Raw genomic sequence first — 114710 nt, 5'->3', positions numbered from 1 at the left:
CGCACCGTGATCGAATAGGCCGCCGCCATTGCCTCCGCCCATGGCGGCGTGGTGTCGGTACACCCTCTACGCGCGGCTTCGGCAGGATTGATCATCACGGGAAACGAAGTCGCTCATGGTCTCATCGAGGATCGGTTCGCCCCCATTTTGCAGGAGAAACTCGCAGAGTTGGGCTCGACGGTTCGGTTTTTACGGTATGTTCCGGACGACGTGACACAAATTCACAGTGCCATCCAGCAGGCTTTGGCTCAAGACTGCGATCTCTTGCTCGTCACCGGGGGCATGAGTGTCGATCCCGATGATGTCACGCGGACGGCCATCTCGGCCGCGGGCGCAGTCCCCATTCATTACGGATCCGCCGTGCGACAGGGCGCCATGATTCTTACAGCGAAGATCGGCACCGTGCCTGTTCTGGGGGTTCCTGCCTGTGCGTTGCACCACAGAGTCACCGTCTTTGATCTCATTTTGCCGAGAATCCTGGCGGGCGAAGACGTGGGGAAAACCCAACTGGTCCTCATGGGGCACGGCGGCTTATACAGCGATTGTCCCCAGTGCCACTATCCCCATTGCCCCTTCGGTAAAGGATGTTAAGGGACTTCTTAAAGGTGGGGGGCAGAATCACGGTGCCGTCCCACCGTTCCTCCCTAAGCCTACCGACATCGCCCTTTCCATTTTCAATCTTCAGCCTCTCTTTGCAGGTCTCGGCCCTCCGGGGATCCGGCGCCTTTCGCCGGGTGGACGCGGCCGCGGCTCAGGCTCCAATGGCTTCGATCTTTTTTCAATGAAATGTCACAAGAAAGCCATGCAAGCCACACCCCCGGCGCCCATCATGTGCAAAAAGTTTCGATCTAGGAAGGGGGGTGGGGCGCGCCATACTGACCAAACCGTATCAGCCTTGAAAGTCAGTCGTGAGTTGATGGCCGAAACGCAGCGAGGGAAAAGAAATCCAAGGCAAGGAAGGACACCGGGATGCTTCGAGGAATAATGAAACCCTGCGAAAAATTGCTGACGTGCATCGCCTTCTTGGCCGCGTTGGTCGTCATGCCTGAGTGGACTTATGCGGCAAAGAATCTCATTATTTTGGTTCCCGATGGAACCGGCGCCACCCACACCACCTTGGCACGCTGGGTGAAGGATTCTCATAAGCTGGCTGTTGATGAAATGCACGTGGGTCTCGTTCGAACCTACGGCGCCGATTCCATGGTTACCGATTCGGCCCCGGCGGCCACCGCCTTTGCCACGGCGCATAAAAGCAGCGATAAGTTTATCGCGGTCCTTCCGGGCCCGGTAACCATACCGGGTGTGCCGCCGGTTCCGAAAGAGCTCCAATACAAGCCGGTGGCCACGATCCTCGAGGGCGCCAAACTCATAGGAAAAGCCACGGGCCTTGTGGCCACCTCGAACATTCAACACGCCACCCCGGCGGCCTTTTCGGCTCACTGGCCCGATCGTAACAATTACAACCAAATCGCCGAACAACAAGTCTATCAAGACATCGACGTGGTCCTTGGGGGCGGCAAGCAGTACCTTCTGCCGACATCGCAAGGGGGAACCCGCACCGACGGTGAAAATCTTCTTCAGGTGCTCCAGTCCCGTGGATACAGCATCGTGGAAACCCGCAGCGAGATGCTTGCCTTCCATGGAGACCGACTCTGGGGCCTTTTTGCCCCGGACGCCATGCAGCGGGACCTGGACCGGGCCGAGTTTGCCCCAGAGGAGCCTTCTTTGGCCGAAATGACTCGGAAGGCCATCGAAATCCTTTCCAAAGATCCCGAAGGCTTTTTCCTTTTTGTGGAAGGCAGCCAAGTGGACTGGTCATCCCACGGCAACGATCCCGTGGGCGTGGTTACAGAGGTCCTGGCCTTTGATGAAGCTGTTCAGGTGGCCTTGGATTTTGCCAAACAGCACGGGGACACCGTGGTCGCCGTGTTTTCCGATCATGGAAACGGCGGGATGAGTATCGGGAACGCCGAGACCACCAACACCTACTCACGGATGAGTTATGAGTCTGTGGTCAATCCCATCAAGAAAGCCAAACTGACGGCCGAAGGCGTGGCCATGAAGATCGGTGACAACCGCAGCGAAGGCCACATCCGCAGCGTTTTGAAGGAATACTGGGGCATTGACGACCTCACGGCCGAAGAAATCAGCGCCATCCAAAATTACCAAGGAAAATACCTCAGTAATGTGATCGCCCCGATCATGAGCGTGCGGTCAAATATCGGCTGGACCACCGGCGGTCATACAGGGGAGGATCTCGTTTTCTATCACTACGGTTTGAACGTGCCGACGGGTACGGTGGAAAATACCGACTTAGCCCATGGAGCGGCTTCCGTTTTAGGATTTGCGCTCGCTGACGTGGATGCCCGCCTTTATCGTCCGGCGGAAGCCGTTGCGGCCGAGTACGGAGCCACCATGTCCATCGATCAGTCGGACCCCGAAAACCCGGTGCTGGTTCTCAAAAAAGGCTGGACGGCGCGCTTCCCCTTCTCCAAGGACATTCTCATTCTGGACGGGGACACCTTTCGGCTGAAGGCCCCCACCGTTTTCGCTCCCAAGACGGGCAAGGTCTATATCAATCTGGAACTTGAATGAGCTTCGGCCGAAAGCATCAACTGGGAGATCTTCCCCGTGTTTATTTGGCAGCCGTCTAGATTCTCCCGAAGCCTGGCTGGATCGGGTCGCTCAACCCCGGTGCCCCCGTGGACATCTTCGGAGGATACACTGGCGGCGGCCCATTGGGGATGCCCTCACGGGTTCAGGACAGGGTGCGCAGGGCGCCCGAGCACCGTCTGCACGGCGGCCTGTGCGGTGTGGTCCCGGCCCTGGGCACCCCCCACCAGGCGCCGGGCACATTCTGACCGCCGCATCCCTGTGGAGAGAAGATCAGAGCGCATCACGTGGTCTTTCCATGAAATCCTGAGTGCGCCGGACTCCGGCTGCCGTTTTTTAAGCGCCCCCTCAGCTCCGGCCACCCTTTCGCGCTCTACCGTAACACCTCAGGAGTTGTGAACGACGCCGGGAGTTTCACACCGGATTCACTGTTCCGTCACGTGCGCCTTCTCTGAGCCACCCGGGCTTCAACACCGCGCGTCACAGTGCTCAGGTGGTCAAAGACCGGCACGGAAATAAAAGCTTTACCCCGGACATTCGCCGTGCGTTCGGGAGCCTTTCAAAAATTGAGGATCGAAATGCCGCATTCGAAGGAGGGTCTCTTCCGGAAGGGGACCGAAGACCCATGCGGGATTGTTGCTCCGAGGCAGCCTTTGACCTATGGCCGCGGAACTCTGATCCCCTTGGATGCGGATCGGGCTTATTGTCATTCCCACGAGTCCGCTTTTCCCTATAGAGGTGTGAGCGGTTATTTAAAGATCCCACCATGGGCGTCTTTTTCCCGACCGGGCGTTTCTGAACGGGTTGAAATCCTTCGGCGTTTCGGAACACACGCGCCTTCAATGTAAATCCCCGGTACCCGATGGCCGCAGGATTCCTTGAATTCCCAAAACCTGGATCGCCTCGTGAACGCCTACCTCGTCGGCATCCGGATTCTCGGACGCATGGATCGTGCCTTCTTGCCACACCTTTTCATTATGGCCCCGTAAACTTCCTTTGATCACCCGTGAAAACCCCACTCGGTTTCAAAAGGGGTCCACCGGCAAACCCTTGTGGAAGCCGTCGCGCGCCGCTCAACCACCGTCCTTTCCGCTCCGGACAAACGCCCCAGATCACCCGCATCCGAGACCATCCCCTCTGCAGGAGCGACGACCCGTTGGATCACTGCACGTCGTTGTCGCGTTTCGTTTTCCGAGAGGGGGAAGGGGGCGGCCATGCCATACGGCTTCCAAGCCGTCGAGAATCGGGCCTTCCATGACCACTACCGACAGGCCCTCTTCTTCCAAAATCCGGCGTGGATTTTCGCCCGCGGCATTGACCAAGACGGCCCGGCAATCCTGGAGCATGGACGCCAGCAGTCGCCACCTCTCAACGCCCATCCCGGGAGCCGGCGTGCAGCGCTCTTCCACGACAGCATAGCCCTCGTCGGTGCGCGCCCAAATCTGAAGCCGCTCGGCCTCCCCCAGGTGAAGGTTCACGAGCATCCCTTCCCGGGTGGCCACCGCCACATGGGGCGCCGACGGCCTCTGTGTCTTTCCGGAGCCGCACGACGCTCGGACGAGATCCGATTGGAACACCCCGCTCAGGTCCCGCCCCAAAAGTCCCACGGCGTCCGCACGGCATCGGGTGCAATGGCTCATCTGGGGAAGATAGGCGGCCGCTTCGTCGCGGATCTGCCGCACCTGCTCCTCCGGAGGTTCTTTGACCTCGGCAAATGCGGTCCCCTCATTGGGCACCAAGGGCATGCAGTTGAAAAGATCCACTCCCAAAGCGCCCATGCGGCGCGCCACATCTTTCACATGCTCTTCGTTGACCCCCGGCACCAAAATACAGTTCACCTTGACGGTGATGTTGTGCGCCTTGAGCGCCCGAATCGCCGCCAACTGCGACTCCAGAAGGACTTCCGCAGCCTGGCGTCCCCGATAGATTTTTCGACGATGGCGCACCCAGGCATAGAGCTTCTGCCCCACCTCCGGGTCCACGGCGTTCACCGTGACACTGACGTGGGTGCATCCGAGCTCTGCCAGGGCCGGGACATGTGGACCTACAGCCAAACCATTGGTGGCCACGCACAAGAGTATGTCCGGATAGCGCTGGCGAACCCGCCGCATGGTCTCCAGCGTCTCATCGGCATTGGCGAAGGGATCTCCCGGTCCTGCCACACCGACGACCGCCAGGGCCGGAACCTTTTCATGCACACGCTCCAAATACTCCAGAGCCTGAGTGGGGCTGAGCACCGCGCTGGTCACGCCGGGGCGGCTCTCGTTGGGACAATCGTACCTCCGATTGCAGTACAGGCACTGCACGTTACATTTGGGAGCGACAGGAAGATGAATCCGACCGAAACATCTCGATGCCTCAGCATGGAAACACGGGTGCCGCTTGGGGTTTGGGGCATCTGATTTCATGGGAACCTCCGGGAGTGGTGAAGGTCAAAAACCCGATGCGCAGAAGGACCGTGTCGAAGACGGTCTCAGAGGTAGCCGTAGCCGATAGGCGAGCTTTCTTGGCGTTGTTCAAAAACTGTATTGACGATCTGATCCAAAAGCCGCAAAGCACCGCGATAGCCGACATGGAGCACCCGCTGGGCTCCGAACCGGTCGTGAATGGGAAATCCAACGCGAATCAGGGGAGCTTTTAAGCGACGGGCCATGGGGTAGCCCTTGCTGTGGCCGATGAAGAGATCCGGTCTGATCCGCTCCGCATGCTCCTCGATGGTTCGAAAATCCACCTTCTCCAGCACCAGCGGAAGTTCCGGGAGCAAATCGCCCGCCACGGCTTCCACCGCCCTGTGGAATCGACCGCTCCCACCCCCGGACGCACACAGGACGGGCCGAATGCCCACTTCACACAAGAATCCGGTGATCCCCACCACAAGGTCCTCATCTCCATACACCACCGCGGTCAGGCCGAAGACGACTTTGTGGGCGTCCACGTAGGCATCCACTAATCTTCCTCGCTCTTCAAGATACCGATCCGGAACGGGGCGGTTGGAGATTTCGCTCAAGGTCTCGAAGAACCGGTCCGTTTCTCGAAGTCCCACCGGGATGCCCACACGATGGAGCGGAACTCCCCATTTCTTTTTCAGAAGGGCCCCCGCCGTGTGCTCTTCGGAAAGGGTTCTCCCACATTCTATGGTGGCCCTCGATCGGTGCATGGACTGGATGGCTGCAATGGGAGTGCCTCCACCGGGCACCAGAGGGTAGTCTTCCAAAGCCGGGCCGTCCAAAGTCTGCGAGATGTCAGGCAGCACGATGACCGGCACATGAAAAGACTCGAAGATGCCTTTGAGCTCCCGAAGATCTTCTGGCGACACCATACCCGGGAGCAGGTTTACGGCCCGGGGGAATGGCGTGGACGAAGTTTTTCCCGTCAAACCTTCCACCAAGGCTCGGACAGCGCCGTGGAATCCGTCCGCGTGGGTTCCAGAATAACTGGGTGTCGAGGCGGTCACCACTTCCGGTAAGGCCACGCCGGGATTGAGTTCCTGGAGCTCATGGAGAAATTCCCCCACGATCCCCGGAACATCATCTCCGATGGTCTCCGTGAGGCATGTGGTCGCAACGGCCACCAAGGACGGTTGGAACTTTTCGATGACGTTTTTGATGCCGAGCTTCAGGTTGGGTCCACCCCCGTACACCGCATCCTTCTCCCCCAAAGATGAGGAGGCGACATCCATGGGTTCTCGAAAGTGGCTGATGACATAACGACGCATGTACGTCGCGCATCCCTGGGAGCCATGGAGGAAGGGCACGGCGTTTTCCACACCTCGAAAAGCGAGAACCGCACCCAAAGGAGAGCAGAGTTTGCACGGATTGGTTGTGGACAGATAACTCATCGGGGTTCCCTCCGGAGGACAATCCATTGAAGCATCTGGGCCTGACATGGTCTGATCTCCTCTTGAGCAAGCTACGGACGGGGTCTGGACACGAATCGGCTCGTTCGTCCGCTCGCAGGGTCACGTCCCCCACGCCGACGCGGTTTGATGAAAGGGGAGCCTTCCAAGGCTGCAGGTTAGGTCTTTCGGTTCACCGAAAAGCGTATCAAAAGGTCACGGGTGCCACACCGAGAAGCGGTTTCACCTATGGGGCGTCCTCCAAAGGCAGCGGCAGGGCTGCCGTTCGGTTTCGCCAGGTTTTTCAAGATCAAACCAGAGCTTTAGATTTCTCCCCAAAAACTGTGCGGCTCCTACGGGGGACAAAGCGCCACACCGGGCTCATCACGGATCGATAGACCTCTTCAGCAAAGTGGAGCATGCCTTCGAAACCCTCGAGAGGAATCTTTCGCTCGTGGTTATGGTCGCAAAAACCCACCCCCAGCTTGTAGGCGATGGGGCGTTCCTTAACCCCACCCACGAAGATATCCACGTCTTTTTCCTTGATAAACGCGGAGAGCTCTAAAGGGTTCGAGTCATCGACAATGATGGTCCCGGGGTCGGTGATCTCGTGCAGCTCACGGTAGTCTTCTTCCGTTCCTGTCTGGGAACCCACCAGGACCACTTGCATACCCAAATGGCGAAAGGCCTTGACCAACGAAAAAGCCTTAAAGGCGCCTCCCACGTAAATGGCTGCTCGTTTGCCCTCAAGAGCCCCACGAAACCTCCTGAGCGCCGGAAGCAACCGTTCCAACTCGGAGCGCACCAAGGAGCGGGCGCGTTCCATGATCGCCGGGTCTTTATCTCGGAAAAATTCAGCCACCTGGTAAATCGCCTCGGCCATGTCTTCCACCCCGAAATAGGACACCCGAAGGTAAGGCGTGCCATACTCGTGTTCCATCATGCGAGCCAAATCCATGGTGGCCCCGGAACACTGGACCACGTTGAGACGTGCGCCATGGGCCCGGCGAATGTCCCCGACTCGTCCGTCTCCGGTGATGTTGGCTACCACCTGAATGCCCAAGGCTTCGAAATAGCGGCGAATAATCCAGATTTCACCGGCAAGGTTGAAATCCCCGAGCAGATTGATGCTGACGGGGCTGATCCCTGTGACGTCTCCCGTGCCGACAAGCTGGAAGAGGGCCTCACAGGCAGCTCGATACCCGGCCCGCTTGTTGCCTTTGAAACCTTCGGATTGAACGGGAATGACCGGTATCCCCGTAACGGCGCTGACCTGCTTGCACACCCGAGGCACATCATCACCAATGAGACCTACGATGCAGGTGGCGTAGACAAAAGCCGCTTCGGGTCGGTGCCTCTCGATGAGCTCGAGTAAGGCCTTTTTGAGTTTTTCCTCGGCGCCGAAAATGACGTCAGGCTCCTGAAGGTCCGTGGTGAAGCTCAACCGATGCAGTTCCGGACCCGATGACAAAGCGCCTCGGATGTCCCACGTGTAGGCCGCGCATCCCACAGGGCCGTGCACCAGATGCAGGGCATCCGCAATGGGGTAGAGGACCACCCGCGAACCGCAGAAGACGCAGGCACGCTGGCTGACGGCACCGGCCAAGCTCTCTTTGTTGCAGACCATCTGAAAGGGAGCTTCTCCCTTCCGATGGATCTGATGGATTCTTTCTTTGTAAAGAGCGGTTGTCATGGGAATCCCTTCAGCGTGTATGGAAAGGGCGTCGGACGGTGGCTACAAGACCAGCTCCAATTCTTCGTCGGAGGCGTCTCGATCGGCCCTGTCCAGCAGCGTATTGACAATTCGGCTCAAAAGGTGCAACCCGCCACGGTATCCCACTGTAGGGAAATCGGCATGGCCGACCCTGTCCAGGATGGGCCAACCAAAGCGGACCAAAGGCACATCTTCGGCCCGAGCGATGTACTTCCCGTAGGTGTTCCCGATGAGAAGGTCCACCGGTTCGTTTTTGATGATCTGATGCAAAAGGAAAAGGTCCGCACCGGCCCGCACCTCGGCTCCCGGGGCCGTCCTTTTCAGGAGTTTTCGAACACGCCCCTCAAAGCGTTTTCCAGGTGTCCCTGTGACCACCACCACGGGGATCATGCCGAGGTCCACGAGAAACTCTGTCAGCGCCACCAAGTGATCCGGATCGCCCCATAGGGCTACCCGCTTGCCATAGAGGTGGCTGTGCATGTCCGCCATCATGTCCACCAGCCGTCCTCGTTCCTCCAAAAGCCGGCTATCTGCAACGCCTTCGGCGTCCTCTAGGAGTGTCTGCACGAATCGGTCGGTAGCTCGAAGACCTATGGGAAGGTCGAGCACTCGACACGGGACGTCACAGTTTGTCTCTAGAAGCCTCCCGGCCGGCTCCGAGGCCCAACTCCCCAAAGCCACGGTCAAGCGAGCTTCACCCAAGCGGCTGAGTTCATCGACCGGCAGGCCGCCCGGGGGGTACATGCGGAAGGTGCCTGTGTGAGGGGCGTCCAAAACCCCGGATGTGTCCGGAAACAACCGCACCGAGATCCCCATGAGTTCAGCCACATGTTTCACCTCCCGCATGTCCGCCGGCTCCACGTACCCGGCGATCAGGTTGACCCGCTCTGATTTTGTCCCCGAAGGCACCGGGAAGGTCTCCACCATGGCTCGGACCATATTGGCGAATCCCGTCACGTGACTCCCGACATAGCTGGGCGTGTTGGCGTAGAAAACGTGCTTGCCTTCAGGAATGACGCCGTCGGCGGCGGCTTTCTTGAGAATGCTCGGGATGTCGTCGCCGATGGTTTCCGAAAGGCATGTGGTGTGGATCGCCACGACCTGGGGATCATAGACCTGAAAAATGGTATCCAAGGCCTGCCTTAGATTGGGCGCCCCGCCGAACACGGAAGCCCCCTCCGTAAAAGAACTGGTGGAGGCCATGACAGGCTCTCGGTAGTGACGGGTCAGATGACTTCGATGATAGGCACAACAGCCCTGGCTGCCGTGGCTGTGCGGAAGACAGCGGTGAATGCCCAATGCGGCGTACATGGCCCCTATGGGTTGACAGGTCTTGGCCGGGTTGATGCGTAAGGCCTTGCGATCGACAACGGCGGATGGAGTGTGACGGAGCATGACTAAAATCCTTTCTTCCGGTAAGGACGTGGGAAGGCGATCACGCCGAAAGGGAGGCCCTCAGCCGCGGTTCCAGCTCCCAGGGAGGGCGTGCCAGCTTCCAAACCGGGTTGTGAATCATGGCGTCCACGTCCCGAGCAAAGTTCACGGCGCCGCGAAAACCCGCATACGGTCCCCGATAGTCGTAGTTATGAAGCTGCTTGCAAGGAATCCCGAACTTTTCGATCACATACTTGTCTTTGATGCCCGAGCAGACCATGTCCGGCTGAACGCGTTTGATGAGCAGTTCCAGCTCCAAGTGACTCACATCGTCAATGACCAAGCTGCCTGATTCCATGTCAGGCAACATGCCCTCGTAATGCTCGATGAAACCCTTGCGGCGGAGCTCTTCGGCACGATCCGCCGAGAGGCGGGGGCGATATTTTTCCGGATGAGGGCCAATTTTGAGTTCTTCGATATTTCGGCTGTCTGCGTCCACCTTAAGCGTCGGCAATACATGACGGCCTTCATAATCGTCTCGATGCGCAAACTCGTAGCCCGCCGCAATGGTGCGCATCCCCAAATCCCGGAAGAGATCCTGGTAATGATGGGCACGAGACCCGCCGACGAACAGCACCACCGTCTTGCCTGCCAGGCGTTCCCGGTATGGGGCTAAGGCCCGTTCTGCCTGCTCGGTCTCTTCGGCGATCACCTCTTCCACCCTTTCGATCAAGAGAGGATCGTCGAAAGTCGCTGCAATCTTCCTTAGGCTCTTGGTCATGGCGCGAATCCCGATGAAATTGACCTTGACCCAGGGGATGCCATAGGCTTTTTCCATCATTTCCGCCATGTAGTTGATGGAGCGATGACACATGACCAGGTTCAGCTGCGCCGTGTGGGCCCGGCGTATGTCTTCAATGGAAGCATTCCCGCTGAAGACCGCCCAGACATGGATCCCGCACTTCTGGAAGACTCGATCGATCTCCCAAGCGTCTCCCCCGATGTTGTATTCGCCCAAGATGTTCACCGCGTAAGGATCTGACGGTTCCACATCGTCCTGTCCGACGGCTGCTTGGAAGAGCTTATTATTGGCGATATGATGGCCCGCCGACTGGCTCACCCCCTTGTACCCTTCGCAGTTGAACGCCATCACGGGCACGCCCAGTTCCTCTTCCATGTCGCGGGCCACCGCCTGAACATCATCGCCGATCAGCCCCACGGGACATGTCGCATGGACACTCACCGCCTTGGGGTGGAACAACTCCACCGCCTCTCGAATGGCCTCCCGCAGTTTTCTTTCACCGCCAAAGATGATGTCCTCCTCCTGCATGTCCGTGGAAAAGCAATAATGCGTGAAGTTGCTTCCATCGGCGCGGGGACGGAAAAGGTTTCGGCGGGTCAGCCACGAATAGTAGCCGCATCCAATGGGACCGTGCGTGATGTGCACCACGTCGCCAATGGGGCCGATCACCACCCCTTTGCACCCGGCGTAACAGCACCCTCTTTGGGTGATGATGCCCGGCACCGTCCGAACATTGGCTTCGATGGACGGTTTTTCATCCGGATCCCACACCAGAATGTGTCGTCGCCTTTTCTTGGCTACCTTAGCCGGATAACGCCGGACCAACTCGTCCACAAAAGTCTCAGGGTCCAAGGCCGGGGCCGTGGGAATTCGGCTCTTAGGCATGGTCCACTCCTTCTTCCCCCACCATCTCGTCGATGGCGTCTTCGTTGGTTTCTCCCGTTCGAATCCTGGTGATTTCCAGCACAGGCCCGATAAAGATCTTCCCGTCACCCGGGGTTCCCGTCTGATTGGTCTTGATGAGGACCCGGACGACGTCGGCAACCCTCTCGTCAGGTACCATCAGAGTGATCATCCGTTTGCCCATCAAACGCGGTCCATGCGACAAGGTGGCCAGGACGTCCGGCTGGACGTTGGGATCCCGGTTGATGGCTTGGAGCACCTCGTAGCTCACGGTTCTTTTACCCCTTCCGCTCACCCGCATGCCTGTGAATGCCGGGAACCCCGCCTGCACCAAAGCTGCCTTGGTGGCGTTGATCTTGTTCATCCGAATGATGGCGCACACTTCCTTCATGGGCTATCTCCTAAGACTCTCTGTGCCCCGTGCTGATGGTGTAGGCCTCTTCCACCGGGGTCACGAAGATTTTTCCGTCGCCGAAAGCTCCTTTTTCCCCCGTGCGTCCGTTCTCGAGAATGGTGCGCACGACGAACTCCTTGTCCGCATCGGGAACCACAATGAGCAGGAGGTCCTTGGGAAGCTCGTCGTAAACCACGCTTCCCAGTTTGAGGCCCCGTTGTTTCCCACGGCCCGCCACCTCCATGCGTGTCACCGCGGGGTATCCCGCCTCTAAGAGCGCTTGCATGACTTCCGCCGTTCTCTCTGGTCGGATAATGGCTCGAATCATGACCAACATGGGAATCCTCCTCGTGTCTTGAGCCCACGAAACCTAGTTCATAATGCCGTATTCCATAAGCAGGCTTTCCAACTGGTCTGTCGTGAGCGGTTTGGGGATGACGAACATGTCGTTGGCGTCTATGTTTCTCGCCAGGTTTCGATAATGCTCTGCTTGGTCGCAGTCCGGTGCAAAATCGATCACCGTCTTGCGGTTGATCTCCGCACGCTGCACCATGTTGTCCCGAGGAAGAAAGTAGATCATCTGCGTCCCGAGGCGCTTTGCGAACTCCCGGATCATGGCTTCTTCGTTGTCCACCTTGCGGCTATTGCAGATGAGCCCGCCAACCCGAACGCCGCCGCTTTCCGCAAACTTGCGCACCCCCTTACAGATATTGTTGGCCGCATACATGGCCATCATTTCCCCGGAACACACGATATAGATTTCCTGGGCTTTCCCTTCGCGGATGGGCATGGCAAACCCGCCGCACACCACATCGCCCAACACATCGTAGAAGACGTAGTCGAGCTCCTGGTCATCGGCGTAGGCGCCGAGTTGTTCCAACATGTTGATCGAGGTGATGATGCCACGGCCGGCGCATCCGACGCCCGGTTCCGGCCCCCCGGATTCCACGCACAACGTCCCGCCGAACCCCGCTTTGCGGATGTCGTCGAGGTCCACGTCTTCACCCTCTTCACGCAGCGTGTCCAACACGCTGCGCTGTGCCAGGCCGCCCAAAAGCAGTCTCGTGGAATCCGCCTTGGGATCACACCCTACGACCATGACCCTCTTGCCCATTTCGGCCAGGCCGGCCACCGTGTTCTGCGTTGTGGTGGACTTGCCGATACCTCCCTTGCCGTAGATGGCGATTTTTCTCATGAGATCTCCTCCTTCAATGCCGTGGTTGTCCTTCCTTGGGTTGCGGCTAGGGCAATGAGCATGCCAGGCAAGGCCACAAAGCAGACAAAGTCCAAAGAACTCTCTGATTTTAATATCTTATCTCCCCAAGTCCGTGACAACCTTCCGTGACCTCCAAGACCCCTGAGACGGAGGGACAGACAAATGTGTGAGAAGCTGTCGACAAAAGTGTGCATCGGGCACAAGGGACACGTGGATCCCCAAGAAGGGATGGAGGCTTGGCAAGCCGAGTCTAACGGAACGAACCTCACCGGGCATTGCGGCTGCCGGAAAGGAAGTCCTTGGGAGAAGTCGATTGCCTCTCATGCAAAGGAGCCAGTCCCATCCCGGACCCGCCTCACACCGTTTCGTTGGACAACACGCAGGCAGTGCGCCGTGGTCGATCCGAGGAGTGAATCTCGACGGCCTGGCCCTGGGACTTCCCAAAAGGCTCCATCGAAGTGGTCGCTCCATTGCCTGGCGAGAGGTGGAGCCTGGACTTTCGCTCACGGAGGAGAAGAGACTTGATGGGATGGGCATGAAATTGGGGTGAGGAATCCCCACAAGGATGAACGCCACAGGATCCTATCCGTTGCCATGAAAGGCGGCGGACGGCTTGAGATCCGCAGGCTGAGGGATCCCATGGCTTCAGAAAACACGGGTAGGGAACTACAGATTCTAGGCTTTCCGAGGCAGTCTCACTGGACCCTTAAGAAGTCAAGGCGCGACAAGCGGTCTTTTTCCCTTTGACCAGCGGCTCCAGCCCGTATTTGCGGACGCGGTAGCTCAACTGCCGAAGGGTCAAACCCAAGTCACCGGCGGCACGCGACAAAACCCAACCGCACCTTTCCAATGCGGCGAGAATTTCCTCTCGTTCCAAAGCCTGCAGACGACTCAAATTCCCCTGGGAGAATTCGCGGCCTGGAATCTCTTCTGCAATGAACGACGGGATCTGTTCGGCGGAAACCAAAGGCCCGTCGGACAATATGACCAGCCTTTCGATCACATTTTCCAGCTCGCGCACGTTCCCCGGCCACGAATACCGACTGAGGACGCCCAGGGCTTCCGGAGTGAAATGCAGGTTCTTTCCATATTCCGCACACGCCCGCCGTAAAAAGTAATCCGCCAAGAGCGGGATGTCTTCCGTGCGTTCGCGAAGAGACGGCACCCGAAGCGGAAAAACGTTCAGCCGGTAGAAGAGGTCCCCCCGAAAGGCGCCCGCCTCCACGGCAGCTTCCAGGTCCTTGTTGGTCGCCGCAACGATGCGCACATCGACCTTTTTTGTCTGCGTTCCACCCAGTCGTTCAAACTCCTTTTCATGCAAAAAGCGCAAGAGCTTTGCCTGTAGACCTTGGGAGAGCTCCCCGATTTCGTCCAGGAAGAGAGTCCCTCCGTCGGCAGTTTCGACCCGTCCGGGTTTCGAGGCGGTCGCGCCCGTGAACGCCCCTTTTTCGTGACCGAAAAGCTCGGACTCCAGCAGGTTGTCAGGCAGGGCGGCACAGTTGACCTTGACGAACGGATGACGAGCGCGAGGGCTTAGCTCGTGAAGAATGCGGGCCACCAAGGTCTTCCCCGTGCCCGATTCCCCCAAGAGCAGAACCGACGCTTTGCTGGCGGCCACCTTATGGATCAACCCCTGCAACTCGACCATGGGAGGACTTCGGCCGATCATAAAAAAGTCCTTGTACTTCTCGGACACCTCCACACGCAACGCGAGGTTCTCCCGCCGCAGGTCGCGTTCCCTTTCGGCCACTTGGATATTGAGGTCGAAAAACTGAGCGATGATGGCCGCCACGATGCTCAAAAACCGAATATCTTCCTGAAACGTCACCTCCTGGCCGAAAAGACGATCCACGCTCAGAACCCCTACAGTCTGGCCGTGCAAAATAATGGGCACCCCGATGAAGGCGATCTGGGTCTTGTCGATGGAACGAGAACCCGTCTTGTTGAGGAAAAGAGGCTCGCGACTGATATCGGGCACCACGAAGGGCTTCGCGCTGCGAAAGATGAGCCCTGTGACCCCTTCATCAGGATGGTAGATCCCTCGGCTGATCTCCTCATCTCGCAGTCCGTGCGCTGCACGGATTTTGAGGAGTCCTGTGCCCGGGTCCCGGAGCACCACCGTGGCCCGATCCATGGCAAGAGATCGTGATAAGACCTCCAGGATCGTCTGGAGCGCCTGTTCCAAATGGAGCGCCTGACCCACCACCTGGCTGATCTCATAAAGGACTTTCAGTTCCAGTTCTTCAATGACACAGTCCTTCACCCGCCTGTCATCCCTGCTTTCCGGTAAAAAACAATGCACCGCCCTTCGAGATCTGTGGCGCGGATCCACGGGTTTTCACCTCACAGGCTTCCCGCAAATTTCCTGGGAAGCATCGCCCCGTCGTAAGAGCAAAGGGCATGCCCGGCCATGTCTCTTTACACATATCTCTTTGAAACTCCTTGTTTTATCGTCGGATTCCAAAGGCCATTATCCGAGATTCGGAGGAACTCTGGAGCACAATGGAGGGACGGGAGTGTGCCGTTTCTCGAATCGCCAAGTGGAGTCGGCATGCTAACCTATTGACATATCAAATCATATGGGAGGGTGCGTTTTCGTATCGGTCACATTCTCAAGGTGGAATCCGTGACGGTCCCGCCACCATTCGGCTCTCGGGCCCGGCGGTCCCCATTTCCCGAACTGCCGAATCACGCGAAAAACGAAAGCCGTCATTCCTTGCGGATGACGGCTTCCCGGGCTCTCCTGGTGCCGAAGGCCTGATTCTGATCGCGCTTTGAATTTGCTGCAGTTACCAAAGCTCTTGCCAAGCCGTTTCTCCTACAATATCAAGCCCGTGTTCCTGAGATGAACATGGCAACACGAAAAACTTTGTTGGTCGTCGTGATCTGGCTTTGGCACGGTCTTCTTCGCTTTGCACAAAGCGGCGTTTGATCTCCCAGAACGCTCGCACGAATTTTCCTAACGTAGAGGCAGAAAATATCACATCAGTACCCAATACGGCTTCCGCCTCCAGGGATCGTTAACGAATCGATCACCGAACTAGACCCCACCAACCGCCAGTTCGATGGCCTGATGATGCATACGCCCTACAGGCCCCTTCCGTCACCCACATGCCTACCCCTGTTTGCCGATTCTGAACCGATGTCATCCGCTCCTTTCTCAGAACTGTCCTACATTTCATAAGAGGTAAGTGTCTCAACTAGATTGGCACAGAGGGTCACGCTGAGCCAAGACATTTCCGGGATGCTCCGTCGCAAAGGGAAGGAACCCTCGCATCCAGCGAACCAAGTGCGGCTGGTACTTGCGCGGTGCCAGTTGCCGTTTTCGAAGAAACTCGGCATAACCGCCAAGTTTTCGCTTAAGGCCTTTCTCGGCACGATTCATAAGTGCCTCATGACTATACACAATCTTTATAATACCCTACCAACCGCCTTATGGGAGCTGACAACCTGTGCTGGTCAGGTGATCTTTCCTTGTAATGTCCTTGACTTGACTAGATCTGCGGTAGCATGCTAACGGTAACCAAATGGTTGACTTAACCAGGACCCGTCCCGGATAAACGGAGAGTGTGTAAAATAAAGAGTTGAGTATAAGGAGAACAACAAAATGATTCAAATACTTGTTGTCCTTGTTTGTGTGATTGCCCTCATTGTTGAGTTCTTCTCTGTACTATGGGGTTGGATAATCTTGGCGTTACCTGCAGCCTTCATTATAATTACCCTTTTTGGCGTAAAACAAAAGAGATGGCAATATATTCCTGAACTGTCTGAAACGGCAAATCAAATGCTGCAGAAGTTCGGCCATTACTATGCAAACCCATTTGCAGGCAGGGATTTTAGTGCTTCCGCTAGCACTATAATGTTCGCTGGGGTTGCCATTGCAATAATTGGTGTATTTAAGGGAAGTTGGTGGGGAATAGGTATCGGCATAATAAATTGGTTTTTGATGGGTTTTGTTTCTAGGGCGTTCAATCAAACAAATTTTCTGGTAGATCCCCTTGAACAAACGGCCCATGAAGAGATCATTGAATGGATAACAGAGAAACAGAAATCGAAGATACGCAATACCTAACAATCGCATCAACTTGGACTGGCAATTCCGTTGCGCTCCGTTGCCAGCCGGTTATGCGGCACGTTAGACGGATGAAGCAGACGGTATCTGGATCAACACACCCATCAACGAGGTGACAAAGTGATCGGCGCAAGCTTCGATAGCACAAAGACTCCTCTCCAAGACCTGCTCGCCCAGATCAACGAGGGCAAACTCCAGCTCCCTGACTTTCAGCGCGGTTGGGTGTGGGACGACGAGCGGATCCGGAGCCTCATCGCTAGCGTCTCGGTCTCATTCCCGATCGGGGCCGTGATGCTCCTCCAGACGGGTGGCGCGCACGTCCGCTTCAAGCCGCGTCCGCTTACGGGTACGCACTCGCGCCTGCGCGAGGTCGCCCCCGAAATGCTGATCCTCGACGGCCAGCAGCGCCTCACCTCCCTCTACCAGGCGCTGCTCGGCAAAGACGCCGTTGAGACCAAAGACCAGAAGGGCAAGCCCGTCCGGCGTTGGTACTACTTTGACATGAAGAAGGCCGTCGCGGAGGACGACGACCGCGAGGACGCCGTGCTGAGCGTCCCTGAGGATCGGCTGGTCAAAACCTTCGGTGGGGAAATCGCGCTCGACCTCAGTTCGCCCGAGCGCGAATACGCCCAGGACCTCTTCCCTGCGAACCAGGTCTTCAACAGCGCCGACTGGCGCCGAATGTACAACAAGCATTGGAAGTACGCGCCGGAGAAGATCCAGCTCTACGACGCCTTCGAGCGGGAGGTTATCAAGCGCTTTGAACAGTACCAGGTGCCGGTGATCGAGCTGAAGAAGGAGACGCCCAAGGAAGCAGTTTGCCTTGTCTTCGAGCGCGTCAATACGGGCGGCGTGGCGCTCAACGTTTTTGAGCTGCTTACGGCATCCTTCGCGGCCGACAACTTCCAGCTCCGCGACGACTGGAACGCCCGCGAGCACGACTTGAAGAGCAACCACCCAGTCCTGCGCAACCTCCAGAACGACGACTTCCTTCAAGCGATCTCGCTGCTGGTCACCCAGGCAAGGCGGCGCGCTGCACTGGCCGCCAGCACCAAGGCCGACAGCGTGCCCGGCATCTCCTGCAAACGCAAGGACATCCTGAAGCTTGAGGTCGCCGACTGGCAGCGCTGGGCGGAGCGCGTCGAAGAAGGGTTCATCCTTGCCGCGCGCTTCCTGCACGGCCAGAAGATATTCAAGGCGCAGGACCTGCCCTACCGCACCCAGCTCGTGCCGCTCGCCGCGATTCTCGTTGACCTCGGCAAGGACGCTGAGAGCGAGGCAGCCCGCCGGAAGATCGCTCGCTGGTACTGGTGCGGCGTCCTCGGCGAGCTTTACGGCGGCACTCTCGAGACCCGCTTCGCCCGTGACCTGCCGGAGGTCGTGGCGTGGGTGAAGGACGATGGACCGGAGCCGACCACGGTTCAGGAGTCCAGCTTCCAGGCGGGGCGCCTGCTCACGCTGCGCACCCGCAACAGCGCCGCCTACAAGGGTCTCTACGCGCTCCTTATGCGCGACGGCGCACGCGACTTCCGCACGGGCGAGCCAATCGAGGCGCAAACCTTTTTCGACGACAAGGTGGACATCCACCATATCTTCCCGGAGAAGTGGTGCAAGGCGGCCGGGATCAAGGCAGCCATCTACAACAGCATCGTTAACAAGACCTGGCTCGCAGCCCGCACCAACCGCCAGATCGGTGGCCGTGCGCCGTCGGAGTACCTGCCCGCGGTCGAAAAGGCCGCTGGCATTGACGCCGCGCGCCTAGACGAGATCTTGCGCTCCCACGCGATCGAGTCTGCGCACCTGCGGGCCGACGACTTCTGGGCCTTTTTTGCCGCCCGTGCCGAGGCGCTGCTCCAGCGCATCGAGACGGCCACCGCGAAGACGATTCCACGCGACCCGGCGCTCTTTCGGCCCGGCGCCGAGGTTGAGTCTTACGACGAAGGTCCCGAGGACTGGGAGGACCGCGAAGCCATCGAGGAGTCGGCGATATGATCATCGCACGGAAACGACCGTCAAACAACCGGGTTGCAGCGGACGGCGCTGCGCGCTGCCGCTGGACCAGATCGTTACCCCGAAAGGAGAAAACACTTGGCTAAGATCCGCGAAAAGATCGCTAACAAGGCCGTAGAGGTCCTCGACGGCGACATGACGTGCAATCGCCTTGCTGATTCCCCAGGCCCAAAAAGCTCTTTTCTATTAATGTGACCTCTCGACTCAACCGGGCTTGTCCAATAAACGGTTCAGATCGTGGAAAACCATGCTACGCCTCGCTCTCACGATCTAACCTTATTCGTTAGGCAGGATTACGCCTCTTGATCACGAGAAAAAGCGCTCATACTCATCGTGGTGACCAATCCAAAACCACGTCACCGTATCTCCTTCAAGAACACCTACCGCACGATACCCTCTTGTTATCCGCACAGACCAAATATTTTCCTCACAATTGATGCACTTGAAATGCAGAGAAGGATGAAAGGGGTTCTGGGCCCACAGCCGAAAAGCCTTCCTGGCACTGTGCTTGATGCCTTCATCAATGGAAGCATAGGCTTCCCAGAACGAAGGCAAAGTGGCCGACTTCATAGCCGTTCAAAGTCCATCGGTTCTGCCTTGCCGGCGGCGATTTCTTCCTTGGCATGGCGGGCGGCCGCAACGAGCTTATACTGTGTACGCTTGCACAACGCATCCCATTGAAGTTCATCCTGCAAGTCCAGGATATACTCCCGCAGGTGTTCCACCACTCGTTCTTGTATTTCTTCGGGCAAAGTTTCCAGCATTTTCTCCACCGTCGCAATTGTCGTGGAAGGCATTTTCGTCCTCCTCCTAAATATGTTCTACTCTCCTACTCGCACTTTTATTGTGACTGCAAAAGCGTGTATAGGCAAATGCCTAACAACAGGCCTAACCGGCGCGAAAACACTCGGCCAGCAAGGTTGCGGTCAACACCGATTAATATTCCCCGCATGGTTTAGCGTCCGGCTCAGGCCATCGTTAGGCAAGTGATTTCGCCTGTCTATCTATCACCTTAATCCGTGAAATAGCGCCTATGCATAAAACTATTTTACTTTAGATATCTCATTGGATTTACATCTCATTTATGCTATAGGGTCTCCTGTCACATTTTCACCCGGCAGGTGCACTCATGAAGAAAATTGAGATCGAACAATCTTCGAAGGCCTTCTACAGCGGGCAGGCAGGCTTGGCCCTTGTGGGGAATCTGATCAACGGCTACACGAGCCTGTGCGAGCAGTTGGAAAAGGAAGTTCCAGGGCGACCAATGATCTCGCACGCGGATGTGGTCAAGACCTACTTGGGGCTTCTGTGTCTGGGCAAGAGTGACTTTGAAGCCGCTGCGGGCGTTGCCGGCGATGACTGGTTCCAACAGGCTCTGGACATTCAGAAGGTTCCTTCGCAAGAAACTTTGCGGCAACGTTTGGACAAGCACGCGAGAGTTTTCGAACGTGTTGCCGGCGCAAGTAGCGTAGAACTGCTTGAGAGGACTCAGGTTCCCGTGACGGCGCTTTCCACGGGGCACGTGCCTTTGGACCTGGATGTTTTCTGCCTGGACAATTCCGACACAAAGAAAGAAGGGGTGTCGCGCACGTACCGGGACTATGACGGATACGCGCCGATCGGGGCCTACCTTGGGCAGGAGGGATGGTGTCTGGGCCTGGAGCTTCGCCCTGGTTCTCAGCATTCTCAGAGCGGATTTGTTGACTTTTTGCGCAAGATGTTGGTGCATGCGCGCAAGGTGACCTGCAAGCCCCTTTTGGTGCGAACGGACTCGGCTCACGACGCCCTGGAAACGCTTGTGGAGCTTCGCCGACACCCCAAGCTGAGCTTTATCATCCAATGGAATCCGCGCCGGGCCGACGTCCTTTCCTGGCGTGATCGGGCCTTCAGTGAAGGCCGTGTGAGTGAGCCCCGCCCCGGCCAGAAAGTGGCGGTCTTCAGCACGTGGGTGACGCGACACCATGAAGAGAGAACCTATCGGTTTCGGCTGGTGATCCGGGTCACCGAGAGGATATCGGATAGCGAGGGGCAAATCTTGATCCGGCCGGATATCAAGCTGGAGGGCTGGTGGACGTCGCTTTCCGTCCCTGAAGAGGAAGTCATCGGGTTGTACGAGAAGCGGGGTCTGAGCGAGCAGTTTCACAGTGAGATCAAGTCCGACCTGGACTTGGAGCGGTTGCCGTCTGGAAAATTTGCCACCAATGCGCTGGTGTTGACCCTGGGCGGACTGGCTTACAACATTTTGCGCATCCTGGGGCAAAACGGGCTCCTGGGCCATTTTTCGCCCGTACGGCATCGGGCCAAGCGACGTCGCGTAAAGACCGTGATCCAGGAGCTGATCTATATGGCAGCGCGCGTGATCCGAAGCGCTCGTCGGCTGAAGCTCCAGTTTGGTCGGCATTGTCCCGCTTTTCACGCTTTTCGGAGTGTTTATCTGAAATTTTGCCCAGCGTAGGGATCGCCGCCGCAAAAGCCTGAAAGCTCCTCTGGCCATAAGGGGGTGAAGAGTGTCCGAAAATGTCTGAGATGGCATCGTCATGAGAGCTTTTCAGTCCTTGAAAAGGCGATGACCCGAAAAAGTGGCTGAATCAGGGCATCAATGAGCCCCAAAATGGGTTCCGAATCCATGCTCGTCAGTCCACCCAATCACACTTCACTGATTCAGGTATCATTTCTCCTAATATCCTTAAGCTTTCGTTTTGCTTTAGTTTTTCCATGGCCATAGATATATAATCTTCTACAGAGTATAGACTATAGACTGAACCAAATAACGCACATTGGTTCTCCACGCGATCATCTATAAATGCCAAGGCCACAAGTAAGCCGAAGTTGGACAGTTGTGGTAAGGTAGATATTTTCATCAACTCTTTGGACAAATCGTGAAGGATACGTACATAACCGTCGGGAACGCTGCCAGTCTCCAATGCATGTTCCCACCATGAACGGGGGACCGTCATTGAAAGATGGGCGAGTATACACTTGGCCCTCTCTTCCGAGTCTTCCCCACAGTCATACAGGCATAATGCAAGGCTCTCGAACCATAGACTCATGACAATACCTTCCAAAATCAGATTGCTGCGTTCATTCAGTCGTGTCAATTGTCGCCCGTAAAGGGCCCACCGATTGTCGGCCAAACCGGTCCACTTTATAAAGCGGCGCCAGGGCGATACCTCGTTGTTTATAAAGTGACGATCGAGTCCATCGACGGAATGTGTCAATGAAAATGAGATGCCTCCGGCAAAAAGTTAGACTCTTAAAGCGTCGCTCGATCGCCTGTTGATCCAGACGCCCTACGCGCTTCTTCCGTTACCCCCATTCCTACCCCTGTTGGGCGATTCTGAACATATGTCATCCGATCCTTTCTCCTACCTGCCTTACATAAATTAGACGAGGGCTAGGTGCCTCACCTGCATTGGCCCAGAGGGTAGGAGCTATCAGATCGCCACCCCCGCGGAGAGAAATTCCCCCGTCTCAAGGAACCTGTCTCGTCTCGCCGGTCAGCAGATTTGCCTCCAGCAGCTCGGTCACTCCATGGATTGGAATAACACTTGATGCCTTGACCATCCACGTCACGTCAGCCCGAGGGGAAAGGAGCTGATACATAAGCCCCTGCGGGGTGTAGCGAAAGTTAACGACTTGGACCTCTTCACTACCGTTTTCTTCCAGATGGATGGCCTGCTGGCCCGGAGCAATAACCGTGACCCAGTCACCTGTGGTCTCGGCTGGCTGATCAACGATACTCACTGCTGAGGGAGTGGTTGAATTGACACACTCATTCAGCAATACAAGGTTCGCTTCAAGCGTCACGTCGCGACGTTCCAGCGTTTCAGTGAGCCGAATAGCTGCGTTGAGCACCTCAGCAAGGCGCTCCACAAGTTGCTTGGTGAGACGCAGGCTTCCATGGACGGCGTCATAGATGCAAACGCCCTGGCACTGTGAATCCCATACAGATGATGGCTTCGCGTGAAAGGTGCCAATGCCAAGATCGCGCTCCTGAATCCCACACACGGCACAAAAGGCTGTGAGCACCCACTGGGCTACACCCTCGGATAACACGGCACGGTGAGGGAAATACCAGCAGACACCCGTTGTTTCAAAGAATCTGCTCACGGGACGTTGCGCATATGGAGAACCTTGTCCATAGGGATTTGGTAGACTGTTCGGCCCACGCTGCTCGGTAAATCCTACTACGCGTTCACTGACTTGCACCTCCGCCTCAGCGACAAAACCAATGTCCGAACGTCGGATGTTGAGCACCCCTCCCGGAAACTTGGGAAATACCATATTCTGCAACATCGGCTGTGTGGTCCATCGGCGTTCCCGCCTGACGAAAATCTCCCCTGTGCGGTAGTTGAATTGATACACTCGGTATGGACGCGCCATGTAGTAGTAGATTGCTCCGGGGTAGGCTTCACGGAGCGCCTGAGAGTAGGCGAGGGTCCCAAGACGACTGTTGATCGGTCCCCGTGGTTCGCGCACATTGAAGTTCTTCTCAATACCGCTACGCAATGGAAACTCGTAGTGTGGACCCGCTTGGGCACGTTGCTTGAGTGGATACAATTCATCGGGCACGCTCTCTGTAGGATTGATCTCGTTCTCAAGGAATCGTGTGAAGTCGCTGGGAAGCGACTGAAAGGGTATCTTCGTGTACTGCCCATTACTCGCTTCGCTTGACTCCACGGCTGCGCAAAGGGCGTGCGAATACTGAATATATTGATTTTCCAGGTACAACCACCCCGGTTCTGGAGCTTTCTGCAGATAGCCACGGAGCCCCGTTGAGGAGCTGGTGATAATGCCGCCGTCGTCTACGAGGAGGCACAAGCCGTCATTCTTTCTACCCGCTCGACCGAGCCGCTGCCAAAATGCTTTCACCGAAGGGGGCGTGCTGAGGAGCAAGACAATGTGAATCTCACCGATGTCTAATCCAAGTTCTAAGGCGCTTGTTGACACTACTCCAGCAAGATCCCCTCGCATGAGCGATTTCTGAATTTCTTTTCTGTCTTCTTCTTCATAGCCCGCCCGGTATGGGAGTATGCGGAGTTGCCCAGATCTGGTACGGTGCTCCGGTAACCAGGTGTCCTCCATTGCAGTCTCTTCCTCAGCGCTCTCTGATTCTATGGATGCTGATCGTTCCGCAATGGCAACGAGCTGTTCTACCATCTTTCGTGAGTCGGCAAAGGCCAAAAAACGACTCACCCTTGCACGCGCAACGTTTAGCACCAGATTAACAAGACTATCAAATCGATTCCCGCTGCTATGCCGAGCGAGCAGGATCGTCTTGCGCGGACTCATTGCCCCGTCGTCCTCTTGGCCCAAGACAGCAGGGCGGCGGCCAGTAAGCCTCTCGATGAAATCGCCTGGCTCCCCGATAGTTGCGGTGCTTGATATGATGCGCTCTATGCCCGACACGGCCAGGAGTCTCCTGATAAAATAGGCCATGTTAGTACCAAAGACTCCATCGTAGACATGAGCTTCATCAAGAATCAACAGACGCAGATGTGAGAGAAAACCTCGAACCTCTCTTTGCTGTAAGTGGCTCATGAGCCATGCATGTGCCACATCCGGCGTCATGAGGACAACGCGACGATTCTGAAGAATCAATGGGCGTTGGTCTGTAGGAATGGCGCCATCGATGTACCCAGGAGCCAGGCCCAGTGGTTCCAACGCACTCTTCCATTTGGCCAGTTGATCCTGAATGAGGGCTTTAGCCGGGTACAGCGCAAGAGTTCTGGCCTCTGCATCGCGTTTTAAACGATCAGCGGTCGCAGTCATGAAGACGAGGCTTTTTCCAGAAGCGGTTGCGGTTGCTAGGCAGAGGTCGTGTCCATCCAGCACCAGCCTGAGCCCTTGAGCTTGATGTGAGTACAGACCCTGTGGATAAGAGTGCGTGAGGACATCCCGGACTTCTGGATGAATATCGCTGGGTATCGGGGCATATTTAGGCATCCGTCCAGGCAAGCTGATCTCGTCCAGGACTTCAAAGCCACTTTGCTCGGCTAGTAGCTTGACTTGTGCGCCTGATGTCATCATGGACTCCTTTGCCCCCGAGCCTAGGGATTCTTAACGCGAGTAACTACAAGAATGCATAAAATGGAGAAGAGCCTTGGGCCGAACGCGCAGCAGAACCGGCTGGCTTTGGAGCGCCAGCGGAAAAGCCGGTCCGGGTTGAAGCTGTTGTTAGCGCTCATCGTCCAGTTTGTAGCCCACCATATTGGATATCTTTTTATGGCCAAGAGCGATGCCGGCAGCGAAAAGGGCGACGTTGTGACTTTCCCCTTCGCTGCCGCCTGGCATTCGGTACTTTAGGTTCTCCCCGAAGTTGCGGAGTTCGGAGAACGCACCCGTTTTGGGCGTATATGACCCGTCGCCCTTTGGCTGTTGCGGTTGATACGCTCGTTGCCGCAGCTGCCCCAGCGGGTGTGGATCACGAGGCGGGGACCTGAGATCCCCCCCGGCGGTACCTTCTGGAACGCCTTGTCGGTGACGAACCGCCCGGCCGCTTTAGGTCGCTTGGAGATTCGGTGGCCGCCATCGTGGTAAGGTGCCTCCGACGAGCCATGGTTGAGCCCATTGTCGGTGGCCCGCTGCGACTTGGTTTTGCGACAACGACATGTCCCTTGGTCCAGATTGAAAATTCGAGTATTCAACCGGAGGCCCGGGCAAAGGAAACAGGGAGCGCGATTGTGAACAACTGAGACAACGCCTTACATGCCTAAAAAGCGGTCTTGACGATTGCCCCCTTGATCCTTGCTCCAGCCCCTCCCGCTGGCATCACCTCACGTCAGCCTCAGGCAGTTGCGGTTGAGAATGTGAGTGCATTTCTCGCCGCCGGGCTGGGCTTTCACCGCTTCTATGAGCTCCTTTGCCGCGTTGAAAGCTTCGCCCACATAGGGCTGAAGATGGCTGGCATAGCGACCGGTACCGGGTGCGAGCAGTTCGAATGCACCTTCGATTCGGCCCCCTCTGCCGGATGATTGCCCCCGCATCACCTTGATCCTTAACCCTGCGTTAAATGGCTGCGCGCCCTCGAGCACGGCGCCTGCAGGCGCTCCGGTCTCCTTCACGGTTCCTGGGGGTGTCCGGCCCATATCTCCCTCCTCCGTTTCCCTGGTGGACGAGAACATGCAAGGGACAAGTGATTCGAGCGATGAAGCAATATACCACAATTATTTTCGATCCAGGCGCAATCCGCCGCGTGACACGATTGAAGGCCAAACGGCCGATTTCGTCGAGGTGACATCGAGGCGCGAGCCGCGTTTTGTTACGGCGTCTTATACCCCTTCTGCATCTCCTGCATGAGCCTTTGCATTTCCCGGAAGCTTTTGCGCTCCCGGACGAGATCGAGGACGCGCCGCAGGTCTTCCTCCTCCAAGTCCAGCAATTCGTCCATGATTTCATCCAGGAGCGGGTGGGCCGCCACAGCGGCATCCATCTTTGCCCTGGTGCTCGACCGACAGCCGGTTTCACCCTCGGCGGTGCCGATGCCGGCAAACAACCAGCCCGGATTGATACGCTCCTTTTCACAGAATGCGAGCATGGGCTTGAGAGGCACGTTCCCGCGATGTCTCCAATTTGAGACAACCGTTCGCTTCACCCCGAGCACCTCCGCAAGCTGCGTATCCGTCTTCAAATCCTTCAATGACTTCAGACGGTCCAGAATCGCATCCGCTGTCGTTGTCCACATAATGCAATTTTTCCCCACCCGCCCCTACGGCCTGGCAGATGGAAAATCCCGCGTGGTGTTGAAGGCATGGCATCCCGAAAAGAAAAGGGCCTCCATCCGTTGCGGATGAAGACCCTGATATGTCCTCCTGGTGCCGAAGGCCGGATTCTTATCGCATCCTAGTCTTACTGCAGTTACCAACGCTCCTGCCAAGCGTTTTTTCACGCAATATCACCGCCTGTTGCTGAGATGGACATGGCAGCATGAAAGACCTAGTTAGCCTCCATCTAGCTTTAGCTCGGTCTTCTCAGCTTTGGGACAGGCGGTGTTGTTTTTTCACAACGCGCGCACAGAATTGCCTCGTGTAGAGGCAGCAAGCATTAGCTCAATACCCAATAACGCTTCCCCTAACAGGCAGTATTCACCCCATCGATCACCGATCCAAACCCAAGCGACAAGCTCCTCATAGCCAGGACGTTTCGACCAAGAGGCAAAATGGCAGACGTCAACCGCGTCGAGTGGCTAAAATCCGTGAAAACGCAGGACAGCGTGTGCAAAAATCGCTGTTCAAATACCAAGTCAACCCATTGCAGTTCCAGCAACTCGAAAAGAAGCTTTTGGCCGTAATCGATGAAGCGGGAGACAGGTTGCGTTACTTCCGTGTTGCCGAACCCACAAAAGTCCGGGTCAAGCAATATGGCAAATTCCGTCTAGTGGACTTCGAAGGAGCGTTGGTCGCATGAACTGCGAACCTCGAGGGGGGCGAAATCTGGGGAGCGACCGACGGCATCTCCACCTCGCTGACCGACAAGACTGTTGGGAGTTTCAGGCCCCGCTTCGCACATACTGCCTTCTGCCTTCCCCATTTCTTCCAGGTCCCCCCGTAAGACTTCCCTGAACAGAAGCAGCAATGCGCTGAACGCCTGATTCTGGGTAGAGGCGCTTACTTTCTCGACCATAGCCAGACGGGTTAGAAATGACTTGACATCGGTAACTGTAGGCTCGCCCGTAAGGCCGGCTTGCTCCCGACACGCCAGAAAGCGTCATGTCCAATGCAGATAAGTCTTCTCCGTGCTTTTTGTGTAGTGCGCAGGCGGATGATCTCTTGCATCCGTCTCAGCATGTCCTCCTCATTGCCGGACCATGCTTTCCTTGGTCTCTTCTCCCCGGATTTACCCGAATCCGCTCGATATTGATACCGATAGATACGAACCGCGTCCGTTGTCTGCCGGGTCTGCCATGGCTGGATGCCGGTCTGTTCTCCCAACACAGCCAGGAACATGTCCAGCGTTTGCTCGAAGGTGTATCCGCGATGCTCCGTCGCAAAGACCAGGAACTCCCGCACCCAACGAACCAAGCGAGGCTGGTGCTTGGGCGGTGCCAGTTGCCGTTTGCGAAGAAACTCGGCAAAACCATCAAGTTTCGGCTCAAGTTCTTTCTCGGCTCATTTCATAATTGTCTCCTGATTACACAATCTCCATAACGTCATTGTAGGCGTATTATGGTATTTGACAACCTGATGCCGATCAAGTGGACCTTTCTTGCAATTCCCTTGACTTGGGGCGTTGGTATGTAAAAAAAATAATTTAATAGGATTGACCAGGAGCCGTCCCGGATAAACGGAGATTGTGTAGAATAAAGAGTTAGCCGGACAAACAGGGTCAATCATCCATCGACAAGGAACAACACAGTTGTAAACCTTCACGGAACCTAAAGCATTGGTGGAAAACGCGGATTACCAGGGTCAGAGGCAGAATAGTCCGGCGGGACTCAGTGATGATATCATCGATGAACCCATAATCGAGCTGATTCTTTTGCGCCGAATGGTTTTCGGTGAGACAGATCAATTCCTATGCGTTACAGGTTGAACCCGACAGATTCAAGTCGAAAGACAGGGCTATACTCGATTACAGGGAAGTTTTGAGGATGGAAGAGACACGAAACGAGTTCTTTACTCAGCTAGAGGAGTTGCTTGACAAGCAGCAATGGGGAGATGAGTCTGGCTAACCAGCTCATGCAGCCGACCGCCCTATCGAGGATTTGATTGAACCTTAATCCGTGAGGGTGCGTCTATACATAAAATTATGTTACTGAAGACATCCTGTTGAATTTAATCCCTTTTTGTGCTATAGGGTCTCCTGTCACATTTTCACCCGGCAGGTGCACTCATGAAGAAAATTGAGATCGAACAATCTTCGAAGGCCTTCTACAGCGGGCAGGCAGGCTTGGCCCTTGTGGGGAATCTGATCAACGGCTACACGAGCCTGTGCGAGCAGTTGGAAAAGGAAGTTCCAGGGCGACCAATGATCTCGCACGCGGATGTGGTCAAGACCTACTTGGGGCTTCTGTGTCTGGGCAAGAGTGACTTTGAAGCCGCTGCAGAGGTCGCCGGCGATGACTGGTTCAAAGAGGCTCTGGACATTCAGAAGGTTCCTTCGCAAGAAACTTTGCGGCAACGTTTGGACAAGCACGCGAGAGTTTTCGAACGTGTTGCCGGCGCAAGTAGCGTAGAACTGCTTGAGAGGACTCAGGTTCCCGTGACGGCGCTTTCCACGGGGCACGTGCCTTTGGACCTGGATGTTTTCTGCCTGGACAATTCCGACACAAAGAAAGAAGGGGTGTCGCGCACGTACCGGGACTATGACGGATACGCGCCGATCGGGGCCTACCTTGGGCAGGAGGGATGGTGTCTGGGCCTGGAGCTTCGCCCTGGTTCTCAGCATTCTCAGAGCGGATTTGTTGACTTTTTGCGCAAGATGTTGGTGCATGCGCGCAAGGTGACCTGCAAGCCCCTTTTGGTGCGAACGGACTCGGCTCACGACGCCCTGGAAACGCTTGTGGAGCTTCGCCGACACCCCAAGGTGAGCTTTATCATCCAATGGAATCCGCGCCGGGCCGACGTCCTTTCCTGGCGTGATCGGGCCTTCAGTGAAGGCCGTGTGAGTGAGCCCCGCCCCGGCCAGAAAGTGGCGGTCTTCAGCACGTGGGTGACGCGACACCATGAAGAGAGAACCTATCGGTTTCGGCTGGTGATCCGGGTCACCGAGAGGATATCGGATAGCGAGGGGCAAATCTTGATCCGGCCGGATATCAAGCTGGAGGGCTGGTGGACGTCGCTTTCCGTCCCTGAAGAGGAAGTCATCGGGTTGTACGAGAAGCGGGGTCTGAGCGAGCAGTTTCACAGTGAGATCAAGTCCGACCTGGACTTGGAGCGGTTGCCGTCTGGAAAATTTGCCACCAATGCGCTGGTGTTGACCCTGGGCGGACTGGCTTACAACATTTTGCGCATCCTGGGGCAAAACGGCCTCCTGGCCCATTTTTCGCCCGTACGGCATCGGGCGAAGCGGCGTCGTATAAAGACCGTGATCCAGGAGCTGATCTATCTGGCAGCGCGCGTGATCCGAAGCGCTCGTCGGCTGAAGCTCCAGTTTGGTCGGCATTGTCCCGCTTTTCACGCTTTTCGGAGTGTTTATCTCAAATTTTGCCCAGCATAGGGATCGCCGCCGCAAAAGCCTGAAAGCTCCTTTGGCCATAAGGGGGTGAGGTGTGTCCGAAAATGTCTGAAATGGCATCGCCATGAGGGCTTTTCAGGCCTTGAAAAGGCGATGACCCGAAAAAGTGGCTGAATCAGGGCATCGGTGAGCCCCAAAATGGGTTCCGAATCCATGCTCGTCAGTCCACCCAATCACACTTCACTGATTCAGGTTGAAGGCAGTTTCGCCTTTGAGCAGGTCTTTTTAGGAGAACATAAATATAGCATCACGATTCAGACCTACGATCTGGCGGTGGTGAACTGTTTGCGTGCCTTGAGCCAGTATTCCCAGTAAACAGACAATAACCGGATTACTTGGGGAAATACAAAAGATTCGGATCGGGTAAGGGACAACAAATGTGTCATCTTCCGGTTCACATCCCCTGAATACCGAAAAGGCTTTTTATCTGAAGTGGAGCGTCTATTGCCAAATGGCCTATGGAATGAATATGCACGAAGCGATAATGATCCCGGAAGACTTGTTAAATGAAACTGGTCAAATCTTAATGGGAGGGCTCTATGAAGGAAAGGATTAACCAGTACATCAAAGAACTCCAAAATGCTATTACGGTAGCGGGTCTCAATTATGAGATATGGTGGGTATATAAAGAAAAGGAAAGCCGGGCTCGATTCGTTGATACTTTGAATGATTACCCTCTCTTTTTTCAAACCTCCCTGCATGCTCATTTCGTTGCTATGGTTATTGCCCTCTATAGGCTTTTTGAAACTCGCCGGGACTCTGTTAATATCCCTCGGCTCGTCAAAATGATAAAGGATCAATCATCCGTCTCCGAAAAAGATATTCAAAAAATTGAAAAAGACATTTCCCGGATCAAACCCTTATGGGTGAAGGTATCCATTCTTAGGAATAAACTGTTCGGCCATAAATCAAATGCTCTTGACGATGAAGAAATATGGAATGAAGTGGAAGTTACGCCCAATGAATTTAGAGATTTGATTGATGAATCCAAAAAAATCCTCAACCATTTGACATTACTTTGGGACAGAAGATCGCACGCTTTTAACCTTTCATCAAAAGAGGACACGATAAGATTGTTAGAAGATCTTATAAACCTGAAAGAAACAAGGCTAAAACATTGGGCTTGACAAGGATGCGCGGAAAAAACGCCCGCACACCTGTCAGCCCAAACGTTAACCAACTTTCTTTCCTTCTTTCTTACCAGGCTCGACCGCTTCCTGTCGGGCCCTTTACGCCAGTTCCTCACCGGCCGCCTTTTTCAACGCCTTGACAAGCTGCTGCTTGTTCTTCAGCGGGCCGCTGAGGTGTTTTTTCTTCGCATCGATCAGGGTCGCGCCTCGGAGCGCCTTGTGATCGACGCCGGGTTTCAACTCGTCGAGCAGGTCGATCACGTCCTGTTTGGTCATGTTGAGGGAGACGCCCTTGGTTTGGCCATCCCTTGGAGCTCGACTACGGTTAGCTCATGCAGTCCGCCGCTCGGCGGAATCTTCTTAACTCAAGTTTGTCATGTTTACGCATAAGTTATTGTTATTGCTGGAATGTCCATTTTGATTCTTCACTACAAATTTTCAATCGATGCTCAAAACCCTTTTCAAGGGGCGGTAGGCTAGTCCAAGGGCGTTGTAAACTTCCACATGAGTCGGCTCCGGCTCTGAAGTGTGACAGATGTCGATCACTTGTCCCTTGTCGTTGGTCATACGGGTGGTGACCCGTACTTGTCCATTCAGATCCGTTCGCAAGGTGGACCAGTGGTGGCGGATTCCAGCTGCATGAAGGGTCCTCTGGATAACGCACAGCACGTGGTAAGCAAGCACGGTGACAAGAAGGTGCCCGTGAAGGCGACGCGATAGGCGGTGATGGACCGGCCGTATCGCTTTTACAAAACAAGAGGACTTCGCAAGAGTCTGCGCTTCGAACCGCCCTGACCGTTCCCGAAGGACCTTCGTGGACAACGTGGGGATCGCCCTCCGGAAAACCTTCAACCCGTCGCCGGTCCACACAAACGTAATCTAGCCCCTTGGCCCGAAGCATCTTGAGATTTTCCTCCGTGGCCATGCCTGCATCTAGGACCACCGTGGGCCTGGGGCTCTGCATTTGCGATCTATTCCAGTGCTTTTCAGGCTCGGCCTTAGCGGCTTCGAGGCTCTTTTTCCGCAAAAGCGTTGCAAAATGAACCGCCAGTTCTTGAACACGTTGGGGTTGGGTCAGCTTGCACTGGCCGCTCATCGGGGCTTCTATAAGCTTTGCCAGGCGCTTGGAGTCTTTGCGTTCCAAATCCAGTTTCCCCAGGTTCAGGAGGCTCCTCTGCCTAGGCCATTTAGGAGTCCTGAAGGACTCGACCAGCTGGTGGTAAAAGTAGGTCTTGCCAGTTTCAGGATCTTTTTTTGCACGCGTCGGATGAACATAGCGGCAGTGCATTACCACGCATGAACTGAGAAGTCAATAGGAGTGGTGTAGTATCTACCACTACATTCGACTTTGGCCATCCTCCTGAACGTATTTTCAGCAGCTTAGCAAACCTTACCCGAGAAATTTCTCAAAAATGATCCCCGATAATGGCAAATTTGGGTTAAGTCGCCCGTTCCCCGGCAGCTGAGCGTGCGCCCGGGGAAAGAACTGCACGTCCGCAGGCACGCCGTAAGGCAGTGCCTTCGCTGCCCTGCGGATGATGCTGTTTCTTTTTCACCGGTGCAGACGCGGGCGCAAGCGGGCGGGAGGGAAACGGGCGCGGCAGCACAAGGAGTCTTCTTTTGGGGGGACTCATGGTGGGGAGCGCGCCGTCAGGCCTGGCTGACCTCAAAGGAATGACCCGAAAGATCAGCCAGGCCTGAGCGGCGCGCTGGGGCTCCCCTCCCGTTGAGAGGAGAAACCAAAGGTGTACTCCCGCCGGCCGTGTTTGACATCGGAGGGTTGACCCCAAAGCACGGCCTGGCCGGTGTGCGCCGCCGGACCGGGATTGATCGCGCTGCGTCACCGCGGCGTGATGGGCGCGGCCGGTTGCTGACCCCAGGCCTGGAGACATCGTTTCGCGCGGAAGCTTCCTCTGGGGGGAACGGCGCGCGTTTCGGCCGGCCGGGGCCATGACGCCGCGGCCCTCCGGGGAAAGGTCGCGGCTGCGCTGTAGAGGGAGGACCACTTCACCGATCGCGTTGCCTGGTACCCAAGCCCGCCCCCCACCGGGAAACCACCGACAGCGAAGCATTACCCCAAAGAGGTGGTGGCCAGGCGGGCAGCGGCGCCGCAAAAAGGAAAGATCCAGAGCTGACCCTAACTGCGCAGACCCCAGAAGCAATATCTTCGGCTGGCACTCTTAATGCCGACGTGCACGGAACCCAAACTAGATGTAAGGCATGCACAGTTAGATGAAAGCAGCGCGTGACAAGGACCGCCCCCCGGACCTGACTCTGGGGTGGGGCCTGGTGACGCGCGGCACCCTTTTTTCTTAAAAGATCCACCGTATCTCCCTTCCCACATCTCTACCGCAGTACTTGTGTACTGAAAATCGTCTGAGATCGAGTTCAGAAATAGCACCTGGCTCGATAAGCGTCTCATCATGAGCCCTGATTAGCTGAATAACTTTTTCAACTCCGAAAACACGGTGCAAACCAACCAGTTCAGCGAGGCGATGAGGTACTTGAGTAAATTCCCAGCGGAGTAGATGAAGTTCAATTTTTTCGGAACTGTTTAGGCCGCGCCATTTAGAAAAGTTACCTCTATAAGAGCATGCTAACATGAGCGGGCAACAGTAACACTTTGGTTCTTTTACCGTGCATACAAGGGCTCCGAAATCGAGCAGTCCCCAGTTAAATTCTTTGGCTTTTTTGGCGAGGCCCATTGGCGTTAGAGCGGCAGCAAGCAACCAGTAGATTTTGCTTCTCACCGGGTTTGAAATATTTCCCGCAACGCCAAAGAACCTCCCTAATAACCTGGCAACATTAATATCTACCACCGGTGCTGGCTGGTTAAAATAAAAACACCGTGTTGCGTTCGCAACGTACGGTCCAACGTGAGGGATCTCTAAAAGTTTATCTAGCCTGGCCGGTAATACGCCACCATATCTACTATTTAAAAAAACAGCGACGCTTTCTATAGCTTCTAGACGCTGCTGGTGTAATCCCAGTGGCTTCAAAGCGGAGGCTAACTCTTCGCGGCAATTTCCGGCAGATAAGTATACTTTCAGATAAGTCACTAAGGTGGCATAATCCCTGCAAACCTGCTGGGCTGTTGTCCTCCTGAGTAACAACTCCGTAATGAGCCCTATAGCTGGCTCTATGCCATCACACCGCCACGGGAAAACCCTGCCGTTATTCCCAAACCAACCCAGCACATTTTGTTGAAAATCACGTGTTTCCATTACCTTTTTTAAAAGGTCGAACTAAAGCTTCCCTGATGCGCGTAAAAACCGTTTCAAGTGCTGTGAGGCTATCAGCATAGAACACTTCATCAACAGAGCGTTCCGGTCTGAGCCTTACATCCACGAGTGTATTAGTGGTTGCCGTTTTTAAGCTTGTCATATCAGCACTCGTTGGCTTCTTAGAACCATCTACAACAGCATAAAAAGGTGGTATTTGATAATTAAAATCCCAAAACCGCGTCCGGAGGTGGAGCAAAATGGCTTTAAAAATATTTCCCTCATAAACAAGCTGTAACCTCAGGTCCGGACGAAAACTATCCTTAACTCCTATAGCACAAACAATATTTGGATAGCTGCACTGACCTTTAACCTCGCTGTATAACTTAGAAAAGTCATCAAAAGTGTCTACGGAAAAACTCCACGGGGCGCGATAAGTCTGAGTATCTTCGCGCTCAATAGCAACAACCACATAATCAGGGTTCGAAGTAACTAAACTTACACCACAATCCTGCAACTGCTTTTTGAGGTCACTAAGCATTTCAGTCTCTTTAGCCGCGAATAACTTCTCAAAGGCAAATGTCTTTGCATCCGGTAAGCGCAAAATATAGTAGGGACGCTGTTGATACAACTCGCATTCGGTGTTCCAGCGAGACCAAAAGAAAAAGCCAACAATACCTTCAAACCAGTCCCCGCGGACCTTATTAAATGCTTCTTTTGATGGCGCAGGTTTTCCCCCTTTAGCGCAAGCAGACTTAATACCATCCTGAAAACTATTTATTAACTCAGCTATTATAATGTCACCAGATGTACCTGCTAAATAATGGAGCAGGCATTTTGAACTTTTTTGAGAAAGGAGTTTTCCCTTCGGCTGACCATCCTTACCAGTCACAACCTCTACACAGTCTATATGAGAGCAACTGCCACAATTCAAACCTTAATCCTCCTGTTCTAAGATCTCTCTCTAGTAAACCTTCCTTTCTCAAGATGCTTTCGATTTATCCAAATTAATTCATTAGACCTCCATGCCGCTTTTTTAACGGCACTAACAATGGGGGAAAATTTATTTTCTGGGTAGGTATTTTGTAGGCAAGAAATAGATATTAGCTCCTTGTGCTCTAATTATATTTTTCCGCGGAAATTAATGCATTATCTTTATTTTCAGCCCGTTCCTGGCACAGCTACCATTAGTTGCAAACCCCCACCGCAAACTGCATATAGGGTCCTACTATCAATCCGGACCGATGTACTTCCCTCCGGGATAAAGGTGCCCTTTACAACAGGGTAAGTGCCGGGTGTTACTGCTGGTGCTACCGAACTTTTAGCCATCAGCAGGATCGTGTTACCATCATGGCTATACTTGTAAACACCCGGTTCTACAGGTTCAACGGGAACACCAGTAACATTTTCAAGATTTTTCGATGCTACGCTAATATCGCTCGCAATCACTATCACCATTGAAAGCTCATGTGCAACCTCACTTTGAGTATCTTGCAGCAACCATGATTTAATTTCTTCAACCTGAACAGGATCCATTCTTTTTAATGTTCCGAGAGCATGGGTTGGCCTACCTACAAGGGCAATGTGTTTTAATCTATTATACCAAAAATACTCGATGTAAGGGAGGTTTGCCAGGATAGTTTCTGGCTGGTTCCGGCTCGAGCCAGAACCAGCTAGAGTTGAATCAACATGGACAGCTGGTTTTTTACATAATTCATCCCATATCCGTTTAATTTCTTGAAAAGAGCGTGATCTATCCTCTCCCGATTTAGTCTTGAGCTTTATTCTTTCTTTCTCTTTATCAACTTCTGAAATAGTTATTTCAGCACCTGGTCTTATACTATTAAGTTTAAGACCTACCAACTTTTCAATATCATTGATCACGTCACTAAATTTCATTTCCGGCCTCCTGGTAATTCCGGCGGAAATTTTAGAACACTGGCATCTTCACCCGCGCTCTCGATTGCGGCAACATCTTCTAACCACTGGCGCAAGAAAGATTCAGCTTCTGGATCTTCACGCCCTACCCGCCTGAAGGTTACTTTGTGCGGCAAGCTGATCCGCACGGGGCTCCCAGGCGCAGGACCTTCTTCGCCCCCAAGACTATCCTTCAGTTCAATGCCTGCAGCAAACCTCCTTACATCTGAAACGAAATCCAGAACTATCACTTTTTCTTTTCCAGGGGCAATCCGGAGCCCCCTGCCGAGCTGCTGTATAAAGATCCGCCTGCTGTGAGTAACCCGCTGGAAAACAATAATATTAACCTCGGGAACGTCAACCCCTTCATTGAATATGTCCACTGCGCACACAACGTCTACTGTCCCGTCGTGAAAATCAGAAAGGATCCTGTTACGCTCGTAAGGCCCCATCGACCTGCCTGTGGACGTCTGGGAGTAAATTGCTGCGGCGTTACAAAATCCGAAAGCGTTAATCCGGTCCCTCATTGTAATAGCGTGGTCAATCGTACCACAAAAAACAATTGCTCTCGGGTTTGGCTGCTCCTTCCAAGCAGATTGTAATTCGCAAACAACCGCATCATCCCATTCATTAATAAAGAGCGTACGGTTAATTTGGCGCGGCGTAAACTTGGTACCGTGAAGGTTTTTGAGGGCTTCCCAGTTTATATTATCTGTGTACATACGATAATCCACGTTTGCTAGAAAACCTTTTTTTAACCCGGTCACTATATCGATCGAAATTAGTGGTTCACCAAAGTAATCTTTTAGATCAACTTCATCCGGGCGCCACGGGGTTGCGGTTAGCCCGATCAGAAAAGGCCCGTAGGGCTGCCCTGCACGGGTATCACTTAATATCACGTTATACATCCGGGCACCAACGTGGTGGCACTCATCAATCAGTATGATATCAAATGGTGGTAACTCCCCCCCGCGGCGGATATGCTCTGCTAAAGTTTTCAAGCAAGCAAAAACAAACGCCCCCCTCTCCAGGTCACCTGTGTGCGGGCGCTCGTATTCATTCCATACTATAGTTTCCTGCTGGCTGTTTAAGAATGGCCAAAACGCTCTTTCAAGCTGGTAAACCAGTTCATTGGTATGTGCAATGACCAGTACCTTTACTGGTGACAAAGCATTTAGCCGCCGAATGACTTCACAAGCAACAAATGTTTTTCCTAGACCTGTGGCCATAACAACCATTGCTTTTCGTGTGAACCCTTCAGTGTATGCCTGGATTATGGAGCGGATGGCTTCTTCCTGGTATTCCCTGGGCTTGCCGCCCTGGCCCTTCCAAGAAAGCTTGCGCGCCCGGGAGACTAATACCCCTGAATCCCAAAGTTGTAGCGGTACACCCCTGCTCAGGAGAACCCGCTGGTGTTCGCGGGCGGTATCATCGAAACCATTTAAGGCGACAATTACTGGCACCTGGGCCCGATACACCCTCATGGCCTCGAGAGTTTTGTCGATCACTTCCACCCCCACCCGTTTCCTCCAGTGCTTGACCTGGAATAACCAGCGCTTACCTGCCCGGTGTGCCAGTAAGTCAGCGCCACCATCGCCGGTCTGGCCAACTAGGCGGATATCTCCGAAGCCCTCGTACATTAGAAGGCGGCCAACAGCACGCTCAAAGGCCTGCCATGTCCCCCTCTTTAGGTTTATCTCGTTAATGAACACCGGATCTTAAACCACCTTTTGCTGGAGGAATTCTAACGACATACGCGCCCTCTGAGTAATGCTGGCTTCTGGCGACCTGTACCTCGTGAAGCTTGCTATATCCTCCAGGCAGTTCAGGTATGTGGCGAGAATGCGTTTTTGCGCCTGTTCCAAAATAGTGGCAGTCAGGTCGTAGATTTCAGCATAAGGTGTTTGCCAGAACTTACCGTCAAAAAAAAGTGCGGGGGACTTCCGGAAAATCTCTACTACCGTATGGTCGTCTATATATGAAAGGTACTTTCCAGATAATTTCATTTCACCAAGCCTGCTTATGTCCTCACCCTGGCCTAACATGTTATCAACTAAATATTTCTTCTGCTCTTCGCTCAAGTCGCCGAACAGGTCCCTAGCTCCTTCCCCGAGAAGGCCAGGAAGCCGCCCCCTCAAACTATTAAAGAAAGCCTGGATATCATCCCGGAGCCGTTCTGCACTATCTTCCAGTGTGTCAGCCCACCTGGCGTTTATAATTGCCCATTCAAGGCTGGAAAGCGTATGTAAGCCTTGATACTGTTGTGTGCAGAGACGCCGGTTGGAATCATACAGGTACAGGGCTACTTCCGAAGCGATCATTTGCTCCGGCCGGACCCGGAAAGTTTTAAACAGCCTGTGGTTCAGGTCAATGAATATTTCAATTTTTTCGCCCTTAAAAGATATCAGGGGGATCTGCTTGTCACGCTGTAAATTAGGTGCTATAGGAATTTGGGTGATATAGGTTTCTACATCAATAGGGGAACTATAACTCCCGTCTGCTAGCAAAATTGAACAGCCCGGAATAGAAAGGTCATCTGATTTGTTTGATTGTTTCAAAAGGTGCTCCCGGGACAAGGTGTTTTCCGTACCCCGGGATTCACCGCAGCTGGTGCATACTTCACAGGCGGGACTATTTCGCGTACCACAAACCAAACACCTCCAGGGCTCCTGGATTACAGGAACCTGGGATAAGCCACAGTGGGGGCAGCTTATAGCAGATTGGGGAATTGCCTTGCCACACTCCGGGTTGATGCAACTTTTTGCAATCAAGACGTGACCGCATGCGGAACACACATCGCTTTCCTTAAGGTTTTGGGCCGAGCACTCCGGGCATTCTACAAGTTCCTCCAGCGGGCGCCTTTCAGCCTGCTCAACAAGCTTCCACCACTCTGCGTCATCGTAGTAACCGGGTTCCTTTTTCTTAAATTTTTCGTAATATTCTCTTTCAACATCACGGCTAATACGCGCTGGTTTATCTTTATCGCTGTCCCAGTACCCCATATACATATCCGTTTTACCTGGGGTCCGGACCCTCCTGTAGCCCTGGTAAAGTTTAAATATGGGGCTCTGGTTTTGATCCGCGTTAGGCTGGTTTGGCTGGAGTGAACTGTCACCCCGGAGGTATGACATAGCCCGCTGCCATTCCGGGCTGCTCCGCTGGAAGTCTTGCTTCAAAAAGTCGACAGGTACGTGGTCAAGGTGGACTTCACCTACAATCCGGCCATATGGCTGGTCTATCGGGTAGTCCTTGATTGTCTTCTTAAACTCGTCAACGTACTCGAAGAAAGCAGCTTTCTCACCAATCCTGATAGCCCTGCCGTTCCGGATCAAATCTATCCCGAATTCAGTAGGGTGGTCAAAGCGCTGGATGCCAACCCAACCACGGATTCTTTCTTCAATAGTTTTCAGGTTGGCAGAACCACAAGCAGGGCACTGGTTCTGGTTAGGAGGAACAAGCGCAGTGCATATCCCGCAACGCTTTTGTGTGCCAACCACCACATTGAACCGGTAAACTGCGGGGATCTGCCCGTAATCGCGCCGCTCAACGTACCTGGAGTCAGCCCACACACAGTGCTCAAATGGCTCACAAGGTTCATTGTTAATCAATATGCGGATACCGCGGCTGCGCAGGATAGTAGCGTAGCGCCTGCCTACCTCACTGCGCACCGTGGGCATGCCGTACTGGACTAGCTTCCGGACAAAACCGCTATTCGGGTTCCCCTCGGGCCACCACCCTTTAATTTCAACTACTGTGCCCTGGTCAAATTCCTTATCCTTACGCTCAAACGGCACCCGGTAGCTCCCTGACTGCCTGATATTTTCCAGATCGATAATTACCTCAATAGCATAACTCTCGTCGCGGCGTGCTGTATAAAACCTTGTTATACGTCCTAGCTTGCCTGTGGATATATTGAACCCCATGCCAAATAGCCCGAGGCTATCGTAAGGGTTGTTCCCTGAAAAGCCTGCACGTATAGCTTTTTCTGCCATATCGCGGGTAAGGCCGGGCCCGTTATCGCGAACTATTATACTCCCCTGACCCCTAGCCAGCTCAGTGGGCCGGGGCAAATTAATAATGATAAGCGGGTGTTCAACCGGTATTCCTTGTAACCTGGCAGCTTGAAACGAATCAATGGCATTGTCTATTAGCTCACATAAAGCATCGAGTGGCTGCATCGGGGTATGAGTCAGGGCAATTAGCACTTTCGGGTCCGGGGTAAGGTCAAAAGTGTCCATCTACATCACCTCGAGATACTTTGCAATTGAATGGGCAACGGCCCGTGCCAATTTTACCGGCACTCCGTTGCCAATGGTTTTGAATTTATCAGAAAGAGGCATATCTGGTGGCAGGGCATAATCGTCAGGAACTGTTTGGATCCGGAGAGCCTCGCGGACAGTTAACCTGCGCGGAAAAATTGGGTGGAGGTGAACTTCATTGTTCCCGTAAGCAGCAGTTGGGCTATAACGCCACCTATGCAAGCGTTTAAAACTTTTCCTCGAGACATCCCCTTCCGGTATCAATTGAAACTTACGGCTTTTGGGCTGGAAACCTTCTAGGCCGTTTGGCAGGCGGGCAATTTCCTCCATATTACAGATTAAAGGCCCTACCATTAACTCATCGGGAACACCTTCAGGTTTTTCTGGCTCGGCGCCAAATGGTGACGTACTGGGCCACGGGTAACGGTACTTAGCATCCGGGTAACGGCCCACGGGCCAGGGAAACCACCCCTCGGCTCTTAAGGGTGTATTTAGGCATCTGTACTTTCTTAACCATTTCCGGTGAAAACCGACCATAAACAAGCGCTCCCTATCTTGCGGCACCCCGTATTCGAGAGCATTGATAATTTTATGATCAACCAGGTAATAAAGTGATAACTCGCTTTTGAGCTTTTCAAAAAATAACCTGTGCTTCGCTGTTCGTAGTAAACCAGGAACGTTTTCGAAAAGGAAAAATGCAGGCTGCAGTTCGGTAATACGGTTTACAAATACTTGCGAGAGCTTACCCTGGTCCCCCTCTTTCCCCTTGTTTTTCCCGCCTACGGAGAAGTCCGGGCAAGGGGGGCCTCCTATAATACCAAAAATTTCAGGGCGGGGGGTATTATGAAAAGCCTCTTTTGCGATCTGGTTTGGCCCCAGCGAAATGATAGAGTTTGTATTAATTTTAGAACTAGCACCCTTATTACCAGTTAAACCTGCCATGCCGTGCTCGTAACCCCGTACAAAAGAAAGGTCATATTCATTGCACCATATTATTTTGAAACCTTCCTGCATAAAGCCAATATCAAGAAAACCAGCCCCCGTGAAAAAAGAAAGCAACGGTATCTCCTGCTTAACTGGCAACTGGCGCTCCCGGGCTAAACAAAGGTTAGCTTCTACATTTCCTGCTTGCACCATTTTCCCCCCTCTTTATATTTATCGGAAAACGGCGGTCCTGGAGATCGCCCAGCGAGTCTTCCCGTAACGCTTCAATGGAGCCGAGGCAGGAAAGCCTCGAAAAATCCAGAACAAAGAGAGAGAGGGCTGACAGATAATGACTGGCTTCAATGGGGCCGAGGCAGGAAAGCCTCGGAAAACTCGAGGTAGACTGCTGGGATGAAGGGCATCAATTCGCTTCAATGGGGCCGAGGCAGGAAAGCCTCGGAAAACAACCATCATCACCCCCTTGTGCCCTTTGTGAGGCGACGCATCAATGGGGTCGAGGCAGGAAAGCCTCGGAAAACAACGCGTATTAGGGCAGTGCATCCAGCGGCTGGAGTCCTGCATCAATGGGGTCGAGGCAGGAAAGCCTCGGAAAACAACCTGGGAGGTGTTTATTGCAATGAACCAATTGAGGATAATCAATGGGGTCGAGGCAGGAAAGCCTCGGAAAACAACTCGAATTGCCGTTCGCGCGGTAGCCATTCCGCAAACCCAATCAATGGGGTCGAGGCAGGAAAGCCTCGGAAAACAACCATTATTCGTCCCAAGATTGTTTTGGCTTTGGGGAAATAAATCAATGGGGTCGAGGCAGGAAAGCCTCGGAAAACAACTCTGTTCGATGGCCCACCGGACGCAGCCAGTCCTGCAAATCAATGGGGTCGAGGCAGGAAAGCCTCGGAAAACACTATAAAAAAACAGGAAGGGGATAACATAGAGTGATGAAATCAATGGGGTCGAGGCAGGAAAGCCTCGGAAAACAACGAAGAAAATCCATATCCCCTTCAAAGGACCGTCCGAAATCAATGGGGTCGAGGCAGGAAAGCCTCGGAAAACAACAGCACCTGTTCCGGCGCTGTAACTGCAAGGCATCACAGGCGTCACTGCGAGCGGTCTCCCTTTGGTCCCCCAATCCATAGCCAGAATCCGCCTCCATTGTCAAGCCTTAGTCGGTAAATCTTTATGTTTCCAATAGTTATAAATTGCGAGCGGTCCCGGGGTTTTTGCCGCCACTGGAGCGCTCGCACGCCTTCGGCAGCCTCCTCCCACCATCACCGGGTGCCTTTCCACCACTCGATATTCCTTCCCAAGGCTCCTGACCTTCATCGGAACCCCACCGGCGGGTCCTAGCTCCATGATGAGAACAAAATCTCCCTCCTGCTTCTCAATGGTTCCAAGGGTCTCTTTCACGTGCCGCCGCCTGATGCTGTCAAAGCGGCATTGGAATACGGAAAGCTGCAGTCATTCCCCGTAGCCCTTCAGGGTCCTAGACAAACGGGGCGATCTCTTGATGTCTTTAATATCCTAGCAAAACAGGCCCAAACCCTCCATAGTCCCTTACTGCCCTGCAAAAGAAATCCCACCGTTGGCTTCAACGAAGGACGAAATTGAGATGGCATAGGATTTGTGCAGCGCTGTCGTAGGAAAGATAGAACGCACACCCTTGCCTGTTGTCTGCCGGCATGCCGCATCAGCAAAACCTGGGGAACACTGTTTTTGCATGAGCCTGGACCTATTCTAAGTTCACGTTGAGCGGGGGTCAGGTCTGTCCGAAAAAAGCTGAACAATCACAGTCATGAGCTCTTTTCTGCCACTCGAAAGTCGATGATTCGAGGAACCCGATGAAATAGGACATCATCGACCGCTCAAAATGGAGGCACCATGCGAGCAACTCAACTGGATCAACCACACTTCGCGGATTCAGGCCATGTGTACCAATTAGGCGGATACGCGCCCATCTTGGACGAGACGGAGCAGCGACCAGTAAACAAAGGCTTCGTCTACCTGATCCCTCAGAAGGATGCGCTCGTCTTGACATGACGGACGAGGTTAAAAGTGAGTGCCTACGCACCTTGGCGGTGATGCAGGAGTTGCACAACCTGTCCCGATGAAGAGGGAATTGAAACTCATGTATGCGACCCAGTCCAAGCTGGACCACAGACGAGTTGCACAACCTGTCCCGATGAAGAGGGAACTGAAACCTATGCGGGCAGGATTAAGGGGCCAGGAGAAAACTCCGCCGAGGCCAACCTGAGCCGCTGGTCACGTTTTGTTTACTTCCCCTTATACCCCTTCTGCATTTCTTGCACGAGTCTTTGCATTTCGCGCAGGCTTTTGCGCTCCCGGATGACATCGAGGATCCGGCGCAGGTCTTCCTCTTCTAGCTCCAGCAGTTCGTCGATGATTTCATTTACGAGCGGGTGGTCCGCCGCAACGGCATCGATCTTCGCCCTCAGTTTCGAGCGATGGCCGGTTTCACCTTCCGGCGCACCAATGCCGGCAAACAACCACCCCGGATTGATGTGCTCTTTCTCGCAAAATGCGAGCAAGATCTTGGAAGGCACGTTGCCACGATGTCTCCAATTTGAGACCACAGTGCGCTTCACACCAAGCACTTCGGCAAGCTGAGTATCCGTCTTAAGATTCTTAAATGACTTAAGACGGTCCAAAATTTCATCCACTGACTGTGTCCACATAATGAAATTTTTTCCTTGACATCATCTTTCATTCTAAGATATATGCTGTTCCCGCAACGGCAGGATCCAGCACGACCAATGGTCACATTATGAGACGCCACCTATCTAATGTCAAGAATAATTTGGCCTTAAAGATGCGTAGGAGGCGCAGCTTCAAACGCTTCATCAATCCGACGCTGATCGGCACGATCGGCATACCGCGCGGTTTGCGCTCCCGCCGTCGCATCGCCGTGATCATAGCGACGTCCCACGCTTTGCTGTTTCGCAACTCCCACTAAGACTTACTCCCAAGGCAAGTCTTCCTGCCTTTTCCCGCGGGTCCTTCCATTTCCCTTGTCTCGCGGCCCGTGGGCAAGCCCTTCGGCTTTAAGGAACCACCATAACAGCCGGGAGCGGCTGAGCCGGCATTTCACGCGTATTCTCGGTGCATTAGTGGCTAAAGAGGCATGTAACCGAGTATGGCGAAGCTTACTTTCGCGCTCCTGCCTGAGCCTAACTGCCTACGCGGCCAGGTCAGCCGTAAGCGAACCCTACCGACGAGGAGTCACAAATGAACCTGTGCGCCTGCGATCCAGACGTGAAAACTCCGGCCTTTGCCCTGTTTCGCGACCGCACCCTAGCGGGCTGGCACATCGTCAAGGGCGAATCACCTGAAGCCTGGCTCCCCGACATTCGCAAGATCATTCACCGGTGGCAACCTGCCAAACTAGTGATTGAAAACCAGTACCTGCCAAAAACCCGGGACGCACTGTCCCGATTCCGCTCAGTGGCCCAGTTGGTATCAGCCCGGAGCATGATCATGGCCGTGTTTATGCTTGAAGGCATCCCCAGTATCCTCGTCGAGCCTTTCGCCTGGCAACAATCCCTGGGCGGTTCCCAGCTTGGACGCCTTCAATTGAAAGATCTTTCGCGCCTCATGGCTTCATCCATTGCCTGCAAGCCTATCACCAATCACAACGTCGCGGACGCCATCAATATCGGCCACTGGTATCTGACAACCCAGCGCCGCTCAGAATGACGAAGTCTGTCCATGTCGTGAAGGACGAGGACTAAGTAGGGAGGCTTAGGGATCAAAGGCTCAACACTCAGTCTTTAGTCCTCATTCCCTTATCTATCTTCCTGAGGAAGGAGATCGGTCATGGCCAAGGCGTTTTACAGGCCGGATGAAGTGGCGGACCGCTTCGCGGTCAGCAAGCGCACCATCTATCGTCTGATCAGTGACGAAGTGCTTCGGGTCGTCCGGATCCGCGGTTGCGTTCGAATTCCCGCGGAAGAAGTGCGGCGACTGGAATCGGGGACGGAAGCCGGTGATCGGGAACCCGAAGCATGAACGATGGCACGTCGTCCATCCACGCGCTCCTGGACGGCCTGGGCGCCCAACGATCCGGTTCGGGCTGGATCGCCCGCTGCCCCGCCCACGACGACAGGAACCCCTCGCTTTCCATTCACCACAAGAACGGCCGGGTGCTGTTGCACTGTCACGCGGGCTGTCGTCAGGAGGAAGTCTTCGCGGCACTTCGCGAGCGCGGCTTGTGGCCTCTTGCCGCCGACCGTCGCCCCCGGATGGATATGACAAACTTCCGGTTCTTGCCTCCCGGCATCCCCCGATCCTGGGGCCGGGAGCCGTCCCGAAAGCACTACGTCACGCACTGGACCTACACCAGTGCCGAAGGTCGTACCCTGGGCCACGTGGTCCGCTACGAGGACGATCACGGATCCAAGGACGTGGTTCCCTTTTTCAGGCGGCGAAACGACCAGTGGAAACCCGGGGCCGCCCCGGAACCCCGGCCTCTGTACGGCCTGCACCAACTGGCGCAGAAACCCCAGGCGCCGGTCGTCGTCGCCGAAGGCGAAAAGGCGGCGGACGCCGCCGCGAGGCTCCTGCCCGATCACGTCGCAACCACCTCGCCCGGAGGATCCAACGCAGCCGAGAAAGCCGACTGGCGCCCTCTCGAAGGCCGCAACGTGCTGATCTGGCCCGACAACGACGATCCCGGCCGAAAATATGCCGTCGCCGTCTCCCGCTTGCTTCATGAAGCAGGGGCACGATCCGTTCGTGTGATCGACGTGGATGCCCTGGGCATGGGGCCTGGCGAAGATGCCGCCGACTGGCCGCCCCAGAAGCCGCTTCCGTGTCCGCTGCCGCTGGTGAGTCCCACAGAAGTGTTGATTCCATCCCAGGATGACAAACCCGCGCGTCCTTTTCCACGGTCACCTTTCCCGCTGGAAATCTTTCCTCCCGAGATCGCAGACAGCCTGCGGGAACTCGCGGCGGCCCTCGCCGCTCCCGTCGCGCCCCTTCCGGGAGCGGTGTTCGCCGTACTGGGCGCCGCCCTGGGGAGTTCCGTCGCGGTTTCACCGAAACCGGGGTGGCGAGAACCGCTCATCGTCTGGCACGGCCACATCGCCGAATCCGGCGAGAGCAAGACTCCGGCCATCGCCGAACTCACCAGGCCCCTTCGAGAAGAACAGGCACGCGAAATGGAGCGCTACCGGCATCGATACGAACAATGGGCGAACATCCCCCAGAAGGATCGCAAAGACATTCCCGAACCTCCTCCGGCGCGAACGATCTACGCCAGCGACCTCACCCTGGAGGGCCTGCGGGCCGCCCTGGAACATGGGGGTCACGGCGGCATCCTGGTGGCCCAGGACGAACTTTCGGCGATGATCACCGGCCAGGGGCAATACAAGCAGGGTCGGGGCTCCGACCGCGAAGCCTGGCTGTCGCTTTGGACCGGCATTGCCGCCCATGTGCTGCGCACGAAGGGCAACGTCTGGCTCGACAAGTCGTGCGTGTGTCTCATCGGTGGGATTCAACCGCGCGTGTTTGCCGTCACGTTCGATCCCTTGAGGCAGACCGACGGCACCCTCTTTCGGTTCTTGCTGGTTTACGAACCTCCGACCCACCGCGAGCTCGGTCCGCAAGTCTGGTCCGACGAAAGACGCGGGCAATGGGACACCATCGTTCGCCGCGCTCTGGCGTGGTCCTCCCAGCGGGACCAGCCACGCGTGATCCTTTTCAGCGATGATGCCCAGAAAGCCTTCTTCGACTGGCGCAATGACCTGGATGCCGACAAGCTGGACTTCTCTCCCATCTTTCGCGGGTTTTTGCCCAAGGCCTATGCCTACGCGCTGAGGCTCACCGGGCTGATCGCCTGCCTGCACGCGTTCACCGAAGGGCGCGAACCACCCCGGATGATCGGCCCGGACGATTTCGAACGGGGTCGCCGGGCGGTGGAGTTCTATCTGGGGCAAACCCTGGATGCCTTGACCCTGCTCGTGGACGACGAATCCTCTCCACCGGCCGAAGTCTCCGAACGCACCCTGCACCTGGCCGACACCCTCGCCGCGCTTCGCGACCAGGCCCATTCCGGGCGCCTGGCCGTGGGGCACATCCTCGATGAGTACAACAGGAATTGCCCGGCCCCATTGCGGATGAACTCCGCCCGCGCCATGGGCGCGCTCCTCAGAAGCGCCGGGCTCACGATTTCCAACTCCAGACACAACGCAAACGGCCGGATCGGAATACACTGCCTCGTTTGGGATAAGGCAACAGAACTTTTCCTGACGCGCTATATGTCCATGACGCAGTTTGTCTGCAAACAAAGTCCAGAATGTCCAGGAAGTCCAGACACCCTTATTTCATGCGGGTCTAACGGCCTGGACATGGAAGCATAGATGTCCAGAAAGTCCAGGAACCCGCGCCCTCCTGGACTTCCTGGACACGTCCGGAGCAAAGTCCAGAGCAGCAAACCCGCATGGTTGAAGCATCTCTGGACATTCTGGACTTCCTGGACTTTGTTCGTCACCCCAAGGGCAAAACCGACCCCGATGACGGAGCCGTCCGATGACCCCTGCCATGACCGACCAAACCCCACATATCTCCAAAACAGTGACAGCCGGTGCCCCACGGCGACCGGCGGATTTGATGTCGTTACAAGGTCTTCGGCATAATCGGCCACCACGGAGGGAAACGATCCATGGCGAATCAAGACCAAAGCCTGAACCAGGAAATGAATCGCTTCCGGGGCAACGTCGAAGCCCGTCTGGCCACCCTGGAACGTATCGTTTCCTACATCAAGGAAGTCCAGAACGGCGACTGGGTCAAGGTCGACCAACGGCTCGACGAATTGCGCGAGCGGATCGTGGCCCTCGAAATCGGCGTCTCCAAGTTCAAGGCGTTCGCCGCCGGTTTGTCACTTGCCGCATCTTTTCTGGCAAGCGTGGTGACCATGCTCATCAACCTTTTCATGCATCCCTGAGCAGGAGGAAACAATGGCCGTTAAAAAAGACATTGCGGAGCAACTGGCGCAGCGGTGCGGTCTTTCCCTCCCCACCGCCCGGCAAACCATCGACACCATCTTCACCGTGATTCGCGAAGCCGTGCTCGACGAAGTCGATCCGGTGGTCATCCGAGGCTTCGGAACCTTCCACCCGGTCGAACGCAAGGCCCGCACGGCACGAAATCCTCAGACCGGAGAACCCGTGGCGGTTCCGCCCAAGAAGCTCGTGCGCTTCCGGCCTTCCAAGGCGCTGGTGCACGAACTGGGTGGCGATACCGAGTAGGGTAAAACCGGCAGGTGACCACACCCCATGGGTTGCCCCGAACTCTTCAAGTACAGCCCCGGCGCGTTCTTCGCGCCGGCCCAATGCGGAAGCTGCCCGCTCCTCAAGACCGAACGCACCACCGTTCGATCCGTTGAGCTCTATTACTGCCAGAACATCGACGCCTACGCTACGTATCAAGCAACCGTGCTGAGCGTCATCGATGGAGACACCCTTCGCGTTCGGGGGCTTGGGACTCCCGAACGGGTTCGCCTGCTAGGGATCGATGCTCCGGAAAGCCAACAAGGAGAGCGCGCTGACCAGCAGTGCACCAGGCTCGGAGTCGATTTCGACACCCTGAAGATCCTGGCCAAACTCGCTATGATTCACCTTTGGAGCCTGTGTCCGAAAGGCACCTCCATAACACTGCAAACTACCGCATCCCCTCGTGATGAATACTACCGCATCCTGGCGGGCGCCTTTCAAGATGACATGTGCGTCAACCACCGCATGGTCGAAGACGGCTACGCCTTCGCCTACCAAGGATACAGCGACTGGCAAGATTACGCAGACCTGGAACAGACCGCCCAGAATGCCGGTCGCGGCATTTGGGGTGATTGCGCCGAAAGCTATTACGTCACCACGGCACGATCCTATCACCGTCCAGGTTGCTACTACGCCCAGTGGGGTTCCGGACGTGTCAATTCCCGCGAAGAAGCCGCCGCCATGGGATTTAATCCTTGCTCCAGTTGCCTGCCGGATTACCGGCGACCTTGATGAAGAAGTCCGAATCCCTGCTTGCGAGGAAACGCAACTATGGCAAGTTTCGACAAAGCCTTCGAAGTCCTACTAGAGCAAGAAGGCGGCTACACCAACAATCCAAAAGACCCCGGCGGTCCGACCAAATACGGCATCTCAAAACGCTCATATCCTCATCTGGACATCTCCACGCTGACCAGGAAAGACGCTTACAGAATCTACCTCAATGACTGGTGGGACAAAAATCGTTACGGCGACATCAACCACCAGCAAATCGCCGAAAAGGTATTCAGTCTTGCGGTCAACATGGGCGCCCGCCACGCCAATAAGCTCCTGCAAAGAGCCCTCAACACGGTCCTCAACAGTCGCCTGGCCGTAGATGGCATCATTGGGCACGAGACCCTTGACGCAGTGAACTCTTGCGACAACCCCGCTCATGTGCTCGCTGAACTCAAACTGCTCGCCATCGAGCACTACCTCCGCATCGGGAATCAGACGTTTCTCAGAGGGTGGATCCGGCGCGCCTTGGCATAGGAACTGTTAGACCATGCTCACAAAACATGCCGAAACGATTCTTAAAGAGCGCTACTTGCTAGAAGGTGAAACGCCCGACGACATGTTTCGCCGGGCCGCTAAAGCAGTGGCCAGCGCCGACAAGCTCTATGGCGCAAGCGACACTCAGGTTGAACAAACCGCAGATTGTTTCTACCGCATGATGAGCTCTCTCGATTTCCTCCCAAACTCACCTACCCTCATGAACGCCGGAACCGAACTAGGACAATTGGCGGCCTGTTTTGTTCTTCCAATCGACGATTCTATCGAAGGCATCTTCGATGCGGTAAAGCACACCGCCATTATTCAAAAAACAGGAGGTGGCACTGGTTTCTCCTTCTCGCGCCTGCGCCCCGAAGGTGATCCGGTGCAATCAACAGCAAAGGTCGCAAGCGGCCCCGTGTCCTTCATGCGCGTGTTCCACGCCGCAACGTCGGCAATCAAGCAGGGAGGAAGACGCCGGGGAGCAAACATGGCCGTCTTGCGAGTCGATCATCCTGACATCGAGAAATTCATCACGGTCAAAAATGATCCCACGGAACTCACTACGTTTAATCTGTCCGTAGCCGTCACGGATGACTTCATGAACGCCGTAAAGGATGATGCCTTCTACAACCTCGTAAATCCCCGCACCGGCGAAGTGGTCAAACAGGAGTCCAGCCGAAGAATTTTCCGCCTGATCGCCGAATCCGCCTGGCGCTCCGGAGAACCCGGCTTACTCTTCATTGATCGCATCGAGCGCGCGAATCCGACGCCGGAGCTTGGCGCTATCGAAGCCACCAACCCGTGCGGAGAAGCACCGCTCCTACCATTTGAAGCCTGCAACCTCGGATCCATCAATCTGCGCAACATGGTCAGAAACGGCAAAATCGACCGGGTTCACCTGGGAAACGTCGTCCGTAACGCCATCCATTTTCTCGACAACGTCATCGACGTGAATAAGTACCCGCTCCCGGAAATTCGCAGGGCCACCCAGGGGAACCGTAAAATCGGCCTCGGCGTCATGGGCTTCGCGGACATGCTCATAGAACTGGGCATTCCCTACGACTCCGACGACGCCGTCGAAACCGCCAGGACCATCATGCGCATGATCCGCACGCTAGCCCAAGCCACATCAGCCGAACTGGCACACCGGCGCGGCCCCTTCCCAAACTTCAGCCAATCCGCTTACGCCCATAAACGAAACGGTTCAGCGGCAAAGCTTCGCAACGCTACGACGACAACCATAGCACCCACCGGAACCATTAGCCTTATTGCCGGCTGCTCCAGCGGCATTGAACCTCTCTTTGCTGTCTCATGGCGCCGCAAGGCTCTGGACAACAGGGAACTGCACTGTGTGCATCCCGCCTTCATCCGCATGGCTCAAGATCGGGGCTTTCTCAACGACTCCCTGCTGGAAGAGATCTCTCATCAAACCTCCGTCCAGCACATCTCCGCTATCCCCGAAGACGTGCGGCGACTATTCCGTACCGCTCACGACATCGACCCGGAATGGCATCTTAGGATCCAGGCCGCCTTCCAGGAATATACCGACAACGCCGTCAGCAAAACCATCAACCTGCCCGCGAGCGCTACGATTGACGACGTGGAAAAGCTCTATCTCATGGCTTATGAGCTCACCTGCAAGGGCGTTACGGTTTACCGCGATGGCTCTAGGCAAGGCCAGGTTCTCAGCGCTGGAAACACCCGCAGTCCATCCGAACCATCGCAAACCTTAGCCATCCCCGCTCAGGTAGGGCCGCGGGAACGCCCCGCGACTACGCGCGGAGCCACCACGAGGATCAACACCGGATGCGGCAAGCTTTACGTCACGGTCAACTGCGACGAGCACGGCCCCTTCGAAGTCTTCGCCCAGATGGGAAAAGCCGGTGGGTGCCCGGCTTCCCAGATCGAGGCCGTGTGCCGCCTGATAAGCCTCGCTCTACGTTCAGGCATCCGTCCCGATGCCGTAGTCAAGCAGCTCGCAGGCATCCGCTGCCCGCTTCCTGTGTGGCACGACGGCCGGCAGATACTTTCCTGCGCCGACGCCATCTCTATAGTGCTATCTCCTACCCGCAGTGTCCATGCAGGTAGCCAAAACAGCCAGGCAGGCCCCTTCCAGCCTGTCTGCCCAAGATGCGGAACAGTCTTAACCGCCTCTGAAGGCTGCTTCCTATGTCTCCAATGTGGTTTCAGCCGCTGTTCGTAAACCAATCACCAAAGGGCTCGCCGATGACCAGACCCAAGCTCCAAAAAGGCGATGAGTTCGCAACCCGGAACCCAATGTGGCTCGGCCGCATCATCACCTTTTCCCAAAAGATCAAGGCCATCGACAATGAAGCGACATACTCCCATGCTGGCATCATCATCAACGAAGACGGCACAACCCTAGAAGCCCTCTGGACGGTCAAGTCACAGAACCTTTGGCAAGCTTACCAGGGACAACACATCCTCATTGTACGCAACAAGTACATGTCCAACAGCGTTTTCACCGCAGGCTACAACAAAATCAAAAAACATATAGGGCAGATTTACCCCTTCCACAGGCTCGTATTTCATCTGCTGGGGATTGCCAAGTTTATTCACTGGCGCCGCCTAGTATGCTCAGAGCTCGTAGCCAAATTCGAAGCAGGTTGCGCCGAGTACCTATCCCAAACCCTCGGCCTTGACAGTAAAGGATTCCTGCGCAACTGGTACGGCGTCAACCCTGATCACCTCGCCGACCGCTGGCTGCTCTCCAAATACTATGACGTGGTTTACCAGGGCATCATCCAGCCCGACGACTCCCAGCCCGTCTCACAAGATGCTCCCAGCCCTATCAGCGCACCTCACTCCGCCTTAGATACAAACTACCCCGACTTACAGCTCAACGCTTAGAAAAGGGGAGGGGACTACAGGGGAGGGGATAAGTATTAGTGGAATAAGCCATGATGGAACCCTACCAGCAACACCATATCCGTAATGGCTTGATGGCCGCACGTTACGCCTTGATCTACCTCAGTCGGATCCTCGAACTCGATGTCGATCATCCGGGATACCACTACTTGCACGAAGCACTGAATCAGCTTCAACGCATAGCCCAAGTTATCGATCCAAACAACAGCGGGGACCGCCTATGACCAAGGAAAAACCCTTTAAGCCCGTCTTCATAGAAGCTCGGGATCTGGACGACGCCTGGTTTCAATTGCTCTGGAACCTGCGCGAATTCGGCCGTGGATACACAGTCAGTTCCGGAAGCTATGCAGGCGAAAAGAGGCTCGCCTTTGATTACGCCGCGGGATTCATTCATTACCCACACACTAGGCCACTGGCTCCTAGAATGCCGGAAAACTCCCCACTGCCGCCGCCTACGACCGATGAAGAAATCGAAAAGTACTTTACCCACTATCTTATGGATTCGAATCTGGCAAAGAACGAACATTACCGGTACGCAACCTGGATCACTGGCGGGAAATACCGATTACCTACACGAATCCTAATCGGCTCCGACATTGCGCTGAACGTTTATCACGAGCCAATCATTTATGTTCCCAACGCAGTTGAATGGCTTATTCGCCATTTCCGGGATCACGGCCACGAAAATGAACATGGATACATTACCGTAGGCTACCCGGAATCCAACCTGGCCTATGATAAGGACTACCACCAAGACACTGAACGGCCGACGTCACCCTGTCTTCGAGGACTGGATTTTCGAATCGTCGAAGGTAGGCTATTCACACACGTGATCTACCGCTCATGGGATCTCGTTTCCGGCTGGCCCACCAACATGGGAGGCTTCGCCCTACTGAACCAATACATCGCCCACGAAGTTGGAGTCGAGCCGGGACCCCTGTCCTTTTCGTGCAAGAGTCTCCATGCCTATGGGTTCGCCTTAGATTACCTTCACGCAAGGCTCGGGAAGAACCAGCATGAATTTTAGCATGGACTCCGTTATCACCATTTTCCAGCAATGCCATGTTTGTGGGCATAGCCGGATCATCACCCGGCTGGTCATGGAAACAACAGATCTCGGGCAATGTCCCCACTGCGGTGCCGGCTGGATCCGAACGCTCAGAATCAGGGTTGAAACGGATGAGGAAAACTCCTGCACACTTCGGTCCTAAATGCGGGCTCGCTCCCATGCCCGGGATCAAGGCGGGCAAATGGCAAAGATAAAGGTCTCCGTAACGCCGCAGGCTTTGGATGACCTCATCAAAGAAGCCATCGAGTTTCTGAGGGAAAACGAACCCGAAGAAGGCTACTTCATGGCCTTTTCCGGCGGCAAGGACAGCATCGTGACTCTCAGGCTCACCCACATGGCCGGCGTGCGAAACCGGGCGTATTACTCCGTCTCCGGGATCGATCCTCCCGAGGTCGTCCGTTACATCAAGCACTTTCATCCCGAAGTCCAGTTCCTTCATCCCCCCATGAGCTTTTACAAGGCCATCGAAAAGAAGTTCCCGCCCCTTCGGAGCAAACGCTGGTGTTGCGACATTCTGCGAAAATATCCTTCGAGAAGGATCCCGCTGAAACATCGGATCATGGGAATCCGGGCCGAAGAATCGCCCCGGCGTGCGAAGCGGCCCCGGATCGACTACAACAAGCGGGAGAAGACCTGGATCTACAAGCCGATTTTCGACTGGAAGGAATGGGCGCTGTGGGAATTCATCGAACGTTTTCGTCTGCCCTATTCCGTTCTTTACGAAGAAGGCTGGGATCGGGTCGGCTGTGTGGTTTGTCCCTTCATCTGTTCCGCGAACATGGCCCACGTCCGCCGCAACAAAGCTCGATGGCCGGGCATCTACAAGGCCTTCGAACATGCCGTCAGCCGCTGGTTCGAAGCGCGCAAGGCCCAAGGCGGGCAATTCAAAGAAGCAACGGCGGAAGAATACTTGGAAAGCTGGTATCGGGGGATAAGCTGATCATGCGGCGGTGGCGCTCGGGCCGGCTTCGGGCAAGGGCCGTGCCAGGCCCTGTACCAGGGCCACGCCAGTCGGGGCCTGTCACGGCCCTTGCACTCACCCGGCCCTCGCGGGGGTACTTACGCAGCGCGCCGAAAGGCGGCCACTCCATCGCCAGGCGCCATGGCATTGGATCGGCGCGCTGCGTGGTGGAAGGTTTTGCTGACGCAAAAGCACGCGGCCAGTCGTCTCTGGATCGTCCCTGAGGGCCGCGTGCACCGTCGCCCGCGTCCTTCGCCGGCAGTCCGTCACACTCCGGTGGGCGCGGCCTCCTCTGGCTGGCAAGTCTCGTGCCGTCCAAGCTTTCCGGCACACCGCTTGCGCAATCTGGGTAGTCAGGCACTGTGAGGGCAAGCGGTGTGCCGGGCTTGTCCGGCACTCGCCTTGCAGGCCAGAGATCCGCGCTACCGCACCGCACGCACAGCTCCTCTCATTGTACCATGGCCTCCGCCCCATGCATTCAAGGGGCAAGGGCTCCGCAAAAAATCTTCCTTTTTTTTGGCCTTCGGCTTGCAAAACACATCCGTAGCACTTCAGTCCGCCGGGCACGCCATGCAGTTGCACAAGCTTTCCGGTCACGCTGGTCGGGCAAGCCTCGGCCAAAAAAAAGAGTATTTTTTGCTCCGCCGCATGGCACTAAGGGCTGCCCCGTCCCTTAAGGCCGTGGCAGCCCAAGTGCCATGCCCCCTTGAGTGCACGGGTCCCCTCCATGGTGGGGGTGGGTGTTTTGTTTGTTGGTTTTGTCGTTCACCCTTGCCATAGGAGGTGCGTCATGTCTCGCTACGTTGCCGTTATCGGTTCGCGGTCGTTGCCGCCTGCGTGGGCTTCGCAGGTGTGCATGGTTGTCGGTTGTCTTTCCCAGCGCGGTTTCGGTGTGGGCACTGGCGGTGCCATCGGGGCTGATTTGTTCGCCCTGCGTGCCGTCGTTGCCAGTGGTTCGGCGCTTTGCGCTCGGTCGGTTGTTTATCTTCCCGGCAGTGTTTCTCAGGCGCCCCGGGCTTGTCAGCCAGCTCTTGCTTCGTTTGCGGCGGCTGGCGGGCGCGTCGTGGAAGGTCCCGCTAAAGTGGGGTCCTCCAGGCGCGTGTTCGTTTCCGCTTTGTTTGCCCGTTCCCGGGCTTTGGTTGCCGGCTCTTCCGGTGTTGTCGCGTTTGTCTCGGGTCCTTCCCGCGGTACTTGGTACACATGCCGTCTTGCCGCCCGCCGTGGGTTGCCGGTCGTTGTTTTTCCGGTTGGTGGGCCTAGGTCGCTTGTCTCCCTCGGTTGTGGTTCGTGGGCTCCAGTGGGCATTTGGCCCGGGGCGTTTCGGTGGGTGCCGTCGGTGCCCTACGGCACCCGTTGTCGCCACGGCGTGTTGGTTCAGCACTGCACCGTGGAGTTGCCGCCTAACCGGTCATCATAGAGCTTTCCTACCGGGCGGCGGGCCTTCGGCCCGCCTGCCCGGTAGTTTCGATTTTCGTCTGAAAAGTGGAAACATCATTCACAGACACGGACAAAGAGGGAAAAGAAAGGAGGCTGTCATGAAGCTCACATCAAGTGAATACTGGCCCGAATACTTCACCGATTGCCGGTCGGTCGACGAAGCCTTGAATCTCAACTCTGATCATTGGCCGCGTTTCGCTCGGCAGCTGGACCGGGAGGTCTTCGAACACATCCCGGCAAACAGCGACACAGTGCTTGTTCCTCACTACGTTTTCGACACCTGCCCGCGGCATCTCAAACTGGAGTTCATCGCCAAACAGGCTCGATGCTCCTTCGCCGAAGCCAAGAATCTTGCCGACGCCCTGCACATCCTCGACGCCGACGAGAAGCTTGCCAAGGAAGTCTGCCGCTGGGCTCGCGTCCGGGGTGTGGAAGCAACCTTAAGGTACTTGCACAAGTTCCTGGTTGCCATTGCCGAAGCGGAAACCCCCGATCCAGACCCTCAAAACGACGAAGAACCCCTCGTCGGCGATCAGCGCATCAAGGCTGTCGAAGAGATGACGGACAATGAGCTCCGAAAAGAACTGAAGAACCGCGGAGTCTTCGGCTACGAGCGGATGCTTCGCCATGAGCTGGAGCGGGAAGTCACCAAGCTGGACCAGGCCGAACAGGACGCAGAATACCAGGAACCGGACACGATCGCTTATCACCGCCTGGGCGACGACGGCTCGCCCGACTGGCTCTCCCAGCAACCGCACTGGTTCCAAAAACTCATCGCCGACGTTCGCGCCTGCCCGGATCTGGACCGCCTAAAACGCTATGGGAAGGCCGTCTTCGCCTCGAATCTCACCGGCGATCGCGCTAGCGTCTTCTGGTCATACTACAACGCCAGGAAATCATTCCTGCAAAGCAAGTTGCATCTTTCCGCCAAAGCCCAAGCCTGTATCTCGCGCTTACAGCAGCTCGAAACACCTCAACAAATTGCCCGCGCTGGCAAGGCTTTATACCGACTGCCCAAAGCGACCTTTAGGCCCCACGAGTGGACCGCCATCTGGGCCACCTATAGGAATGTCAAGGCACAGCGCCGTCATGCCGCATGACGGCCCCGGCGCCTCTCCAATCAGCCCGTAATTCGATTTTCGTCTGTCTAACATGATGACGAAGTCTGTCTATGCAGGTGACGGTGGGCCGCTCGCACAGGTGCCGGTGTCGTTCGGAACCAGCGTCACCCCGGTGATTATAAAGCAGGTTTCCTCTGTTGTTGCTCGGACCGCACGTCAATCAGCGCTTCTCGCATCCTTTCGAAGATATCCGTTGCTTGGGAGACGCTAAGATCTCCGCGGTCCACCTTTAGGCACAGTCCAATCCTCAAAGCGTGCAGAGCCTGCAACTCCATATCTTCGGGATGTTTACGAACAAGTTTCTCCCACTGCTGGTAGGCTGCCGGGTCGTGACAGTAGTTCTTCACTTGTTCCTCGCCGCTGGTCGGACCGCACAGTAGAAGAATGAGGATGGCCGTCAATAAACAAGGCCGAGGCATTGGTCTCTCCTTTCGCCTTAGGTAGCCGCAAAAGGATGCTGGCGCCGGATGAACGTGGTTCCCGACCACGCGGTCCGGCAAACGACCTGTGGTCCCATTAACGCGGGAAAGGAGGTGATAGCAAGCTCAATGCGCGTTTTTTAGAGAGACTTCGTCTTACCGGTATTTCACACTCCATGACGAAATCTCTCTAAGCGTCTCCCGTAGTCCTCTCCCCTCTTTAACCCTCAACCCTAAAGGAGAAAGCCGATGAAGAAACTCATAGTCTTGGTCATGTTTACCGTCCTTTGTGCCGTAGCCTTCAACGCAACGGCCGCCGATGTTCTCCTGGAAGCAAAGGTCACTAACATCATCACAAAGACGGACAAGAACGGCAACCCATATGCAGTTCTTATTATTGAAGAACAGCGCGAACTCAATGGTGTCACTTACACCGCTGAAGTTATCGCTACAGCGTTCCGCTCGGCCTACCAGCAAGCATCAACAATCACGCCCGGAGACACAGTGAAGATGATCGCCTCCAAGCGGTCTTATAATGGCGACATCACCTACACCGTCCGGGCCTTGGTGAAAAAGCCATGAGGCTCCTGAGATGGTGGAAAAAGACCCTGTCCGCTCTCGTGCTCTACCTTTCCGTCGTGGGCCTCGTGACGTTTACGCTCTTCATCCTGGAAGAATCCATCCAGATGGCGACATTTGGCTCCTGGCCCGCCCAGCAGGCCAAGGACTGGCGCACAGCCCTTGCCGCCTGCGATCAGATCCGCACCGTCAACCGCATACTCAAGGTCATTAACTACTCCGTAGGCTGGATCCAGCCGCTCGCCTTCCTGTCGTACTGGGCCTATGCACGATCTACCGACATCTACATCGCAGGATTAGAAGCCAAGATCTTTGCCAATGCGCCGGAACTCTTCGCCGGGCGCACGGTGACATTCACCTTTGTGCCCTGCTCACAGGAGAAAACACCTTCCGGGTTTCTTTCCAGAAACGGTCGCATATCCGTCTTTTCCGCGGAACCCATGCCGGTAGGGGTGCCCTGCCTGGTCACTGGAAAAGTGATGAGGCCCGAGGGCTATGACGAAGTCTGTCCATAGAGCAGCCGGAAGGACATAAGTCTATCTCCATGGCTGGCCTGGCCGCGGCGGACCCGGCAGGCGGGGATTCAGTTTCCGTCTGACCGGGGCGAAAGCGGCGCGCGGACGCGCGCGAGGACTGAGTCTCTCTCCTGACCCCTCGGTCCTCATCACTCATCACTCATCACTTTCTATGGAGGTGTAACATGCTCAATTCCGTAACCATTGCAGGAAATCTCGGTCAGGATCCAGACGTGCGCTACTCGGCGGACGGTGTACCCGTCACTACCCTCAGCATCGCCGTGAGCGAATTCCGGCGCAACTCCGACAGCGGCGATCTCACCAAGATCACACACTGGTTCCGTGCCGTTGCCTTCGGCCGGACCGCTGAGGTGGCCGCCGAATATCTGCGCAAGGGCTCCAAGGTAGCGATCCAAGGAGCCCTAGTGCAACGCACCTGGCAGGACCAATACGGCAACAATCGAAGCACGGTCGAGATCCGCGTCAACCAACTGGAATTCCTGACTGCGAACGCGGACATGATTAACGGCGAGCAACCTCGACAGCCTGCCCGAAACACCCAGACCAAGGAAGATCACCAACTGTCACCCGTACCACCCCGGGAGCCGGTATCGCTGCCCGATGATGACATTCCATTCTAGGCGATGACGAAGTCTGTCTATGATGAGTCTTTCTAGGACGAAGTCCCGCCACGTCTCCCCACTCAGTCTTCATCCCTCGTCACTACTGCCTTGAAGGAGGAAATCATGCCGTACCTCAAGAAATATCTCCATGCCGGCTATCCGTCGATCCTCGTGGTAACCCAGGAACCGCATCGGGCCGAACGTCTGCTTCCGTGCGAAGGCTGGTCCTTTTTCGCCTGGGATTGCCTGCGCGGAATCCGAGTCGTCGGATCGACCCAGGCCCTGGACGAAGTGCGCGATCCCGTAGAAGCCATCAACTGGCTTCGTACCCGCCAGGACACGGTGCTCCTGGCCCACAACCTACATCTTTTCTTGGATAGCCCTGAGGTTGTGCAGGCCATCCAAAATGGGGTTGAACGCTGGAAGGGCACCGGCTGCTGCCTGGTGATGATCTCACCAGTCGTGTCGGCCGTTGGTTCGCATCCTGAAATCGAAAAGCTTTTCCACGTGATTGATCTGCCCTTACCGGACGAATCACAACTGTATGCCATGCAGGTCGAGCTCGCCGAAGGCATCTCAGGAGATCAAACACAGCTCAAAGTCTTGCCAGACCCCATGACAGCCGCGGCCGCCAAAGGCCTCACAGAATTCGAGGCGGAAACGGCCTTTTCCTTGTCACTCATTGAACAGGGCCGCTTTGACCACCGGATCATCGCCGAAGTGAAAGCCCAGATGATCCGAAAGAGCGGCCTGATGGAGTTTTGGCAACCCGAACTCATCGAAAACGTTGGCGGCCTTGACAACCTGAAAGCCTACATTCGCAACCGCGCCATCGCTTTTCAGCCGGGAAATGAACACCTGCCGCGCCCCAAGGGCATTTTGCTGGTCGGGATTCCAGGAACAGGGAAAAGCCTGGCATGCAAGGCAACAGCCTCAATCCTCGGCTGGCCCCTGATCCGCCTCGACATTGGGGCTTTAAAAACTCCCCTGGTCGGCGAGTCGGAACAGCGGATGCGGCAGGCTACCCGCATCATTGATGCTTTCGGTGAAGCCGTGATCTGGCTCGACGAAGTGGAAAAAGCCCTGGCCGGGGCCCAATCGAGCGGTCAGACGGACGCCGGCACAACCGCCGCCATGTTCGGCCACTTCCTCAACTGGATGCAGGAAACCACAGCTCCCGTGCTCATCATGGCTACGGCCAACAACATCTCTCAACTGCCTCCGGAATTCCTCCGTGCCGGCCGCTTCGATGCCATCTTCTTCGTCGATCTCCCAAGCCAGCCCGAACAAAGCGAGATCATTGCCATTATGAACCGCCGATACGGGACCGAAATTCCTGAGTCATACAGCGAGAAGCTAGATGGTTTTACCGGGGCCGAAATTGAACAATTAGCTAAAGACGCGCTCTTCGACGGGCTCGATGCCGCCATGTCCAACATCGTACCGCTGTCCCGCACCATGCGAGAAGAAATCAACGCGCTTCGCGAGTGGGCCAAAACCCGGGCTCGGCTGGCCAACACCGCTGAAGCGCATACCCCTGCAAGCCGGAAGGTGCGCCGACTGGCCTGTAGCGAGTGCTGAGAACTGAGCGTTGAGTCGTCAGACCGAGTCCTCAGGACCGTCACACAAAGTAAGGATGTGAGCTATGCCTAAGAACCATATCTGCAGACACATCATCAAGCGGGCGTATCGGAACAGTCCCTTCTTTCCGTTCGCCGCAGCCACCGGACACGCCATCGCCCTTCACGGGCGCCAGCCCAAGGTGGTTGCTACCCTGAAAGCCCTTTGGGCGATCTACGTGCGAGAACAATTCGACAGACGCAACCAGGCGGGGTCCTTTTTGGAGTTCATCCGCCGTTGCGAAGGTAGAGCCCCTAAATGTTGACTGATTCAATCATGGGCATAGTGGAGGAAACTATCCATGCTTTTCATCGCATTTAACCTCAAAGATTTTCACAAGGAATCAAGCCGTGACGGTGTTCGCTTCCGCGTTATTGAAGCCCGGTCCCTGAAACACGCCAAGGAATTCATGAGCCGGGACCGTGAGGGAGCCTAGGCGGTGGTCCCCAAAAGGACCTTCGACAAAGGCATCGTGTTGAAAACATGAGGACCGAGCACTGAGTCGTCACACTCGGTCCTCAGCGCTGTGGAGGAGAAGGGGTCATGAGCCACGTTGCGAAGATCGAATTGGAAGTGACCGATCTGTGTGCCCTGAAATCGGCCTGCCGCGACCTGGGCCTGGTCTTCCGTGAAGATCAGAAAACCTACGCGTGGTACGGCTCTTGGGTAGGAAATTACCCGCTCCCGGAGGGCCTCACTGCGGAAGACCTGGGGAAATGCGACCATGCCATCCTGGTTCCCGGCGCCCGTTATGAAATCGGAGTCGTTCGGCGTGGCGGCAAATATCATCTGCTTTGGGACCCATGGCATGCGGGAGGACTCGAACAGGTCCTTGGTCCCAACGCCTGCCGCCTGAAACAAGCTTACGCCCGCTCCCGGGTTCTCACCGAAGCGCGCCGCCGAGGGTACATGGTTCAGGAAAAGCGGACCCCGCAGGGTCTAAGGCTGACCCTGATAAAGTGATGTATCAAAGGAGTAAAGCCGATGGCAAACAAACCCTTCGTTGGAGATGAGCCCCGCACCGACCTTGTCCCTATCCGACAGGCGTACTTCAGTCGCGAGTTCTGGTCGAAATGGGGCCGAATGAGTGAACGGGATCGTGCCGCCTATCTCCTTGGCTGGTCCCAGGAACTAGACCTCGCGGTGAAACGGTGCGAGGAGAGTATCGAGCAAATAGAAGAACGCATCGCCTGCCTGGAGGATCAATCATGACGAAGTCTCTCTATAAGGAAATCGTAATCGATATTTTGGACAACGGCGAAATCAAGATAGAGACCCGCGGCTTCACCGGTAAGGCATGCCTGGAAGAATCCCAGTTCCTGAAAGATCTTCTCGGTAGGGAAACCGCGCGTCAACTCACTCCGGCTTACTACCAACGAGATCAACGCGCAGTCGTCAAACGGCATCTTCCTTTGTGCGGTTAAGGCTAAGGAGGACTGGAATGGAAAACGTATTCAACAAAGCCTGCTTGATTCAGCTCAAAACATCATGCTGGCAGGGATCCCGGATGCTTGAACCGGGCGTCATGGAACGCATCGGGAACAGCAACTGGCTCAGAGGCAGGAAATACCTCGTAAGCCCTGACCTGTTAAACCCAATCCGCGCCGTGATCAGCCGCGCCCGCAAGGACCTGAGCCGGCATGCCCTGCCGTTTCCCATCGAAGGGCTGACACTGGTTCCCAAGGAAAGGATCAACGTGATCGAAGAAGTCTTGGAAAACCACCGAAGGGACTTCAACCAGTGCGTGGATCAGTTCATTGAAGGCTACCAAGACGCTCTAGAGGAGGGGCGAACACATCTCGGCGAACACTTCAACGAGGGGGACTATCCCGCCGACATTTGGAACAAATTTAGTTTTGCTTGGCAGTATCTCACTATTGAGACTCCGGGCAAGTATGCCGTTCTGAGCCCGGAAATCTACGAAAGGGAAAAGAAGAAGTTTGAGCAACTCATGGAAGAAACAAGGGAATTGGCAATTTCAGCACTGCGCACCGAATTTGCCGATTGCGTGTCCCACCTGGTAGAGCGCCTTACCGGCAGTTCTGACGACAAACCAAAGGTCTTCAAGAACTCCATGGTAGAAAAGATTCAGAGCTTCTTGAGCTCATTCAACGAGCGCAACATATTCCAGGATGACCAACTGGCCGAACTTGTCGAGCAAGCCAGGGCTCTTTTAAGCGGAGTAACTCCTGAGGAGCTACGCGGTAACGAATGGCTCAAGCGGCGGATCCAGGCAGGCATGAGCCAGGTCAAAGCTGAACTCGACCAAGCCCTCACCGACGTGCCGCGCCGGAAAGTGCGTCTTGCCGTTTAGCCAAGACGAAGTCTCTCTATGACGAAGTCTCTCTATGACGAAGTCTCTCTATGACGAAGTCTGTCTATGGAGTATGCCATGCCCTACACCAATATCTACCAACTCCCGGCCGAAGTCGTCTCCGCCGTGGTGCGGGATCCCTACTTCCACGACGGGCGCATCAGCGTGACCTCGCTCATCGGTCCGCCGAGGATCTACCAGCTCAGGAAACGTTATGCCCACGCTATCGTCGAAGACGTGAGTGACCGACTGTTTGCCCTTTACGGGCAAGTCGTCCATGGCATCCTGGAACGTGCGGACGACTTCGAAGCCATCCACGAAGAACGGATCACAATCGAAGTGAACGGCTGGACCGTCTCCGGCCAGAGCGACCTCTACAAGCGCCGCTCCAGTGGTGAGTATGTGCTTCGGGATTACAAGTTCACCAGCGTGTACACGACTAATTACGGGATCAAGCCGGAATGGACCGCCCAGATCAACTGCTACGTCCACCTGTGGCGCTCTGAAGGGTTCGAAGTCGATCGCGCCCAGATTGTCTGCCTGTACCGGGATTGGCGCCGGATGGAAGCCGAACGCCGGCGCGACTATCCGCCTCCGGTGCAACTGTTCGACGTGCCAATCTGGAGTCCTCAAGAAAGTGCAAGATACATCGAAGAACGGGTCACCCTGCATCAACGAGCTGAAACACTTCCTGATGATGAGCTTCCACCGTGCACACCGGAAGAACGCTGGGAAAGAGGCGAGGCCTGGGCGGTGATGAAAAAAGGAAGGAAGACGGCCCTTCGCATCTACGACAGCCCGATCGCCGCCGAACACCACGCCGCGACCGTCCCAGGCGCCTACGTTGAGCACCGGCCGCGTCTGCCGGTTCGCTGTCTGCACTTTTGTAACGTCCGCGATTTTTGTAATCAGGCCCCCGCTCTGCCTGTCACGGGAGCCCGTCAGGCAGGCATCGCCCACGACGACATTTCTCTGGAGACGTAGTCCCCGGGACTCCCTGCCAGCGCAGGAGAGTGGAGAGGAGAAAGCCATGTTTCGTAGAGCTCAACGCCAGCAGGCAAAGCTCCGGCTGGCCTTAGTCGGCCCGGCCGGCTCTGGGAAAACGTATAGTGCCCTGCGTATTGCAACGGGCCTAGTCCAAGCTCTTAACGACACTACCTCAGGCCACATCGCCATGATTGACACCGAACGCGGCTCCGGAGAGCTCTATTCTGACCACTTCGACTACGACATCGCCAGGCTTGATCCGCCCTTCGACCCGAAACGCTACATCGAACGGATCCGGGCCGCACAAGACGCAGGCTACGCCGTTCTCATCATTGACTCACTATCACACGCTTGGGCTGGCCCCGGAGGCCTTATCGACATCAAGGACAATATTGCGAAGACCTGCAAGGGAACGAACGAATTCACCGCCTGGCGCTACGTGACGCCACAGCACAATAAACTACTTGACACCATCCTTTCCTGTTCCTGCCATGTCATCGCCACCATGCGCACCAAGACGGCCTATGAAGTAACACTGAACGAAAACGGCAAAACAAAACCGGTGAAACTGGGCCTGGCGCCTATCCAGCGAGACGGCATAGAATACGAGTTCACCGTCGTGCTCGATCTCAGCATCGACGGCCATGTTGCCACCTCGAGCAAGGACCGCACCGGGCTTTTCGACGGCAAGTTCTTCACCCCGGATGAAGAAACCGGCCAGGCCCTCGCCGCCTGGCTCCAAAGCGGTCAGGATCCGAAGCAGAGCGTCATATCGACCATCAACGATCTTCTCCGGAAACTCGAGCTGGACAATCTATCCGGGGCATACTGGAACTACGCGCTCAACCGCTACCGGGCCGAATCCGTCGATGCGCTTCTGCCCAACCAGCTGGACGAACAGCTTCAGATGCTCACCCAGTGTTCACGAAACGGCGACAAACTGGCCAAGTTCCGGGATGTCCTCTCAAAGACCCACACGCCCAGTCCACAATAGCTTGCCCCCTACACACGATGACGAAGTCTCTCTATGAAGTCTGGCAGGACGAAGTCTCTCTATGGCGAAGACGAAGTCTGTTCATGACGAAGTCTGTCTATGTCTGTCTGTTAGGACATGGCCCGCTACGCTCGTAGCGCGGTCATGCCTACCGACTCGCAACCTATGATGACGAAGTCTCTTGATGACGAAGTCTCTTAAACTTTGTGGAGTGTGTCCGATGAACAAGGCGCACCAGCATGCCGAATACATGACAATTCACCAACTCGCAAACTACGCCTCGTTGTCGCAGAGCACTTTACGCAAATGGCTCCGCAGTGGTATGCCTTATTACAGGCTTGGCAGGAGCATTCGGGTAAAGCGCAGTGAATTTGATGAATGGATGCGTGAAAGCTTCCACGCCGGCGGCACCGTCAGACAACGCCTCGCTGTCGTTAAGGCGCAGGCATTGGAGGAGGTGCTACGGTGAATTACAGAACGAAGGAGGGAAAGTACGGAACCATTTACAGCATCGCCAAGGGCGTGACGGTCGCGAAAACGAAGGCAGGGCAATTCGAAGTCACGGTCAACTTCAAGGGCGAGCGGGATCGAACCAGGTTCGACGATTTGGAGCGCGCAGTAAAATATGCCGAGGTGGTAGCGACACGGCTGGGTCTCCCCTTTGAATTGGACATGGACCTGAGACACTACACCATGGAGCAAGCTGCAAGAAACTGGCTTGAAACAAACCATGCGCGGTGGGCACCTAACACGTTCGAACGGTACTACGGGATTGTTCGCGATTTCGTTCTTCCCGCTTTGGGGAGAAAACCGCTGGTCAAGATCGATCGCCAATTGTTGAAACGAGTGCTGACAGATGCCCTTTCGATCCGATCGGCAAAAACCGTTGAGCTGATTCATTCGGTCATTAGCGGTATTTTCAGCGAGGCCATAGACAACGGCTTTGTCAAGGAGAACCCGGCTCGTGGATTGACCAAGAAGGTACTCCCGGTGAAAAAGTTGCGCAGGGAGCGGGTACCGGATCCCTTCACCCGGCAGGAGTTGAGCAGATTGCTGGAAAACTCCAAGCGCCACTTAAATTGGCGAATTGCCATGGTGATTGAAACACTGGCACTAACGGGGATGCGGCTCGGGGAATGTTTGGCAATGCACCGTGACCATCTGGATACCCACAATTGTCAATACAAGATTGTAGAGAAGGTTAGCCACGGCAGATTTGGGCCTCCCAAGACCGGAGAAAGATTGATCGATTTGCCGGAGCCTCTTGTGGCCAAGCTGGAAGACTACATCTTTGAGCTTCGCAAGGAGGCATTGCGGACCGGAATTGACGACGGGTATCTTTTTGCCGGGATCACGCAGCGAATGGTCCAAAATGGACTACGGAGGGCATGCCGATTGAGCAAGCTCAGGGTCCGATCACCCCATGACCTTCGCCACACGTATGCGACCCTGCTTCTGATGGAGCATTACAGCCCTGCCTACGTGCAGAAACAGCTTGGACATCACAGCATCACCATGACCGTTGACATTTACGGTCATTGGATCCCGGGCGAAGGCAAAAAAAATCTGTCGCACACCCTAGCAATCGTGGGGACGAGCGGCGAGGGCGGCGACAGTTTTGGCAGCCGAAAACGCCCTGCCAAAATTGCCAATCTTTTGGAATCATGAGCATTACTGATTCCGCCTTTGGCACTTTTTGGCAAATTTTTGGCAAATCCGGCTATCCAGCCTGATTTTCCCAATAATTTCAACGATGGTGCCGAAGGCCGGACTCGAACCGGCACGGGTCTCCCCACCACCCCCTCAAGATGGCGTGTCTACCAGATTCCACCACTTCGGCACTAAGGCTTGACAACCAATGATTATACTAAACCTTCACAACGTTGCAAGGGTCATTGTGCCTGTTTCCCCTGCGGATTGGCCTCGGTGGAACCACCCTGTCCTCCGGCGCCTTTCGGGGTCTCCGCCGCCGGGACTTTAGCGGGCTCCGACGGGACCTGCCCCGGTGTCGTCGGGACTCCCGTCTTGGACTCCACGTTGATCGGCGCCGGTGCCGTCTGGACCGGCTTCGCTTCCGGCAACACCGGTTGTTCCTTGGCTGGAGCCTTATCCATGACGGACTTGGTGTGCACCTGGCCGGACAGATACGTCAAGCCCAAACATGTGAGCATAAAGACGATCGCGGCCAAGGTGGTCAACTTGCCCAGGAATGTCGTCCCCCCTGTGCTGCCGAACAGGGTTTGTGAACTACCTCCGAAAACCGCACCGATTTCAGCTCCTCGGCCCGTTTGGAGCAGGACAATGAAAATCAGCGCCAGACACGCCAAAATGTGAAAGGTAATTAAAATTGCCTGCATCAGCCGCTTCTCGCACTCCCTCGATATTGGACGATCCGGGCAAACGACGCCACTTCCAAGCTGGCACCGCCCACCAGAGCGCCGTCGATATCAGGCTGGGCCATGAGATCATCCACATTGCCCGGTTTGACGGAGCCTCCATACAATATTCGCACACCGTTTGCAACCGCTTTGTCGAAGCGCTCGGCGAGCCATCGGCGGACAAAAGCATGAGCCTCCTGGGCCATCTCCGGTGTGGCTGTCTTTCCCGTGCCGATAGCCCACACGGGCTCGTAAGCGATGACCAGGTCTTCCGGAGCCTGCAGCTGAACCCGCTCCAACCCCTCAGCTAACTGACGCCGCAACACCTCCTCCGTCAATCCCGCTTCCCTTTCTTCAATCTTTTCGCCGATGCACAAAATGGGCACAATGCCTCGAGACACGGCCGCCGCTGTTTTCAGGCCGATCCACGCATCGGATTCCCCAAAGATGTGGCGCCGCTCCGAGTGGCCCACGATAACGTAACGGCAGCCTGTCTCCATGATCATGGCCAAGGAGACTTCACCCGTGAAGGCTCCCTGAGATTCCCAGTGGCAGTTTTGGGCCGCCAGCGAGAACCCCGCTGCGGCCATGGATTCCCGGAGCGGCCACAAGTGCGTAAAGGGCGGTGCGATGAGCACCTGCCGGTCTTGCGGTGTCCCGACGATATCATGAAGCTTGGCGACAAATGTCACCGCCTCGCCGATACTCAAGTGCATCTTCCAGTTGGCCGCCATGAGCGGCAGGCGCGCATTGCCGGACATGGCTACTCCTTCCCCATGCATGCTTCGAGAGCCTCGATACCGGGAAGGATTTTTCCTTCCATCATTTCCAGAAAGGCACCGCCGCCAGTGGAGACGTAACCGACTTTGTCGGCCACCCCGGCTTTTTTGACCGCACTGGTCGAATCGCCGCCGCCGATAACCGTCAGAGCTTTTGATGCGCCTAGAAATTCAGCCAGTGCAAATGTCGCTTTCTCAAAAGGCGACGTCTCAAAAGCCCCCAAGGGTCCGTTCCACACGATGGTCGAACAGCCTTGAAGGGCTTCTTTCATGGCGCTGACGGTCCGCTCTCCCACATCGAAGATCATGGCGTCCTCCGGCACCGCCTCCACACTTACCGTTCGGGCCTCTGCGGCGGATTCCAGATTGGGCGCGACGACCACATCCACCGGCAGAAGGACTCGAACCCCTCGGTTTTTCGCCAATTCGAGGAGCTCCATCGCCTTGGCCAAGAAATCGTCTTCCACGAGAGACATTCCGACCCTATGCCCTTGGGCTTTGAGGAAGGTGTTGGCCATGGCCCCACCGATCACCAAGAAATCCACCTTCGGGATCAGGTTTTCCAATACGCCGATCTTCGTGGAGACCTTGGCCCCGCCGATGACGACGGCCAGCGGCCGCTCCGGCGTTTCCACGGACCTCCTGAAGTATTCCACCTCCTTGGCCAGCTGGTAGCCTGCCGCACAGACCCGCACATGTTGCGTGATCCCGTGAACCGACGCATGGGCTCGATGGGACACGGCAAATGCGTCGTTGACGTAGACATCTGCCAAGGAGGCCAATTCTTTGGAAAACCCTGGATCGTTTTTTTCTTCTTCCGGATGGAATCGCAGGTTTTCCAAAAGAAGAACCCCACCTGCCGGCAGGGAGCTTACCAGCTCACGGACCGCCGGGCCGATGCAATCGGGCGCCAGGGGAACCTCGCGGCCCAAAACCCCGGAGAGATGACGGGCCACAGGCGCCAGGCTCATCTCCGGCACCACCTTTCCCTTCGGACGTCCCAAATGGGAGGCCAGAACGGCCTTCCCGCCAGATTCCATGACTTTTTTTAGAGTCGGCAAGATGGCCACAATGCGGGCATCATCGGCCACCTGGCCGTTTTTCTTGTCCAGGGGAACATTGAAGTCCACCCGAATGAATACCCGCCTGCCCGATACGTCAATGTGATCCAACGTCTTCATGGTCCGCCCCTCCTGCGTTTTCCGAACACCCCGAAAAACTCCCCGGGTGCGAAACCGGCCGCCGCACTCCCCCTTTTATAAGTCTTTGGCCATGTGCAGGGCCAAATCCACCAGACGGTTGGCATAACCGAATTCGTTGTCGTACCAGCTCAGGACCTTCACCATCCGCTTTTCGATGACTTTGGTCAGCGGAGCATCCACGCAGGAGGAGTACGTGCTGTGGTTGAAGTCCACAGAGACCAGTTCTTCGTCCACGTAGCGCAAGATGCCTTTCATGTGCCCTTCGGCGGCTTCCTTGAGAGCCTGATTGACTGTTTCCACGGTAGCGTCCGTTTCCACCCGACAGACCACGTCCACAATGGAGACGTTCGGGGTCGGGACTCGAATGGCCATGCCGTCCAGTTTGCCTTTGAGTTCCGGTATGACTTCCGCAACCGCCGTGGCGGCTCCGGTTGTCGTGGGCACCATGGAAAGGGCCGCCGCCCGGGCCCGCCGCAGATCCTTGTGAAGGGCGTCCAAGAGTCTCTGGTCCATGGTGTACGAGTGAATCGTGGTCATGAGGCCGTGTTCGACACCGAACCGATCGTGGAGCACACGGACGATGGGCGCCAGACAGTTGGTGGTGCATGACGCATTGGAGACGATGTGATGCTTCATAGGGTCGTATTGGTCGTGGTTGACACCCATGACAAAGGTGGCGTCCATTCCTTTGCCGGGGGCCCCCACGATGACCTTACGGGCTCCCGAATCCATATGCTTCAGGCAGCTCGTTTTATCCCGAAACCGGCCGCTGGTTTCCAGGACGATATCCACCCCGAGGTCCCTCCACGGGGCCTGAGCGGGATCGCCCACTTTGAGGCACTTGTAGGCTGTGCCGTCCACATAGATCTGTTGATCGTCGGCGGAGATTTGTCGGTTCCATGTGCCGTGCACGGAGTCATAACGCAATAGATAAGCCAGTTCGGCAGGACTTCCCAAATCGTTCAGCGCCACCACCTCCAGAGGACCGCCTCGATCCACGTTGGCTCGTAACACCATGCGGCCAATGCGCCCGAAGCCGTTAATCGCAACCCTAATGGCCATCTTCTCCTCCTTTTTGTTTAGTATGACAGGCTCAGCGCAGCATCCTTGCAATACTTACGGTACGATCGCCCAGCATGTTGGTGTAGCTTCCCAATTCGTTGTCATACCAGCCATAGATGACCGCTTGGGTCACTGGAATCTGAATGATTCTCGCTTTTTGTTCTGAATCCAAGGTCTTGTCCGCATGCTTCAGTACCTGCTCCACATCGAAAGCATGCTCCTGCTCAGAAGACAGGGCGGCGCACACATTGAGCACGTGGTTGAGGTCGAAGCGCACGGCGGCGGTGCGCGTGTGGGTTTCATGGCCTTCGATGACGGCCGCCGCTCGGGGCAAGCCGATGATGTCCGACGACACGTTCTGTTCGTCCGTATACAGAAGGTAGCCGTCGGGATAATGCGACTGAGCCTTTCGATAAATATCATTGATAAGATTGCGGTTGATGGGATTTTTCATGCTTTCGTCTTGGATCAGAACCACCAAGATGATCAAGGATCCCGTGGTCACGGGCACCCGCACCGACTCGGCGATAAAGCCGATCTCTTTCATCTCGGGAATCACCAAACCGAGAGCTTTGGCCGCCCCGGTGGTGGTCAGGATGATGTTGTTGAAAACGGACCGAGTCTTTCTGAGGTCGTCCGCTTTGGCTTTCGGGGCCCGGTCCAGCACCTGTTGAGATGGGGTGGCCGCGTGGACGGTGGCCATGGATGCGGACAATATCCGCATGGGACCGAAATAGTCCAAAAGCGGCTTAACCATGTAGGCCAGGCATGTGGTCGTGCACGAAGCGTGAGAGACGATGGTGTGGCGCTTGGGATCAAAGTCGGCATCGTTGATCCCCATGACAGTGGTCACCGCATCCGGCGGCATGTCCTTGGACTTGTCTTTGATCTTGAACGGGGCCGACACGATCACCTTCCGGGCTCCTGCGGCCAGATGCCCTCGAACCGAACCTTTGGGATCCTCCGCCGGCACCGTAGGGTCCAGGAAAGCGCCCGTGGCGTCGACGACGATCTCCACGCCGTGGTCTTTCCAGCCGATTTCGGCCGGGTTTCGGTGTTTTCTCAGAAAGGTCGCCTTGACCCCATTGATGCGCATGGAGCCTTCTTTGTCGTTAATTTCTTCGATCACCCTGGACGCCCGGCAGCCGTACAGGAAGTGGTGCAAACGGCCGTAAGTGGAATCCTTCTCTATGAACAAGGCAATGTCATCCAGACTCTGCCCGACGTCCCGGCCGATGTTGACCACCAGCTCGGAAAAATACTGCCGTTCCACATGGTGCCAGATGCTGAGCTTGGCAATCCGACCCAACCCGTTGATGCCCAACTTTTGAGGGACCATTTTTTCTTGTTCGCCCATTGTCTCCCCCCTTGGCGTGCCGCTGAGGCTTCAACGTCATAGCGTGCAGGCGCCGTGGTCCTCTTCGGGTTTTTCCGTCTCATGAAAACCCGCATAGATGGCCCCACTGCGCCCGTCAATCCCGATCACATCCCCTGTTCTTAAAAAACGCCCACCAATCAAACATCGACCGTCCCTCTCCCACACCCGCATTTTGGAACAACCCACCACGCAGGTCTTACCCAGCCGATGGGCCACGATGGCGGCGTGGGATGTGGCCCCGCCTTTACCGGTCAAGACGCCGTCGGCGATGGAGATCTCATGGATATCGTCGGGAACGGTGTCCGAGCGGATCAAAATGATGGCTTCACCCGGATAGTCTTTCTTGAGTCGCACGATGTCGTTGAGTTCAAAAGCCACCCGTCCGCAGAGCGCCCCTCCGCTGACCCCGATGCCGTTCCCAAGGTAACTCCTTTCCAGTTCGCTTGTCACCTTGAAACACGGGTATCGGCGGCTCCCACGAGGAGCCATGTTGCGGGACTGCAAGATGTAGAGTCCATCCCCATCCGCGCCTTGAAACGTGAATTCGATTTCTTGAGGACCCCATTTGTGCTTGTAGATGAGTTCCTTGGCGATTTCCGTCAGACGTTCAAAGACCCGAGGAAACAGAGACTCCAGAGAATGCTCCTTGCGCTCGGCTGCCGCAAGACGCTGTTTTTCGGAAAGCGGCAACGTTTCCACCAATCCCCCCACCACGTCTTCGCCTTGATTCCCCAGTGTGAAATCCCCGCGGGGGTCAATGTCGTCTTCCGAGGTCCACGGGTTATGCGTGAACATGACGCCGGATCCCGAGTGCAGGTCCAGGTTCCCGAAGACCATGGTCTGGATGGTGACCGCCGTGCCCCAGTTTTGCGAGAGCCCCATGATCTGACGATAGGTGATGGCTTTCGGGAAAAACCAGGATTCCATGACCTGGCGGATGGCGGTAAACAACTGCTCCACCGGATCGTCTGTAAGCTCAATTTTGGATTGCCTCGTGTAGTCCCGATAGGCGAGGGCCACCTCCCGCATCTCCTCCGGGGTGAACTCCCTTTTGAACAAGCGGCCGTATTTCTTTTTGTAAAACCGCATGATGGCATCGTAATGATCCCGGTCCAGACCGAAAGACATCCCCCAGGACTGCACAAACCGCCGGTAGTTGTCCCAAGCAAACCACGGCTGCCCGCTCTGCCGGATGAGCCCCTCCACAACGTGTTCGTTGATCCCCACATTGAGAAAGGTGTTCATCATGCCCGGCATGGACACAGCTGACCCGCTACGCACGGAAAGCAACAAAGGATTTCGCGGGTCGCCGAACTTCCGGCCGGATTTCTCTTCCAGATCCTCAATGTGAGCCATGACTCGCGCTTTGAAGTCCTCGTTGGATTGCTGCAGGCTCTCGATCACATCCTGACAACGAAAGTATTCCGTGGTGATAATGAAGCCGGGGGGCACCCGAATCCCAAGGGAATGCAACTGGGTCAGATTGTAGCCTTTATTGCCTAGATGAATCAGATCGTACGTGCTCTCTTCCGGAGCATAGATTCGGGAGATGGTCTTTTCCGGGTCGTAACTCAACAAGAGATCCAGCTTTTCCGAGCTCAGTTCTTCCTTCTGGGTCGCCAGCGTCGTGAGGATGCTGGAAATAAAATGGTCGAAATACTGCAAACCGAAAGTCCGGGCCACGAGGTCGCGAAGGAAGGTTTCCGAAATGCGGTGCACCCGTTCTTCAGGCCGTTCATTCACGTCGTGGCGCCGATAGCGCGGTAGCAGGTCGCCGGATTCACTCAACTGCCGGATGATCACGCTCAAATTGTCTTCATGAACCGCATTGTAGAAACTCTGTATGATTTGTTTGATGGCTTCAGAGAATCCACGGAAGATGTCAATATATTGGGAGTGCGAGAACCTCCGGATCTGGAGAGCCCGTTGAAAGAGTTCCTCCTGCCGATCCAACCGACGGGACGTAATTCCATCGATCGACAGCGCCCGGATGAACAGAGGCAGCACGCGTCCGATGCGGCCGAATGTGGCCCGGGTGATGAAACTCAAGTTGAAAGACAGAATGACTTCCTCAAAAAGCACATTGGCCAAATTTTCCAACCGGAACGTCAGACCCAGCGCGTCGAATTTCCGTTCGCTGTAGGAACCGTACATGGATGGAATGTCTACGGCGATGTGCCTCTTGAGATAGATGTTTTCCACCGTGGTCATTTCTTGATCGGTGAGCACAATCTGCTGGAGAGACTCCAGATAGTTCAAAATCGCTTCCAGTTTGGCAATGGGATCCTGTCCCTGAAGGGCTTCTTCCAAGGATGTGGGATCCGGCAAGCCCAGTTGGACGGCCCGCCGCAAATGGATGTGAATGTCTTTGAAACTGAGCGCGTATTTTTCATGGAGCAACTGGTAAAAGCGGATCATGAGGAAAGCGCGCTGTTTTTCCAGGGCGGACACTTCCGGAATGGCTTCGATCTTTTTGTGCAGCTCGTCTTCATGCAGATCGAGAAGGTCCTTCGCATGATGGACGCCGTCATGGCCGGAAAACACGTGCCGGAAGATGCGGTGCATCCCGTCCACATAAGGACCGTATTCTCTAATATCCCGGTAAACCTCGGGCGGAACGAATTTCTTCAGCGGCTCCTTGTCCAGGGTGTGCCAAAAATGAAAGATGGCTTCAATAAACAGGACGATCAGGTTGTTGCTTTCCACGTGGCTTTGTTTGCGCAGGAAGTGAATGAGCGGATCGCCGCGTTGGGTGATCTCGTCCACATCCGTGGACACGGCCCGCAGCAGTCCTTCGGCACCGACTTCGTTGAAATAGACCGGAAAGAGTTTGGTCAGTTGTTTGACGAGGTTGAAAAGAGGCCCGATGGGGGCGTGCAAGAGCAGGCTCACATCCTTCTGGAACAAGTCCGTATCACGCACGTAGATGCCCGCCAGGAACAGATTGACGATGAGGGCGGAGAGCAGAGTTCGAGTCCGCCGAGGGCTTTTTCGGATCAGGTCAAGCCAGACCCGGATGTTGGTGAGGTGGGCCGGGTTCACTTGAACCTGCCAGTACTGCGAGACCCCCTTAAGTTTGGGCGTCTGGAACCCCAACCAGATGACGTGCCGGATGAAAAACTCGATGAGATCCCGGTCGTCCGTGCCGAGGATTTCCAGACCAACGGTGCGCACGCAGTGCAAGGCCGCTTCCGGGTAATTGTGGAGGCACCCCCGGAGGACTTGGAGGAAGCGGGTGAGCCGCGGCCTGAGGACCTCCTGGGATTCCTCGCGAATCCAACGGCCCACGTCCATGTTCATCGCACGCAGCGTTTCTTCATGGATCGGCTCCAACCCTTTGGTTTCCATGATCCTCAAACGCAACAACATGCTCACATGGCCCGCATGCTCCTGAGGGACGGCCCGACCCACCTTATCCGGAAGTTGTTGATATGCGCGAACAATTTCGCGGAAGTCGGGAAACGTGCACAGCTTTTCTATAGCCCGCCGAGGATCCTTTTCGGCACTCAGGCCGTGGATGCGACTGAGGGCGCGCTCATGGTCGGCGCGAAGCAGGGGACTGAACAGGCTTCTCCATTCTCTCACATCCAATTCTTCCTGAAGCTGACGGGTCAACCAGGCTGAAGGATCTTCCCTTTGGACCCAGAACGTATGGGTCTCCATAAGCAGCCGCTCCAAAAGCAGGCGCCCTTCCGCAAAGGAAGCCGGGGAAGACCATAGGTCAAGGCATCGCAGTAAAAGCTTTTTGGGCTGATAGAAACTGCGAACGACCCATTGGAAGCTGGACGGAGGCAGACTGTGGAGTTTGGCGAAGCACCATCGGAGAATCCCGCCGTGGGCCACCCCACGCGGCAAAGGATCCTGGTCTCCAAGGGCGGGAAGATCCCCCGAATCCTCACGGCACAGTTCCGGAGCCTCCTCAATGATCTTCAGCCATAGGGCAATCAGATGATCGGCGGCCGTCGACTGTGTCCTAGGGTTGCCCGCATCGGAGAGGGCATGGAGGAAGATACGGGATAACAGGCCCACCACCCCGGCACTGTGATGATAGTGCCGGTACAAGCGCAGATTCCCCGTGGCATAACGCCAGGTTTCCTGGAGCACATAAGCCCAGTTACGATAACGGTGATGATATTCCAGCAGGAGATCCCGGGCTTGCTTTTCCTTGCCGGCGTACCCCGAAACTGCCTCCACCAGTACCTCATGTCCGGGGTCCACCGTGACCGGGACGTTGGTGACCATCAAATTCTTCAGGAGCGCCTCAGACTGAACCTGAGTGCTTTGGACACTCGGCATCAACCAGACCTCTCTGCGTCAATGGGAAGGCCTTCCGAACGCAGCCACCGAGACCTCCAACCCCGGTCCATTTCCAATTCCATGAGGACCGCAGGTTCTCTCAGGCCTTCGTAATAATTGGGGCGAAGTCCCGATGGCCGAAATCCGATACTTTGATAGAGTTGTTGGGCCGCATGGTTGCTGCGGCGCACCTCCAGCAGCGCGATGCGCGCATTGCGCCCACACGCATGACGCAACGCCGCCAGAAGCAATTGACGGCCGACACCTCGCCTTCTCAGGGCCGGGTCCACCGCAAGGTTGAAGATCTGCACTTCATCGGCCACCAGCCATACACAGATGTAGCCGACAATCCGACGCCGATCTTCCGTCAGGCGCGCAACCAAGGTGAGCGCTTGGGGTCTTTGCAACTCCTCCGCAAAAAAAGACTCTCGCCAAGGATCCACATGGCTCGCCTTTTCGATGTCGATGACCGCTGGAAGGTCTGCAGGCCGCATCGGCTCAATGACTATGGGCAGGCGAGCGCTCATGATCCGACTCCCGTCCTTTCGATTCAGGCCTCGAAGACAAGATCTCGCTAGCCAAAGAGATGTGTCGGCGCCCGTAATCCCTGAGAATTTCGGCAGCCTCCTTCAATGAAGACGCCCCTCGGATCTCGGCGAACTTGATGAGCATGGGAAGGTTGAAACCGCTGAGCACTTCCACCCGGGACCCCACGAAGGAGAGGGCGACATTGGAAGGCGTCCCGCCGAAAAGGTCGGTAAGCACCAGCACCCCCGGTCCGGCATCCACCTCCTTGATGGCTTCCGAGAGCTCTCGCACCATCTCCTCGACGGGCGTGGCGGGATCCATGGAAACGGCGCGAACAGCTTCCAGCGGCCCCAGAATCATCTCCGCCGTCTTGACCATTTCCTGAGCCACTCGACAATGAGCCGCGACAACCAGTCCGATTCTCGACATCTTCGCGCTGCCCTTTGCCTCTTCCCCGGATTTCCTTAGGATGGATCGGAACACACCCGCTGAGCCGCACCTCCCGTCCGCTCTCCACCTCTTCTCGCACGGGAAGACGCTCAGCCATCCAGGTGGACGTCCCGATGGAATAACACTGTATAATAACCTGCACGGCGCACCCTGTCAGCAAGCTGCTCGGCAATCACCACAGAACGATGTTTGCCTCCCGTACAGCCCACGGCCACCGTAAGATAGCGCTTGCCTTCCTGAACGTATTGCGGCAACAGCTTAAGCAGTAAGGTCGCGTACTCGTCCAGAAACTCCATGGCCTGCGAATGGCTCAAAACCCAATCCCGTACCGGTGTCTCACACCCGCTCAAGGGACGCAGGTCATCGACAAAATAGGGGTTGGGCAGAAACCGGACATCCATGACCATATCCGATTCCAAAGGCAAGCCGTACTTAAAGCCGAAGGACAACACCTGAACGCTCAACCGCTCCTGATCGCTCACCATGGAGTACGTGCGCGTGATCAAGGCTTTGAGTTGATGCACCGAAAAATCGCTGGTGTCGATAATACGGGTCGAACGCGCTCGCAAGGCTGCCAGCTCCTCGCGCTCCCTTTGAATTGCGGCGACCAACCGGGATTCCTGGGCACTGATGGGATGGAGGCGCCGTGTCTGGCTGAATCGCCGCTGGAGCACCTCGGTTGTCGCCTCGAAAAAGAGGATCTCCAAGGCATAGCCTTCCGACTCCACATCCCGGAAGAGTCGGTCGCTGTCACGGAGAAAACTCCGGCCTCGGATGTCAATCCCCAGGGCCACTTTCTTGAGGTCGGGTCTGTCTTGCTCGCACAGTTCCAAAAAATAGGGCAACAAGGGAACCGGCAGGTTGTCGATGCAAAAGTACCCGATGTCTTCAAAGGCCTTGATGGCCGTGCTTTTACCGGATCCGGAAAGCCCGGTGACGATGACCAGATGCGTGTCTCTTTTCGGCATTTTCCCATCCGCCTGCGGTGTCGCCTTCGACGCCTCCCGGCAGGATTTGCCCACCGTGGGACATGACGGCCGGTAACGCCCCGCCCTGAGCGGCAAAGGGGGGCGTGGCTCGGAGTTCAACGTCATGCACGTTTTACCAGGGTCGCGCTGTGTTCACGCCGATTGAGAAAGAAAAGGGGGAGTCGGGAACCTCCCCGACCCCCCACGGAGCCAGTGGAGCACAAGCGTTAAAAATCATCGTCTTCTTGCTGGATAATCGCAAAAATCTCTTCCTGGGACGTTGCAAGACCCAGACGCCGTCGGACGGTGGCACTTTTCAAAAACCGGGCGATCCTCGCCAAAGCTCTCAAATGAATGCCCGCGCAGTTTTCCGGGGCCACCAACAAGAAGAAAAGATGCGCGGGCTTGCCGTCCATGGACTCAAAATCGATCCCTCGGGTCGATCGCCCAAAAGAAACCACAAGATGATCCAGATTCTCGATTTTCCCATGCGGGATGGCGATCCCTTCGCCAATACCCGTGCTTCCCAGCTTTTCTCTCTCGAGAAGCACTTCAAGCAATCGAGACCGATCCAGCTGGGGTTTATGACGCAGCAGCGCATCTGTCAGCTCTTCCAAGACCTCTCTTTTCGTCTTTGCTTCCAGTTCGGCGATGATCGCCTCTTTCGGCAGGATATCCGCAATCTTCATCAATCCTTCGGGATCCTCCGTTAATGCCGTTTCCCCTTCGTGGACAACATTGTCTCCGTCGTGTGTCCCGGGATCATTGCACGGGTTCAATCAGTCCATAATTGCCGTCTTTGCGGCGGTACAGGACGTTGACATGCATGGTGGCTCGGTTGGTGAAAACCAAAAAATCACCGTTGGACAGGTTAAGCTGCATGACCGCTTCATCCACGTCCATGGGTTTGGCATAGAGCTGCTGCGTCGTCACCACCCGAGGTTCCAACGTTTCCTCGGCCGGCCATTCCAGGATGTTCATCATGAGCCGCTGAGCCCTCTCGGACGCGGTGGGCTTTCGGTTGCGAAGTTTTTCTTTGTACTTCTTCACCTGCCCTTCCAATTTATCCACCACCATATCAATAGCGGAGTACATATCCTCTGTTTCTTCTCTCGCGTTGATACGGACGCCGTTGGACTCAACGGTCACATCGGCAATGTGGCGGAATTTTTCCACTTGCAACACCACATTGACCTCGATGGGCTCCTCCAGGTATTTTTTGATTCTCGAGACCTTATCTTCGGCATACGTTTTGAGAGCATCCGAAGGTTCCGTGTGTCGAAACGCCACGTTAATCTGCATGAGTGGACTCCTTATGGCCGTTCATTTGTGGTCCTCGGGGTTTCTCTTGGGGATCACGTCCCCCAAAGCACGCGCTTTCTTTTGTGTGAAGGCAAAATCCCAAGCATCTCCCGATACTTGGCCACTGTTCGGCGCGCAATCCGAATGTTTTCCTTCTGCAGCAGATCCACCAAGTCTTTGTCACTGTACGGATTGGCGGGATCTTCGTCACGAATCAGCTGGCGAATGCGCTCTTTGACGCTTTCTGAAGCCACCGCCTCTCCGACAACACTGTTTATGGAACTGTTAAAGAAATATTTCAACTCAAAAATCCCCTGGGGTGTGTGCATGTATTTATTGGTTGTAACCCTGCTAATGGTGGATTCGTGCATGCCCACATCTTCCGCCACGTCGCGCAAGACCATAGGTTTGAGGTGGGCGATACCTCTTTCGAAGAATTCCCTCTGGAAATTGACAATACTTTGGGCCACCTTGTACAAAGTCCGTTGACGCTGATGGATGCTCTTGATCAGCCACGCGGCAGAACGAAGCTTGCCGTGGATGTATTCCTTAGCTTCTTCCGGCACTCCGGAATCCCGGCGCAGCGCTTCCTTGTAATAAGGGTTGACTCTCAGTTTCGGCATGCCGTCTTCGTTGAGCACCACCACGAACTCATCATCCACCTTCAGGACATAGATATCCGGGCTGACGTAGTGGACGTCTTCCTCGCTGTAGGCCCGGCCCGGCTTGGGATCGAAACTCAATATAAGTTCAACGGCCGCCTGGACCTCCTCCTTGGGGCATCGAAGCACCTTCACCAGCCCTTGGTAATTCTTATTTTCAAGGTACGGCAGGTAATCCTGGATGATCGTCTCCACAAGACCGTTGGGAACGTCAAGGTTGCGCGCTTGGATCAGCAGGCACTCCTGCAGGGTTCGGGCGGCGACCCCGGGAGGGTCAAAGGACTGGACCTTTTTGAGCACATGCTCCACGTACTCCACGGAACACCCCGTGAGCTGCGCGATCTCGTCCAGGTCGGCAAGAAGGTACCCGTCAGAGTTCAGATTTCCGATGATCTGCACGGCCACCTCACGCTCCTGCTCGGTAAAATCCGATAAACACAGCTGCCACATGAGATGGTCTTCCAAAGACGGTCTGGATGTCAGGCGCTGTTCGAAGGACGGCGGCTCCTGGTTGGGATCCCTTTCATTGGTCACCGGGGAGTACGTGCTGTAGTCTTCCAAAAAGCTTTCCCAATCAAAATCGTCGCGAACCTTTTCCGTGATTTCCACTTCATCGTAACGTTCTTCCACTCTCGCTGGTTCCGGCTCCGTCTCGTCCTTGATTTCCCCATCCTCGACGGCATCCGCCACTTCCTCCAATACCGGGTTGACCTCCAACTCCTGCTGGATCGTCTCCAGAAGTTCCAGACGCGAGAGCTGCAAGAGTTTGATGGCTTGCTGCAACTGCGGAGTTATGATCAGTTGCTGCGTCAGTTTCATGTGTTGTTTGAGTTCCAACGCCATACGTCTTCCCGTCCCTAAAGGCTGAATTCTTGTCCGAGGTAAGTTCTGCGCGCCAGTTCGCTCTGGGCGATCACTTGAGGCGGGCCCTGTTCCAGGATTCGCCCCTCATGCATGATATACGCGCGATCGCAGACTCGGAGCGTCTCTCGGACATTGTGATCGGAGATCAACACGCCGATCCCGCGGTCTCTCAAGGAACGGATCAAGCTCTGGATTTCCACGACGGCGATAGGATCAATGCCTGCAAAAGGCTCATCCAACAAAATGAAACTCGGCTGTGTCACCAAGGCTCGACTGATTTCCAATCGACGCCGTTCTCCACCCGAGAGCCTGTCCGCGCGACTTTTCCCCAAATGCTCGATCCGGAGATCGCGCAGCAAAGCGTCGAGCCTCTGTTTTCTTTCTTCCCGACCGATCTTGAGGGTCTCCATAACGGCCAGAAGATTTTCCTCAACGGTGAGTTTGCGAAACACGGAGGGTTCCTGCGGGAGATAGGTGATCCCTTTGCGCGCCCGCAGGTACATGGGATTCCGGACGATGTTATCCCCATCGAGGTAGACCGCCCCGGCATCCGGCCGAATAATGCCGATGACACTGTAAAACGTTGTGGATTTTCCCGCACCGTTAGGACCCAACAGCCCGACCACCTCTCCCTGACGGACCTCGAGACTGACCCGATCAACAACCACCCGCCCGCCGTATTGCTTGACCAGATTGTCCGTACGCAGGACGCGTCCCGATGTCGTCATGGCTTTTGCGGCGTCTCTTTGGGATGGAAAACCGCTTGGACCGGATTGCCTGCGCGGCCTTCCACCACACTTCTCTGGTCTTCTAAATAAAGGGTGATGAGATCTCCCTGGACCTTGTCCTTGCCCTGAACGAGCACAGGATCTCCCATCAGGACGATCTTCTGCTCCCGATTGAAGAGGACGGCCTTCTGCGATGTCGCCACGCGGTTCCGCTCGGAAATGACCACGTTCCCTTCCACCTCAATCCGCTCAATTTGATCCCCCGTGACTTCCCCCGAATCCTTCGCCGCCCCTTTACCCTTTTCAGCGGCATAGACGGTGAGTTTCTGTCCCGTGATGGTCATGGAACCTTGCTGCACCGTGACATGACCCTCAAAGACCACCGTCCGGGTCTTTTGATCCGCCACCATCCGATCACTGGCAATCTGGATGGGCTTGGCCGCTTCTTGCCCGGAACGCAGCGCAGCGGGACCCTGGCTCTGGGCGGCAACGCCGCACAGCCCACCCATCAAGAGCGTCATGCAGCATGCCATCATGAGATGGTTCAAGCTTTTCCGTGCACTCCCCGGGAAAATCCGGATCACCCCATCGAAACCCTTCATGATCCTCCAGTCCGGTTCCAGAAGGAGCCGCGCACCTGAGCCCGCACGCCACCCTCCACATAGACAATGGAAGTCGACAGATCATAGTGCCACTGTCGGCCTTGGAGATCCACCTGAGGCCCGACAAAGCGCACAGGCGACAACGACCGGATTTGCTGGCTGTTGTGCTCGTAATAAACCTTGTCGGTCTGCACCTCATAACCCTCCGGGGCACGGGCCGTCACACGCCCCCACAGTTCAATGTCTTTGCGGCCGGTGTGCAGCAGGCCGTGGTCACTCACCAGGTGCACTTCGCGATCGCCTTCCAAAAAAAGGGTCAAATCGACTTGAGTCAAAAGGGTCTTTTGTTCACCTTCGTAGTATTTCGCCTCATGGGCTTTGATGCGCCATAAGGGCTTTCCCTGTTGCACCTCGGTGTAGTCCATGTCCGTCAACCGGATGTCCGAATCCACAGACGCCAGTGCGGAATTTCCTTCCGCCGACTTCTCCCTCTTGGTTTTCAGCACGGCATGGGAAAAGACCGCCGCAACTCCCACGGCCACCACCAAGAGCAGCCAGCATACGACCTTTCCGCTCCTTGTCATGGAGCGCTCCACTCCTTTCTCCGTTCCTCAAACTTCTTAGGGTATTTAACACGCGCTCTTTTGCACTGTAAAGGATCATACCCCATGCCCAGCCATTGACAGGCCCGCTTTTTGCCTTTACGAATCTAAGCTGTTGGTGAGGATCCCAAGAACGGGCCCATTCAAGATCGCACGATACGGTTCAAGATGACAGCGGATTGCTTGGTTGTGGGTGCCGGACCTGCGGGAGCCGCTGCCGCCCGCATGGCAGCCCGGCATGGTTTGCACACCCTATGCCTCGAAAAAGAGCTCTTTCTTCGACAGAAGCCCTGCGGCGGGGCTCTGTCCATGAACGGCGTCAGAGCCCTTGGGTTTCCTCTGCCCGACACCGCCGTCGACGGCTTCATTTACGGCATCCGAGCCCTCTGCGGCTCCCGTAGCGTGGAGGCTCGTCTTCCCCACCCCATCGCCATCCTGGTGCGCCGCGAAATCTTTGACCATCTCCTCTTGGAAAAGGCGCGGGAAGCCGGGGCCACAATCCGGATGGAAGAAAAAGTCGTGGGGCTGGAGGAAACCGAGCACGAGGTCACCGTGAAAACCACCCGGGGGCAATACCGGAGCCGATATGTGGTGCTCGCTTATGGCGCCACCGGCCTTCTTTCCAAGCGCCTGCCCGGCCCAGGAAGTGAAGGAATGCGGTGGAAAGCCGTGACTCGCCGCTACGACGCTTCTCAGGAATGGCTTTCCCCCAGAAAAACAAAGGACCTCCTGGAATTTTACTTTGATGCCCATCCGCAAGGATACGGCTGGGTGTTCCCCCTTCGAGACGCTTATTCCATCGGTGTGGGCGGCCTTCACCGCGGTCATTCTTCCACGGCGAAAGCCTTCGCCGATTTTGTGCGAAGAATCGGAGGTCCCGAGGAGAGGCGTTATCATGGCAGCGCCATCCCCTGCCGCGGCATCGCACCCGTCCTCGGCACACGGCGGATCCTCTATGCGGGAGATGCAGGCAGCTTCGGAGAGGCTTTCTCTGGAGAGGGCATTTACTATGCCATACGATCGGGGCAAATCGCCGCGGCCACCATCACTGATGCTCTTCGGGGAAACCTGAGGCATCCCCTCCACCAGGTCTACCGATCCCGATGCCTCGAAGCCATGGGGGACAACCTGCAATATGCCGCGCTTTTTGCTCGGTGGGTCTATCGATTCCCGGGATTCTTCGTCGCTCTTTTTTCCCGCAGGCCCCAATGGGCCCAGGATTTCCTCGGCATCCCGCTGGGACGCACCACTTACAAGGCGTTTCTGCGAAAACGCCTTAGCCTAGGTCTTCTTGGAAATAGCGGGCGGTGACACTCTCCCATAGACCCTGGACTTGCAGAATCAGTTCACAAAGTTCCCGTGCGGCCCCCTTGCCCCCTGGGCGGCTGGTCACGTAATGCGCAAAAGGCTTTACGTGTTCCACAGCATCGGGAACACACACGGCGAAACCCACGCGGCGCATGACCGGAATATCGATGAGATCATCACCTACATAGGCTATGTTCCGGTCATCCAACCCGGTGGAGGTCTTGATTTTTTCATAGGCTTCCACCTTGCGGTGGATGCCTTGGTAGACATGGTCGATCCCCAAACCTTTCGCCCGGTGCTCCACGGAAGCGCAATAGCGCCCGGAAATCAGCGCAATCTGCAACCCCGCGCGCTGCAATAGCTTCATCCCATGACCGTCTTTGACATCGAAGGTCTTGGATTCCGAGCCGTCATCGTGGATCGTGATTCCGCCGTCGGTGAGCACACCGTCGACATCGAAGATGACCAGACGCACGGGAAGAATGCGCTGCTTGAGCCCATCGTCCACTGGATTGGAAGCGGCTCCGTGTTTCATCCTGCCCCCTTGGGTATGTGGAGGTCTCACACTCTCAGACTGTGACCAGCCTCTTAAAGAAGTGGTTAACAGACTCTTGGCCCCCCCGGCGGGGAAGCGGTCTCCTCCTGAAGAAGAAACGGATGCTTCCGGGTCACCTGGTAAAGGTCTTTGAGCGCCGAGAGGATACCCCGCGCCTCGCGAAGAGGTACGGCATTGGGACCGTCACACAACGCTTTGTCCGGATCCTCGTGGACCTCCATGAAAATGCCGTCCGCTCCCGCCGCCACGGCTGCCCGAGCCAGGCTTTCCACAAAACGGCGCTCTCCACCCGAGGCTGTGCCCTGCCCGCCGGGAATCTGTACACTGTGCGTGGCATCAAAAACCAAAGGATACGGGGACCGGCTGAGGAGAAACACGGAGCGCATGTCCACCACTAGGGCATTGTATCCAAAACAGGTCCCTCGTTCTGTGATGAAAATTTGTCGGTTACCCGCACTTTCCGCTTTCTGCACAACCTGAAACATGTCCCAAGGGGCCAGGAACTGCGCCTTTTTCAGGTTGACGGGTTTGCCCGTCCTTGCGGCCGCCACCACCAGGTCCGTCTGGCGGGCAAGAAAAGCGGGGATCTGAAGCACATCCACCACCTGGGCCACCGGAGCCGTTTCCTCCACTGAGTGGACATCGGTGATCACCGGCACCCCGATTTCAGACCGGACCCGTTCCAGAATCTTGAGCCCTTCCGTCATCCCCGGACCCCGATAGGAATGAATGGAGGTTCGGTTGGCTTTGTCGTAAGAGCTTTTGAAGATGTAAGGGATTTCTAATTCCCGGCAGATTTGAGCCAACGTGGAGGCCACACGCAACGCCAGGTCTTCGCTTTCTAAAACGCATGGCCCGGCGATGACAAAGAATCGCTCCTTCCCGAAAGGAAGGCCGCCGATCCAGATGGGAGACACCTTCTCGTCCACAAAGGTCACTCTCTTTCCCGCAGCCTTTAGGCGGAGTTCTGACCCTTCGCCCCAGCAGATTTCTTCTCGAAAAACTCCAAACTTTTCCTGACGAACGCCTGAAAGAGCGGATGGGGATCCATGGGTCTGGACTTGAACTCCGGATGAAACTGACAGCCTAGGAACCACGGATGATCCGGAAGTTCGATGATCTCCACCAGATTGCGGTCCGGCGACAAGCCGGTGAACCGCATCCCGGCCCGGCCCAAGATCTCCCGATACTCGTTGTTGAATTCATAACGGTGCCGATGCCGCTCCGAGATCTCCATCTTTTGGTACGCCTGATGGGCGAAGCTCCCCGGCTCCAGCAGACACGGATACGCCCCGAGACGCATGGTCCCGCCCAGATCGGAGTCTTCATGTCGGCGCACCAGTTTGTTGTTCTTGTAGTCGAACCACTCCCTCATGAGAAAAATCACCGGATGAGGTGTGTGTTTGTCGATTTCCATGCTGTGCGCCCCTTCCAAGCCGGCCACGTTGCGGGCAAACTCCACAACGGCCATCTGCATGCCAAGGCAAATCCCAAAAAACGGCACCTTATGTTCTCGGGCGTAACGGATGGCTTTGATTTTTCCTTCGATCCCCCTAGAACCAAACCCCCCGGGCACAAGGATGCCATCGGCCTCATGCAGCAGCGCTTCCCCACCGGTGCGCTCCACCATCTCCGAATCGATATAGTTCAAGTGCACGCGCGCGTCGTTGGCCGCCCCGCCGTGCGCCAAAGCTTCGTTCAGGCTCTTGTACGATTCCCGCAGATCGATGTACTTGCCCACCACGGCAATGGTCACTTCCCGGGATGGGTTCTTCATGCGCCGAATCAACTCCCTCCACTCGTCCAACTGAGGAGCTCGAGTCCAAATGTTCAGTTTTTTTAGGATCTTCTCGTCAAGTCCCTCTTCGTGGAAACACAGAGGCACCTCATAGATACAATCCACATCGATGGCTGTAATGACGGCATCGGGTTCCACGTTACAGAAATGACCAATTTTCGCCTTGATATCTTTGGACAGAGGAAGTTCGGTGCGACACAGAAGGATATCCGGCTGGATGCCGATGCCGCGCAATTCTTTGACGCTGTGCTGCGTCGGCTTTGTTTTGACTTCACCGGCAGCTTTGACATACGGCACCAGAGTCACATGGATATACAAAGCGTTTTCCCGGCCAACATCGATGCGGAACTGCCGGATGGCCTCAAGAAAAGGAAGACTTTCGATATCACCGACGGTCCCCCCGATTTCCACGATGACCAAATCCACGCCGTCGGCGACTTGGCGGATGCACGTTTTGATCTCGTCTGTGACATGGGGGATCACCTGAACCGTCCCCCCAAGATAGTCCCCCCGTCGTTCCTTGGTGATCACGCTGTAGTAAATGCTTCCCGAAGTGTAATTGTTGCGTTTGCCCATACGCGCGTGGGTGAAGCGTTCGTAGTGGCCGAGATCCAAATCCGTCTCGGCCCCGTCGTCCGTGACGTACACTTCGCCATGCTGGAAAGGATTCATGGTTCCTGGGTCCACGTTAATGTAAGGATCCAGCTTCTGGAGGGTGACCCGGAGTCCTCGACTTTCCATAAGCGCCCCGATGGAGGCGGCCGCAAGCCCCTTGCCCAAGGAGGACAGCACCCCGCCGGTGATAAAAATGTATTTGGGGTCTCTCAAAGTCCTCTTTCCTTTCTTTTTTTCTTCCGCCAACAGCTCAAGAGCCCTTAGTGCTCCCGCTTTTTTCATCAATTGTCGCCCAGTATATCGGAAGGTCATTTCAAGTCAACGCAGGGTCTCTATGAGGACTCCAAACTATGTACGATTTTTCTCTTGCAATCCTGAGGCACTTTTCTTAGGCTTTGCTGCGAAGGGGACCCCAAGTGGGGCATGCCCACCACCGCAGCGCACAGTGCATCAATCAACAAGCCTTTTCACCTTGATCGGTAGGTTCCGAGGATGATCGTTCGCCACTGGATGACTACGGATGTGGTGACCACAACCAAGGAAGCATCCGTCCAGGATGCTTTGAAGCTCATGAAGCGCCACTCCATCCGACATCTCCCGGTGGTCCAATCCGACGGCACTTTGGTCGGCTGGGTGACCGACGCCGACCTGCGCAGCGTCCTCATCGCCTCGATGCTGGAAGAGCTTTCTGTCGAGGATGTCATGGTGCGGCACCCCATCACGGTGGGCCCGAACGATTCCTTGGAGACAGCGGCCCAGTTGACTTTGAGAAACCGCATCGGCGGCCTTCCGGTCGTGGACGAGGGAAAACTCGTCGGCGTGATCACCGTGGTGGATATGCTGTCGGCTTTGATTTCCATGTTGGGACTCATGCAAAGTTCCAGCCGCTTGGATGTGAAGCTGATGGGGCCGAAGCAGTCGTTGGACAGCGTCACCCGGTTGCTCCAAGACAAGGGCGCGGAAATTATCAGCGTGTGCTATGTGCAACCCACGGATGCCGACGAAGCCGTTTATTCCTTTCGTCTCAAGAAATGCCCCATGGAACCCATCATTGGATCCTTGAAGGAGGAAGGCATCGAAGTCGTCTCGGCGGAAGCGTAAAGACAGACCTGTCAAAAACAGCACCGGTGAAGCCCACGATCTGATCCACCATCCATAGACGGTGCGCCATCCATCGGCACGGGAAACCTCCCGCGGGGAAAAGCTCCTTTTCCAGTCCTTTCACATGTGCTCCTCTGCCACGGGCTTTACCTACCACACCACGGATCAAGGTCCGTCAGTGTGTCAACGCTGAGAATCTCTCTCGGCGGGGATACCTTTTCTTCTCTCTTGTGAAGTGATCATTGCGGCAAAGGAGGTGATGCACAGCACGGCTCCACGCCCTTGGAAAGGCAATTTGATGCCGAGCGGACGCCCCGCGTTGGCATCCATGTGCAACGAGCAGGTCAAGGAGGAATGAGCATGGCGAAAATACCGGAAAATTATCTCCCCCCAAAAGACATGTGGCCCGAGTACATCGTGCCGGAGGAATTTGCCGACACCCCCATGGAACTCAATCTTGCCGACTACCTGTTGGACAGGCATGTGCGCGAAGGGCGGGGAGACAACATTGCCATCAAATTCATGGACAAGCAGTTCACCTACGCCCAGCTCCAGCAAATGGTCAACAAATTCGGCAACGCTTTGAAAGCCGCCGGCGCAGAACCCCAAGATCGCATCGGTATCCGTCTTGTCAATTCGCCACAAGCGCTTGTGACCATCTTCGCCATTGAAAAAATCGGGGCCATCCCTATTCCCACGTCTCCTTTATGGTCGAAGGAAGAAGTGGCCTTTGTCGTCAACAACGCGGAGATGAAGTTCTTCGTGGTCAACGCCCCGCTCATGGGCCCTGTGGAAGAGGCCAAGCACGATTTCGAATACGGCACGAAGGTTATCGTGATCGGCGGGAACCCCGATGAAGTGAAATCTCAAGGGCATCTGGTTTACGAGGAGATGCTGCAGCAGGGGTCCCCCGATCTCCAGCCGACCATGCTCAAAGCCAATGACATCGGGGTCATCCTCTATACGTCGGGCACCACGGGAATGCCTAAAGGCTGCGTGCATTTCGTCCGGCCTGTCATTATCGAAACCCGGCTGGTCAACAAATATGTTTACAATTTGAAGCCTGGTGACATTTTGGGCGGCGCGGCCCCGGTTTCCTTCGCCGCCGGCTTCGGCACATTCACCCTAATCCCCTTCGAGGGCGGGGCGGGCATTTCGCTTTTGCCCAAATTCGCGCCGGCCGACATGATGGAACTTATCGGAAAGCACAAGATCACGGTGCTCACAGGACTTCCCACAGCCTACCGGGCCTTGATGAAGTTCCCTGACTTCAAGAAGTACGATTTCAGCAGTGTCCGCCTGTGCACATCCGGCGGCGACGCCCTGGGAGCGGAGACGCTGGAAGGCTGGACAAAGCTCACAGGGCAGCCCATCTGGGAAGGGCTAGGCGGCACGGAAATGCTGCACCTCCTGACCTCCAATACATTGAATCCCGAACCCGTTCCCAATTCCATCGGCAAGCCTTTGCCCGGTGTTTTGGTCCGCGTGGTGGATGCGGAGTGGAACGACTGCAAACCCAACGAAGTGGGCAGCATGATCATTAAAGGACCGTCGGGGACCCTCTACTGGAAGCCCTACGTGGATGGAGAGCGGTTGCTCAAATCCCAGCAGAAGGGTGTCAAGAACGGCTGGAACCAGATGGGCGACGCGGTCTTCATGCGCGAGGACGGCAACATCTTCTTTGTCTCCCGCGAAGACGACATGATCAAGAGCTCGGGTTACCGGATCGGCCCTGCAGAAGTGGAAGAGGCCATCCTCAAGCACCCGGCTGTGGCCGATGCGGGCGTCATCGGCGTGCCCGATCCGGAAAAGGGCCAAGTCACCAAGGCGTTCATCGTCATGAAGCCGGGCTACGAAGGCAATGACGCCTTTTTTGAAGAGCTGAAGGAGTTCTTGAAACAGCACATCGCGGTGTACAAACTGCCTCGGTTGGTGGAATTCGTCGATTCGTTGCCGAGAACCCCCACCGGAAAGCTTCTGCGGCGGATGCTGAGGAAATAGCCTTCCTGCAGTGCGTGGAACTCGATGAGGCGGCATAGACTCTATGCCGCCTCATCCTTTTGGGCTAGACTGTTTTTTAGGTGCAGGCATCCACCGCGGGCTTTCATCGAAGAAAGGAGTGGGCCATGGGATACAAAGTCACCGTGCTGTGTGAAAACACCGTTCCCGTTCCCGGACTTATTGGAGAACACGGCTTTGCGGCCTATGTCGAAGCTCCCGAAGCTGTACTTCTTTTTGACACCGGCCAAGGCTTCGGGCTGATTCAAAATTCCCTGCGACTGAAAAAAGATCTCTCCAAAGTGGAAAAGCTCGTGCTCAGTCACGGCCATTTTGACCACACGGGTGGAATGTTATCGTTCCTCGGTGTCCGCGGCCCCTGCCCGGTGGTCGCCCACCCGGATGTCCTTTTGGAACGGTTCCGCTATATGCTTGTCGGCCCCGTAGAGAGGCCGGTTTCCATCGGGATGCCGTGGCGGGAAGCTTATCTGTCAACCCGAGGGGCCCAATTCCAGTGGACGGACACTTTCACGGAAATCGCTCCCAATGTCTTTGTTTCGGGAGAAGTCCCTCGGCGCACCGATTTCGAAACGGGTGACCCCAAGTTTGTCATCCAATCCAACGGGCAATGGACTCCGGACCCGTTTCGAGACGATTACTCCCTCGCCCTGAAGACCCCCAAAGGCCTTGTGGTCATCCTGGGGTGCGCCCACGCCGGACTGATCAACATCTTGGAACATCTGACCAGCCAATCCGGGGAAAGCCGCGTCTACGCGGTGCTCGGAGGAACCCACTTGGGTTTTTCGCCGGCGGACCAATTGGAAAATACCATGCAGGCCATGAAAAAGTTCGATATCCAAATTCTCGCGGTCAGTCACTGTACGGGGCAGGGGCCCATCGCTCGGTTGTCGGCGGAATTCGGTCCCCGTTTTGCCTTTGCTCCCGTTGGGTATGTGCTTGAAGTGGAAGGCTGAGATCGCGGAATGAAACGATCTTGCCCCTGTTCCCCCTATGGCATATGGTGTGTGCGGGAAAGGGGCAGGACACTTGACGGAAAGACAGCCCAAAGCCACTTGGGAGGAGGGGGGGCGATGTCTGGGGCACGGCTTTTTATCCTGGGCCTCATTGCAGGGATCGTGGGACTCTCGGCTGCTCACAACGGATGGACGTCAAGTCCAGTGCGCCTGGGTGCTATCAATCCCCTTACGGGCAAGCTGGCCAATCACGGACAGGAAATCTTGAGTGGCATTGAATACGCCGTGGAGGAAATCAATCGAAGCGGCGGGATTGCCGGGCGTGACGTCCAACTCTTGTCCCGGGATGACCAAAGCCAGCCCGAAACGGCTCTCAACCAGGTTCAGGACTTGATCTATCGGGAAAAAGTCATCGCCCTGACCGGCGGCTATGTGGATTCCCTCGTCGGACCCATCAGCCAGCTCGCTCTGAAAGCCCGAATCCCCTACGTGGCTTCGGCAAGCCTTCAGAAAGACCTGACACTTCAAGGGAAAAATCCTTTCTTCTTCCGAATCGCGCATCTCGACGGGGTCACCGAGCCCCTGTGCGGGTTTCTTCCTGAAATCGTGCCCGAGAAGAGAGTGGCGATACTCCATGCGGCCACACCCGGAGCCACAGAATTTTCGCAAACCCTCTTCCGGTGTCTTAAGCGTGCGGGCCTCGAGCTGGCGCTTGTTGAGAAGTTTCGGCCGGGAACCCCGGATTTTGCGCCGTTTCTTGTCAAAATGCGATCGCTTCACGTGGAAGTGCTCATCAGTGCCGGCTTCTTCCCGGATCACCTGATTTTGGTCCGACAGATCCGTGAGCAAAACCTACCCCTCATCGCCTATATCGGCCCGTGGGGCGTCGCTTATCCGGAATTCATCCAACAGATGGGCCAAGCCGCGGAAAACCTCCTGGGCCTCAGCGCATGGCAGCCGGATTTCCCGGTCCCTGGAACGGAAGAGGCATCCCGGCTTTTCACAGAAAAGTTTCGTGAAAAATACGGCCGCGAACCCACATCCACAGTGATGCACGGCTACACATCGGCCCGGGTGCTCCTTGAAGCTATACGAACCGTTGCGGCGCAAGGCGCTCCTCTGGACGGACCCCACATTGCGGAAGCCTTGAGAGCCACTGACCTCACGCTGCCCATGGAGCGTGTTCAATTTGACGCCAAAGGCGATCCGCTCCATTATCGCCAGGTTGTCGTCCAAATCCAAAACGGTCGCCTTGTGCCGATTTTCCCGGCGGAGCGTGCTCAAGGCACGTGGATGCCCATGACCGGACCATTGCCCTAGAAGCCGCTTGGATCATGGATTTTGACCGGCTTCTTGGGATACTTGTCCGGACCAGTATGGCAAGACGCTCCGTTACGAGCGCATTGGGCCGGGAGGACAACCTCCTCCCGAGACCTCAGGAACCGGATGGACGACTCATGCAGGATCCGGCAGCCACTCATCCTCAAGGAGACTCCTAGTCGGGCGAACGATCGATCATGTGGGCCCAGTTTCTCATCGGCGTCTTGTCCCTCGGTTTTTTCTACACCCTCACGGCTCTTGGGTTTTCGCTGATTTTTGGCGTCACTCACGCGTTTAACCTCGCCCACGGAGAACTGGTCGTCCTCAGTGGTTATTTGGCCTACGCGCTCATGAAAACCTACGGCCTGGACTTTTGGATGACGCTTCCCTTGTGCATGCTGAGCCTCAGCGCCGTTCTCCTGGGCATGCATCGCGTGCTCAAAAAAGTGGGTGAACCCTTCGAACTCAATTCACTCGTCCTCACCTTCGGCATGGCCCTCATCGTGCAAAACGTGATGCTGTTTTTCTTCAGTGCCGACTACCGTCTCATTCCCTCTGGAGGAGGCCCCGTACTCAGCATTTCCCCTGGGGCTTACGTCACCGCAACCCACCTGTGGAGTTTTTTCCTGTCGTCGACGGCTACCGCCGCCGTTTTTCTACTGCTGCACCGAACTTTTCTGGGCAAAGCGCTGCGGGCCACCATTCAGGGCCGAGAGGCAGCCCGCTTGGCGGGAATTCATGTGGATCGGATTAAAGGGGTAGCGTTTGCCATCGGCGGCCTGCTTATCGGTCTGGCCGGACCGATCTTTGGACGACTCGCCTATTTGCATCCAGCCGGCGGTATGGAAGCCACTATGATTGCCGTCGTGATCACGATTTTTGCCGGCGCGGGGCATATTCGAAGTCTATTGCTGGGAGCTTGTGTGTTAGCGGCTTTGGAGTCCAGTGCGGCGCTGGTACTGGGGACGAACTGGCGGGAGTTGGTGAGCGCTCTGATCTTGATCGTTTTGCTATTGTGGAAACCTCACGGATTGCTGGTGGGGAAGAGGTCGGCCCCGGAACTGTGAGACACGTGTCCTTCCCTTTTTCTCTGATCTTCTGGGCGGTGATTCTGGTGCTGGTGGCCTGGCCGATAGCGACGCCCCACCCGGAATTGATCTGCCGAGTGTTCATGATGGCTTTTCTTTATGCCGTCGTGGCCATGGCTTGGAATCTAACAGCCTTGAGCGGGCTCATTTCCTTGGGCCATGCCGCGTTCTTCGGCATTGGGGCCTATGGGGTCGCGTTGATGGATCACTATGGAGGGGGAAAGATCGTCTGGACGCTCACGGCAGGGGCCGTCGGCGCCGCCGCATACGGGGCGTTATGCGCCGCCGTGTTCCGAAATCTTCGAGGGGCCACTTTTGCCCTGGTATCCCTCGCCGCTGTGGAAATCCCCAAGGCCGTCGCCGACAATTGGGAATCCGTCACCCATGGGTCCCTTGGAATTGTGGGGATTCGTCCGTTGCCCACTATCCATGTCTTTGGACTGCCTATAGACTTTGCCTCAAGTATCACCACTCAATACTACACTCTCTTTGCGGTCTTTCTGGCTGGCACATGGATTCACCACCAGGCCATTCACTCGCGATGGGGCTGGGCCCTGCGCGCTGTGAGAGAAGATGAGCAGGCGGCGGGTGTTCTTGGAGTCCCGGTGTACGCGGTGCAATGGAGCGCCATAACCTTCAGCGCTTTGCTCACCGGCCTGTGCGGGGGGCTCTACGCCCACCTGCACGGTTTTGTGGAACCTCCGGTCGTTTTCAGCACCCACCTCTCCGCCATGCCGCTGGTGCTGACCATTTTGGGCGGTCGATTCCGCTGGTACGGTCCCGCCCTGGGCACCCTTGTCCTTTATCCTCTGGACCAACTCGTCCTGCATCCCGTATTGCCGGCGGGACATGCCGCCGTCTACGGCCTTGTGATCGTCGCTGCCGTGCTCTTCTTCCCCAAAGGGCTGGGACTGTGGAAAAAATGAAGCGGCTTTTGGAAATTCATCGACTCGGCGTGCGTTTGGGAGGGCGCACCGTCTTGAAAGATGTCAGTTTTTCGGTACACCCAGGAGAGATCGTCAGTCTGATTGGGCCGAACGGGGCAGGAAAAACGACGCTTTTCAATGTCATCTCCGGCCTGGTTCAAGCTTCATGGGGAGATGTCCTGTTTCAGGGTCGTCCGATCACAGGATGGCCGCCCCACAAGGTGTGCCGGGCGGGCATTGGCCGCACATTTCAGATTTCCCGCCCATTCCCCGAAATGACCGCAGAAGAAAACGTGCTCATCGGCATCTGGTTCGGCAAAGGCCGTCCCGAACCGCAAAGACGTCTTTCGGACAAAGATCGAGCGGACGCATGGCTCGACCTGGTCGGACTCGGGGACAAGCGACACACTCTGGGAAAAGAACTGACCCTTTCAGAACAAAGGCGTCTTGAGGTGGCACGGGCCTTGGCCACACGCCCCACACTGCTGCTCTTGGATGAAATCGCCGCGGGTCTCAGTCCCCACGCAGTCAACCAGGCTGCTCAGCTGGTGCTGTCGCTTCGGGAACGCGGGATGACCATTCTGCTGGTGGATCATTTCCTGAACCTCACGGCGCGCGTCTCCGATCGACTGGTGGCCTTGGACCAAGGAGAGAAAATCGTGGAAGGCCCGCCGCACCAAGTGCTCCATCATCCGGAAGTCCTGTCGGCGTATCTCGGTGAGCGAGAGCCTTCGGAAGAGGCATGAAGTCCATGGTGCTTGGAGAAAACGACCTTCCTTTGCTCGATGTCCGGAATCTCTCCGCCTCCATCGGATCCACCCCGGTCCTTGAGGACGTCTCCTTTTCCGTTTGGTCCGAGCAGATCGTGGCCATGGTCGGACCGAACGGCGCCGGAAAAACCACCATTCTCAAGGCCGTCGCCGGCATGATCCGGCCGGTACTCGGCGAAATTTTCTACGCCGGCGTACGCACGGAGACCTTGGACGTGGCCGACATCGTGAGGTTGGGGATGGTCTACGTCCCCGAGGGGATGAGTGTGTTCCCGGAGATGACCGTGTTGGAAAACCTGGAGGTCGGGGGCTACCTGCACCGCCACCGGATTGAGGAAAGGCTGCGGCTCGTCTTTTGTCTTTTCCCCGAGCTGGAAGAAAAAAAACGCCACAGGGCCGGGACCCTGAGCGGCGGAGAGAAGCGGATGGTGACTCTTGGCAGGGGACTGATGGCGGGTGCCCGACTGCTGCTCCTAGACGACCCTTTTCTCGGGCTCAGCCCCAAAGTCGTGCGCCGCTTTTGCAGCGCGTTTCAAAAACTTCGGAAGAGCGGCCTCACCTTGCTCATAGCCGGCCAGCATGTGCGCCGAATCCTCCGCGTCGCCGACATCGCTTTTCTTATCGAGGACGGGTCCGTGACCTTGACCGGTCCAGGTCCGGAAATCCTCCGCCACCATCATGTCATTCAAATCCTTTTCGGAGAATCCCAAGACGTTATCCAAAGCGACCTGTGATGTAGTCTTCCGTCAATCGGTGGCGGGGTCGGGTGAAAATCCGGTCCGTTGAACCCACCTCAATGAGATCGCCCATGTGGAAAAACGCCGTCCTTTGGGACACCCGGGCAGCCTGCTGCATAGAGTGGGTCACTATGACAATGCTGTACTGCTCTCTCAGCTCGTGGATCAAGTCTTCGATGCGGGCGGTGGCGATGGGATCCAGGGCAGAACATGGCTCGTCCATGAGAATCACTTCCGGGTTCACCGCAATGGCACGTGCGATACACAACCTCTGCTGCTGCCCTCCGGAAAGGCTCGTTCCCGATTGGTTGAGACGATCCTTCACTTCGTCCCACAAGCCTGCTTTCCTGAGGGAGGTCTCCACGATCTCATCGAGTTCATCCCGGGTTTGGGCCAAGCCATGAATTTTGGGACCGTAGGCCACATTGTCATAAATGGACTTGGGGAACGGGTTGGGCTTCTGAAAAACCATGCCCACCTGGGCGCGGAGCAGAACCACGTCCAACGCCGGATCGTAAATGTCTTGCCCATCCAAGGTGATGGTCCCCGTCACACGGCACCCTTCAATGGTGTCGTTCATCCGGTTGAGGCATCTCAAGAAGGTGGATTTCCCGCACCCCGACGGCCCGATCATGGCCAGGACCTCGTTGCGGCCAATGTCGATGGACACGTTCCGAATGGCCTGTTTTTCGCCATAGAAGACATTTACGCCACGGCACGTCATACGAGGGTCGGCCACATGGATGTCCCCGACGGTTTTGTCAGGAAGCTCCGGGGGCTTCTGTTTCCGATGCTCGTCGTACGCCACCACTTGCCGATCCCCCTGTACCGGGCTTCTCGCGCCCTTCAGGTTTTTGGTGCTCACGAAGAATTCCATGATATGTTCCATACGCTTTCCACGCAAGAGCCGCTGCATGATGAGGGGCGGGGCCTCCCGCCCCCATCAATCGGGCACGTCAGAGGAGCATGCCTTTTTATTGCACGGCCATGGGTTTCAAAGCGCGAGCCGCATCCCGCATGGCAGACCTTTCCGCCTCGGGCAACGGGATCAAACCCTTGTCGGCCAAGTATCCGTTCGGGCCCCACGCCTTCTCCTCGGTGAACTCCTGAACAAATTCCTTAATTCCAGGAATACTCCCCACGTGAGCCTTTTTCACGTAAAAGAAAAGGGGCCTCGACAGGGGGTACTGCTGTGCGGCGATCGTTTCAAACGTGGGAGCGACGCCGTTGACTTGGGCGCCTTGGATCTTGTCCGTGTTTTGATCCAGAAAGCTGAAGCCAAATACCCCAACAGCATCGGGGTTCGTCATGAGTTTCTGCACGATGAGGTTGTCGTTTTCCCCAGCATCAATCCACGCCCCATCTTCCCGGATGCTGTGCGCCACCTTCCTGAAGGCTTTTTCATCGCTCTTTTTCAACGCCTTCAAGGATTCGATCTCCGACGCCCCTTCTTCCATGGCCAGCTCCAGGAACGCGTCCCGGGTTCCGGACGTGGGAGGAGGACCGAGAACCTCAATTTTCGTCGCCGGCAGAGCAGGATTCACGTCCTTCCATGTCTTATGGGGGTTTTTCACCATCGCTCCGCTGGAATCAGGAATTTGCGCCGCCAAAGCGAGAAAGATGTCTTTTCGGGTAAGCTGGAAGACAGGGGACTTTTTGCTGTTCGCCAAAACGATCCCATCGAATCCGATCTTCACCTCGACGATCTCTTTGACGCCGTTTTGGGCGCAGGCTTCCAACTCGGACTTCTTTATGGCGCGGGACGCATTGCTGATGTCGGGATGTTCCACTCCAACACCGCCGCAGAACAGCTTGAACCCACCGCCCGTACCGGTGGATTCCACCTTGGGCGTTTTGAATCCATAGGCTTTGCCGAACTGTTCGGCCACCGTCGTAGAAAAAGGATACACGGTGGATGAGCCGACGATGGAGATATAATCACGCGCCTGGGCACTCGTGGGCATCTGAAGAGCCCAGATCATGGTAAGGGCGATCATAGCATAAAGCATTCTTTTCATCGTTATCTCTCCCTAAGAAGTTTTCGGGATGTTTGTGGAAACTGCAACATGCCTGGTTGTCACACCTGGAACTGTTTTGATCAGCCCTCTCTGCAGATGATTTCCACCTCCTTTCTTTTTACCATCGCCGCTCAAACCGGTTTCTGAGGTAGACGGCGGCGGCATTCATGGTGATGAGAAACGCCAGCAATACCAGGATGGCCGCCGAGGTCTTTTCCACAAAAGCCCGCTCGGCACTGTCCGCCCACAAATAGACCTGCACAGGAAGGACGGTGGCCGGATCGGTGAATCCCCGAGGGATGTCCACAACGAAGGCCACCATGCCCACCATGAGGAGCGGGGCCGTCTCCCCTAAAGCCCTAGCCATACCGATAATGGTGCCGGTGAGCATGCCGGGCAGAGCCAAAGGCAAGACATGGTGAAATACGGCTTGAATATGCGAGGCCCCGACGCTGAGAGCTGCATCGCGGATGGATGGGGGCACGGCCTGCAGCGACGCCCGCCCTGCAATAATAATGGTGGGTAAGGTCATCAAAGTCAGAACCAATCCGCCAACCAAAGGAGAGGACCGGGGAAGGCCAAGAAAGGAAAGAAAAACGGCCAGCCCCAAAAGCCCAAAGACGATCGAAGGGACGGCCGCCAAGTTGTTGATGTTGACCTCAATGAGGTCGGTCCAGCGGTTTTTCGGGGCGAATTCTTGCAGGTAAACGGCCGCCGCGACACCGATGGGAAAGGAGAGCGCGAGGGTGACAAGAATGGTGTAAAAGGATCCCATCGTCGCCCCCAGAATGCCCGCCAATTCAGGTTCACGGGAATCCCCGGCGGTGAAGAAAGTCTTGTTCCACCGCTTCGCAACGCGTCCTTGGGATTCTAAAGCCTCGATCCAGCGAAGACTGCGATCCCCGAGCCGCCGCTCGGACTCGGGAAGACGCCGATCGACATGGCCCTTGACCACCATGTCCACATCGTCATTGGCCGGGACCCAAATGGGCACCGTCTTCCCGATGAGCGAAGTGTCGCTCAACACCTTTTGGCGAACCTCGGCACCGGCCCCGGAACTCACCAGGCTGTGCAGTTCTCTTTTCTCTTGTCTTCCTTGAGCGTCGGGAAACATCGCCTCCAAGCTGTTCTTCACCAACCTTTGATAGTCCGCCCGATCCAAGTTCCCCACATGGACGACGTCAGGATCCACGTAGAGATCCAAGAGGATGGCCGTCTGCCGAAATGCTGTGACACCCTTGGAGACAATGTCCACGAACATGATGGCCAGAAAGGTGAGGGCACAAACTACGGCGCCCACACCCAACATTCGGAATCTCTTTTCCGCTCGGTAGCGCTTCTGGAGTCCCGCCTGAACTATGGTGATCGTGCGAGACACCGGGGGCGTCCTCGGAGGCATGGGAATGTGTTCGGCCTGCTTATTCATATTGTTCTCGATACCTTCGCACCACATAAAGGGCGATGATGTTGAGAATCAAGGTGATGACAAAAAGGACCAAGCCCAAAGCAAACGCCGCCAAAGTCTTCGGACTGTCGAACTCCTGGTCTCCCACAAGCAGGGTCACAATCTGCACGGTCACGGTCGTTACGGCGGACAAAGGATTCAGCGTGAGGTTCGCGGCCAAGCCTGCGGCCATGACCACGATCATGGTTTCGCCGATGGCCCGAGACACCCCGAGCAGCACCCCGCCCACGATGCCCGGCAAAGCCGCCGGTAGGACCACCATTTTGACGGTCTCCGAGCGGGTGGCCCCCAAGGCCAATGACCCGTCTCGCAGATCATTGGGAACGGCGTTGATCACGTCGTCCGATAGAGAAGAAATAAAGGGTATGATCATGATGCCCATAACCAGGCCTGCCGCCAAGGCGCTTTCCGAGGCCACAGACAAGCCCAAAGTGTCGCCGACACGCCTAAGAAAAGGGCCGACAGTCAATGCGGCAAAAAAACCGTACACCACCGTAGGAATGCCAGCCAAAATCTCTAAGATCGGCTTGACAAGGGCTCGGACTTTTCTTGGAGCATATTCACTCAGGTAGACCGCCGAAAACAGCCCCAGGGGCACGGCAACACTCATGGCAATTGCGGCAATGAGAAGCGTCCCCGTGAAGACCGGCACCATTCCGAAAGCCCCCGAAGCTCCCACCTGATCCGCCCGAATCGCCATCTGGGGGCTCCATTTCAGGCCAAAGAAAAATTCCCACCACGGAACCAGCCGGAAAAAACGCAGGGTCTCAAAAAGAACGGAGAACACAATGCCGATGGTGGTAAAAACGGCGATGGTGGACGCCACCATGAGAAAGACCCGGATGACCTTTTCCACTTGATTCCGGGCGCGAAAGCTTGCGGTGATCCTTCGGTAGCCTATCTGAAGCCCAATACCGGCAAAGCTCAGGACAGCGACCCAGAGCGCCGTGGTCGCCAGGGACTGAAGCCTTCGGTAATGTTGCGCCGCCGCCAGAACGTCCGAATCGGCCTGCGCCGCAACCATGCCACCTTTGGCTATGTTCTTGATATCGTTCAACAGCAGACCGACACGATCCGCAGGCAAATGCCGATAGGCTTCGGGCAGATACCGCAAGACCCACTGATCCAGGACCACAGGTTCCGTGAATAGCCAGAAAAGGTAGAGCAGGAAGGCCGGGACGCCGCACCATAACGCCACATAGGCCCCGTGGTAGTGAGGTCTGGAGGCCAGTGCCTTAGAGGAAATCCGTCCGCTGGCGAGAGAGAGCGCGCGACGGCGCCCCAGAATGAACGCCGCCGAACTCAAGGTAAGGAGCACAAGAAGAATCATGCCGTACATAAAACTGCTCCAAGTATCCCTTTGTGACGCTTTTTCGAAACGCCCGCCGAGATGGCCGCGACCTAGCCCTCGCGGGTGACCGCCATCCCCTTCCCATGGCAAGGACAACGTAGAGGGATCTTGTGAACGTGAGGTTACCGGTATGTGACATTCCGGTTACAATGCTTCTGTTGGGCTTACAGTCTGGAGATTCAAAGCAATTCCAAACGACGGAAAGGGCTGTCACACAAATGTCACAGAGTCATCATGTGTCTGTGACACAGGTTGCCTTTCATGCCAAGTGGCTGATTTGTGCCACTTTTGCGCGTGGTGACAGCATGCATGTCAAGGTTTGAGGAGGGGCTGCCCGGGGATGGACCCCACACCGGGGAACAGCACCCTGTGTCCCTGCCCAAGCGGCTGCCTGAGGCCGAACTGTAGGAAATGGCACAGGAATACACCTTTGTGGAGGCGTTCGTGGCACGAGGAAGAATCCTGATCGTTGAGGACGATAAGGACATCCTGAATTTGGTGGCTTGGCACCTTAAGGCTTCGGACTATGAGGTCCTCAAAGCGGAAGATGGGGTGTCCGGACTGGATATCGTCATGCGGGAAAAGCCGGATCTCGTCATCTTGGACCTCATGCTCCCCGGGATGGACGGGCTTGAGGTGTGTAAGGCTCTGAAGCGCAACAAAGACACCGCGACCATCCCGATTATTATGCTCACGGCTCGAGGAGAAGAGGCCGACCGGATTGTCGGCCTGGAGCTGGGGAGTGACGATTACGTGGTCAAACCTTTCAGTCCTCGAGAGCTGGTGCTTCGAGTTCAGGCCGTGATGCGCCGGGCGGCAGGGCCTTCGGCGACACATGACTCTCTCGCAGTGGAGGGTCTCACGGTGGATCTTCAAGCCCACCGGGTCTGGGTCGATAACGAAGAAGTGCCGCTGACTGCGACGGAATTCAAACTGCTTGTGGAACTCATGTCCAACAAGGGGCGCGTCTTGTCCCGCGATCGGCTCTTGGATCGAGTTTGGGGCTATCAATTTGAGGGTTATGCCCGCACGGTGGATACCCACATTCGACGCCTTCGCTTGAAGCTTGGAGATTACGCCGGCTATGTGGAAACCATCCGAGGCGTCGGCTATCGTTTTCGGGAACGGAGTGGGCCATGAAACCGATGACCGTGAGGACTCGGCTGCTTCTTTCCTTTTGGATCGTTCTTTTGGTGTGCATTGCAGCTCCCCTCAGCTACCTTCACCACCAGCTCCATCAGGTTCTTTTGGACGACTCCAGGCAGCGAATCCACCAGAACCTGTCTTTCGTGATCTGGTCTTTAAAGAACCGCGAGCCGTTTCAATGGTTGAGTGACCTCGACGAATGGTGCACCCAGGCCGGGGCCCTTCTCGGCCTCCGCATCACCTATGTCGCTCAGGGAGGGCGCGTGGTCGCCGACAGCGACGTTCCTTACGACAAACTCGGCTTTATGGAAGACCACTGGAATCGCCCGGAAGTCCTGGAAGCCCGAAAAAACGGGTTTGGATTCAGTGTCCGCAGGAGCGACACCTTGCGCAAGGATCTGATTTACGGCGCCATGCCTGTCTCGGGTATCCCGAATCTTCCTCCGGGCGTAGTGCGCATAGCCGTGCCGATGTCACAAATTAAGGAAAAGCTCGACCAGCAGCGCTATCATTTGGGGGCGATCCTTGGGCTGTCTTTTATCGTTACAGGAATTCTTGCCTTCGTGCTTTCACGGCTGATGGAAAAGCCCTTGACCCCTTTGCTGGAGATGGTGCGGGCCATGGGACGCCGTGAACGTTACCGTTTAAGGCCAAGCGGCTATCCCACTCTGGACGCCCTCGGGGAAGCCCTGAGGGAAACCGCCGCCCAGATCGAATCTCAGCTCAAGAAACTCGAGGATCAAGGTGCCCGACTGAACGCCATTCTGGAAGGCATGAAAGAAGGGGTTTTGCTGCTCGACGCCGAAGGGCGGATTCAAGCCGCCAATCGGGCGGCGCTTCACATCCAGAGAAGCGCCAAATCCCCGTTGGGGTTGAAACCGTTGGAGGTTTACCTCAATGCGGACCTGCAAAAGGCGTGTGACCAGGTCTTGGGGGGCCGCGATGCCGTGCACATGGAGATCACCCTCGACTCGGACCGTTATTTCGACGTCCATGTCGTCTCCCTCCGCAGCCCCAGTGTCGCCGCAGGGGCCGTGGTTGTCCTTCATGACATTACGGAACTGAAACGCCTGGCCAGGATTCGGCGTGACTTCGTGGCCAACGTGTCACACGAACTGCGCACCCCGCTCACGGCCGTCAAAGGCTACGCCGAAACCCTGCTGGAAAGTCCATGCGCACAAGACGATGAATCTAAAATGTTTATTGAGACGATCTTGCGAAAAGCGAACCACATGACGCGCATGGTCAACGACCTGTTGACGCTGACGCGACTGGAAAGCCAGCCGCCCCATATTCCTGAAGAGGTTGTGGACGCAACCTCGGCCGTCGGGGCGGCCATCGAAACGTGTCTTCCCGAAGCGCGTAAGAAAGACATGCCGATTCAAAACCTCCTTCCCGCCCAACCCCTTTGGGTGCGCGCCGAGCGAGACCAATTGGTGCAGGTTTTCCAAAATCTGCTGGATAACGCCGTACGCTACAGCCACCCCTCGACACCGATCCGGATTCGAGCGGAATTGAGGCAGGAAACGGTTCTTTTCACCGTCGAAGACGAAGGACCCGGCATCCCTTCAGAACACCAGTCTCGCGTCTTTGAACGCTTTTACCGCGTTGACAGACAAAGAGAGAGTTCCACGGGAAGCACCGGTCTTGGACTTGCGATCTGTCGGCATATCGTGCAGAACATGGGAGGACGGATTTGGGTGGAGAGCCCGGTGCGGGGGACAGATCGAGGGGCGGCGTTTCTGTTTACGTTGAGGCGGGCCGCTGAGCCGGAGTTCCGGGAAACCCCTGGAAACTGAACCAGACTCTTGAGGAGCCGAAACAATGAAGTCTCATTTTATCCGGCAGATGGAAGAACTGAGAATGTCCCTTTTGGAGATGGCGTCCCTTACAGAAAAAGCCATGCAGAAAGCCCTTCACGCCTTCAAAACCCGAGATGAAAATCTGGCCTCGCAGGTCATTGAGGGGGACCACGCCGTCAACCAGATGGAGATGAAGATCGACCATCTCTGCCTGTCCTTGCTGGCTCTGGAACAGCCCGTCGCCAAAGACCTCCGTTTCATTATCGGAGCGCTGCGGATGAGCATCGATTTGGAGCGCATTGCAGATCAAGCGGTCAACATCGCTCAGAGGGCTCAATTCCTCGCCCAAAGGCCCCCTTTGGGGTTTATCCCCGAACTGGACGCCTTGGCGGAAACCGCCATGGACATGCTGCGGGTGGCCATCGATTCCTTCGCCCGTCAGAACGTAACCCAAGCCTACGATGTGTGCCAAATGGACGACGAAGCCGATGAACTCAACGACAAAGTCCTCCGACGCATGATCGACCTCATGGTCAGCGAAAGTCGGGGCATTGAAAGAGCGGTGCAAACCATCATTACCGCCCGGTGTTTGGAGCGGGTCGCAGATCAGACGACGAATATCGCTGAAACCGTTATTTTCATCGTTCAGGGGGTGAACATCAAACATCGGTGTGAGTCCTGAAAAAACCTTCCCTGCGACACAAAGGCTTCAGCAGCCCTGTTGTTCTCTTCCCTTGACAGGGTGCTATGGATTCTCTAGAGTGCGAAGGTGTTGTGAATCCATGGTGCCATTATCCATAGCCTCTTCTCAAAACCCCTGGCCAGCGATAGATGGAGACGTCGCACAATCTGAGCCGTTGAGCGAAGTCTCTCCAAGAAGGAATTTGTGAACTCTTTTGGCATGCTGGGCGTTCTTTTCTACATTCCATGGTCACGGAAGCGGGGGGAACTTTCATGGGTGACAGTGAGATCAAGAATTTGGTGGAATACATCGCTCGTGCTCTGGCGGAATATCCCGATAAGGTTCAGGTGCGTGAAATCAACGGACACCAACTTTCGGTCATTGAATTGAGGGCCGCGAAGGAGGATCTCGGCAAGATCATCGGCAAAGAAGGTCGGAACGCTCACGCGATCAGGACGATCATGAATGCTGCGGCCACGAAGCTGCGCAAAAGGGCCGTGCTGGAAATTTTGGAATAGTGATCATGCCTTCTGCCGGAGTGGAGTCGGACAGGACCAAGCCGACGTGTTTTGGGAATGCCGATCGGGTGTGTCCTCGAAACGAAGAGGGCTTTATCGAACCCCAGGCGGACTGCCTTCGATGTGAGCACGTGCGCGCGTGTCTTCAAGCCGCCTTGGCTGCGGAAGGGACGCTGAAAGCCGCCGAGGTGGAATCCGTGGAGCCGGAAAGTTCGATCGCCCGATTCCTCAGACGTTGGTCAGAAAGAAAGCGCACCGCTACCCGCCCGCACGAACGACCAGGGACGTCTTGACCCTACGGGCGAAGAATTCTGCTCCCCGAAGTTCGTTCGCACCGGAACACTTCCGAGGACGCGGACATGAACGCCGATCTCTCAGATCCGGCTGCTCGGTTCTTTTTCCGTGATCTCCATCCGCAGCTGCTCCTCGGGACCGCCAGTGACCGCTATGGCGGATGGATCGGTCAAATTTACACGGCATCCCGTTATGAAGGTCGGCTGACCCAAAGAACCCAGCGGGTCGGCACGGAGACGTTCACCTCCCCGATGCTGCCTGTGGAGAGCGTTCGTGAATATTTTGAACATTTTCCTGCGCTCGAGCTGGATTTCACTTTCTATAGTCTTTTGTTGACCCCGGACGGCACGCCCACCGACAGCCATCGAACATTGTCCCAGTATGCGAAACACCTGCCTCCACACGCTCGGGTGCTCCTCAAGGTCCCCCAAAAGGTGTGCGCCTTTCGGCTGTGGACGGGTCGGGATGCCACCGATAATCCCAGCTTTCTCGACCCGGATGTGTTCCGATCCTTCTTTTACGAACCGGTCGTCGATCTTTTGGGCGAACGCATTGCCGCGTTCATCTTCGAGCAGGAGTATCATCGGAAAGCGGATCGCATGGATCCCGCACATCTCGCCCACCGCCTAGACGCCTTTTTCCATGAAATCCCGAAAGATTCCCGCTATCACTTTGAATTCAGAACAGATAGCTACCTCCGCGAGCCGGTGTTTCAGGTTCTGGACAAACATGGCGTTGGCCAGGTGCTGTCCCATTGGACGTGGCTGCCCTCCCTGTTGGCTCAATGGCAGCGTTCGGGGAGACGCTGTTTCAGTGCATCCCGGTTAGTGGTTCTGCGACTGCTCACCCCGAGAGGCATGCGCTATGAAGAGGCGTACGCCCGAGCACACCCTTTCGACCGCTTGGTGGAAGAGATGATCCAGCCGAACCTTTTTCGGGATACGGCAGAAATCGTCGCACGAGGCATCCAAGAAGGGCTTACGGTATGCGTCATTATCAACAACCGGGCAGGAGGCAATGCACCATTGCTGGCCCGGCAATTGGTGATGACCCTTCGGGAACGTTCTGTGCTCTCAGCGTCTGGGGTGACAACGCCGTGAAAACACTGCGGACCCAAACCCCTCTTGAATTCAGCCGGCTACCGGCGTCGGTTCAGAACACCCTCAAACACTACGACCATCGGGTGACAACCCTCTTGCGCCAAGCTTTGGACGCTATCATCCCCTCGGCTTGGGAAAAGGACAGGTCGCTACCTAAAGTTTTCCTGTCCTCTCTCGACAAAGCTTTCTTGGTCTATGATCAGTCCCTTCGGATTGTTCTCAGCCACCTTCGCCACTCCGGCTGGACCGTGACGTGCGAGCCGGGATGCAGCCACTGTTGCACCCAATTGCCGTCGGGACTGACGGGTGTAGAAATCCTCTGGCTTTACCAAGGGACGGTCACCACGGGTGTTCTGGATCGCATGTTCCGCAGGTGCTTGGAGAGGATGGAACTATGGGAAGAAATCCGCCGATGGGATGGTGTCGAACCCACGACCGTCCCATTGGATCAAAAGCTGGAGGGATGCCTGAGTCGGTACCACAGACTCAACGTGCCATGCCCTTTCCTGGATGCGGGGCTGTGCGGGCTCTATCGATATCGGCCGCTGGCCTGCCGAATCCATTTCAGCCTGTCCCCGCGGCATTGGTGCCGCACCGACCACTTTCAGCATGCCCACGCCGTAAGGTTCAACCTAGAACCCAGCGTACAGGTCATGGAGGCGTTGGAACACCTCGATCAGGCTCTCGGGCTGGAGATCTCCGATTTGTTGGTGTGCGGCTTTGTCGAATATGTGGTGAACGTCATGGCTTTCCGCCCCATTCAATGGATGGAAAATCCGCATTGAAGACACTGCCCGACTCTGATAGGAGGCTGACGGCAAGACACTCAAGATGGTACGGCGGCTCCGCTTTCTCCCATAAAGAAGACAATTCAAGGGGATAGAAATGTTGCGTGGCACCGTGAAGTCGGAGAAAGGCCAAGAGAGTCCACGAAACGACTCGAGGAAACAGCAAAGAAGCACGCTCGAGCTGACCCCAAACAGGGAGATCCTCCCCGAGTGGCTCTCCTTTGACCCGTTGGTGGTGCGCCGGGTGGTGAAAGCCCCTCCACCTTCCTTGGATGACAATACGGCCGATCTGGACCGTCTTCGTCGATCGCTACGCCAGATGGGCTATGACCCGATCCGGCTTCCGCCGGCAGAGCTGGCCACCTACGCACGGCGTTTTCGCCAGGGTGATTTTTCTGCAACGGCCGTTTTAGGTGACACGGGCTACGGTTGGGAACTGATCGAACTCTTCCCAGGGACTTCGACCTCCCCGGTTTTGGGGGCGGCGGTTGACGTGGGCACCACTCAGATCGCTTTCTATCTTGTGGATTTGACTACCGGAAAACTCCTGGACCGGTTATCGGTCCCCAACCCCCAAATCCCATACGGGGAAGATATTCTGGCCCGGATCGTTTTCGCCTCCAACCCGGACGCTCTGGCCTTGATGCAGAAACTGCTGATCGAAACGTGCAACGAAACGCTTTCACTCCTCGTCGTCAAACACGGATTTCAGCCGTCCCAGATCTACGCCGTCACCGTGGTGGGCAACACGACCATGACCCATTTCTTTTTGGGCTTAGACCCCTCGCACATTTGCAAGGAGCCCTACATCCCGGTGGCCAACACCTTTCCGGTCTTCCACGGCGCGGACATGAAGCTGGCCATGCACCCAAGGGGTCTCCTGGTGGTGTTTCCTAACGTGGGATCTTACTTCGGCGGCGATGTCATCGCCGGCATTCTGGCAACAGGCATGCACCGGCGCGACGAGGTGTGCCTTCTCGTGGACGTGGGAACCAACGCCGAGGTCGTGCTGGGCAACAAGGACTGGCTCGTCGCCTGCGCCGGCGCCGCCGGACCTGCCTTGGAAGGGGGTGTGGTGGAACGGGGCATGATGGCTCAGGTTGGAGCCATCGATTGGGTGCGAATTGATCCCGAGAGCCTTGAGCTCGTCTATCACGTCATCGGAGAGGAAAAGCCCAAAGGGATCTGTGGCTCCGGGCTCATTGATCTCATCGCAGAAATGTTTATGGCAGGCATCTTGACCATTCAAGGCAAGATCAACACAAAGATTTCCAACCCGCGCATCGTCACCACGGATCATGGACCGGCCTATGTTGTCGCATGGAAAGGGGAAACCGCCGACGGCCGGGACCTGACGGTTTCCGAAATCGACATCGGCATCCTGTTAAAATCCAAAGCCGCCATGTATACGATTCTCAACCTGATCACAAGAAAGGTGGGGCTGAGCGTCCATGACATTCAGCGGTTTTTCGTGGCCGGCACCTTCGGCAGCCACATCGATCCGGTCATGGCCATTCGTATCGGCATGCTCCCGGACTTACCTTTGGAAACTTATCAGGGGTTGGGAAACACGGCAGGGCGCGGCGCCGCCATGATGCTGCTGGATCGCAGCCTTCTTTCGGAAATGGAGGTTGTTCGACAGCGGATCACCTACGTGGAACTGAACGTCAATGTGGAGCTCATGTACGAATTCCGCGGGGCGACCTTTTTACCCCACACGGACCCGAAACTTTTTCCCTCCGTCACCATCCATCCTCGAGCCATGGGGGTTTAGGCAATGGTTCGTTGGGATTGGCACTATATGATCGGACGCTGGGGAGCGCTCATCTTGGTTTCCTTGTTCGCCGCCGTCGATCTTCTCCTGTTCCACGCGGTCTTTTTGTCTCCAAAAGGTCTTCAGGGATTCCAGAACAAACGCCGCCAGGTCGCCTCCCTTCAGCAGCGGGTTACGGACGTGCGCAAAGAAACCCAACAGCTTTACCTTCAAACCCAACGTTTCAAGGAAGATCCGATCTATGCCGAACGATTCCTGCGCTTGAACCTCGACCTTATACGGGACAATGAAATCCTCATTCAATTCACTCCCGCCCAAGTCCGTCCGCCCGCCCCCTCGCCCCCCCGCAAGTGATCCCACGTTCTGTGGGCCGAACCCATGTCTTTTGACTGCTTAAGGTACCATCCAAAGGCCTTGACGCCTTTTCCGGCTGTGGTAGTCGAAGCAGTTCCGAACCACCATACTCCTTGCTCCGCCAAACGAGGCGGGGCTTTAAACCCGAAAGGAGGATTTCTTCCATGCAACTGCGCAAGTACGAGTCGTTTTTCATTGTGGACCCCGATCTGCCCGAAGACGCCTACCAGGGTGTCGCTCAGAAATACCGAGGCGTTGTGGAATCGGGCGGGGGCACGGTACTTACCTATGCTCCCTGGGGGAAAAAGAAGCTCGCCTACCCGGTCAAAAAAAGGTCCTACGGCTATTACGTCTTGATGGAATTTGCCTCAGGGCCGGACTTGATCGCCGAGCTGGAGCGCAACATGCGCATTGACGAACGGGTGCTCAAATTCATCACCGTGAAATTGGATGATGAATTTGATCCGGAAAAGGAAAAAGACAGAGAACGTCCCGTTCCGGTGCCGCCGGCCGATGATGAGGAGGAATCGCCGCCGCGGTTCGCCGGCGTCACGGACGAGGAAGAAGAGGAAGAAGTGGACGAAGAAGGCGAGGACGAGGAATAGCGGCCTCTCTTGCAGGATAGGTGTGGTCCTCAGCATTTTTTAGATAAAGGAGTGGAACGTGGCCATCAAAAGGAAACGAAGGAGAAGGGTTTTTCGACGCCGTCGTGTGTGCCGGTTCTGCGCGGACAGCAGTCTGCGGATCGATTATAAGGACGCAAAGATGCTGCGCTATTTCTTGACCGAACGCGGGAAGATCATCCCCCGGCGCATCTCGGACAACTGTGCGAAGCATCAACGAGAACTGACGCTGGCCATCAAGCGGGCACGCCAAATGGCGTTGCTGCCTTATACGGTGGACCATTCCATTTAAAAGTCCTTGTCGAGTCGCAAATGACGGCAAAGGCCACCTGAGATGTGGACAGAAACAGGCCGGCAAAATACCACCGGAGGGGGCCCGCAAACTGAAGGGCTCGGGGAGCTTCTCGCAGGGATCGGACTCAGCGTGGGGATGTTTCTCATCCTCGCTTTCATCCCCATCACCGGGGTGATGGCAGGAGTGATCATCCCCGTGCCCTCTTTGATCAGTGTGTATCGGTTCGGAAGCCCTTTGGGATACATGGTTCCCGGAAGTTCTGCCCTGGTCAGCGGAACCCTCGCCCTATGGATGAAGATCCCCCAGACGGTGCTGTATTTCGTCGAACTGCTTCTGCTCGGAACTCTGTTGGGATATGGTATGCGGAAGGGATGGTCCGTGACACGGACTGTGGCCGACGCCGTGATCAAGGTTTTTGCCTTCGGAGCCCTGGTTTTCTGGTGGACCCATCGTGACGCCGACGGGGGCCTTTGGGAACATCTGGAAACCCAGCTCCGCACGTTTGTTGTGGCATTCTTTGAGCAGACCGGGTCGGAGGGGACCCAAGGCGCGAGCCTTCCCAAGGACGTCGAGCTCTGGATCGCTCTTCTGGCACGCCTCTTTCCCGGTGTGGCCATGGGAACGACGATCATCTGCGCCTGGTTCACTCTGTTCCTCGGGAGCAAAGCCCTTCATCGACGGGGTTTCCCATTGCCGTCATGGCCCTCCTGGCAATTGTGGAGCGCACCTGAACCATTGGTCTGGGGGGTCATTGCCGCGGGGTTTCTCCTGCTGGTCCCTCCCTTCTGGGCAAAAGTGGCCGGCGCCAACGGACTCATCGCCCTCGGCACGGTGTACCTGCTTCAAGGTGTGGCCATTACCGCCTATTACTTCGGCCGATGGCGCGTGCCCAAACTGGTGCAGTCTCTGAGTTACGCGCTGATCTTCCTGCAGCAACTCGTGAGCCTTGCCGTAGCGCTCATGGGTTTTTTCGACACGTGGTTCGACTTTCGGGGCCTGAAAAAGAAAGCCGATGCGCCGTCACCCTTGTGACCGGCGCTCAACATTTCCACAATGGAGAATCGACGGGTCATACCATCAAGGAGTGCACGATGAAAGTGATTCTTACGGAAAACATTCCAAATCTGGGACAAATCGGAGACATCGTCAAGGTGGCTCCAGGATATGGCCGTAATTATTTGCTTCCCAAGGGATTAGCCCTGGAGGCGTCCAGCGCCAAAGTTCGTGAATTGGAACACCACAAGCGCGTGCTGGCCCAGAAAAAAGAGCGTGTCCGCCAACAAATGCTCTCCGTGGCGGAAAAGCTCAACGGCACAACGCTCACCTTCACGCGCAAGGTCATTGAAGAGGATAAGCTCTACGGCTCCGTGAACGCCGCGGACATCCATAAAGCTTTGCAGCACCAAGGGTTCGATGTGGACAAGCGCTTCATCCTGTTGGACCAGCCGATCAAGCAACTCGGCCAATGCACCGTGCCCATCAAGGTGGATGCCGACATTACCGCCCACATCACCGTTGTGGTCAGCAAGGAAGAATGATGCATGGACGGGCTCCCCGACGAGCTCAAAAGAATCCCTCCGCACCAGATCGACGCGGAACAATCCTTGATCGGAGGGCTTCTTGTCGACAACAACGGTTTGCCCACGGCGCTGGAAATCCTCCGAGGCGACGAATTCTATCGTGACGCCCACCGCATCATTTTTCGAGCCATCCAGGAGCTCTTCGAACGCAACGAGCCGGTGGACCTGGTCACCGTCGCCGATCTGCTGCACCAAAAAGACGAACTGGAAACCGTCGGCGGGACCGCGTATTTGGCCTCGCTGACGGAACTGGTGCCGTCAGCGGCCAATGTGGCCGCTTACGCTAAAATCGTCAGTGAAAAAGCCGTCTTGCGCCGCCTCATCCAGGTCTCCGGGGAGATCATGTCCTGGTGTTACGGACCTGGGAAAAATGCGGAAGAAGTCTTGGACCGCGCCGAAGCCGCAATTTTCGCCCTTACTGAACGGCGCATCCGCAGTTCGTACTCCCTCATCAAGGACGTGGTCAAGCAGAGCATTGGAACCATCGAAGCGCTCCAGGAACGCCGCGAGATGGTGACCGGCGTGCCGACCCATTTCACGGAGCTGGACAAGCTGACTTCAGGGCTTCAACCCTCGGATCTCATTATTATTGCGGCACGGCCCAGCATGGGAAAGACGGCTTTTGCTTTGAATATCGTCCGGAACGCCGCCAAGAAAAGCGGGGTGCCCTGCGCGTTTTTTTCCCTGGAAATGAGCAAGGAACAGCTGGCCATGCGGCTCCTGTGCGCTGAAGCCCGCGTAGATTCTCAAAAGGTCCGCACAGGGTTCCTCGGCCAAAACGATATTGTGAGGCTCCTTTCCGCCGCGGGAACTTTTATGGATACCCCCATCTTCGTGGACGACACGCCGGCCATTTCGACGCTGGAGCTGCGTGCCAAGGCACGACGGCTCAAGACGGAGCACAACATTGGTCTCGTGGTGGTGGATTATTTGCAACTGATGCGGAGTCGCGAGCAGTCGGAGAGGCGCGAACTGGAAATTTCCGATATTTCAAGGTCCTTGAAGGCACTGGCAAAGGAATTGAACGTTCCGGTCGTGGCACTGTCTCAGCTGAACCGGAAAGTGGAAGAACGTCATGACAAGCGCCCCCAATTGGCGGACCTCAGGGAATCCGGCGCCATTGAACAGGACGCGGACGTGATTGTGTTCATCTACCGGGATGAAGTCTACAACCCGGACAGCAAGGACAAAGGCACGGCGGAAATTCACGTGGGCAAGCAGCGAAACGGTCCTACGGGCCGCGTTAGACTGGCGTTTGTCAGCAGCTACACCCGGTTCGAAGACTTGGCGCTGCACGAAGAGTCCGCATAGGAAGCCGGGACCTCTGCGCATTGACGTGAGTATTTTCATCGAGAGAGCCGAACAATGCAGACACCCCTGAGCTCTTCTTACTGGAACCCTGACATGGAAGGTTTGTCCCGGGAAGCTTTGGAACAGCTTCAATTGGAACGGTTGCGGGAAACTCTGGAGCGGGCCGCTAAGGCGCCCTTTTATCAAAACACACTGGGCAAAGACCCATGGCGCCGCATTCGGAAGCTCGCCGACATCAGAGATCTGCCCGTGACCACCAAGGATGATCTTCGCCGGGCCTACCCCTACGGATTTTTGACCGTACCCCGGGATCGCCTCATCCGCCTCCATGTTTCTTCAGGCACCACGGGGCAGGCCACCGCCGTGTTCTACACCCGACAAGATGTGGACACCTGGGCCGAACTCATGGCCCGGTGTTTGTTCATGACCGGAGCCCGCCCCGGGGATGTGTTCCAAAATCTTTCCGGCTACGGTCTCTTTACGGGAGGATTGGGATTTCATTACGGCGCGGAACGCCTGGGAATGCTCACCATACCTGCGGGAGCGGGGAACAGCAAACGGCAGATCCAGCTCATGCGCGACTTTTCCACCACCGTCGTGCACATTATTCCCAGTTACGCTTTGCGCCTCATGGACGTCATGACCGAAATGGGCGTGGATCCCCAAAAAGATCTTAAGCTGCGGATTGCCTACCTTGGCGCCGAACCGTACTCGGAAGAGGTGCGCCGTCGGGTGGAAGCCTTCTATGGCGTCCGGGTGTTCAACAGTTACGGTCTTTCCGAGATGAACGGCCCGGGCGTGGCGTTTGAATGCGTTTATCAAAACGGGCTCCACATCTGGGAGGACGCCTACCTTGTGGAGCTCCTGGATCCCAAGACTTTAGAACCCGTTCCCGAGGGCGAGCTGGGGGAACTCGTCCTCACGACCCTGAATCGGGAAGGCATGCCACTGATCCGTTACCGCACCAAGGACCTC

At 56.0% G+C, this 114710-nt stretch carries 110 protein-coding genes, 1 tRNA gene and 1 CRISPR repeat array (2 of these 112 running past the window's edge); of the genes, 63 read left to right on the top strand and 48 right to left on the bottom strand.

Annotation, left to right across the window (positions count from 1 at the left end; all coding sequences use genetic code 11):
* The 3 genes from ACZ5K9_RS08905 to ACZ5K9_RS08895 all read left to right on the top strand — a co-directional run.
* Positions 1-18 carry the end of a hypothetical protein gene (locus ACZ5K9_RS08905; protein WP_464270983.1) on the top strand. It extends 159 nt beyond the left edge of the window, so 18 of the gene's 177 nt are visible here — the last part of the coding sequence; the start codon falls outside the window, past its left edge; its stop codon occupies positions 16-18.
* 33 nt (positions 19-51) lie between these two features.
* Positions 52-591 carry a molybdopterin-binding protein gene (locus ACZ5K9_RS08900; RefSeq protein WP_464270982.1) on the top strand — a complete coding sequence of 180 codons (540 nt, stop codon included), beginning with the start codon at positions 52-54 and terminating at the stop codon, positions 589-591.
* Between the two features lie 378 nt (positions 592-969).
* A complete protein-coding gene (locus ACZ5K9_RS08895; RefSeq protein WP_464270981.1) occupies positions 970-2595 on the top strand; it encodes an alkaline phosphatase in 1626 nt (541 codons plus the stop codon).
* A 1130-nt stretch (positions 2596-3725) separates the two neighbouring features.
* Here ACZ5K9_RS08895 and nifB read toward each other — a convergent pair.
* The 9 genes from nifB to ACZ5K9_RS08850 all read right to left on the bottom strand — a co-directional run bounded on the left by nifB (position 3726) and on the right by ACZ5K9_RS08850 (position 15114).
* Positions 3726-5021: a nitrogenase cofactor biosynthesis protein NifB gene (gene nifB, locus ACZ5K9_RS08890; protein ID WP_464270980.1), complete on the bottom strand. Its 1296-nt coding sequence runs from the start codon at positions 5019-5021 to the stop codon at positions 3726-3728.
* Between the two features lie 65 nt (positions 5022-5086).
* Complete coding sequence (locus ACZ5K9_RS08885; RefSeq protein WP_464270979.1) at positions 5087-6451, bottom strand: nitrogenase component 1; 1365 nt, start codon at positions 6449-6451, stop codon at positions 5087-5089.
* Positions 6452-6758: 307 nt separating this feature from the next.
* Entirely contained in the window at positions 6759-8141 is a 1383-nt protein-coding gene (nifE, locus tag ACZ5K9_RS08880) for a nitrogenase iron-molybdenum cofactor biosynthesis protein NifE (RefSeq protein ID WP_464270978.1), read from the bottom strand.
* Positions 8142-8183: 42 nt separating this feature from the next.
* A complete protein-coding gene (gene nifK, locus ACZ5K9_RS08875) occupies positions 8184-9557 on the bottom strand; it encodes a nitrogenase molybdenum-iron protein subunit beta (RefSeq protein ID WP_464270977.1) in 1374 nt (457 codons plus the stop codon).
* Positions 9558-9597: 40 nt separating this feature from the next.
* Positions 9598-11223 carry a nitrogenase molybdenum-iron protein alpha chain gene (gene nifD / locus ACZ5K9_RS08870; RefSeq protein WP_464270976.1) on the bottom strand — a complete coding sequence of 542 codons (1626 nt, stop codon included), beginning with the start codon at positions 11221-11223 and terminating at the stop codon, positions 9598-9600.
* A complete protein-coding gene (locus ACZ5K9_RS08865; protein ID WP_464270975.1) occupies positions 11216-11632 on the bottom strand; it encodes a P-II family nitrogen regulator in 417 nt (138 codons plus the stop codon). The genes nifD and ACZ5K9_RS08865 overlap by 8 nt, the downstream gene beginning before the upstream one ends.
* A gap of 10 nt (positions 11633-11642) precedes the next feature.
* A complete protein-coding gene (locus ACZ5K9_RS08860) occupies positions 11643-11969 on the bottom strand; it encodes a P-II family nitrogen regulator (protein WP_464273951.1) in 327 nt (108 codons plus the stop codon).
* A 36-nt stretch (positions 11970-12005) separates the two neighbouring features.
* The gene (gene nifH / locus ACZ5K9_RS08855) at positions 12006-12830 is read right to left on the bottom strand and encodes a nitrogenase iron protein (RefSeq protein ID WP_464270974.1); all 825 of its coding nucleotides are present in this window, start codon (positions 12828-12830) and stop codon (positions 12006-12008) included.
* A gap of 727 nt (positions 12831-13557) precedes the next feature.
* On the bottom strand, positions 13558-15114 hold the full coding sequence (locus tag ACZ5K9_RS08850; RefSeq protein WP_464270973.1) for a sigma 54-interacting transcriptional regulator: 1557 nt from the start codon (positions 15112-15114) through the stop codon (positions 13558-13560).
* Between the two features lie 1344 nt (positions 15115-16458).
* Here ACZ5K9_RS08850 and ACZ5K9_RS08845 point away from each other — a divergent pair.
* The gene (locus ACZ5K9_RS08845) at positions 16459-16923 is read left to right on the top strand and encodes a hypothetical protein (RefSeq protein ID WP_464270972.1); all 465 of its coding nucleotides are present in this window, start codon (positions 16459-16461) and stop codon (positions 16921-16923) included.
* 120 nt (positions 16924-17043) lie between these two features.
* The gene (locus ACZ5K9_RS08840; RefSeq protein ID WP_464270971.1) at positions 17044-18915 is read left to right on the top strand and encodes a GmrSD restriction endonuclease domain-containing protein; all 1872 of its coding nucleotides are present in this window, start codon (positions 17044-17046) and stop codon (positions 18913-18915) included.
* Positions 18916-19239: 324 nt separating this feature from the next.
* Here ACZ5K9_RS08840 and ACZ5K9_RS08835 read toward each other — a convergent pair whose 3' ends face one another.
* Together ACZ5K9_RS08835 and ACZ5K9_RS08830 are read right to left on the bottom strand one after the other, a co-directional pair.
* Positions 19240-19503: a ParE family toxin-like protein gene (locus ACZ5K9_RS08835; protein ID WP_464270970.1), complete on the bottom strand. Its 264-nt coding sequence runs from the start codon at positions 19501-19503 to the stop codon at positions 19240-19242.
* Positions 19500-19730, bottom strand: a complete 231-nt coding sequence (locus tag ACZ5K9_RS08830) for a hypothetical protein (RefSeq protein WP_464270969.1) — start codon at positions 19728-19730, stop codon at positions 19500-19502. The genes ACZ5K9_RS08835 and ACZ5K9_RS08830 overlap by 4 nt, the downstream gene beginning before the upstream one ends.
* 332 nt (positions 19731-20062) lie before the next feature.
* On the opposite strand from ACZ5K9_RS08830, the gene ACZ5K9_RS08825 reads away from it, so the two are divergent.
* On the top strand, positions 20063-21388 hold the full coding sequence (locus tag ACZ5K9_RS08825; RefSeq protein WP_464270968.1) for an IS1380 family transposase: 1326 nt from the start codon (positions 20063-20065) through the stop codon (positions 21386-21388).
* Positions 21389-22404: 1016 nt separating this feature from the next.
* Here the strand turns inward: ACZ5K9_RS08825 and ACZ5K9_RS08820 are convergent.
* Positions 22405-24963 (bottom strand): DEAD/DEAH box helicase, encoded by a 2559-nt coding sequence (locus ACZ5K9_RS08820; RefSeq protein ID WP_464270967.1) that lies wholly within the window; start codon positions 24961-24963, stop codon positions 22405-22407.
* A gap of 60 nt (positions 24964-25023) precedes the next feature.
* Between ACZ5K9_RS08820 and ACZ5K9_RS08815 the strand changes: the two genes are divergently transcribed.
* Positions 25024-25239, top strand: coding sequence for a hypothetical protein (locus tag ACZ5K9_RS08815; RefSeq protein ID WP_464270966.1), 216 nt, complete (start codon positions 25024-25026; stop codon positions 25237-25239).
* A gap of 470 nt (positions 25240-25709) precedes the next feature.
* On the opposite strand, the gene ACZ5K9_RS08810 is transcribed toward ACZ5K9_RS08815, so the two are convergent.
* Both ACZ5K9_RS08810 and ACZ5K9_RS08805 read right to left on the bottom strand, forming a co-directional pair.
* Positions 25710-26021 carry a hypothetical protein gene (locus ACZ5K9_RS08810; protein WP_464270965.1) on the bottom strand — a complete coding sequence of 104 codons (312 nt, stop codon included), beginning with the start codon at positions 26019-26021 and terminating at the stop codon, positions 25710-25712.
* 173 nt (positions 26022-26194) lie between these two features.
* The gene (locus ACZ5K9_RS08805; RefSeq protein ID WP_464270964.1) at positions 26195-26617 is read right to left on the bottom strand and encodes a helix-turn-helix domain-containing protein; all 423 of its coding nucleotides are present in this window, start codon (positions 26615-26617) and stop codon (positions 26195-26197) included.
* Between the two features lie 407 nt (positions 26618-27024).
* Between ACZ5K9_RS08805 and cas2 the strand changes: the two genes are divergently transcribed.
* Entirely contained in the window at positions 27025-27339 is a 315-nt protein-coding gene (gene cas2, locus ACZ5K9_RS08800) for a CRISPR-associated endonuclease Cas2 (protein ID WP_464273950.1), read from the top strand.
* Here cas2 and ACZ5K9_RS08795 read toward each other — a convergent pair.
* Positions 27307-27633, bottom strand: a complete 327-nt coding sequence (locus ACZ5K9_RS08795) for a phage integrase N-terminal SAM-like domain-containing protein (RefSeq protein ID WP_464273949.1) — start codon at positions 27631-27633, stop codon at positions 27307-27309. The genes cas2 and ACZ5K9_RS08795 overlap by 33 nt on opposite strands.
* Positions 27634-28764: 1131 nt before the next feature.
* Here ACZ5K9_RS08795 and ACZ5K9_RS08790 point away from each other — a divergent pair.
* The gene (locus tag ACZ5K9_RS08790) at positions 28765-30090 is read left to right on the top strand and encodes an IS1380 family transposase (protein ID WP_464270963.1); all 1326 of its coding nucleotides are present in this window, start codon (positions 28765-28767) and stop codon (positions 30088-30090) included.
* 557 nt (positions 30091-30647) lie between these two features.
* Positions 30648-31235 carry an AbiU2 domain-containing protein gene (locus ACZ5K9_RS08785; RefSeq protein WP_464270962.1) on the top strand — a complete coding sequence of 196 codons (588 nt, stop codon included), beginning with the start codon at positions 30648-30650 and terminating at the stop codon, positions 31233-31235.
* A 102-nt stretch (positions 31236-31337) separates the two neighbouring features.
* On the opposite strand, the gene ACZ5K9_RS08780 is transcribed toward ACZ5K9_RS08785, so the two are convergent.
* The 8 genes from ACZ5K9_RS08780 to ACZ5K9_RS08745 all read right to left on the bottom strand — a co-directional run bounded on the left by ACZ5K9_RS08780 (position 31338) and on the right by ACZ5K9_RS08745 (position 41772).
* Positions 31338-31514: a hypothetical protein gene (locus ACZ5K9_RS08780; RefSeq protein WP_464270961.1), complete on the bottom strand. Its 177-nt coding sequence runs from the start codon at positions 31512-31514 to the stop codon at positions 31338-31340.
* 162 nt (positions 31515-31676) lie between these two features.
* Positions 31677-31805 (bottom strand): hypothetical protein, encoded by a 129-nt coding sequence (locus ACZ5K9_RS08775; protein WP_464270960.1) that lies wholly within the window; start codon positions 31803-31805, stop codon positions 31677-31679.
* Positions 31806-33550: 1745 nt separating this feature from the next.
* Entirely contained in the window at positions 33551-34462 is a 912-nt protein-coding gene (locus ACZ5K9_RS08770) for a hypothetical protein (RefSeq protein WP_464270959.1), read from the bottom strand.
* Positions 34449-35351: a Cfr10I/Bse634I family restriction endonuclease gene (locus ACZ5K9_RS08765; protein ID WP_464270958.1), complete on the bottom strand. Its 903-nt coding sequence runs from the start codon at positions 35349-35351 to the stop codon at positions 34449-34451. The genes ACZ5K9_RS08770 and ACZ5K9_RS08765 overlap by 14 nt, the downstream gene beginning before the upstream one ends.
* Before the next feature lie 269 nt (positions 35352-35620).
* Entirely contained in the window at positions 35621-36358 is a 738-nt protein-coding gene (locus ACZ5K9_RS08760; protein WP_464270957.1) for a hypothetical protein, read from the bottom strand.
* Positions 36355-38088, bottom strand: coding sequence for a DEAD/DEAH box helicase family protein (locus ACZ5K9_RS08755; protein WP_464270956.1), 1734 nt, complete (start codon positions 38086-38088; stop codon positions 36355-36357). The genes ACZ5K9_RS08760 and ACZ5K9_RS08755 overlap by 4 nt, the downstream gene beginning before the upstream one ends.
* A 6-nt stretch (positions 38089-38094) precedes the next feature.
* The gene (locus ACZ5K9_RS08750) at positions 38095-40614 is read right to left on the bottom strand and encodes a double zinc ribbon domain-containing protein (RefSeq protein WP_464270955.1); all 2520 of its coding nucleotides are present in this window, start codon (positions 40612-40614) and stop codon (positions 38095-38097) included.
* Positions 40615-41772 (bottom strand): DNA cytosine methyltransferase, encoded by a 1158-nt coding sequence (locus ACZ5K9_RS08745; RefSeq protein ID WP_464270954.1) that lies wholly within the window; start codon positions 41770-41772, stop codon positions 40615-40617.
* A 144-nt stretch (positions 41773-41916) separates the two neighbouring features.
* Positions 41917-42633: a CRISPR direct-repeat array (repeat unit 39 nt; unit sequence AATCAATGGGGTCGAGGCAGGAAAGCCTCGGAAAACAAC).
* Positions 42634-43455: 822 nt separating this feature from the next.
* Here ACZ5K9_RS08745 and ACZ5K9_RS08740 point away from each other — a divergent pair.
* Positions 43456-43614, top strand: coding sequence for a hypothetical protein (locus tag ACZ5K9_RS08740; protein ID WP_464270953.1), 159 nt, complete (start codon positions 43456-43458; stop codon positions 43612-43614).
* A 233-nt stretch (positions 43615-43847) separates the two neighbouring features.
* Here ACZ5K9_RS08740 and ACZ5K9_RS08735 read toward each other — a convergent pair whose 3' ends face one another.
* Complete coding sequence (locus ACZ5K9_RS08735; RefSeq protein ID WP_464270952.1) at positions 43848-44255, bottom strand: helix-turn-helix domain-containing protein; 408 nt, start codon at positions 44253-44255, stop codon at positions 43848-43850.
* 565 nt (positions 44256-44820) lie between these two features.
* Between ACZ5K9_RS08735 and ACZ5K9_RS08730 the strand changes: the two genes are divergently transcribed.
* From ACZ5K9_RS08730 to ACZ5K9_RS08665, 14 genes are all read left to right on the top strand, one after another.
* On the top strand, positions 44821-45288 hold the full coding sequence (locus ACZ5K9_RS08730; RefSeq protein WP_464270951.1) for a RuvC family protein: 468 nt from the start codon (positions 44821-44823) through the stop codon (positions 45286-45288).
* A gap of 120 nt (positions 45289-45408) precedes the next feature.
* Positions 45409-45600 (top strand): helix-turn-helix domain-containing protein, encoded by a 192-nt coding sequence (locus ACZ5K9_RS08725; RefSeq protein WP_464270950.1) that lies wholly within the window; start codon positions 45409-45411, stop codon positions 45598-45600.
* Positions 45597-47951: a DUF3987 domain-containing protein gene (locus ACZ5K9_RS08720; protein WP_464270949.1), complete on the top strand. Its 2355-nt coding sequence runs from the start codon at positions 45597-45599 to the stop codon at positions 47949-47951. Before ACZ5K9_RS08725 ends, ACZ5K9_RS08720 begins: the two co-directional genes overlap by 4 nt.
* Before the next feature lie 302 nt (positions 47952-48253).
* Positions 48254-48535, top strand: a complete 282-nt coding sequence (locus ACZ5K9_RS08715; RefSeq protein ID WP_464270948.1) for a hypothetical protein — start codon at positions 48254-48256, stop codon at positions 48533-48535.
* Positions 48536-48548: 13 nt separating this feature from the next.
* Positions 48549-48839 carry an HU family DNA-binding protein gene (locus tag ACZ5K9_RS08710; RefSeq protein ID WP_464270947.1) on the top strand — a complete coding sequence of 97 codons (291 nt, stop codon included), beginning with the start codon at positions 48549-48551 and terminating at the stop codon, positions 48837-48839.
* A 27-nt stretch (positions 48840-48866) separates the two neighbouring features.
* Positions 48867-49595, top strand: coding sequence for a thermonuclease family protein (locus ACZ5K9_RS08705; protein ID WP_464270946.1), 729 nt, complete (start codon positions 48867-48869; stop codon positions 49593-49595).
* A gap of 39 nt (positions 49596-49634) precedes the next feature.
* Complete coding sequence (locus ACZ5K9_RS08700) at positions 49635-50111, top strand: glycoside hydrolase family 108 protein (RefSeq protein WP_464270945.1); 477 nt, start codon at positions 49635-49637, stop codon at positions 50109-50111.
* A 13-nt stretch (positions 50112-50124) separates the two neighbouring features.
* The gene (locus ACZ5K9_RS08695) at positions 50125-52317 is read left to right on the top strand and encodes a vitamin B12-dependent ribonucleotide reductase (RefSeq protein ID WP_464270944.1); all 2193 of its coding nucleotides are present in this window, start codon (positions 50125-50127) and stop codon (positions 52315-52317) included.
* Between the two features lie 23 nt (positions 52318-52340).
* Positions 52341-52985 carry a hypothetical protein gene (locus ACZ5K9_RS08690; RefSeq protein ID WP_464270943.1) on the top strand — a complete coding sequence of 215 codons (645 nt, stop codon included), beginning with the start codon at positions 52341-52343 and terminating at the stop codon, positions 52983-52985.
* Between the two features lie 50 nt (positions 52986-53035).
* Positions 53036-53227: a hypothetical protein gene (locus ACZ5K9_RS08685; protein ID WP_464270942.1), complete on the top strand. Its 192-nt coding sequence runs from the start codon at positions 53036-53038 to the stop codon at positions 53225-53227.
* Complete coding sequence (locus ACZ5K9_RS08680; RefSeq protein ID WP_464270941.1) at positions 53224-54030, top strand: thymidylate synthase; 807 nt, start codon at positions 53224-53226, stop codon at positions 54028-54030. Before ACZ5K9_RS08685 ends, ACZ5K9_RS08680 begins: the two co-directional genes overlap by 4 nt.
* A gap of 223 nt (positions 54031-54253) precedes the next feature.
* A complete protein-coding gene (locus ACZ5K9_RS08675) occupies positions 54254-55012 on the top strand; it encodes a phosphoadenosine phosphosulfate reductase domain-containing protein (RefSeq protein WP_464270940.1) in 759 nt (252 codons plus the stop codon).
* A 748-nt stretch (positions 55013-55760) separates the two neighbouring features.
* Complete coding sequence (locus ACZ5K9_RS08670; protein ID WP_464270939.1) at positions 55761-56450, top strand: DNA-processing protein DprA; 690 nt, start codon at positions 55761-55763, stop codon at positions 56448-56450.
* 118 nt (positions 56451-56568) lie between these two features.
* The gene (locus tag ACZ5K9_RS08665; protein ID WP_464270938.1) at positions 56569-57570 is read left to right on the top strand and encodes a hypothetical protein; all 1002 of its coding nucleotides are present in this window, start codon (positions 56569-56571) and stop codon (positions 57568-57570) included.
* A gap of 137 nt (positions 57571-57707) precedes the next feature.
* Here the strand turns inward: ACZ5K9_RS08665 and ACZ5K9_RS08660 are convergent, their stop codons facing one another.
* Positions 57708-58010: a hypothetical protein gene (locus ACZ5K9_RS08660; RefSeq protein ID WP_464270937.1), complete on the bottom strand. Its 303-nt coding sequence runs from the start codon at positions 58008-58010 to the stop codon at positions 57708-57710.
* A gap of 249 nt (positions 58011-58259) precedes the next feature.
* On the opposite strand from ACZ5K9_RS08660, the gene ACZ5K9_RS08655 reads away from it, so the two are divergent.
* From ACZ5K9_RS08655 to ACZ5K9_RS08590, 14 genes are all read left to right on the top strand, one after another.
* Positions 58260-58592 (top strand): hypothetical protein, encoded by a 333-nt coding sequence (locus ACZ5K9_RS08655; RefSeq protein ID WP_464270936.1) that lies wholly within the window; start codon positions 58260-58262, stop codon positions 58590-58592.
* Positions 58589-59104, top strand: coding sequence for a hypothetical protein (locus ACZ5K9_RS08650; RefSeq protein ID WP_464270935.1), 516 nt, complete (start codon positions 58589-58591; stop codon positions 59102-59104). The genes ACZ5K9_RS08655 and ACZ5K9_RS08650 overlap by 4 nt, the downstream gene beginning before the upstream one ends.
* 185 nt (positions 59105-59289) lie before the next feature.
* Positions 59290-59745, top strand: a complete 456-nt coding sequence (ssb, locus tag ACZ5K9_RS08645) for a single-stranded DNA-binding protein (protein WP_464270934.1) — start codon at positions 59290-59292, stop codon at positions 59743-59745.
* Between the two features lie 372 nt (positions 59746-60117).
* Positions 60118-61308 carry an AAA family ATPase gene (locus ACZ5K9_RS08640; RefSeq protein ID WP_464270933.1) on the top strand — a complete coding sequence of 397 codons (1191 nt, stop codon included), beginning with the start codon at positions 60118-60120 and terminating at the stop codon, positions 61306-61308.
* 64 nt (positions 61309-61372) lie between these two features.
* On the top strand, positions 61373-61612 hold the full coding sequence (locus tag ACZ5K9_RS08635; RefSeq protein WP_464270932.1) for a hypothetical protein: 240 nt from the start codon (positions 61373-61375) through the stop codon (positions 61610-61612).
* A 36-nt stretch (positions 61613-61648) separates the two neighbouring features.
* Complete coding sequence (locus ACZ5K9_RS08630; RefSeq protein WP_464270931.1) at positions 61649-61783, top strand: hypothetical protein; 135 nt, start codon at positions 61649-61651, stop codon at positions 61781-61783.
* A gap of 107 nt (positions 61784-61890) precedes the next feature.
* Positions 61891-62310, top strand: a complete 420-nt coding sequence (locus tag ACZ5K9_RS08625; protein WP_464270930.1) for a DUF1257 domain-containing protein — start codon at positions 61891-61893, stop codon at positions 62308-62310.
* A gap of 21 nt (positions 62311-62331) precedes the next feature.
* Entirely contained in the window at positions 62332-62559 is a 228-nt protein-coding gene (locus tag ACZ5K9_RS08620) for a hypothetical protein (RefSeq protein ID WP_464270929.1), read from the top strand.
* On the top strand, positions 62556-62771 hold the full coding sequence (locus ACZ5K9_RS08615) for a DUF2997 domain-containing protein (RefSeq protein ID WP_464270928.1): 216 nt from the start codon (positions 62556-62558) through the stop codon (positions 62769-62771). The genes ACZ5K9_RS08620 and ACZ5K9_RS08615 overlap by 4 nt, the downstream gene beginning before the upstream one ends.
* Before the next feature lie 17 nt (positions 62772-62788).
* Positions 62789-63661 carry a DUF3150 domain-containing protein gene (locus ACZ5K9_RS08610; RefSeq protein WP_464270927.1) on the top strand — a complete coding sequence of 291 codons (873 nt, stop codon included), beginning with the start codon at positions 62789-62791 and terminating at the stop codon, positions 63659-63661.
* A gap of 78 nt (positions 63662-63739) precedes the next feature.
* Positions 63740-64645 carry a hypothetical protein gene (locus ACZ5K9_RS08605; protein WP_464270926.1) on the top strand — a complete coding sequence of 302 codons (906 nt, stop codon included), beginning with the start codon at positions 63740-63742 and terminating at the stop codon, positions 64643-64645.
* Positions 64646-64691: 46 nt separating this feature from the next.
* Complete coding sequence (locus ACZ5K9_RS08600) at positions 64692-65642, top strand: ATP-binding protein (protein ID WP_464270925.1); 951 nt, start codon at positions 64692-64694, stop codon at positions 65640-65642.
* A gap of 220 nt (positions 65643-65862) precedes the next feature.
* Entirely contained in the window at positions 65863-66111 is a 249-nt protein-coding gene (locus tag ACZ5K9_RS08595) for an excisionase family DNA-binding protein (RefSeq protein ID WP_464270924.1), read from the top strand.
* Positions 66108-67310, top strand: coding sequence for a tyrosine-type recombinase/integrase (locus ACZ5K9_RS08590; RefSeq protein ID WP_464270923.1), 1203 nt, complete (start codon positions 66108-66110; stop codon positions 67308-67310). The genes ACZ5K9_RS08595 and ACZ5K9_RS08590 overlap by 4 nt, the downstream gene beginning before the upstream one ends.
* A gap of 86 nt (positions 67311-67396) precedes the next feature.
* Here ACZ5K9_RS08590 and ACZ5K9_RS08585 read toward each other — a convergent pair.
* From ACZ5K9_RS08585 to lptC, 16 genes are all read right to left on the bottom strand, one after another.
* A tRNA-Leu gene (locus tag ACZ5K9_RS08585) sits at positions 67397-67482 on the bottom strand.
* 52 nt (positions 67483-67534) lie between these two features.
* On the bottom strand, positions 67535-67999 hold the full coding sequence (gene secG, locus ACZ5K9_RS08580; RefSeq protein WP_464270922.1) for a preprotein translocase subunit SecG: 465 nt from the start codon (positions 67997-67999) through the stop codon (positions 67535-67537).
* The gene (gene tpiA, locus ACZ5K9_RS08575) at positions 67999-68781 is read right to left on the bottom strand and encodes a triose-phosphate isomerase (RefSeq protein ID WP_464270921.1); all 783 of its coding nucleotides are present in this window, start codon (positions 68779-68781) and stop codon (positions 67999-68001) included. The genes secG and tpiA overlap by 1 nt, the downstream gene beginning before the upstream one ends.
* 2 nt (positions 68782-68783) lie before the next feature.
* Entirely contained in the window at positions 68784-69980 is a 1197-nt protein-coding gene (locus tag ACZ5K9_RS08570) for a phosphoglycerate kinase (protein ID WP_464270920.1), read from the bottom strand.
* A gap of 75 nt (positions 69981-70055) precedes the next feature.
* Positions 70056-71063, bottom strand: a complete 1008-nt coding sequence (gene gap / locus ACZ5K9_RS08565; RefSeq protein ID WP_464270919.1) for a type I glyceraldehyde-3-phosphate dehydrogenase — start codon at positions 71061-71063, stop codon at positions 70056-70058.
* A gap of 31 nt (positions 71064-71094) precedes the next feature.
* Positions 71095-72420, bottom strand: a complete 1326-nt coding sequence (locus tag ACZ5K9_RS08560; RefSeq protein ID WP_464270918.1) for a type I glyceraldehyde-3-phosphate dehydrogenase — start codon at positions 72418-72420, stop codon at positions 71095-71097.
* A 36-nt stretch (positions 72421-72456) separates the two neighbouring features.
* The gene (locus ACZ5K9_RS08555) at positions 72457-76737 is read right to left on the bottom strand and encodes a PEP/pyruvate-binding domain-containing protein (protein WP_464270917.1); all 4281 of its coding nucleotides are present in this window, start codon (positions 76735-76737) and stop codon (positions 72457-72459) included.
* Positions 76737-77264, bottom strand: coding sequence for a ribosomal protein S18-alanine N-acetyltransferase (gene rimI, locus ACZ5K9_RS08550; protein ID WP_464270916.1), 528 nt, complete (start codon positions 77262-77264; stop codon positions 76737-76739). The genes ACZ5K9_RS08555 and rimI overlap by 1 nt, the downstream gene beginning before the upstream one ends.
* On the bottom strand, positions 77236-77694 hold the full coding sequence (locus ACZ5K9_RS08545) for a PTS sugar transporter subunit IIA (RefSeq protein WP_464270915.1): 459 nt from the start codon (positions 77692-77694) through the stop codon (positions 77236-77238). The genes rimI and ACZ5K9_RS08545 overlap by 29 nt, the downstream gene beginning before the upstream one ends.
* Before the next feature lie 110 nt (positions 77695-77804).
* The gene (gene rapZ / locus ACZ5K9_RS08540) at positions 77805-78683 is read right to left on the bottom strand and encodes an RNase adapter RapZ (RefSeq protein WP_464270914.1); all 879 of its coding nucleotides are present in this window, start codon (positions 78681-78683) and stop codon (positions 77805-77807) included.
* Positions 78684-78910: 227 nt separating this feature from the next.
* Positions 78911-79372 (bottom strand): PTS sugar transporter subunit IIA, encoded by a 462-nt coding sequence (locus ACZ5K9_RS08535; protein ID WP_464270913.1) that lies wholly within the window; start codon positions 79370-79372, stop codon positions 78911-78913.
* A 73-nt stretch (positions 79373-79445) separates the two neighbouring features.
* Positions 79446-79985 (bottom strand): ribosome hibernation-promoting factor, HPF/YfiA family, encoded by a 540-nt coding sequence (gene hpf / locus ACZ5K9_RS08530; protein ID WP_464270912.1) that lies wholly within the window; start codon positions 79983-79985, stop codon positions 79446-79448.
* A gap of 53 nt (positions 79986-80038) precedes the next feature.
* Positions 80039-81490, bottom strand: coding sequence for an RNA polymerase factor sigma-54 (gene rpoN, locus ACZ5K9_RS08525; protein WP_464270911.1), 1452 nt, complete (start codon positions 81488-81490; stop codon positions 80039-80041).
* A 14-nt stretch (positions 81491-81504) separates the two neighbouring features.
* Positions 81505-82239: an LPS export ABC transporter ATP-binding protein gene (lptB, locus tag ACZ5K9_RS08520; protein ID WP_464270910.1), complete on the bottom strand. Its 735-nt coding sequence runs from the start codon at positions 82237-82239 to the stop codon at positions 81505-81507.
* Positions 82236-82841, bottom strand: coding sequence for a lipopolysaccharide transport periplasmic protein LptA (gene lptA, locus ACZ5K9_RS08515; RefSeq protein WP_464270909.1), 606 nt, complete (start codon positions 82839-82841; stop codon positions 82236-82238). Before lptA ends, lptB begins: the two co-directional genes overlap by 4 nt.
* Positions 82838-83425: an LPS export ABC transporter periplasmic protein LptC gene (gene lptC, locus ACZ5K9_RS08510; RefSeq protein ID WP_464270908.1), complete on the bottom strand. Its 588-nt coding sequence runs from the start codon at positions 83423-83425 to the stop codon at positions 82838-82840. Before lptC ends, lptA begins: the two co-directional genes overlap by 4 nt.
* Positions 83426-83611: 186 nt before the next feature.
* Between lptC and ACZ5K9_RS08505 the strand changes: the two genes are divergently transcribed.
* Positions 83612-84754, top strand: coding sequence for a geranylgeranyl reductase family protein (locus ACZ5K9_RS08505; RefSeq protein ID WP_464270907.1), 1143 nt, complete (start codon positions 83612-83614; stop codon positions 84752-84754).
* Here ACZ5K9_RS08505 and ACZ5K9_RS08500 read toward each other — a convergent pair.
* The 3 genes from ACZ5K9_RS08500 to ACZ5K9_RS08490 form a co-directional block, all read right to left on the bottom strand.
* Complete coding sequence (locus ACZ5K9_RS08500; protein WP_464270906.1) at positions 84720-85286, bottom strand: KdsC family phosphatase; 567 nt, start codon at positions 85284-85286, stop codon at positions 84720-84722. The two genes, ACZ5K9_RS08505 and ACZ5K9_RS08500, sit on opposite strands and share 35 nt — an antisense overlap.
* A 65-nt stretch (positions 85287-85351) precedes the next feature.
* Positions 85352-86236 (bottom strand): 3-deoxy-8-phosphooctulonate synthase, encoded by an 885-nt coding sequence (gene kdsA, locus ACZ5K9_RS08495; protein WP_464270905.1) that lies wholly within the window; start codon positions 86234-86236, stop codon positions 85352-85354.
* A gap of 26 nt (positions 86237-86262) precedes the next feature.
* Positions 86263-87933, bottom strand: a complete 1671-nt coding sequence (locus ACZ5K9_RS08490; RefSeq protein ID WP_464270904.1) for a CTP synthase — start codon at positions 87931-87933, stop codon at positions 86263-86265.
* Between the two features lie 279 nt (positions 87934-88212).
* On the opposite strand from ACZ5K9_RS08490, the gene ACZ5K9_RS08485 reads away from it, so the two are divergent.
* The 8 genes from ACZ5K9_RS08485 (at position 88213) to ACZ5K9_RS08450 (ending at position 96631) form a co-directional block, all read left to right on the top strand.
* Positions 88213-88821, top strand: coding sequence for a CBS domain-containing protein (locus ACZ5K9_RS08485; protein ID WP_464270903.1), 609 nt, complete (start codon positions 88213-88215; stop codon positions 88819-88821).
* 360 nt (positions 88822-89181) lie between these two features.
* Complete coding sequence (locus ACZ5K9_RS08480) at positions 89182-90822, top strand: acyl-CoA synthetase (protein ID WP_464270902.1); 1641 nt, start codon at positions 89182-89184, stop codon at positions 90820-90822.
* 125 nt (positions 90823-90947) lie between these two features.
* Positions 90948-91793, top strand: a complete 846-nt coding sequence (locus tag ACZ5K9_RS08475) for an MBL fold metallo-hydrolase (RefSeq protein ID WP_464270901.1) — start codon at positions 90948-90950, stop codon at positions 91791-91793.
* Between the two features lie 117 nt (positions 91794-91910).
* Positions 91911-93113: an ABC transporter substrate-binding protein gene (locus ACZ5K9_RS08470; protein ID WP_464270900.1), complete on the top strand. Its 1203-nt coding sequence runs from the start codon at positions 91911-91913 to the stop codon at positions 93111-93113.
* Between the two features lie 197 nt (positions 93114-93310).
* Positions 93311-94180, top strand: coding sequence for a branched-chain amino acid ABC transporter permease (locus ACZ5K9_RS08465; protein WP_464270899.1), 870 nt, complete (start codon positions 93311-93313; stop codon positions 94178-94180).
* Positions 94177-95127, top strand: coding sequence for a branched-chain amino acid ABC transporter permease (locus tag ACZ5K9_RS08460; protein ID WP_464270898.1), 951 nt, complete (start codon positions 94177-94179; stop codon positions 95125-95127). Before ACZ5K9_RS08465 ends, ACZ5K9_RS08460 begins: the two co-directional genes overlap by 4 nt.
* Positions 95124-95873 carry an ABC transporter ATP-binding protein gene (locus ACZ5K9_RS08455; protein ID WP_464273948.1) on the top strand — a complete coding sequence of 250 codons (750 nt, stop codon included), beginning with the start codon at positions 95124-95126 and terminating at the stop codon, positions 95871-95873. The genes ACZ5K9_RS08460 and ACZ5K9_RS08455 overlap by 4 nt, the downstream gene beginning before the upstream one ends.
* Complete coding sequence (locus ACZ5K9_RS08450) at positions 95870-96631, top strand: ABC transporter ATP-binding protein (RefSeq protein ID WP_464270897.1); 762 nt, start codon at positions 95870-95872, stop codon at positions 96629-96631. Before ACZ5K9_RS08455 ends, ACZ5K9_RS08450 begins: the two co-directional genes overlap by 4 nt.
* Here the strand turns inward: ACZ5K9_RS08450 and pstB are convergent.
* The 4 genes from pstB to pstC all read right to left on the bottom strand — a co-directional run bounded on the left by pstB (position 96612) and on the right by pstC (position 101456).
* Positions 96612-97523, bottom strand: a complete 912-nt coding sequence (gene pstB / locus ACZ5K9_RS08445) for a phosphate ABC transporter ATP-binding protein PstB (protein ID WP_464270896.1) — start codon at positions 97521-97523, stop codon at positions 96612-96614. The two genes, ACZ5K9_RS08450 and pstB, sit on opposite strands and share 20 nt — an antisense overlap.
* Positions 97524-97608: 85 nt before the next feature.
* Positions 97609-98652 (bottom strand): PstS family phosphate ABC transporter substrate-binding protein, encoded by a 1044-nt coding sequence (locus ACZ5K9_RS08440; RefSeq protein WP_464270895.1) that lies wholly within the window; start codon positions 98650-98652, stop codon positions 97609-97611.
* A gap of 118 nt (positions 98653-98770) precedes the next feature.
* Entirely contained in the window at positions 98771-100078 is a 1308-nt protein-coding gene (pstA, locus tag ACZ5K9_RS08435; protein WP_464270894.1) for a phosphate ABC transporter permease PstA, read from the bottom strand.
* On the bottom strand, positions 100071-101456 hold the full coding sequence (gene pstC / locus ACZ5K9_RS08430) for a phosphate ABC transporter permease subunit PstC (protein WP_464270893.1): 1386 nt from the start codon (positions 101454-101456) through the stop codon (positions 100071-100073). The genes pstA and pstC overlap by 8 nt, the downstream gene beginning before the upstream one ends.
* Before the next feature lie 456 nt (positions 101457-101912).
* On the opposite strand from pstC, the gene ACZ5K9_RS08425 reads away from it, so the two are divergent.
* The 15 genes from ACZ5K9_RS08425 to ACZ5K9_RS08355 form a co-directional block, all read left to right on the top strand.
* Positions 101913-102608 (top strand): response regulator, encoded by a 696-nt coding sequence (locus tag ACZ5K9_RS08425; protein ID WP_464270892.1) that lies wholly within the window; start codon positions 101913-101915, stop codon positions 102606-102608.
* A complete protein-coding gene (locus ACZ5K9_RS08420) occupies positions 102605-104413 on the top strand; it encodes a sensor histidine kinase (RefSeq protein WP_464270891.1) in 1809 nt (602 codons plus the stop codon). Before ACZ5K9_RS08425 ends, ACZ5K9_RS08420 begins: the two co-directional genes overlap by 4 nt.
* A gap of 25 nt (positions 104414-104438) precedes the next feature.
* Positions 104439-105098 (top strand): phosphate signaling complex protein PhoU, encoded by a 660-nt coding sequence (gene phoU / locus ACZ5K9_RS08415; protein ID WP_464270890.1) that lies wholly within the window; start codon positions 104439-104441, stop codon positions 105096-105098.
* A gap of 272 nt (positions 105099-105370) precedes the next feature.
* Positions 105371-105616 (top strand): KH domain-containing protein, encoded by a 246-nt coding sequence (locus ACZ5K9_RS08410; protein ID WP_123290957.1) that lies wholly within the window; start codon positions 105371-105373, stop codon positions 105614-105616.
* A 5-nt stretch (positions 105617-105621) separates the two neighbouring features.
* Positions 105622-105909, top strand: coding sequence for a hypothetical protein (locus ACZ5K9_RS08405; RefSeq protein ID WP_464270889.1), 288 nt, complete (start codon positions 105622-105624; stop codon positions 105907-105909).
* A 66-nt stretch (positions 105910-105975) separates the two neighbouring features.
* On the top strand, positions 105976-107010 hold the full coding sequence (locus ACZ5K9_RS08400) for a DUF72 domain-containing protein (protein ID WP_464270888.1): 1035 nt from the start codon (positions 105976-105978) through the stop codon (positions 107008-107010).
* The gene (locus tag ACZ5K9_RS08395; RefSeq protein WP_464270887.1) at positions 107007-107795 is read left to right on the top strand and encodes a YkgJ family cysteine cluster protein; all 789 of its coding nucleotides are present in this window, start codon (positions 107007-107009) and stop codon (positions 107793-107795) included. The genes ACZ5K9_RS08400 and ACZ5K9_RS08395 overlap by 4 nt, the downstream gene beginning before the upstream one ends.
* 100 nt (positions 107796-107895) lie before the next feature.
* Positions 107896-109572 carry an ASKHA domain-containing protein gene (locus tag ACZ5K9_RS08390; RefSeq protein ID WP_464270886.1) on the top strand — a complete coding sequence of 559 codons (1677 nt, stop codon included), beginning with the start codon at positions 107896-107898 and terminating at the stop codon, positions 109570-109572.
* A 3-nt stretch (positions 109573-109575) separates the two neighbouring features.
* Positions 109576-109926, top strand: a complete 351-nt coding sequence (locus ACZ5K9_RS08385) for a septum formation initiator family protein (RefSeq protein ID WP_464270885.1) — start codon at positions 109576-109578, stop codon at positions 109924-109926.
* A 164-nt stretch (positions 109927-110090) separates the two neighbouring features.
* Entirely contained in the window at positions 110091-110531 is a 441-nt protein-coding gene (gene rpsF / locus ACZ5K9_RS08380) for a 30S ribosomal protein S6 (RefSeq protein ID WP_464270884.1), read from the top strand.
* Positions 110532-110595: 64 nt separating this feature from the next.
* Positions 110596-110841: a 30S ribosomal protein S18 gene (rpsR, locus tag ACZ5K9_RS08375; protein ID WP_464273947.1), complete on the top strand. Its 246-nt coding sequence runs from the start codon at positions 110596-110598 to the stop codon at positions 110839-110841.
* Between the two features lie 42 nt (positions 110842-110883).
* Positions 110884-111876 carry a YybS family protein gene (locus ACZ5K9_RS08370; RefSeq protein ID WP_464270883.1) on the top strand — a complete coding sequence of 331 codons (993 nt, stop codon included), beginning with the start codon at positions 110884-110886 and terminating at the stop codon, positions 111874-111876.
* Positions 111877-111935: 59 nt separating this feature from the next.
* A complete protein-coding gene (rplI, locus tag ACZ5K9_RS08365; RefSeq protein WP_464270882.1) occupies positions 111936-112382 on the top strand; it encodes a 50S ribosomal protein L9 in 447 nt (148 codons plus the stop codon).
* Positions 112383-112385: 3 nt separating this feature from the next.
* A complete protein-coding gene (dnaB, locus tag ACZ5K9_RS08360) occupies positions 112386-113735 on the top strand; it encodes a replicative DNA helicase (protein WP_464270881.1) in 1350 nt (449 codons plus the stop codon).
* A gap of 54 nt (positions 113736-113789) precedes the next feature.
* Positions 113790-114710, top strand: partial view of a phenylacetate--CoA ligase family protein gene (locus ACZ5K9_RS08355; protein WP_464270880.1) — the 5' portion only. Its footprint extends 402 nt past the window's final position; the window shows 921 of its 1323 coding nt (coding positions 1-921); the start codon lies at positions 113790-113792; its stop codon lies beyond the right edge, outside the window.

It is taken from the genome of Desulfosoma profundi (genome assembly GCF_055387865.1).
The sequence above is the reverse complement of the archived record's forward strand: the minus strand, read 5'-3'. Positions and strand labels throughout refer to the sequence as shown.

Excerpts from the sequence above, each read along its gene's own strand:
- ACZ5K9_RS08895 (WP_464270981.1), top strand. The coding sequence starts at position 970 with ATGCTTCGAGGAATAATGAAACCCTGCGAAAAATTGCTGACGTGCATC.
- nifB (WP_464270980.1), bottom strand. The coding sequence starts at position 5,021 with ATGAAATCAGATGCCCCAAACCCCAAGCGGCACCCGTGTTTCCATGCT.
- ACZ5K9_RS08885 (WP_464270979.1), bottom strand. The coding sequence starts at position 6,451 with ATGAGTTATCTGTCCACAACCAATCCGTGCAAACTCTGCTCTCCTTTG.
- nifE (WP_464270978.1), bottom strand. The coding sequence starts at position 8,141 with ATGACAACCGCTCTTTACAAAGAAAGAATCCATCAGATCCATCGGAAG.
- nifK (WP_464270977.1), bottom strand. The coding sequence starts at position 9,557 with ATGCTCCGTCACACTCCATCCGCCGTTGTCGATCGCAAGGCCTTACGC.
- nifD (WP_464270976.1), bottom strand. The coding sequence starts at position 11,223 with ATGCCTAAGAGCCGAATTCCCACGGCCCCGGCCTTGGACCCTGAGACT.
- ACZ5K9_RS08865 (WP_464270975.1), bottom strand. The coding sequence starts at position 11,632 with ATGAAGGAAGTGTGCGCCATCATTCGGATGAACAAGATCAACGCCACC.
- nifH (WP_464270974.1), bottom strand. The coding sequence starts at position 12,830 with ATGAGAAAAATCGCCATCTACGGCAAGGGAGGTATCGGCAAGTCCACC.
- ACZ5K9_RS08845 (WP_464270972.1), top strand. The coding sequence starts at position 16,459 with ATGATTCAAATACTTGTTGTCCTTGTTTGTGTGATTGCCCTCATTGTT.
- ACZ5K9_RS08835 (WP_464270970.1), bottom strand. The coding sequence starts at position 19,503 with ATGAAGTCGGCCACTTTGCCTTCGTTCTGGGAAGCCTATGCTTCCATT.
- ACZ5K9_RS08830 (WP_464270969.1), bottom strand. The coding sequence starts at position 19,730 with ATGCCTTCCACGACAATTGCGACGGTGGAGAAAATGCTGGAAACTTTG.
- ACZ5K9_RS08825 (WP_464270968.1), top strand. The coding sequence starts at position 20,063 with ATGAAGAAAATTGAGATCGAACAATCTTCGAAGGCCTTCTACAGCGGG.
- ACZ5K9_RS08820 (WP_464270967.1), bottom strand. The coding sequence starts at position 24,963 with ATGATGACATCAGGCGCACAAGTCAAGCTACTAGCCGAGCAAAGTGGC.
- ACZ5K9_RS08815 (WP_464270966.1), top strand. The coding sequence starts at position 25,024 with ATGGAGAAGAGCCTTGGGCCGAACGCGCAGCAGAACCGGCTGGCTTTG.
- ACZ5K9_RS08810 (WP_464270965.1), bottom strand. The coding sequence starts at position 26,021 with ATGGGCCGGACACCCCCAGGAACCGTGAAGGAGACCGGAGCGCCTGCA.
- ACZ5K9_RS08805 (WP_464270964.1), bottom strand. The coding sequence starts at position 26,617 with ATGTGGACAACGACAGCGGATGCGATTCTGGACCGTCTGAAGTCATTG.
- ACZ5K9_RS08790 (WP_464270963.1), top strand. The coding sequence starts at position 28,765 with ATGAAGAAAATTGAGATCGAACAATCTTCGAAGGCCTTCTACAGCGGG.
- ACZ5K9_RS08785 (WP_464270962.1), top strand. The coding sequence starts at position 30,648 with ATGAAGGAAAGGATTAACCAGTACATCAAAGAACTCCAAAATGCTATT.
- ACZ5K9_RS08780 (WP_464270961.1), bottom strand. The coding sequence starts at position 31,514 with ATGACCAAACAGGACGTGATCGACCTGCTCGACGAGTTGAAACCCGGC.
- ACZ5K9_RS08775 (WP_464270960.1), bottom strand. The coding sequence starts at position 31,805 with ATGACCAACGACAAGGGACAAGTGATCGACATCTGTCACACTTCAGAG.
- ACZ5K9_RS08770 (WP_464270959.1), bottom strand. The coding sequence starts at position 34,462 with ATGGAAACACGTGATTTTCAACAAAATGTGCTGGGTTGGTTTGGGAAT.
- ACZ5K9_RS08760 (WP_464270957.1), bottom strand. The coding sequence starts at position 36,358 with ATGAAATTTAGTGACGTGATCAATGATATTGAAAAGTTGGTAGGTCTT.
- ACZ5K9_RS08750 (WP_464270955.1), bottom strand. The coding sequence starts at position 40,614 with ATGGACACTTTTGACCTTACCCCGGACCCGAAAGTGCTAATTGCCCTG.
- ACZ5K9_RS08745 (WP_464270954.1), bottom strand. The coding sequence starts at position 41,772 with ATGGTGCAAGCAGGAAATGTAGAAGCTAACCTTTGTTTAGCCCGGGAG.
- ACZ5K9_RS08740 (WP_464270953.1), top strand. The coding sequence starts at position 43,456 with ATGCGAGCAACTCAACTGGATCAACCACACTTCGCGGATTCAGGCCAT.
- ACZ5K9_RS08730 (WP_464270951.1), top strand. The coding sequence starts at position 44,821 with ATGAACCTGTGCGCCTGCGATCCAGACGTGAAAACTCCGGCCTTTGCC.
- ACZ5K9_RS08725 (WP_464270950.1), top strand. The coding sequence starts at position 45,409 with ATGGCCAAGGCGTTTTACAGGCCGGATGAAGTGGCGGACCGCTTCGCG.
- ACZ5K9_RS08720 (WP_464270949.1), top strand. The coding sequence starts at position 45,597 with ATGAACGATGGCACGTCGTCCATCCACGCGCTCCTGGACGGCCTGGGC.
- ACZ5K9_RS08715 (WP_464270948.1), top strand. The coding sequence starts at position 48,254 with ATGGCGAATCAAGACCAAAGCCTGAACCAGGAAATGAATCGCTTCCGG.
- ACZ5K9_RS08710 (WP_464270947.1), top strand. The coding sequence starts at position 48,549 with ATGGCCGTTAAAAAAGACATTGCGGAGCAACTGGCGCAGCGGTGCGGT.
- ACZ5K9_RS08705 (WP_464270946.1), top strand. The coding sequence starts at position 48,867 with ATGGGTTGCCCCGAACTCTTCAAGTACAGCCCCGGCGCGTTCTTCGCG.
- ACZ5K9_RS08700 (WP_464270945.1), top strand. The coding sequence starts at position 49,635 with ATGGCAAGTTTCGACAAAGCCTTCGAAGTCCTACTAGAGCAAGAAGGC.
- ACZ5K9_RS08695 (WP_464270944.1), top strand. The coding sequence starts at position 50,125 with ATGCTCACAAAACATGCCGAAACGATTCTTAAAGAGCGCTACTTGCTA.
- ACZ5K9_RS08690 (WP_464270943.1), top strand. The coding sequence starts at position 52,341 with ATGACCAGACCCAAGCTCCAAAAAGGCGATGAGTTCGCAACCCGGAAC.
- ACZ5K9_RS08685 (WP_464270942.1), top strand. The coding sequence starts at position 53,036 with ATGATGGAACCCTACCAGCAACACCATATCCGTAATGGCTTGATGGCC.
- ACZ5K9_RS08680 (WP_464270941.1), top strand. The coding sequence starts at position 53,224 with ATGACCAAGGAAAAACCCTTTAAGCCCGTCTTCATAGAAGCTCGGGAT.
- ACZ5K9_RS08675 (WP_464270940.1), top strand. The coding sequence starts at position 54,254 with ATGGCAAAGATAAAGGTCTCCGTAACGCCGCAGGCTTTGGATGACCTC.
- ACZ5K9_RS08670 (WP_464270939.1), top strand. The coding sequence starts at position 55,761 with ATGGTGGGGGTGGGTGTTTTGTTTGTTGGTTTTGTCGTTCACCCTTGC.
- ACZ5K9_RS08665 (WP_464270938.1), top strand. The coding sequence starts at position 56,569 with ATGAAGCTCACATCAAGTGAATACTGGCCCGAATACTTCACCGATTGC.
- ACZ5K9_RS08660 (WP_464270937.1), bottom strand. The coding sequence starts at position 58,010 with ATGCCTCGGCCTTGTTTATTGACGGCCATCCTCATTCTTCTACTGTGC.
- ACZ5K9_RS08655 (WP_464270936.1), top strand. The coding sequence starts at position 58,260 with ATGAAGAAACTCATAGTCTTGGTCATGTTTACCGTCCTTTGTGCCGTA.
- ACZ5K9_RS08650 (WP_464270935.1), top strand. The coding sequence starts at position 58,589 with ATGAGGCTCCTGAGATGGTGGAAAAAGACCCTGTCCGCTCTCGTGCTC.
- ssb (WP_464270934.1), top strand. The coding sequence starts at position 59,290 with ATGCTCAATTCCGTAACCATTGCAGGAAATCTCGGTCAGGATCCAGAC.
- ACZ5K9_RS08635 (WP_464270932.1), top strand. The coding sequence starts at position 61,373 with ATGCCTAAGAACCATATCTGCAGACACATCATCAAGCGGGCGTATCGG.
- ACZ5K9_RS08630 (WP_464270931.1), top strand. The coding sequence starts at position 61,649 with ATGCTTTTCATCGCATTTAACCTCAAAGATTTTCACAAGGAATCAAGC.
- ACZ5K9_RS08625 (WP_464270930.1), top strand. The coding sequence starts at position 61,891 with ATGAGCCACGTTGCGAAGATCGAATTGGAAGTGACCGATCTGTGTGCC.
- ACZ5K9_RS08620 (WP_464270929.1), top strand. The coding sequence starts at position 62,332 with ATGGCAAACAAACCCTTCGTTGGAGATGAGCCCCGCACCGACCTTGTC.
- ACZ5K9_RS08615 (WP_464270928.1), top strand. The coding sequence starts at position 62,556 with ATGACGAAGTCTCTCTATAAGGAAATCGTAATCGATATTTTGGACAAC.
- ACZ5K9_RS08610 (WP_464270927.1), top strand. The coding sequence starts at position 62,789 with ATGGAAAACGTATTCAACAAAGCCTGCTTGATTCAGCTCAAAACATCA.
- ACZ5K9_RS08605 (WP_464270926.1), top strand. The coding sequence starts at position 63,740 with ATGCCCTACACCAATATCTACCAACTCCCGGCCGAAGTCGTCTCCGCC.
- ACZ5K9_RS08600 (WP_464270925.1), top strand. The coding sequence starts at position 64,692 with ATGTTTCGTAGAGCTCAACGCCAGCAGGCAAAGCTCCGGCTGGCCTTA.
- ACZ5K9_RS08595 (WP_464270924.1), top strand. The coding sequence starts at position 65,863 with ATGAACAAGGCGCACCAGCATGCCGAATACATGACAATTCACCAACTC.
- secG (WP_464270922.1), bottom strand. The coding sequence starts at position 67,999 with ATGCAGGCAATTTTAATTACCTTTCACATTTTGGCGTGTCTGGCGCTG.
- tpiA (WP_464270921.1), bottom strand. The coding sequence starts at position 68,781 with ATGTCCGGCAATGCGCGCCTGCCGCTCATGGCGGCCAACTGGAAGATG.
- ACZ5K9_RS08570 (WP_464270920.1), bottom strand. The coding sequence starts at position 69,980 with ATGAAGACGTTGGATCACATTGACGTATCGGGCAGGCGGGTATTCATT.
- gap (WP_464270919.1), bottom strand. The coding sequence starts at position 71,063 with ATGGCCATTAGGGTTGCGATTAACGGCTTCGGGCGCATTGGCCGCATG.
- ACZ5K9_RS08560 (WP_464270918.1), bottom strand. The coding sequence starts at position 72,420 with ATGGGCGAACAAGAAAAAATGGTCCCTCAAAAGTTGGGCATCAACGGG.
- ACZ5K9_RS08555 (WP_464270917.1), bottom strand. The coding sequence starts at position 76,737 with ATGCCGAGTGTCCAAAGCACTCAGGTTCAGTCTGAGGCGCTCCTGAAG.
- rimI (WP_464270916.1), bottom strand. The coding sequence starts at position 77,264 with ATGAGCGCTCGCCTGCCCATAGTCATTGAGCCGATGCGGCCTGCAGAC.
- ACZ5K9_RS08545 (WP_464270915.1), bottom strand. The coding sequence starts at position 77,694 with ATGTCGAGAATCGGACTGGTTGTCGCGGCTCATTGTCGAGTGGCTCAG.
- rapZ (WP_464270914.1), bottom strand. The coding sequence starts at position 78,683 with ATGCCGAAAAGAGACACGCATCTGGTCATCGTCACCGGGCTTTCCGGA.
- ACZ5K9_RS08535 (WP_464270913.1), bottom strand. The coding sequence starts at position 79,372 with ATGAAGATTGCGGATATCCTGCCGAAAGAGGCGATCATCGCCGAACTG.
- hpf (WP_464270912.1), bottom strand. The coding sequence starts at position 79,985 with ATGCAGATTAACGTGGCGTTTCGACACACGGAACCTTCGGATGCTCTC.
- rpoN (WP_464270911.1), bottom strand. The coding sequence starts at position 81,490 with ATGGCGTTGGAACTCAAACAACACATGAAACTGACGCAGCAACTGATC.
- lptB (WP_464270910.1), bottom strand. The coding sequence starts at position 82,239 with ATGACGACATCGGGACGCGTCCTGCGTACGGACAATCTGGTCAAGCAA.
- lptA (WP_464270909.1), bottom strand. The coding sequence starts at position 82,841 with ATGAAGGGTTTCGATGGGGTGATCCGGATTTTCCCGGGGAGTGCACGG.
- lptC (WP_464270908.1), bottom strand. The coding sequence starts at position 83,425 with ATGACAAGGAGCGGAAAGGTCGTATGCTGGCTGCTCTTGGTGGTGGCC.
- ACZ5K9_RS08505 (WP_464270907.1), top strand. The coding sequence starts at position 83,612 with ATGACAGCGGATTGCTTGGTTGTGGGTGCCGGACCTGCGGGAGCCGCT.
- ACZ5K9_RS08500 (WP_464270906.1), bottom strand. The coding sequence starts at position 85,286 with ATGAAACACGGAGCCGCTTCCAATCCAGTGGACGATGGGCTCAAGCAG.
- ACZ5K9_RS08485 (WP_464270903.1), top strand. The coding sequence starts at position 88,213 with ATGATCGTTCGCCACTGGATGACTACGGATGTGGTGACCACAACCAAG.
- ACZ5K9_RS08480 (WP_464270902.1), top strand. The coding sequence starts at position 89,182 with ATGGCGAAAATACCGGAAAATTATCTCCCCCCAAAAGACATGTGGCCC.
- ACZ5K9_RS08475 (WP_464270901.1), top strand. The coding sequence starts at position 90,948 with ATGGGATACAAAGTCACCGTGCTGTGTGAAAACACCGTTCCCGTTCCC.
- ACZ5K9_RS08470 (WP_464270900.1), top strand. The coding sequence starts at position 91,911 with ATGTCTGGGGCACGGCTTTTTATCCTGGGCCTCATTGCAGGGATCGTG.
- ACZ5K9_RS08465 (WP_464270899.1), top strand. The coding sequence starts at position 93,311 with ATGTGGGCCCAGTTTCTCATCGGCGTCTTGTCCCTCGGTTTTTTCTAC.
- ACZ5K9_RS08455 (WP_464273948.1), top strand. The coding sequence starts at position 95,124 with ATGAAGCGGCTTTTGGAAATTCATCGACTCGGCGTGCGTTTGGGAGGG.
- ACZ5K9_RS08450 (WP_464270897.1), top strand. The coding sequence starts at position 95,870 with ATGAAGTCCATGGTGCTTGGAGAAAACGACCTTCCTTTGCTCGATGTC.
- pstB (WP_464270896.1), bottom strand. The coding sequence starts at position 97,523 with ATGGAACATATCATGGAATTCTTCGTGAGCACCAAAAACCTGAAGGGC.
- ACZ5K9_RS08440 (WP_464270895.1), bottom strand. The coding sequence starts at position 98,652 with ATGAAAAGAATGCTTTATGCTATGATCGCCCTTACCATGATCTGGGCT.
- pstA (WP_464270894.1), bottom strand. The coding sequence starts at position 100,078 with ATGAATAAGCAGGCCGAACACATTCCCATGCCTCCGAGGACGCCCCCG.
- pstC (WP_464270893.1), bottom strand. The coding sequence starts at position 101,456 with ATGTACGGCATGATTCTTCTTGTGCTCCTTACCTTGAGTTCGGCGGCG.
- ACZ5K9_RS08420 (WP_464270891.1), top strand. The coding sequence starts at position 102,605 with ATGAAACCGATGACCGTGAGGACTCGGCTGCTTCTTTCCTTTTGGATC.
- phoU (WP_464270890.1), top strand. The coding sequence starts at position 104,439 with ATGAAGTCTCATTTTATCCGGCAGATGGAAGAACTGAGAATGTCCCTT.
- ACZ5K9_RS08410 (WP_123290957.1), top strand. The coding sequence starts at position 105,371 with ATGGGTGACAGTGAGATCAAGAATTTGGTGGAATACATCGCTCGTGCT.
- ACZ5K9_RS08405 (WP_464270889.1), top strand. The coding sequence starts at position 105,622 with ATGCCTTCTGCCGGAGTGGAGTCGGACAGGACCAAGCCGACGTGTTTT.
- ACZ5K9_RS08400 (WP_464270888.1), top strand. The coding sequence starts at position 105,976 with ATGAACGCCGATCTCTCAGATCCGGCTGCTCGGTTCTTTTTCCGTGAT.
- ACZ5K9_RS08390 (WP_464270886.1), top strand. The coding sequence starts at position 107,896 with ATGTTGCGTGGCACCGTGAAGTCGGAGAAAGGCCAAGAGAGTCCACGA.
- ACZ5K9_RS08385 (WP_464270885.1), top strand. The coding sequence starts at position 109,576 with ATGGTTCGTTGGGATTGGCACTATATGATCGGACGCTGGGGAGCGCTC.
- rpsF (WP_464270884.1), top strand. The coding sequence starts at position 110,091 with ATGCAACTGCGCAAGTACGAGTCGTTTTTCATTGTGGACCCCGATCTG.
- ACZ5K9_RS08370 (WP_464270883.1), top strand. The coding sequence starts at position 110,884 with ATGTGGACAGAAACAGGCCGGCAAAATACCACCGGAGGGGGCCCGCAA.
- rplI (WP_464270882.1), top strand. The coding sequence starts at position 111,936 with ATGAAAGTGATTCTTACGGAAAACATTCCAAATCTGGGACAAATCGGA.
- dnaB (WP_464270881.1), top strand. The coding sequence starts at position 112,386 with ATGGACGGGCTCCCCGACGAGCTCAAAAGAATCCCTCCGCACCAGATC.